We start from the raw sequence: 112946 nt of genomic DNA on the forward strand, positions 1-112946 counted from the left end.
ATCCTCCCCGTTTCCCGCGGTACATTTGGGGAAGTCGTTTAGAGGCTAGGACGCAAGATACCTGAGATCCGTTTTACGGGGAGGCCTTGAAACAGTGGTTCGAATCCACTCTTTTCCACGGAAACGCAACCCGTGCGCAGATATGCACAACGGATAGGCTTGACGATCGGGAATAGACCGATACTTTGACAGGATGGCGAAACGGTAGACGCGGTAAAATCATTGGGGTAGATGGTGGTTTTGCTAGACTTATCGGATTGTGGCTATTGTAACGGCTCCACTGCTTGGGAAAAAGACGACCCCCTTTGACAAGTAAGACAGGACGACTACCGACACAGGCGAAAATAGTTGCTGGTTCGAATCCGGCTCCTGTCTCAACCCCGGATTGGTTATGCCAGATAAGTAGTCGGGATATGCTTATCTGATTTGCGCGGATTTTACCGTAGAATCTAACTAAACGCAAACCGAGCGGTATAGGAAAGTTTAGTAGTTGACAACTCGGAAAGACGGGCATTTTTGGGGCGCTTGGCCGGGTGACTACGGGAAGTACAACCGTGTTAGAGGAGGTAGGTTCGATTCCTGCGCGCCCCTCAACGCACATAGACAGATGGATACTGAAAGTAAGTTCTAATCGATGCTATCTGACGATATACGGAAAGACGTAGATGGATCAGTAAAAAGGCGATTTCGGTAGATAGGTTATTACTGAGGATAGGTTGACAGCCGGGAACAGACCGGCACAATTTGGAGCAGTGATCACATTTGAAGTTAGTCGCTCGTAAAACTTGAAGGATGATTCCCTTTCGGTTATGTGGTTATGTTGGTTGCGAGGTGTTCGATTCCCTCCTGCTCCGCTCACTAATTAGTTCTTTAACATGAAAAGAGTAGGTTTAATGTTCGCGCTATGCGCATTGTTGATGTCTGTAACATCGTGTTATGATTTCTCCCGAGAGCAGCGATTAAAAGACGCGGAAAACAACGGAAAGGCAACGCTGGTCGAAGCTGAGAACTCCAAGAAAGCCATGGTTGAACAAGCTAAAGCGGAAAACGAGAGCGCAACGCTGCAAGCGGAGGCAAAGATCAAGATCGCCAAAGCCGAAGCCCAGGCGGAAGTCGAGCGCGCCAAAGGAGTAGCTGAGGCAAACAAGATCATTGGCGAATCACTCAAAGGGAACAGCGAGTATCTAAAGTATCTGCAGATCGATGCGATCAGGAACAGCAAGGGCGACAAGATCTATGTTCCTACAGAAGCGGGAATACCGATACTTGAAGCGAGGAAGTGAAGCCATGAGGTATACATATGCTTTCGTGATCCTGATCATCTTCGTTATCCCCATTGGGATAATCATCTATCGGGAGTTATGGCGTTATCTCCGCGGCAGAAAAAGAAATCGCTAGAAATGGCAAAAAAGGTGTGTAGCCAAGTTGGTAAGGCATCGGTTTCCAAGTCCGACACCGGCAGTTCGAGTCTGTCCACACCTGCAACAAAAAACATCACTACCCACGAGTTGGGTTGAGCAAAGTAAGTAAGCAATAAGGGGTCATAAATGCTTGACCGAGGGCGCAGGGTTTTATTCTTTTCCCAATTTCATCGTCCTTTTTTCCAGCGGTGATGTTTTTTAGCAACCGATCCCAAGTCGACAAAATTTATTTTAAAATATTTTATGGAAATAGACAACATTGTATTAACTTTGCTGTTAATAACACAAACCCCTCCAGCGCAATGCGTCGTTGGATCCAGCTTCCGGAATATTGGGAGCTTTTTTTTTACCTTATTATGGCCAATGACAATAAATTTAGAGTTAATGTCTACATAGATGGATTCAACTTCTACTATGGACTAAAGAGTATGCAGTGGCGAAAATTTTACTGGTTAGATCTTGTGAAGTTTTTCGAATGCTTTATTAAAGAAAACCAAGTATTAAATAAAATCTACTATTGTACTGCTAGACCCACGCATCAGGATAAGAAAAATAGACAAAGTGCGTTCTTAAAAGCTAATAGCAGAAGTGACAAATTTGAGGTGATTTATGGAAAATTTCTTCAAAAGGAGGTTGTTTTTGGCGGGCAATCATTCACTACCTTTGAGGAGAAGCAGACAGACGTTAACATCGCAATTTCTTTAATTAGAAATATTGTTAATAATTCGTGTGACACATCAATTATTGTTAGTGGAGATAGTGATTTAGAGCCAGCTATAATACTTGCTAAAGAAATCGACCCAAACCATAAAATATACGTGCACTTTCCTCCCAATCGACACTCTGTTACTTTAAAAGACGCATGCGATGCTAGAATTGATTTGGGGAGATTTGAAAATAGATTCAAAAAGTGTCTATTAGATGCTGAGATAGAGTATGAAGGTGTTATGCTACGATGTCCAGAAAATTGGGTTTAAAATAGCTGCATTGATATGTCGGTAGAGCTGCCTACGAAATAAACAGCTCTTCCAACATATTTTTGAGGCTTGGATAGACCTTTTTGAAGGTTTCTCTATTTTCTGCAGGAACATCGTCAACAGTAGCAGACATTATATAGATCGCCGCATTTGTTACACCTAAAGCGGCACTGATAGCTTCAAGTGTATTCTGGCTTGGGAATTTTTTATTCCCTTCTATTTGTGAAAGTGCCGTTTGCGTTATTCCAGCTTTTTCAGAAAGTTCGCTTTGATTAAGCCCCTGGGATTTTCTCAATCCTTTGATTGTATTTCCAATCTTCATTTAGTTGTTATCTCTATTCCAGAAACTTCCAGATTGTGGCGAGAATATTTGATATTCGTATAGCATAATCCATCATCTTTTCTTTCGAAATTCTGTTTCCTGACTTTGCTACCTCATCTCGAACAATTTTTAAAGCTTCTTTTCGATTCTCAGTTATGTCATCTGCATTTAGAAGTTGGTCTAATATGACCAAAACAAGTTTTTTTTCCATACGTAATTAATGTGAGTTTGTAATAATTTTTTTTCTCTTAATATTTCAAGTACCACATTAATTAATTCTTCCTCCGTATTTCTTCTTGTTACTTTTTTTGCAAATGTTCTTATTTCTATCCTAAAGTCAATGAACCTTTTTGATATCTTCTTCCTAAGACGCTCTATCCTCCGGTTGATTCTTCGAATAATGGTCAAAAGAAAAGGCTTTTGAAATTTTACACCGTGTTTCCTTACCGACTCAAGCAAATCTTCAATCTTGTCTTCAAAAGATATAAGATCAGATAGTTGGTAAGTGGATACTAATAAATCAAAATGATTTTCAGTAATTTCAAAATATTTAGCTAGGTCCATCTTCTGGAAGGCTTTCAAGCCTTCAAGCTGTTTCTCTAAAACTTCTAAAGATTTAGAGACCCCTGTAATGTTGTTTATGCCATATATGTCCATGTTTTAATTATATATTACCCAAAGTTAATAATAAAACTCGAAAGCACCAAATAGAATTATTAATGGTAATATTTTTGTAGCTGATAACCTACGCTAATAGATGATTTAGACTCCTTTCCTTTTTAATGTAAAAAAAACGTATTCCTAAACTTTTCATTACATTTGCCGATATAGATTATGATAATCAATATGAGGATAATACACATATTAACTGTCCTACTTTTTTCGATTACGGCGAGCGCTCAAGAATTCGGCCAAAACATCGGCAGCGTTAGCTTAGCATTCGATGGGAAGGCCCCCAAAGAGTTCACGCACACTGATGAAGAGTTATCGATCTTTATTCAAGATGTAGGCATGGGTTACGTTTACTTCAATGTTCGTAACAACTTAGATAAAGCCATATCATTTCAATGGCCCAGCTCCTACTACGTAATATCAGAAGAAACCATTCCTGTTAAGGATGCCAGCGGAGCGACTGCACAAATGCTGGGTATTGAAGTAAAGGAAGCTAATAGCGTATCGCCGCCTACTATAATAGCTCCGGAGTCTAAAGTGGTGTTAAAGTGTGCTATCAATAGCGCAGTCCTTTTCGATTACCGGAAGGCAAACAAATACTTTCAAGAGAATGGCAAGCTGCCGATTGATCGCGCAGTCCTGCAGTTCGAGATCAACGGTGCCAAAGTAGACAAAGTAATACCTATCCAAGTCTACACTAGCAAGATCAAAAAAGCATTAAAGAAATAATAAAGGCCTCCACTCGGAGGCTTTTTCTTTTACAATTAATAATACAAAATATTCTTAGCACCTAATAAGGCGGTCGAAATTCGTTCGCTCTCTCTCACATGCGGAAATTTGTGACTACGATTTTAAACATAATCATAACGCATGAATATTCAAGAGCGAGTTTTAGCAGTTCTGAAACCATTAGTTGCAAGTAATGGGTTCGGAACGACGACAGTTGAAGGGTTGGCGACAAACCTCAGTGCAAGCCTGTCAGATGAAAGCACGGATGAAGATATTACAGCGGCTATAGAGGGGGCTAAGCCTTATTTCACTTTGATGCAATCGGAGAATACCCGTTACATCAACGAATACAAGAAAAAGAACCCAACGTCGCCTAATCCTAATCCACAACCAAACAATCCAAATCCAGCGATTCCTGCGCCACAAGTGGACAAGATTTCGGAGTTGGAAAAGAAAATCGATCAGCTTCTGCAGCACAATAATTCCCTTTCGCTTACGCAGAAATGGGAGAAGCTAGCAGAAGCTAACGGTATCAAAAACGCCACTTTGGTAACAAAATGGCAGCCACAAACAGAAGAAGAGTTTGACAGCGCAATGGAGGATCTCAAAGCCTTCAACAAAGATCACGTAAAGCAAAACGCGAACGAAAGATCACCTGGTAAACCTAATGCTGGCGGCGCACTCCCTGAAGCGTCAAAGACATTGACTGCTACAGGAAAACAGGTCTTAGAAAACCTGAAAGCTCAAAACGAGCGCAACAAAACCAACTAAGGAGGAATTATCAATGTTCAACGTTCAAAGAGAAACTTATAACGCCGGTATTCCGGTGTTTCAGCACGACAAATCATTGCAAGTGCTGACTGGTGGTTTCACACTTAATGTTTCAGGATATCCAGACGGAGCCATCATCGGTTCTGGTACGGTTATCATGGTTGACGAATCTGCACGCACCGCAGTCGCTGTAAAAACGGCCGTAGTGACAAAAGCGATCGTCACCGCTGATACATCAATCGAAGTCGCCAAAGGTCATCCGCTTGCTGTGGGTGACAAGGTAAATGGCAAAACCATTTCCGCTATCAACAAAGCCGAAACGACACACGATGTAGTGGAGCTGGCCGCCGCCTATGGCAAAGCTGAGGCAATAGGCAATAAAATCGGTTCAGGTGATGGCAACGCTTTGTTATACAATCCTGTGCAGGTCAAAGCCGGGAATGTGCATCCAGTAACAGCGGTTGTCGGGGGTATGGTGTATGCGAGACGTATCGGTTTCGTTTCAGCAGCGACTAAAGCAGCATTGCCAAACGTCATTTTTTCACAAACAAAGTAATTAGGGGATAATGGAATATCAAAAATCAAAACTATTAGCGTTTTTGGCTGCTGAGGGATTAACCCCTGATGTAATCTTAGAAGCAAACAATACGCGCTTCGCTCCTACTTGGTACCAGCGGTACTTTAGAACGGAAGCGCCGAGTGTCTCACTCGACTTTACCACTGTCATCGGAGAAGATGGCATCGAGTCATTAGCATCCGTAATCAGCCGTGAATCTGAATTTACTTTACGTGCTCGTAAGGGGATCGAAAAGTTAAAAGGCGAAGTGCCTGCAATCGGTGTGAGACGTAAATTAAATGCGCAGGAGCTACGTAATATCGAGTTGCTATTGACTTCTCCATCTGTTTCAGGTTCACAACGCCTTACTTCGATCATCACAAGCATGATCGATGATTACCTATACACCCGTAACTCTGTCGCCCGTCGTGTTGACAGTATGGTAAAACAAGGCCTATCTACCGGCCGTGTGACAATCGACACCACGAATAATCCAGACGGTATTGTTTTCGATGTGCCTGTAATCAAGGATACGAACATTACGCCTGCGTCGGGAGATTGGGCGAATCCTGATCACGATATCATCGCTGACATCAATCGGGAGACACAAGCAGCAGAAGATGCTACGGACGCACAACCGATCAGCAAGATTTTGATCACTCGCTCTTTGTGGAGAAAGATCTCTACCAATAAGTCCGTTCAGAATTATGTAAAAGCATACATCGGAAACAGTGGTGCGAAATACGTGCCTACGCTAGTTAACGTCAATTCTGCACTGGAAGAAAACCTATTGCCAACTTTTGAAATCGTGGACGACAAAGCGGCTGTGGAGACTGATGGTGTTCAATCTAGCTTCAGCTCTTGGAATGCTGACAATGCGATCTTCATTCCAGGCGGTGAACTTGGTGTTATTCATAACGCTTTGGCTGATGAACAGCTAAATCCTGTGAACGGTATTGAGTACATCGTTTCTGACAACATCTTGTTATCACGCTGGAGAGAGCGTAAACCATTAGCTGAGATCACAGAAGCTGAGTGGAATGCTTTCCCTGGTTTCAAAGCTGCGAAGTCAATTCGTATCGTTAAAACTAAGGGAGAGTAGCATGACCATTAAAGAAGCCTTTCAGCAGTTTCTTGGCATCGAGGTAGATTCAAAAGCAGTAGAGCTCGCTTTGATAAACGCTGGCCTTGACGGCGCAAGCGATTACAGTGCTGCTTTGCTGCCTATCGTAGAAAAAAGTACTATTGACCTGTTGTTTCAGTCAATAGCTGTTACTTCGGAATCAGAAAGTCAGTACAGCACCTCAAAGGATGCTAAGCTAATGCGTGACAGGCTTCTTTATTTAGCTCGTAAATACGGGCGGGGTGATATTCTAAAAGCCTTGACGAGCTCCGTAAGTGTGAAAGACATAAGCCGGATCCGATGATCAGAAAACGAATTCATACGCTACATGCTTCGATATTAGAAAGCATACCTCCCTACGAAGATGGAAATGGAAACATGATTTTCCCGGAGTCTAACACGCGAGACATCACTGCCTCGTGTAGAGCGGAAAGCGGTACAAAAGATGGGCAGAGGCTTGTGAAAGGAGGTGTAGCCCTCGAATATTCGTATTTAGTGTTTACAGAGAAATCAATTGATGCTCTGCCGCTCAATACCTTGGTGAAGATCACAGTTAACGACACGAACGAAGTTTTTGGGGAAGGTGAGGTCGTATATTTTGAACGTGGGCAAAGAGTCACTAGGATATGGCTGTCTTAATAAAGCCCAAGTTCGATGTTTCTGAGGTCAAAAAGGAGATTGCCGATTATAAGCTAAAGATGCTTGAAAAGGTCGCTTCCATATTGGTATCTCTTGCTGACACTATTGCGGAGGACATTAGAACGAATGCAGACTACATGAACCATTCTTACAATTTGCGAAGTTCATCTGGGACAATCGTTTTTAGAGATGGTCTTATCATCCACGAAAATTTTAAGCTAATGGGCGATGGATCTGAAGGCTTAGCGAAGGGTAAAAAGGTCGCTGAGGAAAACGTACCGCCATCTGGCATAGGAATGATGCTTATCGCAGGAGAAGACTACGCCTCTTACGTTGAGGCGAAAGACAATAAATGGGTTATCACGGGCAGCTCTATGATGCTTGCTCGACTATTACAAAGAATGGTATGACAGCAGCTGATGCATTGGATCATTTGTTTAATCTCATATGGACTAGCTCGCTTAAAAATGGGATTAAAGGCACAGTCAGACGATACTTCCGGCCTACAAATAGTGCTTTGGAAGATATAACTGTGAATGTGTTGAACGGAGATTTCGAGGAACTTCAAACCGGGATATTTCCAGTTAACATATACATCCCGAATCCAAAGTACACCAACATTGTTGATGGACGACAGGTAACAATGATGGATATCCCCGACCAGACACGCATTAAAGTCCTTTCGGCGCTCAGCGAGATTGTATTGAAGCGGCATTATGATAAAAAGAAGCATGTTCTGGTCGAGCTGGTCAATCAAATCATTCTTCCCGAAGCGGAGCAAACGATAATTAACAACAGAGTAAAATTAACTATTAAAAATCTATAGCTATGGCAGTAGAAAAATCAAGTTTAGGATTAAAGCGGATCGGCATAGCTGATGTTCTTCCAAACGCTTTACCAGCGGCTTTTACAGAGTTGGAAGACGCGCAGATTGATTCTGCATCCGTAACGGAGTCTGAACCGACAACCGAAGATGTGCGTATCGAGCAGAAAAAAGGCATATATCGAAGAATAGAAACGGCGGAGGGCTCAACCGTATTTACAGTTCAGCTGTACGATGTATCCGCGGATAACATTGCCGCATTGAAAGGTGGTACCGTCACTCCCGCGACGGCGCAAGTAGGAAAACGCTGGGCAAGAAAGGAAACTGTAGAGATCACAAAGGCACTTGAACTTGTGACTTTGGATGATTACAAGATCTACATTCCCAATGGATACGTAATTGCGCTAATCACATGGGCATTGTCAAAATCAGCGTTAGCGACTATTACATTAACAATTACGGCACAAGATCATGAGTTGGGTGATATCTTAATAGAGGAACCTCTGGAAGATTAAAAATAGTTGATGTGCTAAAGAAGCCCTTATAAGATATTGTAAGGGCTTTTGTATATAACTAAGAATTATATAAATTATATCCTACAAAGTGCAATGAACGATAATAAAATCTTCGAAAGCTTCGCTGAGAAGCCGCTAGAATTTACTTTTACACTTGAACCGCGGAACTGGTTCGAAAAGCTCTTATTCAGATTCAAAGTTCGCCCTAATGTGCGAGTTGTTCACGTGAAACCAATAACATTAGGCGCCCGAGGCTTGTACAGCAAATATGCTCTAAAGCTAGACATTGACAAGATTGCGAAGGACGTTTCAAAGACAAGAGCGCAGCTTTTGGTTAGTGAACATATCGATGCCTTAGTTATGGCCATAGCGATCGTTCTGAATAATAAAGAATCTGTACCGCCTAAATGGATGCTTAGAGAGATACGCAATTTGTCCCAAGTGGAATTGAACGACCTCCTGCTATTTGTCCAAGCTAGTATCGATACAGATTCTTTTCTAAGTTCTATCATCTCGATAAACGGGATGAGCCTCAAAACGGAGGAGATAATAGCCCCCGAAGAAAGCGAAAGCCCGGTACGTACAAAATAAACTACTGGGAGATTGTCGGAAACGCAATGAAATACTGGGGGCTAACATTTAGTGAAGTGCTTTGGTCAGTCAGCTATCAAAATCTAATTATGCTGAATATGAGCGTACCGCAATACGACAAGGATGGCAACAAAATAGAGCCTCCTGCAGAATTAACAAGTAAAGATTTAGCCGCAAGATTCAAAGGCAGAAAGAAAAAGGATAAATAATGGCTATCGAGCTTGATGGTAAACCGCTAAAATTTACGGCTGAATTTGACAGCAGAGAGGCTGAGCAAAATTTAGATTCCTTCTTGAAAAAGATTCAGGATGTTAACAGCCGTGGTGTAGGAAATACGTCTGCTCAAAAAGCTGCTGCCAAAGCATCTGGCCAATACAAATCTATCCTTGACGATGCTACTACTGCGTTTGATGCTTTCGCCAATAAATCTAAAGATTTTTATTCTGAGATAGCAAAAGCTGAACTTGCCCTTCAAAAGATCCGGAATGAGCAAAACCAGCTTAACAGGGAGTTCCGTGATGGTATCACCACGGAGCAGGACCATATCAATAAGACTGCTCAATTAAATGGCCTTCGCGACCAGCTTTCAGAAAAGATTCGTAGTAACAAAGCGGAACTAAAATCATATGCTGATGAGGCTAAAAAACAGACTACGCCCAAGTTTACCGCACAAGACACGTTGAATGAGCTTGCTGGGGCACACGGCGCTGGGAGCGGTTCACCTTTGCCAACCCTATCTGTAAATGAAGCCTTCGCAAAGGCAAACAAGCAGGCAATTGCCGAACTGAATTCTGAACTCGATGAGCTTAACAAAAAGCTGAAGGCCGGGTCCATTACCAATGAGCAATACGCCAAAAGCAGTAAATCTATTAGTGATAAATTAGAAGCGCTTAATGAAAATCAGAAGCATTTTACTGATAGCGTAAGTCAATCCGGGCAAATTGTTGCACAAGAAGGCCAAAAGCAAAAATCGGTTCTTGATAGTCTTTCTTCAGAATATAAGGAGCTTCTTCAAGATGCTACATCCGCATATTCAGGTGTTGATTCGCAAACTAAATACTTAACAACTTCCCTTTTAAAGCTAGAAACGGAAAGCAAGGATATCGCCGCTGCGCAAAAGGAGGTAACTGCTGCTTTCAAAAATGGTGACATCACCCAGAAGCAATACACCGACTCCACCAAAGCACTTATGGTGCAGCAAAATGCAGTTAAAGGTAGAATAGCTGAGACCAAAAGAGAGCTGAACAGCTTAGAGACTGTCGAGCGTAAAACTATTGGCTCTATTGCAGAAAAGACGGCTAAGCTTACTCAACTCAAACTCAAATATGATAACCTTTCCCGTGCCCAAAGGGAAAATATTAACGTTGGTGGCAAGCTACGTAAAGAATATCAGGATCTAGTTAAGGAAATTGAAAGGCTAAACCGCGCGCTAAACGGAACCCGAGGTCAAGGCATTTCTTCGTTGTTGGGATCCGCAAGAGGTATTGCCGGCGCTTTAGGCATCACTTTCTCTGTGCAGCAGCTTGTTGCTTTTGGTAAAGAGCTGTATGACATTGCCAGAGAAGCTGAAGGTATAGAACTGAGGTTTGCGAAAATCGGGGATACTCGCGGTTTAGAAAAGCTTCGCACTGCGACCCGAGGCACCGTATCGGATCTAGAGTTAATGAAACTTGCTGTCAATGCGGACAATTTCCGTATCCCCATGGATGTCTTGGCAAAAGGGTTGGAATTCGCTACTCGACGGGCGTCAGAAACTGGACAGAGTGTTGATTATTTGGTAAACTCATTTGTTACGGGATTAGGTCGCAAGTCCAAACTGATTCTGGATAATTTAGGTATTTCCGCTGTCGAGCTAAATGACGAAATCAGCAAAACCGGCGATTTTGCGGCCTCCGTAGGCAACATCATCGAACGCGAGATGGCTAAATCCGGAACTGCAGTCGAGGGGTTAACTGAAAAAACAAATCGCCTTTCGGTAACGTGGGCTAACTTCAAAAAGAATCTCGCTGAAGGTATTACTGATTTCTTCGTGCCTGGTAGGCCAAATGCCGATAATGTCGAAAAACTTACGGAGGCCTATAAAAACAGTTTTGAAGCTATCAAAGGTTATAGTGATGATGCAAGAAAACGTTTCATAGACAATTCGCAAAAGCAGCTATCAGAAGTAAATAAGAATATCCAAAACCTTACTATTGACAGTCCCGCATTCAAAAAACTCTACGAGGACAGCAAAAAGGATCGAAGCCTTTTGAAACGTGAGACACCCGATGATTATCTAGCTAGACTACAAAAGCCTTTGATTGAGCAGCAGCAGGCGATACAAGCAACTTTAGCTTATGCACGTGGGGTAACTTCCGAAATGGCTATTCAAGCGCGTCAAGCAAAAGGCATTTTCTCCATGGCAGAGGTTCAAGAAAAGCTGGAAGATGCTAATCTAGTCTACAAAAATTCAGTCGGCGATGCCAAGCGTGCGGAGGCGAAGAAAGAAGTCGATAAATGGCAAAAGCTGTATGACGACATGAATATTAAATCGTCTAAAAAGCAAGAATCTGCAGCTGAAAAACTTCGGAAACAAATCCAGAGGGATGAAGATGAAAGAGTAAAGCTTCTTGATAGTTGGTCTAAGGCAGATGCCGACTATTTAAATAAACAGATGTCTCGTGATCAGCAGGAAATAGAAAGTGTCAAAAACAAGTACGCTGAGATCCGAAAGGCTATTGAGAAGTACAATAGAGATACAAAGGGGAAACGGATATCCCTTGTTGGACTAGATACTAGCATGCAAAACTCCATAACTGCAGTTCAAGATCGACAAGCTACGGATAAAAGAATTAAGCTTTATCAGCAAGATTATGAGAACTACTCCAAATACGAGAATTTAAAACTTGAGCTTGGAGAAGAGGTCGCGGACGGTCAATATGGAAAATACAAAACTGCATTAACTAAGATTGGTGCAGAGTATGCAGCATTAATTTCAAAGATGTTCTCTATTGGGTTGACGTACAATGAAACCTCACTGTTCAAAGCTTTAGATAGTGTAATGAAAGATCAGGGAGACAAGCAAAAAGGTGCCTTCAACACGTTATTATCCCAATACCAGACGTACACTCAAAAAAGGGTACAATTAACGGAAAAGTTTAACAAGGAACTTGCTGATTTAGAGGCTAAGGGAGAAACTGATAGAGCAAAAAGAGCAAAGCAACTTTTCGATGAATCGCAAAAGCAGCTTTTCATCGATGAGGTAGAAGATAGTCCGGAATACAAAAAAGCTATCGAGAATATTGAGAGATCTTCCCAAACGTTGCTCTCAAGTGCTTTCAAGATTGGGAAGGAGTCTGTCTACAAGATTATCGACGGTATGACCGATGCGAGCAACGAGCAAAAGGCAAATCTAAAAAAAATCTTTAGCGAATTTTTCGATCAAGGCGAGCAAGCTGCTAACGAGGGGATGCTAAGTAGAATTGCACAGATGACCGATGGATTCGGACAGCTGGTGCAAAGTTCGTTTCAATTTAAAGACAATCTAGATGGTGGATTAGAGACCATCTCAAATATGCTCCGTACAGCTTCGCAACTTTCACAGGTACTAGCTGAAAACCAACGAAACGAAAATGGAACGCTGAATGAAGCCGGGAAGGCTTTGTCGTCCATTGGAGCTATTGGAGCTATTGCCGGAGCGCTTTTTTCTCTTGGATCTGCTATTTCTAACGGGTTCAATAGAGCGCGGGAACAGGCTAACGCAGAAATTCAACAGCAATACGATTTTCAAAACGATCGGCAGCTCAGAGTAACTGAAGCTGTTACAAAGGCACTTGAACGTCAGCTTGAGCTTATCACAGAAATCTATGGAGCCGATCGGTTGGATAAATATGCTGAATCTTTAGAGAACATCCGCTCAAACTGGATAGATATCAACAACCAGTTGGCCGGTCGCTATATGCTAACTAACAACGATCAATTCGCCAATGATATTCTTCGCAGGTTAAATAATGGCGAGACACAGAAGCAAATTTTAAAGTCTTGGTCGGTCACCTCGAAGGAATATTGGCGCGCGAATAACGTGCTAGAAAACTTGGATATGTTCCAGCGGCTAGAAAGTCTGCCACAAGATATCACCAAGGCGCGTGAGAAGCTTGCTGCATTGCAATATCAAGCTAATTTGGGCAACGTAGACGATTATACGCAGAAACTTATCGATCAACTGCAAGCACAGATAGATCTTTACGACGAAACTCTGAACAAACTACGCGAGGAAACCACAGGTAACGCGTTTTCTTCATTATTGAGCGAAGTAAGCCAATTGTTTTTGAACGAGGGCCAAAACGCTGCTCAGGCTTGGACGGATGGTTTTGACAAGGTGATGGAAAACTACATGATGCAAAAATTTTCACGTGATTACCTACAGGAGAAAATGCAATCATGGTATGAGACTATGGCGACATTTGCCGAAGACGGAATGGACGAGAATGAGCGCAAGGAACTTCGCAAACAATGGGATGCAATCCGGGCAGAAGGTGATAAGCGCATAGAAGACATGAGAAAGGTTCTCGGGCTAGAAGACAATAAAAGCTCTTCACTCAAATCCGAATCTATCGCTCAATCCATCACAGAATCCACCGGCTCCGAAATTGTCGGCACATTCCGCGCGGGCTATGATATATGGAAGCGCCAGCTTAATGCTATGGAGCTACAGAACAAAACGCAGGTATCACTTCTGCAGGTAGCTAATGACAAGCTTCTTGTGCTTAACGCAATCAACATCAATACGGCAAATACAGTTGCTCGGCTTGATACGGCGGTGAAGCACCTTCAAAACATTGATAAAAACTTGGGAGGGGCATATGCTAGGAACTAGTTTTAACGATAAGACGCAGGAAGCGCTTGGAATCCACTTTAAACGCGGCACCTTGTACAATCAGCTGCTACGTTTTCCCAAGCCAAAGGAACGCTATTCATACGACTGGAAGAATGAGCACGGCAAAGAAGTTGATGAGTTAAGCCCGACTGTTTACGAAGCAATCCAATACAATGTCAGCTGCTATCTTGAAGCAAAAGATCTTCCAGACTTTATGGCTAAGCGTGCAGCGCTCTTAGCGATCCTATCCGATCCAAAAGGCTTCATCTTAACAAGCCACACGCTCGGGTTATCGTATAAGCTTCGCTACATAGATAGCCCTTCATTTAATACGCTCACGCCGATATGGACCGGCGGCAAGTTGTACGCAGAGTTCACATTGACGCTTGAAAACAATTACGCCCCGACGATCAACGTATTTGAGCTCGCTGATGAGGAAAGCTTGATCGTAACGGAATCGGGTGATCAGATATATGTCGAGGCATACTCGCAAAACTTTTAAAAATGGAAATACAGGTATACAGGAAACAGGTCGAGACGGTAAAGCTACCGTTAAATGTGTCAACGTTCAGCGATGCGCTGATGGGGTCGCACGAGCTTGTATTTGATTTCACGGTACCTGTTCTACTTGATATCCAAGTTGGAGATTACATCACCTATAAGGGTGAGCGGATGAACGTTAATCTGGTACCTACGTACGGCCATGATGGAATGAATATTTACGGCATCATCTTCCAAGGTGTACGGCATGACCTAGAACGCTGGCTACTCAAAGATGAGGGTACGACCTATGTGGAGTATTTCGGCGACCTAAGCGACTACATGGCTATGCTTTTGGACTCTGTCAATGGAAGTGATACTGGCTGGACGTTGGGCGAACTTGACGAGACTGAGCCTAAAGCGCTCGTATTCGATAATGTTTATATGTGGGATGCCCTTACCATGATTGCGGAGCTGTTTGAACTCGAATGGATTATCCGTGGCAAGGTGATCAGCGTAAAGAAAACGGTTGGTCAGGTTCGCGCCCTTTCCTTCTCCTATGGCAAAGGTAATGGGCTATACAGCCTGAGCCGCGAGAACATCGACGGCGGTAGAATCATCACCCGCGCTTTCGCTATCGGTGGTTCTCAGAATTTGCCTGCTGGATATGGACCGAAACGGCTCACCATGCCCGGGCATCTTGAAGATGCAGCAGCTATCGCAGCTTACGGACTTCGTGAGGGATCGTATAGCAATGAGGATATCTATCCGCATCGCACTGGCACCGTGAGCGGAATTGATCAGATTAATGAAGGTACCTGGGTAATTGCTGATAGCGGTCTGGATTTCGATCTAAATGGGCAGCGCATCGCAAATACCGATGCTCAGGTCGTTTTCTCCTCCGGGGCACTGAACGGGCAAGCTTTCAAAATACTTTCTTACAACCATGCACGCAAGGAGATCCGCTACGAAGCTAACAAGGACAGCAATGGTAAGCTAACTCCTGCCGACCTGTTCCGAGCAGAAATAGGCGATAAATATACTATTGTCGGTATTCGTATGCCGCAGTCGTACGTTGACGCGGCGCTTGCAGAGCTAAAAGAAAAGGCGCAGGAATATCTTGACAGCAATAAAGTGCCTCGTGTTCGCTATTCGCTTGAAATCGACCTGTATCGCGCAAAGGTTCAGAATTATACTTTAAATGCCGGTGATATTATCAACGTAAAGAATGACAAGATCGGACTTGATGCCGATATCAGAGTAACCACGGTTTCCTATCCGGGACATTTCCCACAGGTGCTGGAAAACGGCATGCGCTTTACCTCCGAGATAGCGAACGAGGTCACGTACAATCGAATGCAGAAGGTCGAGAAGGACATCAAGGAGACGCGTAACGTCGTAACCCAGGTGAGCCGTACATCGTGGGAAAATGATCGCCGGAACGTGGTTGCGCTGAATGAGTTCATTGGTAAGGTACTGGATCCTGATGGCAACTTGCAGGAGCCTTTGCTTAAAGCAATAGTGGGCTTCTTCGGTACCCAATCTATGTTCTATGATCTGGACGGCGTAACCTACGTGACCAATGTTGGTGGAAATCCTAATGCATTTTCTATCAGCGGTGGCAGGTTGATCCACAAGGTCTACAAGATTGAAGGGCTTGGATATATATGGAACCTTGTGCCGCTTTCGGTATCAGCTTTGGATCCATTAAAGCCATATTACCTAGCCGCTAAGTGTAGCCGCACCGCTTTAACTGGGGAATGGGTATTGTCGGAAACGCAATTCGCCACGGAAGCTGAAGCAGGTTATTGGTATTTCAATCTTGGGATCCTGTCAAGCGTGATCGAGGGGCGCAGGTCACTTGAATCAACCAAAGGCTACACACTTATATCAGGCGGTCAGATCGTCACTGATACGATTTCAGCCTATCAGATCAACGTCGAGAAATTGTTTGCGCAGCTTATTAGTGTCGGTTCTCAGGGCTTCGAAAAAGCCGGTATTTCCGGACTGGCAGATCAGGGCAACCTTTCGCAAAGATTCTGGGCAGGGGCTACAGCCGCAAATCGGTATCAAGCTCCTTTTCAGGTTTTGGAAGATGGTAGCATGAAAGCTTTTAAAGGCGAGGTCGGTGGATTTAAGATCGATTCCAATTCTCTTCGTGTCGGTACAAATGATACATGGGATGTTAATGGACGATCGGTATTCCTGACACCTGAATACTTTATGCTCCGCGAGAATGGAACCATCCGTGGCCAGCGCCGCGAATTCTCATGGAACCTGTACAAAGAGCAATTTGGGGCAAGACAATCCGCAGCCGCTTCCATATTCAATACGGTGGCTACAGCTGATCCGCAGTTTCCATACACGAACGTAGCACTGGAACTGGATGCAAAGAATGGCAACCACAATTACGCTTTATATGTGCAAAGCGGGATGTCGCGGTTTAAAGCAATAGCGAAAGCATTTCAGACCATCACGGGCACTGGGCAAGCTATAAATGAAGAGTTCTCGATGGTATTTATTAATCCGGGAGTTGTTCCCGGGAACATTCCCCTTCCCAGCTACCCTGAGCTCGGCTATCAGGTAACGATTAAAAATCTGAGCAACAACGATTTCTTTCTGGTGTCGAATAATGGATCGATCATACAGGAGAATGGATCGGCAACTAATTCCAATAGTTTCAGACGATATGCTATCAAGACTTTTTTCTTTAAAGGTGACTACTGGATAGAGATGTTTCAACAAAGTAATAACTAACAATTAATTAAGATATGGCAGAAATGGTATGGCCACGGGATGCAAAGGCCAAAAAATACGCGGAAGTAAAGCAGATCATGACCGACACTGGCGATGATAAGACCATCGGTAAGATCAGCAAGGATGAACTAAAAAACGGGCTATTCATTGATGGCGCTGAACTTGATCCCATAAAAGGTGGAGGCACATCAGCAGCCGCTACGGTTATTGCTCCTGGTCCTGCCGGGCAGATGCGAAAACGTGAAGCATCGCCGGGATGGTATTCAGTGAACGGTAGCGCAATTGAGGCGGCAAAGGGTAAACGTTGGGTCTGGGGATGGAGCGGAACCGCATGGGCGCTGTACGATATGGGCGATCTTCCCAAAACGCCTGCCGTGAATAGTCTTACATCAACTTCTACGGAAGATGCGCTGTCAGCGAATCAGGGTCGTGTGCTTGATGGCAAGATCGCTACTGCTATGGAGTCTATCCCCGATGTAGAACCATTGGAAACAGAAGTCGAAGCAATCAGTCTTAAAGTGAATGGCGTTCCCGATCAATTTGAGGAGTACAAGTCGCAGGTAGTACAAGGATCTTACTTTGGTTCACGCGGAAATCTTTTACCAACTCCTGCATCCGGCAATATCCTTTCTGATGATTCCAGAGCAGGATATGTGCTATTGCAGGGATTAGCTGCCGGTACAAGGATCCGCATTGCCAGTAAGACGGAAAACATAGGATCGACCAGTCGGCCGCTCTATGCCTTTACCAACGCTTCTAATCAGATACGAGCTGTAGATGTTTCAGAACAAATGGATAAGGATACCTATAACGCACCGATAGATGTGATATGGCCAGATAATGCGGAAGCTGTCAGGATGTATATCAATGTGCGGATGGCAGGTGGGTGGAGTAACCCAGATTCCCGTTTTTCTGTCAAGCGAATGATTCCTTCGGGCGATAAGGGCATGGCGCACGTAGTGGAGGAACACAGCGAGCGGCTAGATCTTGTAGAAACCGAAATTGATGTGTTGCAGGGCGAACTTGGGAACACAGATATTTCTGCGAAAACAATCAAGCCGTCATCTCCACTACTGAGCAGCTACAGCAGTGAGAACTTTGCAGCGGCCAAGTTTTATGCGCGCCGTTTCGGGGTGGAATTATTGCGGATGCAGATCGCTGGCGCAAAGAACATCTATCTAGCCAGTGATGGAACTGATAGCAATAATGGACTAACCGAAGCCACGGCGGTACGGACTATCACAAGAGCGGCTGCACTTATGGCTAGCGGTGATGCTTTGCTTGTAAAACGTGGATCGATTATCGAAGAATACGGCATCATTCAGAACAAAAATAACATTTTGATCAGTGTCTATGGCTCTGGTGCAAATCCTCTGTTCAACAACCTCGTCACTATTCCGTCAGGCAGTATTGAAAAGGTTGCCGGCTATAACAATATCTACCGTTTCCAGCGATCATACGACGCATGTGTGAAAGACCGCGGCATGGCAGTGGTATTCGTAGACGGTGTCCGTTGTGGCAGGGATATCCAAAATTATATGAACCTAACCGAAGCGCAAGCAATGCCATATCTGGAAGCGAATCCGGGCAATGCCGCGTGGTTCTCCCAAAGATATAGTACGGGATGGCCAGCCGGGAACTACTATATGTATTTCTCTTTGGCAGACGCTCCATCCAACCACAAGATCGAAAGCGTGAACAAATGGAGTTCCATTTTGGAAATTTCGAACTGCAAAAACGTAGACATCCGTCATATCGATCAGCGTGGAAGCGGTTTTCGGGACGGCGTTGCCTACGGTTCTACCGAAAACGTATACTGCGAGGATTGCGGGTTTTTGGACCATGCCTGGCATGGTATCGTGTACAACGATATTGCTTTCCACGATTGCCGTATAATTTCTAAAAGTGGTGCTGTGGGGTATCAATATCACTGGTTGTCCAATTCTTTACGTCATCCGGATCTGATCATTTCCAAACCGACGGTTATAAGTGGCAACAATATGGGTGCGGCCTTTAATGGTCACGAAACTAAGCTTGAGCAGGTCAATCCATTCCAAAACTTGGTTGTCGAAAACGCCTACGTTGAGGGTGTGGATGTTGTAGCCCGTAGCGGCATTGTGGAAAAGACGTCCTACAATAAGATTGCTGTGAAAGACATCAATTCCATTTGTGGTGGCGTGTCCGACAGGGATGCTGTATTGAGCAATTTTTACGGTACCTTAAAAAGATCGGTCTCGATCAACGAATCTTCCATCATTGCTCCCTACATTCAGCCAGGACGAACATTGACGATCCGCGATTCCATTCTTGTGGTAGAGGATCTTTTTGGAAGACCTTCGATCATGCATACTACAAGTAACCTCGCTACGGGTAAGCTTGTCCTGGAGAATGTGGTGATCCTGATCAAATCCACTGCCGCAAGTATTGTAGCGCCATTGTTCCGCAACACTTCGATCAATGCTGCTGGGTTCGAATTTCGCAATGTCATCTTTGTAGCTGATAAAACGGCCGCATTCAACCATTCGGCCACAACTTTTGCAGATGCTAAGTTTGAAAATTGCGTATTCATCAATACGCCGCTTTCGGGCATCAATCTTCCGGCAGGAAACGAGGTTTACACCAATTACAATGAAATCAAAAAAGTTAAGTACCAAAGCCGCCTGAGTTATGTTCAGAATGGAGCAATAAAGACGGTGGCGGTTTAAATTAATGTAAAATGAGAAAGATCTATTTAATAGCAGGGCATCACAATGCCGATCCGGGAGCCATAGGAAATGGCTTTCGGGAAAACGCCTTGAACATTGAGCTTCGGGGCCTCATTCACGCAGCCATCAAAAGGCATGATAAGTCGGTCGTCGTTATTTTGGATGATGATCGCGATACGCTCGCTCAGGTGATTGCCAAGGTTAAGCAAACTGTTACTACCAATGATATACTTTTGGATATTCATTTCAACAGCTTCATTCAGCCGAAAGCTTCGGGAGCTGAAGTATTGGTTGCCAATAACGCACGTGGCTTATCATTGGATATCGCCAAGGAACTGTCAGCCCTTACCGCTTTAACATTACAGATTCCTAACCGTGGAGTTAAAACGGAATCTCAATCTGCTCGTGGTAAGCTCGGTATTCTACACACGGCAGCATCATCGGCCCTCCTTGAAGTTGGCTTCATCAGCAATCCCACAGATATGGCCAACTACCAGCAGTGGAAAGAAAAGCTTGCAGACGGGATTGCAAAGATTTTGGTGAAACGAGCACAAAGTTAATATTACCGGTATGCGTAAAATAAAACAAACACTCATAAAATACCAGCCGGAGCTTACAGGGCTAAACCTGATCGTATGCGCGGTGCTTAGCATTTTGCTAGGTGCCGGGCTATACCGGCAAACAAAGGCATTAGACAATCAAGGCACGATCATCCAAAAGCAGGATAGCACAATCTACTTTCAGGAATCAATGATGGATCGTGACCACAAAGCGGACAGCGTAGCTAACAGCCTCTTGGCGCAATTGGACAGTATTAACAGCATTAAATAAAATGGAAAAAGCGAAAGACCTGACTAATAGGGGGCAGTTCTACAGTTGGGCGCTTACAGGTCTTTCTGCCGCTATAGCTACAATAACCACCACTTTCTATTTCGATGCCAAGAAGCAGCGTGACGATGCCGTTGAGCGTGTGAATATGATGACAGATAGGATATGGGAAAAGGAGTACACGATACAGGAGCTTGAGCAGGAAGCAAGAAGTAAGGACAATCTAATAAGGTATGCCGATAGCACGCTACGTGATAACACCGAAGCGGATGCTAAGAAGATACTTGACAAAAAAAGATGATATGTTAAAAAACATAATAATAGCTTTATTGGCGTTCATAGTGATCGCCTTTATGCTCAACTCATTTTTCGGACTTTTCACAGGTAGTAAGAATGACATGATAGCGAAGGAAACTCTTAATCCCCAAACGGATAGCATACCGCTCAGCCGTGTTAAAACGCCAACGGGTGCGAATATCGTGACCTACCAGCCGCGTGAGGGAATTTTGCCCGAAAACCATATTACTGGCGCGTACAAAACCTATGTGCAGGATACCCTAGCGCCAGCGCTTAAAATGAAAGCATCGGACATAAGCGATCCTAATGGCCGGATTAAAGAGTTGGTACAGGTGAATGCTTCAGTATCAGGGCAGCTTAATGCTGCACTTACTGAGATCGATTCATTAAAGCGGATGGTAACCTACTTTCAGGGACGTTATTTTTCGGCCAGCGTACGCAAAGATACTACGGGGCTGGCAACTTTAGTTTACAACTACAACGCAAAGTTAGATTTAGTCACAGAGCAACGTAGAGCATTTTTTAAGGATTACTTGGTAACGCACATATCTTCACCTGATACCAATATGGTGATCAATCATGTCGAGCACTTCCGTAGGGTTACGCCAATAAAGCCAAGGCGGTTTGGGGTAGGTATTCAGGCTGGATGGCATTACGCACCGTCAGTAAAGGCTTTTACGCCGACGGTAGGGGTTGGGATAAGTTATAACCTTTTTAATTTTTAGATGATTAAAAAGACAGCCCTAATATGCAAGTTATTTTTCCGAATTTCCGTTGAATATATCCTTTAGAACGATATACATAATTCCCAAAATATTTGCGGTGGTTGTCGTAAGAAGTGCTATTAACACAGAGTCAGACAAACACAATTCCCTATTGTTAATCAGTAATACCATTGCTACGAAAATTAGCCACACCGAAACGACGGTGACGGCCCATTTTGCTAATCGCGTCCTAAGTTTAGTATTGTTTCGGTATCTTTTAAATCGTTCTTTTTGTGTATCAGCTTCGTAATCGTCTCCATCCTCAAATATTTTTTCTTCTTCGTTAGACTTTCCATCTGAGGTTACAGATGGTGACGTCTCAGGCTTAATTTTTCCTAAAGATTCAATAAGCTTACTGAAGGCAGGATTGGATTTATTGGTTGACATCGCCCGCAGCCAATTGTCTATAATGACGTTCTATCTCCTGATGGTCCATTTGCAAAGACACCTTGTTGTGATTTTTCACATCATTCCAAGCTTTAAACCATGGAGTTCCAGGCATGTGAGTTTTTGCACTTAATTGGGTTCCGGTATATGATCCGTAAACCGACCAAATTCTATCTAAAAAACTATCGGTAGTTTCATCACCTGTGGTATATTCAGCGTTATTTATCCACATTATTGGCGCATTTCTAAAGGCCTTAAATTCTTTATAAATAGTCGGTATTACGGGACCGTATTTCCAAGCCTCCGGGTTTTCCTGGAACAACTTACTTCCCGTCAGACCTAAATACCAGCCGTAAGCAATATAAACAAGTTTGATCAGCTTCATAGGCGTAATAGAACCAGTGCTCCCATACCTAGCTAAGAAAAATTCAGCTATTTGCTTCGCGTTGTACATATGCTTAATAATTGCTTTTGTACAAATTAACAAATAAAGTGAAATCTTTAAAGGATTTATCGAATTTTAACATTCATATTAAACTTCTCCACATTATACCATTCTATTGGAACCATTGATTCGACATGTATCAATTTAAACACAGTTGAGAAGTGAGTTTTGATACATTGAAATTGGATAAAGGTTGCTTCCAAAACTTCATCAACCCTCAAATAAGCCTGTCAAAAGCACTCCGCAGTGAACTCCCTCTGTGACCACAACGATATATATATTTTAACGATTGACATAAATCAACAATTACTGAAAACCTTAATCCAGTAAAATCATAAAGCCTTACTTTTGCACGACCAAATCAAAAGTTATGAAACAACATCTACAGTTGACAATTTCCGGTAAAGATGGTACGCAATCTTGGTATACGGCCGAGGTGACAAAAGGCACCGAGTTCCTATCTGTCCTGTTAACTGGCTACCAAGGATTCGAAGAGAAGTTTCTAGTCAGAAAAGAGGATGATAGATATAAGGTTATCGCGCTCGATAAACAAACTATTATGGAGCCAAAAGGAGAACTTCATCAGAAGCTTGAGACTATTGGCAGAAGGTTTCTATCATAATATTAGTCATAAAATAAAGAATCCCCTCGTCAGTTGACGAAGGGATCATCAGCTTAGTGCTCCCCGGAAAAATTTCATAAACATTTTAAAAGTCAACTGGAATTTTAGATTAATATTCCATTTTCATAGCAGCGTGTAAATGCAGTGGAAAATTAATATATAATAATTATTAAAGCAAGAATTTTTGAGTAATTCGTGGATGATTTATCGAGCATCAATAATAATGTGGAGAAAATACTTGAGAAGCTTATTTTAGTAAAGTTTGTAACATAATAACTCTCCATGTTTCCATGGAGAGTCTGCTTATGAAATTATACCCATGGGGTGGGCGATTCTTACAAACCTAAACAAATTTCAGTGACATCATACGAATTACTCATGTATTTTTTTTGGATACTTACAAAGAATATCATCAATGCACTGCTTCCCAAAACTTCATCAACCTCAAATAAGCAGGGCATCTATCCAGCGGCTTTTTGTCTGACCATTGATCAACCATTATAAATTGGGTATGGAGAAATTGCACTGGATCTTCTACTATTTGGTCAGGGCTGATCTGGATAGGGGGCGTGAAGGTCTTGCCTTCGAAGAATGCTTTAAGCTCTGGGATTGTCATGCGCGAAGGTAGGGAAAACGCAAACTAATATTCGCAAAAATTACAGCGCTTTTCTAGCGTGATCATATTATTTAGAATGGCTATTTCGAAATTAGGTTATCGTCCATAAATACAACCTGCTTATCAAGGTAACACATAATCACTTCATGTTTTACGCCTGTAGTTCGTTCCAATACGGCCGCAGATAACACTGCGTGTTCTTGTTCCGTATATGCAAGCAACCTTCCGTCGTTCATGTTTTTTACAACATAGCAAACTTTGTTCATCGTCACTTTATCTTTAGCAATATAGTTCATGGCAAATTTTAGATAGGCACGAATTTACTAGCTTATAGTTCATTTCCGATGATATTTTATCTGAAAATATGAATCATAATGGTAGTTGAGAATTATTCTACATCTCAAAATTCAGGTAATACTACGATTATCTAATACTAATGGGAAATATTGGCTAGGTTACAGTTTTATGGAAATCCCCCGTCCATGGGACAGGGGATCTACAAAAAAACATCGAAATTATAATATAACCATTAGTTTGGTTAACAACGCTCGCATGAAAGAGTTTTGAAATAATATCATCTTTACCCTCCCTTAATTTTCCCCTCTCTGATCCACCGAAAATACTTTTCTATTCTTTCACAGGTGAGTGCTTCGCAGCGATTGTGCTCGCTGTACGCTAGCTCCATAGTCATGTCGCTCAACTTGATCGAACCTTTGTGATACCTATTTACCAAAACGTGCCACGAGCTTCCCCCGGCAGCGAAGCTTACATCGACGACCTGCCGTTCGCCTTTGTAGTAGAACATTTCTGTACAGTTCTTGTCAAAACGGAGTATCAGCGCATCCAAACAAGCCTCACGGACATCGTCGGCAAGGTTCCCGTAGGCGTGTTCCCACTTCCCCATAGTGTTTCGAAATATATAGATTGATACTCCATTTTTATCATATAGCGTATAGTCGGAAGAGCCTATGGATCTGTGCATTTCTTTCACTCTCGCGAATATCACCTTATCTCGTACATGTATTTCTAGCGGTTTCATAAAACAAAATTGCTAAGTATTTTAGTATTTATGAAAGCTAAATTTTGCTAAAAATTAGATCGGATCTGCAATAGTGGGTATGTTTGTTTCGATTCCTCGAGCAGAGGTCACGCGGAAAGTCTTATGTGCTTTTAGTTCGCCATCATAGGGAACGATCAGCTGCTCTATCTCTTCACGGCCATCGGCAAGTAGCCAATTGTGCCGTTTATCCTGGGGAATGATCAGCGGCATTCGGTTACCGATATTATGGATGTCGGCCATGAACTCATTAGCTTCCGTAGTGAGTATAGCGAATGTGTCGTAATCCTGCCAATGGTTCCATACAATGCCCAGTGTGAAGATTGGCGATTCAGGATCACTCACATAGTACGTCTCATCGTTCTTTTTCCCGTTAGTGGAATGCGGCTCAAAGAATCCTGTGACGTAGAGCAGCCCACGGTGCTGGCCGATAGATCGCTTATATGTTGCCTTTTCAAATATCTCTTCGCCTACTGCATTTAGCGTATTGGCATACTTATCTGCTTCCTGTTCGCTTTTAACCCAATACGGCAAAAATTTCCATCTGGCCGGAACTATACTGTCAATATCGTTGTTCAGTGTAACCGGCAGGATCGGGCGGGAAAAGCCGCTAACGTGATATATAGTATCAAACTGATAATGAACGTTAGCGTCCTTTATTACAGTCTTTAATGTTTCCGTTGACGGAGTAGATGTATGATAGCACATATTCGTAAATATCGTATATTAGTTGTACCAATCTAAACAAACTTACGTGGAATTCGTTGCTTTAACACACAGTATATTAAAAATGCTCAAAAGCAAGGGCTATACTGTTTTGCATTCTATTTCCCCGATAACGAGTGAAGATCCAACTTGGTACCCGAAGAAGATGGCCATCGAAAGATTGATGCAGATAGATAACGAATATCTAGCTAATCACTCGCAGCCGCTAAATGAAATTCATTTTCTCATAATACAAGATGCCCTAGATAACATCCCAGAGGAATATCTCATCGGCATGGTGTTTATTGGTGACTTAAAATAAAAAAACAAACATGGCACTACAGGATAAATTAGAGGATTACAACAATATCTACCAATTCAGGGAATTCCCGGATCAATTTCACTTCAGCTTTAGTCCAGAGCGAATGATTATCCGGAACGAAGCAATTAGAACGGGTAATAAAGAACTTTACGAAGCCTTTCTTCGTGAGCGATATCCTGATGATGCCGATGCCGAACTTGCGATCTTCGATAGTACCATAGCAGACACCAAGCAGGTGTCAGGTGCGGAAGCTGCTGATTTTTTCAAACGGCATGGGATTGTCGCGCTAATGGCAGACCTAACATTTTCAGATCCAGACACCATTTTCACCGCTAAGATCATGAGTGACTGCGAGGCCGGTGACGAAATAAACGAATCCGAAGAACCTATCGGCGCTTATGTGCCAATAAGTACCGTGGCCGGTCGTGATTTGCTTTGGCTTGATGTGAGTGAAATAAGGCTGGCGTATGGCGGTGGTAGAAAGTAATAGGTAGTGGCCTTTACTGGGTTTCTTCAAGCCAGCTAACGAAGCCTTTGTCGATCCATTCCTCTTTAAAAGTGGAGAGTACTTTGCGCTTACCAAACAGGAACTTTACGCCATTGACATCGTAGAATAGGACAGTATCGAGTGGGTGATTGAAGTGCTCAACGGTCGGCAGCCGTTCATTGATTGGGATAAGGGTGAGTTTCATGGGGGCAATGTGGGGAATGTATCTGGACTTTTCTTACGGAAAGCCCTAAAATAAAAAGCCCCTAATTTGTTAGAGGCTTTTGGAAAACGGAATGTTTAATGACAGTTCTATTCTTTCTGGTTTTTACTAATTTCCGATTCTGATATATAGGGTAGTTTGAACCTTTCACTGTAATTTAGATATTGGTTCCATTCCCAAAACCTCCATGGAGTTATCCAAAATGTTCTGTACAATTGCTTATCCTTAATGTCAGGATGTTTTTCTAAAAATGAATTGTAGGAAATTTTTGCACTTGAATAACTTAATCCTTTCATACCATATTCTTTAAATCTGAATGTGCCATTAAAGTTACTATATGAATAGTCTCTTTTTAGGAATAGATATATAAAAGTGTAGTTAGTTAAATATACAACCGTTGCGCAACTTGCAACTATTAGCATAATATTTTTTAGTTTACTTTTTTTTATTTGCATGGTCCTTTGCTCTTTGGTGGTGTTAAATTATAAAGCATAGAAGTTACTCTAGTATCTCCATTTGCCTTTTGTTGCCGCAACTGCTGCCCCAAAGCCGCAGGTGTATACGCAGAAAGATATATTACTCCTCCTGGATAGCCGGTTACACCTATAATCGTTACTGAACTTATTGGAATTGTCAAGCTTATATCACCTGCTCTCACAGCATCATATACATAGCGTACACAATTTGAATTAAAGGCGTTATATGTAGGCAAAGGACTTGATGCTTTATCTAAAATCTTTTGAAATCTTGCCGCGTCATTACCCAGATCGAAATCAATAGATACGTTGTATCCAATCGGCTGACCAGAATCTGCTCCGTTGTCGACGACTTTTGACGGTCCATTAAGGTCTCTATAAATTTTCCCTCCTACAGGATAATAGCCTAAAACTTGAGTAATAGAGATGCCGTTTGTGCCAATTTTCGTTAAAGAAATAGCAGCGTGACCAACTTCGTTGGCACCATAATGTGAAGATTTACCTGGTTCAGGTTCCTGAACGAGAACAGAAACCTTGAACTTTGCACCTGCATTGGGAATGTTTCCAAAACATTCCACGTAGTCAGAAGGATCGACAGCAGGGCTTTCTAAGGGCATTTCAAAATCGTCGGATATGTATCCAAACCCTGCGCCGCCGCCGCCGCCACCGCCGCCACCGCCGCCACCGCCGCCGCTGCCATCCCAATCTTCAGGCACTTGTTCTTCGGTTTCCGGCTTAAAAGGATCGTCATTTTGATTACAAACTTGATGTTCTTTGTAAACGCCATTAACGATTGTCCATATTGTTCTGCATTCATCTCCGGGCCCCATTTTTTTCCCGTATGAAGAATTTCCTATTCGTCTAGAACTGACAATTTTTCCTTGTGTAACATTGGCGTAAGTCGCGGCTGTTTCAGTTATTGATTCTGTAAAGATTGTACCATCGAAATCATTTGCTGGCATGCTAGTCACCATGGTAAGATAGCTCAAAGAATATTTTCCATTTCCCTTCGTTGCTTTAATCCATACTTGATAGTATTGCTTTACATCTGTCTTCTTTAATCCAAAATCTATGGAATCCAATATACGCACCCGTATATAAGTTGCAGAAGAGTCTCTTTTGATCGCAGTAGGATCATCCCAATCTATTTTCTTGTTTAGACTTCCCCATAGCGTATGGTTGTCTAGTAGGGCCGCACGATTGAAACTCGACTTAATGCTAGCAATTTCGATTTCCTCAAGGTTGGGAAATTCGTTCTGCCTATCACAGCCCAAAAAAAGCAATGAAATTGCTAGGATAATAATTGTTAGTTTATTCATAAAGTAAATTAGTTTGTCAAATATATCACGTGGTTTTCGCAAATCCAATAAATTTCAATTTTTTTTGCATTATATTTTGTTTAAATTTTCAAGCATCAATACTAGATCTATGGAAGTCTTAGGGGGGAGGAAAAGCCATTCTTAATAACGCTTCTTTCATGAGTGAAAGTTATGAATCAAAATTTTACAAACTTTACGGCTTACCGTAAAATGCAATTTATGTATCCAATCCATATTCAAAGAGGTTTGCTTTAATTTAGGGCGGCTATACAACCGCCCCTGTTAATACTATCCTCCTAGCGGGTTTTGCCAAGGTTTCCAATCCCATGGAGTAGGGCCGCCCGGATATGGCACCGGTAATGGATAAGCCGGGGGGGGATCTGGTATAGTACCATAGTCTCCGCTATCCCAAGTGCTAGGCTGAGCTTTCACTTCGATTGTTGTGGTTGTCGTCAACGCTGCCATTCCTAGAATGAGAGCGGACATGATTAAAAATTTACGCATTGTTTATTTATTGAAATTTATTTTCACTTTTTTGGTCACTTTCATTTTTTGCATAGTATTTATGAGTATGAAGGGCATAATAGAGCCCTTGTTGATAAAATGAAAAATGATAACTACTTTAAAACAAGACTTTTAATGAAGTCTTTCGAGTTCCCCTTGAATTGGGTTGAGCAAACTATTGTTGATTCGCATGTTAGCAGAATGAAAGAGTTGATAGACTATAAGCCCAAACAATAGGATTGATGCAGCTACTGTGAGAATATTCATCGCAGTGGCTGCTTAATTAAAGTATCTCATGAGCTCTTTACCTGCCCATATTCCCATTTCCCTGGGCACACCGTTGCCGATGTACATGAAGTTCTTTTTGATGTCGCTGCCATCACCGTGTGTTGGAAAAACAAAGTCGTCTGGCACGCCTTGAAGCCTTGCGTACTCACGCACGGTGAACGGCCGCAACCCTCCAACGAAATTCTTATCGACGACTAGTCTTGTACCTTGATCTTTGCTGTAATGTGCTACACAAGTAGGCGCAAAGGAATTGCTATTTGAGGGATCGACGATTATGGGCTTATCGCGATATGCACCGTTCACGCGAGCATATACATTTTTCGGAATGCTCAACCGAGGATTTTTTTCCAAAATATCCTTTACGGTAGTTCTACGAACATTATCCGGTTGCCGAAAATTGAAAGGCTTTTTAGTTCCAATGATAATCACTCGTTTCCTGTCTTGCGGTAACCAATTCAGTGCGTTCACTGGACAAAATACCTGAACGTAGTATTGCGGTAACTTGGTCATTGCTTCGACGACTACCGGAAACTTCATCATTCCTGGAACGTTTTCAAGAACATAAGCCTCCGGCTGCTCGATGGCCACATGCCTAAAAAAGTGTAAGTATAGCTCATCGCCCGTCCGCACACCGTGTATGTCGCCGATATCGGAATATTTGGTACATGGGTACGTGCCTATTACTACGTCCGATTTAGTTTGTGGAGTCACCAGCATATCCTTAATATCCTCTGTAATGATATTGTGCGAGAAATACTGCGGATTCATTTTCATTATAGCAGTTGCGCCTTTGTCAATGTCTAAGGACTGGACGAAATTTAATCCGGCTTCCTGTAAACCGATTTCGAAAATGCCGATTCCTGAAAAATATCCTTTTGTAGTTGGTTTGTACATTATTGTAGGTTTAAACATGTATGTTATCACTGATATTGTCGATAATCTCAATTATCAGCGAATTCGTCGATATTCCAGTTTTTGCTTTGGAGGGTGATGGAAAATCCCTCGCGCCCTCGGTAGCCTAAGTACTTGATGTACCACCTTGAAACTGTTGCAACGGAGCACCCAAAATGTTGCGCAACCATCGCAATAGTGTTGCCTGCATGCAACAGTTCCATGGCTGCTGCTATCGTTTCTATGGGGTAGGTGTGAGGGTTCATTATGTAATGTCAAAAAATAAGTCAGGCTGTGAAGTCCCATCATTGAACCTCTGTAGAAAAGGTTCATCTCCTTTCTTCTCCGTTCCATCCCAGCCCTGCGGCCACGTGTTATTGCTAATCATCCGGCGAATAGCTGATTCCTCTTGATTGTTGATCAGGGAGATAGTGGGCTTTCCTTCACGTTCGGCGATCGTATTTATATCATTTTCGATATCTCTTACTTGTTGTAAGCCCCATAGGCGAGCTTCGAATGTCAGAGGCCCCATTCTATTTTGATTTTTAGCCAAATCACCGTCTTTCTTGATCTGAAGTTCTGTTTTACGCAGCCTATTATGTGGCTTCTTCAATTCCGCGTATATTTCTCTCAATCTCAGCAAAGGCGCGAGATATGCCCAAAAGGGATTCTTTATGGTAAGCAAGAGCGATAAATCTTTACTGGCAAGATTACAGCCAACGCATCCAGTTCTTGCGTTCTTCTCTTCCGCTTCATCTCCGCCATAACTGTCTGCTACCTGCTCTGTTTTCCAAGCTCCATACTTCGCCATTGGGGCGAATATTTTTAGCCAGTCCCATACTGAGCACACGCGCCAATGGAGAATCGGAGCAAGTTTATCACAGATAGAGTCCGGTGCAGTTAATTGGTACCAACCTTGTCCGCATTCAGCGCCATCCTTTCCGCAGCTCATAGAGATCCGGCCATCCCGTGCAGCGCTTTCGCCTTGCCGAACACCAGTGATCAATAGGAACTTTTCACCTTTCGATTTGTAAAGGCGCTCAAGATGCTTCATCATCGGATCAATTTTAAGTTTAGGAGTGCACCAGCGGAATGTGTTGGAAGGTGGAGGGACACCTTTGCCAAACATGTACACAAAAAATCTGTCTTCAATAGAAGCTGTAACAATATCGACACGGATTGATCGGTTCCGCAACTGATCACAGATCAACATTGCAGACATCCATAATGGTGTTAGCTCTAATCTCGTATCAGCGAGTAACACAGTTATTTTCTTGGGAGATTTTATCTGTCCTGATTCGATTAAATAAAGAACGAAGGTAAGTGTGGCTGTGCTATCCTTTCCTCCAGACCACGCGAATACCCAGTGATCATATTTAGGACCATAAGCATTCATCGATTGTACTGTTAACTCCTGTTGTTCCTGGAATGTGCTACGCATTGCTGAGAACATGTTTAGTTGTGTCTTACTCACTTTGCACCTCCTCTCTGGGTTTGATTTTTGGTAAACATCATTAATTGCGGACGAGGTTGGTTTAGCTCCTCGATGTCGCTTACTTCCTCTCTTTCCGGCGCTATATCCCAAACGCCAGGATGCACTTCCAGAGCAGGCGCTTCTACCTGCTCTAGGGATTGGATTACTTCGGGGCTATTCACTGGGGGCCTCCTTCTAAAACAATCCATCCTCGTTTAACTAATTCATCAACTGATAAGCCATAGGCAGGAAGCGCATAGCCTTTCGAACGGAGGTAGTCGTATACTTCTAGGTGGTTGTTTGAGTTCCATTCTGAACGCCCTTTATCTATCCACACAAGAAAATCGCCACCTCTATATCTAACGGTATAATTAAAACTGCCTCCAAACTCCATTACTAATTCGTCCCAAGCGTGATCTCCGTCAATCCTGCCCCTAACTTTAACATTCCCTTCAGTAAGCTTAGACATTGAGTCAGGCCGTTGAACCAATAACATTGCTATATAACAAGCATCTTCAGCAGTTATTCCTGATATGGGCTTAAGCCTTAAATGGCTTACATGGTGTATATTCCATTGTCCTACTTTGTCTATATGTTCGCCCTCGTGAGGATAAACTGCAAGGCAAACCCTTTGGCCCCAATAAATCGCGAAAAACTTTAATCTGTTTTCTACTGTATTATCCATTGCTCGAACCTCCTTCCAAAGTATTCATGTCAACAGCTAGGCCGGCAGCGATTAGGCCGAAAACGTCGAAGTGCTCTTTTACTAATTCATTGAAAACTTCATAGGGTGCCTGCACAATTCTCGATTGTTCAGGATTGTCAAGAAATGATTCTAGCCATTCCTGATAAGCGTCGCAATATGTATCAGTTTCTAAAACCAAAAATTCAATCTTAGTTTTGATTTCTCCGTTATGCTCTATCTCTTTGGTTAGGTCGGATAGGGGGCGAAGGATGGGTTTGTTTCCTAAGAAGTCACCGTACGTATTGCTGGATTGATTGGGTTCCATTAAAATTAAAAGCCCGTTAGCAGTGCCCTCAACTTGCAAAACTGTTTTTCCGTCAGGGCGCAATACTCTCAACCCATACGCCAAGTAAGGCGATATGTGTTCTAGTGTTAGCTTATCCATTGGTTACCTCGCTTTCCAAACTAGGTGATTCGACAAATCGCCATTCCAATACGGTTACATCACTGAATGAGTAGCCGAAATGAACGCCTTCGTTAGAATCTGAAGGAAGAACAAGTCTATCATATGGTATTCCTTTCCAGTGGCAGTTTCTCGACGCATCAGGATCGGTGGATAATTCCTGCGAATTCCTTTTGGCAAAATATATAGTCTGATTTCCTCTGTAAGATCTTTTTGCCCATACGAGGGTGTTAGGTGGCGGCAATTCAACTGCCGTCCTAATCCACTTACTTTGTTCTTCCAACTCAATCCCCTTAGCCTCAATAAAAGCCGTCAAAGCTTCCTCTCTCGTTGATGATTCCGTCAGCGCAAGGCCAAACGTTTCGTTTATCGTTCCGATATCCACACTACTAGCGTCATACATGGATATTAGGCGTATAGCCTGTTCTAATTGCTTTCTATTCATGCGTGGCCTCACTTTCTAAAAGTGTTGGCTTCTTTGATAAATCAACCTCGATAATCGGATGAAAAGGTCGCAAAGAGTCTAAAGCTTCTTTAGGCCGTAGCCATATGTCATACCCTACAGCAGTTGCAAAATGTCTTTCATCCGGGGCTACATACATAGCTGGCAGAATACCTGAACTATCTACAAATAGATAGGTACTCTCATCCGTAGGCATAGCTTCAACTACGCTTACAGGTGTCATTCCTGTTATTTTCATACAATAATTATTTTGTGTGTGTTACTTTAAATCAAAGGTATAAAAGCGTTCTTATATATCCAAATTATACTATATAATTTTTATACTTTTCCGTTATATTCTAAATTCTGCAAAACTAGTTCTTTAAAGTCTTTGTAAAATTTAAAGTGGTGTCGCCCACTGATTATATAGTAGGCGATGTATCGTCTATTGATGCTTAAGCTTGCGGATATTTCATCAAGCTTATTCCTGCGAAGTTGTTCATGGATGCCGAAAGTGGCATAGAACGGGCAATTCAATACGTAGAATATGTATACAACAGCACGATGTATATCCACGACATGGCGTGGTGTACGATTCAAATGAGCCGATTTTTCAGTCGGAACCTTCACTTTTGTGACCGCTTCATATCCGTCAATTACTTGCTGAGCGGAATAATCCTTTCTCGATTCTTCGCTAATTTTCTCAAATAGCGAATCGATGTGCCCAGCTAAATCGCTTGCAATTGCAGCGAGTATTTTAAGCTTCATTTTTTCGGCAACCATATAGAATATAATTTGTATAACTTTTAGTTATATCTAAGAGCACATAAATCTATCCACAGCGGAAATGAACTGATCCAAACTACGGCAAATGATTACTTTGTGCTTCAATGATCGCAAAACGCAATGTACAGCATCTTGTTTATCGCTGGTCTCGCTATTCTTTCGCTGAGTTTTCATTTCAATAAAGAGTATATCTCCCTTCTTAATGACCTGCAGATCCGGAAAGCCCGCTTTCAATCCCATTCGCTTAAGTCGACCGCCGGTCCGAGCATTACGCCTTCCCTCGTTCGGAATAGATACGATTAGGCCTAATCCCCTATTTTGGTACTTTAGCGTGAACCAGTCTACACAGGCTTTTTGTATTTCGCTCTCCGCCCCCATCAGATCCTACTTATCGAAAACCCATTTTCTTTTGCAAAATTAGGATTCTCTTCTATGAAGTTGTGACAGTTACGGCAAAGCGCTATAAATTTGCTTTCGTCTGTCAGTAGACCTCCCATTCTCCCTTGTGGATGATGAACATCCGTAGACCAATAGGTACATCCAGACAATCTTGCTTTACATGTGTTGTTTTGCTCCATAAAGATACGCCTTTTTTTAAGATACAATACATTTTGAGCTGCTCTTTTTTTACTTAAAAAACGTATGGGCTTCGCTTGTTTCTTAACAATCGTAATACCGGAGTCTACTATTTTCGACTTTTTGACGTCCTTTCTATGCTTCCAGTAGCAGTATTGGCATCGTGCTGCTGTCAATCTAGATTCCTTCGAGCAATCAACACACTTACCGATTTTCGCTTTGATCATTAGTTTAGTGATATTGTTGGAAGATCGCCAGATGCTTCCGAATTAATTTCCTCACTCGCGTTTCCAAATTCTAAGCGAAAGAACAGTTCAAGTCTTTCAGCTAATGCTTCCTTTTGCTCCTGGTTTAGTTTTAACAAACCTGTTTTGGTCGTTAAGATGTTGGGAAGTCTATTGACGATTTTCTGCTTAATGTTTTTCATTACTTTCGGTTTTAGTGATTATATTGTTAATTTTTCTTTCGATAAACGTGTCTACTGTGTACCGCTTGTTTCCGAACACCAAAAATCGAACGGTCGATACCTGTTGCCCATGCTTCCGGTATAGATTGTCAAATTGCTTTAGGCATCTCTGGTGGAAGAGTTCGGCTTCTGTAGGCGTGCGTGGTGCTGAGACATTTTGTTGAAACGGCCTCTTCTCGCCGATCGCGTCTTTCAGCGCCTGAACCACATCGGGATGATAGCCGGAGCCGATAGGATTATTCTTAACCACCTCCTTATCTCGCGCAACTCTCAGCTTTTCGTACTCGTTCATTCTGTCCTGATTGTATTCTTCCATCTTCTCAAGTATTAGCTGCCCGTCCATTCGATCATAAAAGCTTCCGTAATGTCCTAGCTTCATTTTGTCGAAAAATAGCTTTAGATCGGCTAAATTGAAGTGTGGGAAGTATTGCTGTATCATCTGAACGGTTTGCGCTAACTGAGAGCCATTGAAAGTCTTACCGACGTTAATGAACTCTATAAAGTCGGCAAGCATATCGACAAGAAGTGCTTTAATCTTCGTGTCGCCGTAGATCGATTTTAACTTACCCACTGATGGTACGTTCGATTTTATTGCCTGAACCGAAGTTCTAATCACCATTGCTGATAATTGACTTTGCAAGGCCTCTAAGGTTGGCCACTTCGTCAACTCGCTGTTGCCTGTTTTGACTTGTGCTAACTGCCTTTTGTCCTGTTGCATATTTTTGTTTATTTAAAATCCATTGATATTCGAATCCCCTCCAGCTGTATTCTGCGCATGCCTGAACCGCCATGGCTACAGGGTAGTTATTGCGTTCACATTCACTCAACAATTTGTTTAGTGCCGTTTCGGTGAAAGAAGCTTTCGCTGCAACCCGAACTTTTAGCCAGTCTTCCACATGTTGAGGATCCGCTCCTTTCATGACTAGTGCCAATCGAAACTCTGCCTTTCCAAATGCTTTTTCTTTTTTGGCGGAATTTTTTTCTTTTTCCTTTTCCGGATTATCTACATGATCAGAATCATCGTATGATTTTTGGTGCGCGGAAGCGCCAAATAAATCTTCTTCTTGACTTCTTTCATTTTTTTCTTTCTTAATATTCTTTACATTCTTGTTTGTGGTTAACCGCTGGTTACTCGTTGGTTTTCCGTTGGTTGTTTGATGGCTGCCAGTTGGTTGTGTTGTTGGTTGGTCATCATCCTTTTCTTGATACAAATCATAGTTAACGATCGATATAACGCTGTTTTTGTTGGTTGTTTTGATGGTTATCTCGTTGGTTGATTTTAGTTTATTCAACGATGTTCTAACCTGTTGTTCTGACATGCCTAACTCAGCTGACAAAACCATCCTTCCAGTCACCAAGTCGCCTCGCTTGATAATTGAACCTTTGTAGTTTTTATCCTTATGATTTGCCTTTAAAAGAAGATGTAGGAACATAATCTTTGTATTAGGGTCATCATACCATTCCCAGTCTAAAATGCTCCTATGGAGCTTAATCCACCCCAATGAGTTTAATGCCATTTGTTGCCTTTTCTTGAGTTGCAGCTTACGCAAAGTATCTGCATGTTCGATATGTTATTAGATCCGCCTTTAGAAAGAGGTCTAATATGGTCTATTGACAGATTCTTATCCGATCCGCAGTGTTGACAATTTTTTTGATTTTTATTGAGAGCAATAAAAAGCATTTTTCTAGACGATGCAAACGATTTACGCAGCTCTTCATACTCAGTATTACGGAAACGAATATCTCTGAGCTTTAGCAACATCATTTCGATGTATGCAATAGAATAGCCTTTTGACCTTCTTAGTTTCTTTAATCGTCTGTAGTGTCGTTTGAATAATCTCGAATTGTACTTAGCCAAGTATAACGTATCTAATCTAGAGTTATACACCGTTAAGTTAGCCGCGGATAAATGCAGGAAATTCCCCCATTTTGTATTTGGCAACGGGTTGCTGAATAAATCCAGATCTAGCACGTTAGACATTGTAAATAGATTTCTGCCCATAGTATTATTAATTTATTCCTGCCCTGTTCTTCTGCCGATCAAGAAGAATGTCATCGTGCTACACCCAATCGCCCAGGTTACTGCAATAAATGCGAAGGTGTACACGCCATCCTTAAAAGCAGCTACAGCTACCATAAAGAATAAAACGAGTATGCCGCCACTTATTACGACCTGTAGCATGCGCTTACTGATTGTTTGCCCATTCATTGATTACCTCCCCTTTTAAACGGTCAATAAACTCGGTTGTTAACGGCTGGATGCTATGCTCACAGCGTAGAAACATCCTATCATTCACATAGATTACGACCTCGTTTAGTACTTCGGTTATTCTTCCTATCATAATGTGACCATCATCATCAAGAGTGACCCACATTCCAACTTTTAAATTTTCCATATGATACCTAAGCCACTTTTCCATGACGGTCGCATCGTCCCGGAAGTGGGCAAATATTATTAGAAAACGTTATCGTGCAATGCGACTGCACACCTAATATAACTGGCATAACTTACAGTTATATTTAGAGATCCAAAGAATGGTGATCACTATCTATTTTCGATTTAAATAGCTCCTTCAATACTTGATTGATTTCAGGGAGAGATGAAAGGCCAAGCTTAAAAACAAGTTCGATCAAGTGATAAAGCTCGGACTTTTCATCAAAAACATTTTCTTCCCGCCTTTCAATCATCCTGATGTTATCCACTGCTAGAGTCGTTTTAATAGCGCTAGCGCTTTGCCGGATCCTATTAACATGATTCTTAATCGTACCAGCAGATCTAACAAACTCTAGCGAATGGTGTGTCAATAGACTACATACTTCCGATAGGTAATGAATTTTAACTGCGGTCAATGCACCGTCACCCTTTTGCTTTATCATCTTCTTTTTATTTTTCTGATGTCCAACTTACTGTAATTTTCGAGGTCTAGTTTTTTGAAATAGGTTCTCGACCCGATCTTAGTGTATGGAATTAGTTTTTCCCTTTTCCATCGATACAGAGCATTTTGCTTAATCTTTAAAAATACACAAGCTTCTTTAACGGTTAACAGCTCGTCGTCCGATTTTGGAGCAGCAGGAGCACTTTCATACTTTGCTTTTAGCTCTGCCATCTCTATCTCTAATGCTGACAGCTTCTCTAAAATCAAACCTACGGCAACCGGCACCTGCTCAAGCGTTTTAATATCACTCATTGGTTTTAATACCTCCTTTCGGCTTTTTTCTTGCTGGCTTGGCTGCTTGCAAAGAGTTAGCTTCGGTAGGATCATCTTTAACGAATACGCCGTCTACCATCTTACCAGTCCGCTTTGCAATAACATTGTATGCTGATTGCGTACATGATTCAATCGTTTGATTGTTCTCTTGGGCAACACGGTGCAACATCTCTTGTGCGCGAACTACATCAATAGTTACATCTTTGTTTTGGCAGATTTTCTTGAATATTTCAACGATCCAATTGATCAAGATAAATATTTTGGAATTGGCCAAGTCGCCGCTTTCTTTCGTGCTTTCGGCTAGCTTTTTCAGGATAACTAAAGTGACGTTCACGTCCCCAATCGCATCCACGATCTCTTCTTCGTTTTTTTGGACTAAAGCGGTAACCAATTCTGTAACCTCTTCAAAAGTCTTTGTTAACTGCTTTAAAGGCGATGAGCTATCGAAGATACCCTTATCTTGTGCCCAAGTGATGATGTTTTCGTTTAATTCTTTCATATTTTATTTTAATTGATGAATACTAGAATGGCAGATCATCGTCATCCGCGCTGCTTATGCCCATCGGCGGCAGATCGGCGTAACTAGGCGCGGTCGGCTGTGCTGGACGCTGAGCCTCCAATTTGTTAACGCGCCACGCTACAAGCGAATTAAAAAATGTGGTCACTCCATCTTTGTTGGTCCAGGGGCGACCGCGAAGATTAAATGATACTTCGACTTCATCGCCAATTTTCAAGTTGTCAAAAATGGAAACTCGATCTTGTGTAGCTTGAAAACTGATGTATTCTACAAATTGCGGATTCTCGGCATATGCGACAATCAAATCACGTTTTTTAAATGATTCTGTTATTTGTTGAGTGGGGTGTACTTCATGTACTCTTCCTTTTATTTCCATGTGCTTTATATTTACGTTGTTTGATACTTAGACTTTTCAAATTCCATTTTCATATATGAGATCATCGTTCGGAAACTCTCGATGGAATAGCTTATGTTTTTTGTGAACCGTTCTATTAGATTGTAATAGAAAAGTTCTTCTTTTGCCAATTCTGCGAATATCTGCTTTCGATCAGTGGCAGTATATTTTATGTATAGGCCGCTAACAAGTAAGCTAGCTATTTTGGCATTGTACAGCTGCTCGGCCAATGCTAGAGCGTATGAAGCGGTACTTTGAAGAGCGGCAAGCTCTTGTAGTTTACCTAGGAGCTCGTCGGGATTATCCCTGTCGATCTCTTGACTAATCGCATCACCAATCTGGGTAACTAGAATGATCAACTTTTCCAAGTTCTTTTCCGGATTTTCCATCAAAACGATCTTTTAATTGTTTTACGATTCCTGTTAATTGTCGGATGGTCACCAAATGTGTGACTTTATCCACTTCGCCTTTTACAAGGTTTTGCATTGCCGTGCTTTCGGCCTTTATTGATAGACTACTTGCGTTCTTTAGCAAACTATCAAGACTGCTTTGGATTATATCTTGCATAGCCTATAGTATGATTGTCGTGTCAATTCAATATCGTACATTGCATCATGCAATTTTGAAGGATCAACTTCAATACCTAGCTTGGACGCAACGGTTTTCAGTTTGAAGTCTGGCATTGTCGCGCGCTCGTCTTTAAACTTTTCTGATGCCATAGCACTTACATCAAGGCTGTTTCCCCAAAACCATGAAAAGAAATAGTTATCGCCGCATTGTTTAAACCATGCATTCATAAAGGGATCGTCAAAACCACTATTCCGAAAGCCGCAAAGATGAAATTTATCCTTCTTATCAAACTTGCTTACATATTTGCCAAGCATCTTTATAAATTGACCATATCCCTGGATCATGCCGGTGCCGTAACTTTCCAAATCTTCTCGCGTTACGTTGGCGATTTTCAATGCAGCGTCATCTATCACCGCATTTGGATTAGGTTTCATTCTGATATTAAAAGATTCTTTAGCGATACCATCAATGTCCACTACACCTGATAGTTGATGTATTCCATTCTTCCAGAACATGGTACCGGTCGTTTCTAGGTCATAAAAAAGTATTTTAGCCATTCTAATTTAAGTAAGGTGGAACATCCATTTTGTAAACCCCCTCTTCCGTATACGCTCTGTAATCGAAAGACTCATCAAAGTTTTCCTTATCCAAGCATTGCTTAAATTCCGTTACAAGCTTTTCAAAGATTGAAATACCCTTCATTACCAAATCTTCCATTAGGTGATGCACAGATACTTCACATTCGCGGTCGACTGCGATGATGTAATACGGTAGAACCTCGCCCACGGCGGTCGTATACACGCCGGCTTGAATGTGATAATTATTGTAGATGATATCCCGCTGGAACTTCCGTGGATCTGCATCCGTGCAAATTTTCAGATCTAGGATTATCTCGCCAAGTCCATCAAGAAAAGATGTGAACTTGATACCATCGTGCTCAAATTCTATTTTGTGCTCGGTTTGATGGATTTGGCTAAGTATGTGCTTTGCTGCTCGATTGCTTAGGACTGCTTTAGCCATACGTTTAGCTTGAAGAAATACGCCATAGGAAACAAGCTCTTTTTCGGGGTATATTTCTAATTGATTTGCTTTCCACTCTTTGTAGGCTTTAGTTGATCGAGGGCTAGCCCCGCCAATTTCCTTAACCATTTCTTCGTCGGTATAAAATGAGGCATTAATAGTATCCGGCTCTAAAACTAATGCATGAACAAGTTTTCCTAAAATCATCGAATCTGTAGTTTCGAAGCTCTTCATCTTGTAATTGATAAACGCGTTCGGGCTACGTTTGAATTTGGAAAGGGCAGAGTAGCTAAGTTTAGCTACCCCACTTTTAAATTCCTTGATTAGGGTTTTTATAAAAAGCTGTCTTTTTTCAGCTTCGGTCAGTTCGGGTGACGATATCGATGTTGTTAAATCAAATAAAGACATAGTTACGCTGTTTGTTTTTGTTGACCCTCTGCGTTAATAAACCCTTTTTTCTTAGCACTGAGCGCAGTCACGAATTCGCTATCGGTGTGTAGTATTTGGTGGTCGTCGAAAATAGTCGAAAGATCTTCCTTACTGCCAGCAAAATCGATGCGCTTCATTGCTATAAGCTTTAAGAAGTCCTTATTCTCATGTAGCTTGGCATTGTTGTTCCAAATGGTATTAAGAGCATCAACGGAAGCAACCTTTCCAATAACCTTTGGCAATGTAGGCGGTATGCCTACCGGAACCGATTCTTTTTGCGCTGCAGGCTTATCCGTAGTATTCTTGTCTTGGCTGGTCTGCGCTTTATCGCCCGGCACCGGATGATCATCGGAATGCGTATTGTCGGCATCTTCCAAAGTTCCTGTAGGCACCAAGAAAGTATAAAGCAAAGTGTTCTTCAATGCGTAGGTCGTTGCCTTTCCTGCTGATTTGTCCTGCGTATCTACCCCATGCCCATACCCTACAATTTCCATTGATTCGCCGGAAGTGTGCATAAGCATGTATTTGGTTTCTACCTCAGTAAAAACGGATTGCTTCGTTTTAGTCGTTGGATTGCCATTATAAGAAGTGTTTTCTTCCCACCGCTCAATTTTTGTAGTTGGCTTTATCTCGATAGGAAACAATACCAGTCCATTTTTTTCCATGACGGCGCCGATCGCGTGCTTTACATCTTTGTCAGACACCCCTTTGTAAGAATTGGTGCCCGATCCCACTGTCATATTTTTCTCAATGTTCTTTACTTCGGCCATCACGGCAAGCACTGCTTTAACTAGATTTTTCATAGCTAACTAGTATTTAAAGTGATAGACTGAACCTAATAAAACTGCTAGAATGAATAGCATGATCGCTACTAGCTGCAGGAAGAACAAGATCATTTCGTAAATGACGGCTCTTTCAACGGATGATAGATTTTCTTCTACCAAGCTGTTTAGATAATTAAATACATTTTTCATTTTGTGTGTGTTACTTTTATAATTAATATACTTCTTAGTTATATTTCAAAAACTGGTTTTGGATCGAACTGATGTCTTGATGATCAAAAAAATCTTCATATATTACTTCTACACCATCGACAATATTTATAAAGATCACTTCGATTCCGTGAGGAACTAGCTTGTAGATCATGTGGTCATACTTTGGAATACTCATATTGTATAATTATTTCCTGTGCGGCCTCAAGGGCTGCTAATTCTGCCTTCTCACTATCAAAATACTCGCTTTTCGGTTTTATAACTGCCTCTTCAATAATTGGCGATTCCCAGCCGCCAACTATTCTTTCTACACCTTGAGAAACATACTCTACCCTAACTGGTATCAATGATTGATCTTCGTAAAATCCATCATTGTACAACTCTACCGGAACGAAGAAAGCTGTAAGTCCTAAATCGTCACATTCGTGGTCAATAAATACAAAATCGTGATTGCTGCCACTAATTACTGTCAAATTTTCCATACCTTTGATCTGTGTTAATACATACACCATTATGGTGTGTGTTACTTTTAGCCCTGCTACAACAGGGCTTTTTGTTATTCGATAGTCAAAGATACAACTAAATACAATTAGATACAACTATAATTATATTTTTTATTTTATTATTTATTACGATATTGACATTTTGGCCGTATTATCGGCCGCTAACGCTTGTTCAGAACATTCCTGCGCCAAACTTTTACATATCCCCCGTCGACTTTTGTTCTGAATTTTATATCAGGAAAATCTTTCTTCAAAAGTTGAATAGTATTGCGTATAGACTGCTTTTTCGCTTCTGAAAGCTGTAAACATTGTTTTTCCGGAACCAACGATAAAAGACTTTCCCTCATAGTCAGTTGTATATTTTTGTCTAAAATTTCCATAAATGGTAATTAGGTACTATATTTGTTTAATACTGTTGTAAAATAAGTTATATGCGATTGTATTATTTGATACAACAAAAATACAATTACATACAATTTGAAACAAATATAATTGTATATAGTTTTCCACAATGCTTCAAAATTTAAAGACCGCCATCCGAGAAAAGTTCGTCATGCAAAAGCTGGCAGCCGAAGCGCTTGAGATGAATGCCGGAAATCTTACAAAGCTAATTAAGTCGACTCCGGAGGAGGCCGGTAGGATGAGAAACGAGACTATTTCCAAATTAGAAAGAGTCTTCTCGGAATACAATATCGAATGGATATTGGGACGATCGGAGATAAAATACAAAGAGGATGCGGAATTATCCCAGAGCGCCGCAGGACAAAATTCTTATAGCAAAATGCCCAACCCACAAGGTTCGGGCTTTTTACTTACAAATGGTAAAGGTTTAGGAGCTATTGCTGATGATGAGATGGCAATGTTCGATGATGAAGGCAACACTAAATTTTATGAAATTTCACCGGGGGTATATAGAATGAAAGTTCCGTTAGTGCCGGAAACCGCCAAAGCTGGATATCTAACAGGATTTGCGGACGCGGAGTATCTGGAAGATCAGGAATACATCGTTACTACTGTTTACAAATATCACAAGGGCAAGTACAGAGCATTTCGTGTTATCGGAGATAGCATGGACGTTGATCGTCGTACTACCTTCGTCCACGGAGACGTAATCATAGGTCGGGAGCTAAAAAAGGAACTTTGGAACTCTCGTTTCCATACCCATAAATATCCGTTCTACGTTTTTGTCACAAAGAACGACGGAATACTTTTTAAGGAGCTAACATCCCACGATGTTGAGAACGGAATACTGACACTCCATTCATTAAACGAGGATAAAGATGCTTTTCCGGATTTTGAACTGAACCTAGAAGACGTGGCTTTGGTATTCAACATTGTAAAAAGAGAATCAGAGATATAATGGCACCATATTTTGAAAACGTGAAAGACAAAATCGATCTTTCGGAGCTGGTTGAGAAGCATTTACAGGAGCGGGAAATATTTAAATCGACCGGCGATGAAAAAGTATTTTTAGTGTCAGGGAAACAGCCGCGTCCAAGTAGGACCAGGTTGGTATCCGTTAATGTGTTAGCTGCTCTAAAGGATACCGAAACCGGAAGCACTGAGGGTGTTTTAAACATCAACATTCAGGATCACGATACACTGTGGATAGAATACATCGGAGAATATATTCAATTGATAATGGACGAAGCGATTGTATCGAATTACCGTCTGACGTACAACAATGAACATTTATTCAAAGTTGCGGATGGCTTGTTTTTTAAAAATCTCAAATTTAACTTCTCTAAGATATGAGCGTGGATAAAGAGCTTAGTTATAAATCCGAAGCAGCTCGATTGGTTAAATTCCGCAAGAAGCATCAAATTTCCCAAGTGGAGCTGGCGGAATTATTAGGAACAAAACAACCGTACATTAGCCGAGTTGAAAAAGGCGAAAGCCCACTGATGTTTCATCATTTACGGATCCTTAGAAACAAGTATAAATTTAACATTAACTGGTACTGTACCGGTCAGGGTACCATGATATCTGGGGAGGAAGATAAATCAACGCTGATAGCTGACGTCACGACAGTTAAAAAAGACTATGAGGACCTGGGGAGGCAATACGACGAGCTTAAAAAGATCGTTTATAAGCTGGTACGCGATGTCTACGATAAAGGCGAATAGTTAAAGATTTAATTTATCCATCCATTCTGCTAGTAATTTAGATCGGTCTTCGTTAGTAGCCTTTATGTAATTCAGGAAGTCGGATTCTTTTTTGTGCCCTGTAGCTGACATTATCAAAAGATTCGGAATCCCTAATTTAAACATATTAGTTGCGTATGAGCGTCGCCCCGTGTGGCTTGAAATCATCGAGCTCCACATAATCAAATTTCCATCATCGTCAACACCGACCGCGCGATCTATACCTACAGCGTCCAAAGCGGCTATCTCCTTTATAGTCCTATTAAAATGCGGCATACTGCAAGTTTTTGGAAAACCATTCTCATATTTCGCTAAGACATCTCTCAGCTCCTTCATAATGGGTATGGTAACACGGCTCTCGGTCTTATTCTGCTTTGCGCGAATAAATCGATCGTCTATATCTGTAATAGTAAGCTGAGAAAAGTCGCTAAAGCGAAGCGCGGAGTAACAAGCAATCAAAAACATATCTCGCACGTGGTGATATCGTTCCGGTATTGTCGCCTCCTTTATAGATTTAATCTCGTCAAGTGTTAGATAGATAGCGTCTGAATCATAACTAGGAGTAATGAACCGCTTTGCTTTATGACCTTCATTGCTATGAAGCTTATCTTCATACGCTTCGTTCATAAAGGCTTTGATATCCTTAATCCGTGTCGCGAAAGTGCTCAAGGTATTTTTTCTTTCAGAAAGTATGAAGTTTCTATAATGGAGGTAAAAACTCAGGTTTATATCCTCAAAGCCCAAGCTTCGCAAACCGTAATAGCTCACGTAAGATTTTAAAGATGTTAGAGTAGTACCTGGGTTTCGTAAACTATTTGGCTTATAGTTTTGCCCTTGCCTAGGCCCCGAAACAATAGTTCTTAATCCATTGCGACGTTCGTCCAATAGCTTTTCACAATACTCAACAAATCCGATTGCTTTATCTTCCGGCTGGAACTGTTCGGGTTTAAATTGCTTATTGAGTTTAGCCTTCAGATCCGTAACTTCAAATACTCTGTCTTCAACAACTAACGAAACTACAAAAGCGATCATTTCGTCTAATCGGGTATTATATTGATCAGAAAATAGGAAGTTTTTTCTAACAGGCTTTTTGGAACTGCTCTCCCAATATTTATCATTAAAATGTTTTTCTTCAATACGCATACCAGTGTAGTATTCCAATCGGCTTTTACCACCATACGAGTAATAAAGCCACAACTGGCCATCATGCTCTTTTAGTCGTTTTTTAAAGTAAATTTTGGGTCTCGCCATAGTCGCACACAAGATTGCACACAAAAAAGTGTGTGCATAAAGATATTAAAGAATTTTAAAAGATATAAGTGGAAATTGAAAAAGCCCTCCGTGATTACGCTGAGGGCTTTTTAAGTAAGATAAGATATCGAATGATATTAATCGATACATAAGGTTGTAGCCCCGAGCAGAATCGAACTGCTATCAAATGTTTAGGAAACATCTATTCTATCCGTTGAACTACGGGGCCATTTACGCCAGACAAACGCCTTACAAAAATAGTCTTTTTATTGACTTTATTAAATAAACATATTCTATATCCAGTCAGCAGATACTATAGATTTTAACAATAGTTTATCAATATTTTTGATGTCGCTTGGCTTAAAAAAAGAGTATCTTTGTTGCACAAAAAGAAAGAACAAAATATATGAGTTTTACAGGTAAAAATTTCCCGAACATCACTGTTGATGCCATCGATTATTTAGGCGACAATATCGCGATCAATGTTTTTGAGAAAGCGCAAGCAGAGAACAAAAAGGTGTTATTATTTTGGTATCCGAAAGATTTCACGTTCGTTTGTCCTACAGAGTTACACGCTTTCCAAGAACAAGCTGAGGAATTTGCTAAACGTAATACGATCCTTATCGGTGCATCTTGCGATTCAGCAGAAGTTCACTTCGCATGGTTAAATACAGCCAAGGACAATGGTGGTATCGAAGGTGTAGAATATCCATTGATTGCTGATACAAACCGCAACCTATCAAGCGTATTGGGTATATTGGAAATGAAGGAAGTTGAACATCCAGAATACGGTACCTTAGTAGAAGGTTCTGCAGTAAGCTACCGCGCAACGTATCTAATCGATGAGACCGGTAAAGTATTCCACGAGTCTGTTAACGATATGCCACTTGGTCGTAACGTAAAAGAATATCTTCGTTTAGTAGACGCCTATACGCATGTTCAGAAACATGGCGAGGTTTGTCCAGCAAACTGGGAAGAAGGCAAAGAAGCAATGAACGCTACGCGCGATGGTGTTGCTTCATACCTATCGGCCAACTAATAAAACATTTATCAGCGCGGGGAGCAACTCTGCTCTCCTCGCTATTAACACACATCACATGTTACAAGAATTAGAGAATGACTCTTTACACGATGTTGTAGGGAGTAATGATATTGTATTGGTTCAATATTCAGCATCGTGGTGCGGAAACTGCCGCATTATGAAGCCAAAGTTTAAAAAGCTCGCAGCAGAGCACGACGATCTATCTTTCGTTATCGTGGATGCAGAGAAATTTCCGGAATCAAGGAAGCTAGCAAACGTAGACAATTTACCGACATTTGCAGCCTTTAAAAACGGAACATTAATCAATCAGGTGCAAACAAACAAAATTGATGGCTTAATCGACCTTTTAAATGAAGTTACCCGTAATTAAACACCTGCTGGATTTCATCGAGCAAAACGATGTTGATTTCGTATTGGAAACCATAGAGACGTTAGAAGCCTTGACCGAAGTTCCTTCGCTTAAAGATGAAGAGCTTGATGTTATCGGCGAACTGATATCCAATATGTATGGAGCCGTTGAGGTTAACAAATCCATTAAAGAAGGCGTCGCAAAAAAAGAGGCCCTGAATGGATTTATGCAGCGCGTTTTAGGATCGATCGACAAATAAATTCGGGGAGAGGAAATAGGTTTGAAGACAGCATCATAAGGGCACAAGCCTGGCTGTTGTTTATAACTTCAATGGTGTGGAAAAGTTTTTCTTGTAAGCGCCTGACTATTCCTAGCTATTTATCCTATTTTTACTAATACTAAAGGTTACTATTTTAAAACTGTCGACGGCTACCGTTAGTTTTTTAAAAACTCAAATTGCTGATTTGGAAGTTTAGACAAAAGATTTTTAATTGTTGGTAAGAGGACTCTAATGGCGATTGGAGTCCTCTTATTTTTTACACAGTATTTGTTTCTAGCTCAGACACCTGCTGTGATCCCTGGACAACATCGCGCTGAAAGATCGTTCACCTCGTATTATCCAATCAAACGGCGAGCTCAATAATAGTTCAAATACACTCCACCACCTTAAATCCCGACAGCTAACTCGACCCAAATAATAAGGAATAAAAGAAATACACCTACGCTATACATGATCCGATGAGATTTGACAGGAACTTTGCGCCACAAAAGTTCCAACATAGCGCCGCCTGCGACTAATAGTATCGCAGCGGCCATAAAATCAAGTGCCGTCCAATTTACTTCGTCGGTAAATTGCATTGCGATCAGGGGTATACATAAGATCCCGCTGATGATAGATAGCATAAGCATGAGCCTATTGGATGGAGATATCATTTTCATTTTTAAATAAATTTAAAGTTCTTTGATTTTCAAAGTTCAAAAATGTTTTTGATATTTCCAATTTAAAAATAAAGGCTGCCTCAGAAACGAGACAGCCTATCGTATAGAGGTGGGATATTAGCGAAATGAATTAGAATGCGTACCGTGCACCAATCTGTAACTGCCATGGATTTCCGTTAAATCCGGCTATGCCTTGGGTATTCACTTGGTAGCGAAACTCTTGCGCAGCGGGGTCGAAGCCTGTAACGCGATACAGCGCCGTATTGCCATAAGCTCTATACACACCCCATTCTTTATTGAGCATGTTGGCGACGTTGAATACATCCACCGAAAGTTCCACGCCATGCGTTTTGTAAAATTTGATCTCTTTAGCCAACCGCAGGTCGATGGTACCATAAAACTCATTAATACCGCCATTGCGTTCTGCAATTTGTCCAGAAGCCGAGCGGATAAAATCTTTGATGCTCTGACTGGCATCCGGATTATCCAAAATCGTTTGCAGGCCTGTTCTTAGAATCTCGGGCGTGTTGGGATTTTGGTAGTCAAATACGAAGGCTAAGTCATTGGATGAGGTTACAAAATCACCATTCGTATTACCACCAGAAAGTAAGCTATAGCGGGTACCGCCTGTTCCCGTAAAACGAAGACCTATTTTCACGCCGTAAAACGTAGGTGCAGTACCATAAGCTACAACCTTATGCCGGAAATGGTTTGATGAATAAGTAATGGCGCGAAGATCCCGCGGATCATCTACTACGGGCTGCGAAAGCGTTGCCGAGTTGGCTACATTTCCGTTAAATGACGTGTTGTCTTTGGTGTCGTTCCACGTGTAACTCGCTGTAATCTCGCCATCTCCATAGTAGCGGTATGTACCATCCAACACAACCGCAAATTGATTTACTTTACCCACGCTCGTGAGCTCTAAAACGCGGCCCAGCTGGTCTGACTTCCGTCCGTCTTGCCAGTTTGCTGGTTCTGCGTTGGTTGGCATCGCGTCTACGGGAACATACACGCCTCGGTTAGCCTCATTCGCTAACCTGAAAAACGGATCATCTACCATATTGCGGTCTATATACGTGTAGTTGTTACGCGCCAAACTCATATAGGCAGACAGGCCTAACTTGAAGCGATCGGTTAGGAACTTATTGTAGGACAAATTGGCTTTATACACTGTCGGTACTTTCGCATTTTCACCCGTATAGTTGATCGTGGCCAGCTGATGCTGCGCAAGCGTCGGGATACTGCCCTGATTTGCTCTGTAGGCATTAAAATCGGGTCTCGGTACATCAGCTCCACGCACATCGACGGTCGCGAAATTTGACCCATCAAACGTGAGGTTATTGATAATCATATAGTTATTAATATCAGAAGCAAAGATCCCGGCGCCGGCACGTAGATAGTCTGTTTGATTTTCGTTGATATCCCAGTTAAACTGTATCCGTGGCTGCACGATAAACGAAGCAAGCTGATTGTCTGTGCGAATACCCAATTGATCGAAAACCAATTGGTTGAACGTTGCTTTCGGATATGCAGCATAATCCATCCGCAAGCCGGCAGTCATTTCCAAGCCGGCCGCGATATTTTTGCGCATCTGCCCGTAAAGTCCAACGTTCATAATTGTTCCGCGGACGGTCACATCATCTTTTAGCGGAACCTCTCTGTAGAAACGATATGGATTTAGGTTATCAAAATTTTGAATAGCTGTTAATTCTTGTGCCTGGTCGCTACTGAAGTGAAACCTTCCGTTCACCTCGGAACCATACACGGAGTTCGATTGCGTCGCCATAAGATCAACCCCGAACGTGTATTTGGCAAATTCGGTATCGTAGAATAGATTGTTTGTGAGTTGAAAAACATGGTTGCGGAAACTTTCCTGCCCGAAACGGTGCCCGCCCAGTTGTATGGACGTCGATAGGTTGTTTCCGTTAATATTCGACACCAAATCGTCTACGATGGCTCGAGGAATATACCCGCTCCCGATCTGGGCATTTTGTGTACTGTTTTGGTAAACATATAAATGCTGCACCTTAAGCTCATTGGTGATGCGCGGCGAGATGGATGTCCGTAGGGTGGCAAGAAAGCTATTGTCAAAGTTCTTGTCATTACCGTAGGATTCGAGTAGATTGATGTTCGAGTTATCGCCCAAGCCCAACGGGTTGTAGTCATACGTCAAGTTGTTTCGAATGGTCAGGAGGTTTTTCTCATTAATCTGCCAATCCAGGCGAAGAAATCCGGCGTCGGATGTTCTCTTTTTATCGATAGACCCTGTTTGCTGCTGTGCAGATACACCGTACTTGCCTCGTGCGATCTCCAGGTAACGATCTAGCGTCGGCTGGTTGATGCGGTAAAGGACTTCGTCTGCCGGCGATTGTACATCGGCAATTAGTAAGGATCTATTATCCTGCTGCCTGTCCCATACTAGAAAAAAGTGCAATTTATCTTTGATAATAGGTCCACCCAAAGAAAAGCCATATTGATTCGTCGTATAGTTTCCTATGCGGTTATTACCGCGGATATCATAGTTACTGGTCAACCAATCTGCGCGGCTGAAGAAAAACGCAGAACCCGTCAGCTGGTTGGTACCCGATTTGGTGGCGGCGCTTATCGTACCTCCGCCACTACGCCCAAACGTCACGTCATATTGGTTGGTCACCACCTTAAATTCCCGCACGGCCTCCATAGAAACCGAATACGGAGCACCACTACGGGAGGTCGTCGATCCCGAAGAGGTTGGGTTTTTGGCATTCATACCATCAATGGTAAAGTTTGTGGACGATCCAAGCTGGCCGGCAATACTTCCGCCATTGGTTAATGGCGATAAATCCGTAAGTACCGTGAAGTTTCGACCATTTACAGGGAGTGTATTGATATCTTTGGTTGAAAACGCCGTTGCTGCTCCCAGGTAATCGCGTGTGTTTTTCAAGCCGGAGGCGTTGATCTCTACCGCGTCCAAAGAAACATTGTTTGCAAGGAGCTGAATGTTTACCTGTGCAACATCGCCCTGATTGAGGGTGATGTTTGTGACCATACCTTCACCTTCTTGCACATGCGTTGCTGTGACGGTGTACGGCCCACCCAACGGAAGCTGCTTGATGTCGTAATTTCCGCCCTCATTTGTTACAGAAGTTGTCGTGAACCCGGTAGACTCGTTACGAACCCGGATGGTGGCTCCAGCGACATGTAGCTGACTTGCATTGGTGATGACGCCGCGTATGGAGGCTTGTGTACCTTGTGCTGAGGTGTTAAACTGCAACATAACACCTATAAAGGCGAGAAAAAAACAGCGCAGAAATTGCTTATTGGGTGATGGAACCATGACGTGCTTTATTGTTTTACGTGAACACAAAGCTATTCATGGCATGTTAACTCCATAGCAAGTCTGTTTTAAGTATTTGTTAACACAATAATTTGTGCTTGCAAAAAAATAGCCATGCTTACGCTTCATTTAAAAAGAAGCGTAAGCGTGGCGCTATAAAGCACGGTTTTTTTTCGTGCTATTTCAAGTCTTTCAGAATCTCTTCTACCGCTCGTTCCAGCTGGGGGTCTTTGTCCTGAATGCGGTCCGTTATGGAATTACGAACCGCTATATCGGGCGCAACACCCGTGAGCTCCAGATCCTCTCCGTCCAGCGTGTAGCAGCCCCATGCGGGTACGCGATACATCGAGCCATCAACCAAGCCTTTCGCCGACGTGAAAATGATCCAGCGATAGGTTTCTGTACCGATGATCTTGCCTAGTTTTAGCGCCTTAAAGCCCGCCGCCGTCATTTCTGCATCACTCAGCGATTGCTCGTTGATCAACAATACGATAGGCTTTCCGCCTGGCGTGAAATTTCCCTGCGGTGCCTTCTTTCCACCGCGGTACTGCCATTGCAGGTAAGGCCGTTGCTGTAAGAAGCGCAAGACCTCATCGTGTACATTTCCGCCAGTGTTATAGCGCAGATCCAAAATAATACCCTCTTTATTATTTTCCTGCTCGGCCATATCAAGCAAGAACGTTTGCAACTCCTCGCCGCCCATGTTTTTCATGTGCGAATAGGCAATCCTATTGTTGCTCAAGGCGCTTACCTTGCTACGGTTTCCTTTGATCCATTCTTCATAAAGCAGGTCTTTGAAATCGCTGCTGCTCTGCGGGCGAATATTTACCTGATGCTCCTTACCTGCCCGTGCTACCGTAAGTTGTAGCTCCGGGGATAGCGAGGGCGCTGTGAAGTAGGCGTCGCGGTCTCGCTTAGGATCTATTTTTTTACCATCAACGGCTAGGATGACGTCTCCCGGCTGCAGATCAACCCCTTTTCGAGAGGCCGGACCGTTCGGCAGGACACGCGTAATTTTGGTCGGAAGCTCGTTATCATAAACAATGCCCAGCTCGTTGGTCACGAAGTTAAAATTCTTCCGTTCTTCCGCCCCGGTGGAGCTAAAGCCCAAGTGAGACGAATTGAGTTCGCCGAGCATATCATTGAGTAGTATCCGGAGATCGGCACGCGTATTGATGCCGTCTAGATAGCGGGCATATTTCTGTTTTGTCGCCGTCCAATTGACCCCGTGAAATGTACTGTCATAGAAGTTCTCTTCTATGCCCGCCCATGTTTCATAAAACATCTGGTTGAATTCTTGCGAAAGATCCTTCGTAAATTTATAGCTCATCGTCACTTTATCCAGCTTATTGGCCTCCAAGTTGTATTTTTGGATAGCGCCACCACTTAGCGCAAAGTACTTGCCCCCGACCTCCGTTAAATCGCCAAGAAACCCATCGGCTACTTTTTCGGTTTTATTCTCTTCGAAAGGCTCACTTACCAAACGGTACACACCGTTTTCCCCTTCATGGTTAGAGGAGAAAAAAACATAAGTTTTATCGCCCTTTTGAAACACCAGCGGATTATATTGCGTGCCCGCTGCTGGGCTCACCAGGCTGATCCGGTCTGATAATCCCTTCAGATCAATGCTCACCGCAGGTTTTTTGCTTGTAGCAAGCTTTTTATTGGCTGGCTTTGCCTTATCATCCTTCTTACTGACGCTGTCTTTCGTATCTGTTTTTGTTTCGGTAAAGAGCTCATCGAATTTGCTGTTACGGTAGGGCGACTCTATATTTTCCAGGGCCATTTTGTAAATACTGGAAAATTGCATGCCCGTCGGGTATGAAGGTTTTGTACGATTACTGGCAAAATAAATATACTTTCCGTCAGGAGACCAATACGGGTTAGATTCCGTAACGCCGGTATTCGTCAAGTTTGTCGTCGACCCTGAAGCAATATTATGCACAAAAATATCCTGTTCGAAATTTCGAATGGCTGTAAATAAGACATAAGCCCCATCCGGAGAAAAAGAGGGTGCAGAGTTTTGAAAGGCCCAAATCTCGTCTTTGACGATAAGGCTACTTTTCAGCGATCCCAGATCCAGCAATCTTACCTCATCCCGCCCACTCAGGTATACGGCTTTGGTTGCATCAGCATTAAAGGCTATATTTCGGTTGTTGCGAAGGTCAGTAGTCAGCTGCTTGACGCTGCCAGATCCATCTGCCGTTCGCGAAAACCAGTTTTGATACCCTTGATACGTCTGACTGTAAAGTAGGGTCTTATTATCTTTTAGCCATTTCACCTCCATGGCCCGCTCGCCGCTACCCGGCATCTTCCGAACAAATTTGCCATCGATATCACTGACGAAAAGCTCACCCCGTGCTATAAATGCCATTTTCTTTCCATCCGGAGAAATATCAAAAGCGCTAATGGTGTTGCTAACATCAAACTCCTTTTCTTTACCCAATACATTGTTACGGCTTAACTGGATGGCGGGTTGCGTCGTTTTTTTACTATCCGTGTCATACAGGAAAATCTGATAATCTTTCTCAAAAACGATTTTGCCACCATCGGCAGCCACGACTGGTCTCTTAATGGATTCCTTAAACGTGGTGAGTGCAACTTTCTTTCCCGCGTTAAAGGTATATAGGTTGTACTCATCGTTCCCTTCGTCCGATGCAAAATAGATCGTTCCCTTACGGTCTACACTCGGCCAAAAGTCTTTGCCCACGTAATCCGTATATTGTTTGAACGTTTTGCTCTTTGGGTCGTACGAGCGAATATCTGGATTGAAAGCGCCTTTATATCGCTTTCTATTGGCGGAAGAATAACTCTCCCAGGAATCATTGAATAGCAGTTCGCCAAAAGGTGTCTCCGCAATACCGTGTATAAAATTGAAGTAATGCGGAAAAATCCGCTGCGCCGTTCCACCCGTTCTATTAACTTTATAGCTTGAAAACCGGTTGTAGCGAGAAGATGTAAAGTAAACGGTTTGGCTATCCCAGCTCCAGCTATCCACCTCGTCCATACCTTCGTGATACGTAAGCTGCTGTATGTCACCTCCAGCAAGCGGCATCGTGTATACATCCATGTTGCCATTTTGATTGGATGAAAATGCGAGCCATTTTCCGTCTGGTGAGATCCGGGGTGAGATCTCGTTGCCCTCCATTGCCGTCAGACGAAGTGCTACGCCCCCTCCGCTGCTGACTTTCCAGAGGTCGCCCTCAAAACTAAACACCAGCGTGTTTCCATCTGGACTCAACGCTGGATACGACAGAAATGATGGCTGCTGCGCCATAGCAAGCGTGCTAATCCCGAAGGACAAGGCGATAAAAAAGATACGTTTATTCATAATAAAGCGGTAATAGCTATTAATCTGTAATTTATGATACGTCGGCACAACAGGTTCCATAAAAAAGAACAGTCCTGTACCTATTTTATACAAAGGTATCATTGCACACGAATTCTCAATATGGGTATCGTATTTTTTACCTGAATAGTTTAGTTGCGCAAGCATCGCTGTCATCCTATCTGCTCGAAAAGCCACCGCAAGGGGCACTGCACGCAAATGCATGCCCATTGCTAATCGCCAAAACACTCTTAAATGGGGTATCACAAGCTATTGTTGCTAATAAAATGAGCCTTCATCTCGTGTTTATCCTGGTAAGAAATTATTTTGGCCTGATGCTTGCGAACGTTGTTATGCATCTAATTTCGAAGCATTGCCTTTATGAACAAGACATATATACTCCTTTTCTTTCTATGCGTTGCCATACAAGCCTGTGTTGCTCAAGAAGCAAAGAGCAATAAATGGATTTGGGGGCCATCTATTGGTTGGCAATATCAAAGTGGAAACTTTCTAAAAGCATCGGGATGGGGATTATTTGCTCCAAATGACCATCAGTATATAAAGATCGATGCAGGTGCCAATTTCACCTGGATGCGTGACCAGTCTACCGTCATTCCGGAGCTGGGACTCACCTATTACGTAAGCACCAAACTCATTTTCCCGTTTATAAAAGCGGAGGTTACACCTTATACGGTTACGCCAAAAGTCGGTATTGGTTTACTATCCATTATTGATCTGGGTATTGGCTACGGGTTTGATACGCGTACCAAAGATAATTTTAAACCGATACAGGGATTCACTGGATCCGTGAGCTTAAACATACCGTTGAATTTTCATTTGCAATAGCCCTGCTAGTCATTTTGCAGCTAAAGCGCTATCCCATTTTTCCGATAAATTGCCTGAAAATGTGTTCTGAAAGCCCCGTTTATCGATAAATCAGCGATACCATTCCAGCACCTTTGCGCGCACAGTATACGTGGCGTTTTCCGCTATTTCCCTCCATCCTAAGCCATTGAAAGCTAACCGTGTAAAGCAGGTCAACACGGAAAAGAAAGAACCATTATTGGCCTTGGTTTTGGTAAATATCTGATACTTAAAAGTTTCCAAACCGTCACGATTGTCAAAAAAACAGAAATAAATTTTTAAACGTCATAAAAAAAAGATACTTTTGCATCCCAAACTGCTACAGCGTTAAGGGTTGAGAAATAAATAATTACAGTAAAAACAGATATGACTAAAGCAGAAATTATTGCGGAGATCTCTAACAAAACGGGCTTAGAGAAAGTAGATGTTCAAGAAACAGTTGAAGCATTTTTTAAAGTTGTTAAGAATGCAATGGTTAGTGGCGAGAATGTGTATGTTAGGGGTTTTGGAAGTTTCGTAGTGAAGAAAAGAGCAGAGAAAACAGCGCGTAACATCTCAAAAAACACAGCGATCATCATTCCTGCGCACTTTGTGCCAAGCTTCAAACCTGCAAAAGTTTTTGTTGAAAAGGTTAAACAAGGAAACAAGTAAATCAGGATGAATACCAAACAAATCATAGTCATCGTTATTGTAGTTGCCCTTATGGGTGGATTGCTTGCGCGCCCTATAAAAGGTTTGGTAGAGGATAATAAAGGAGCAAGTGCCTCTACAACCACCGAAGCATCATCAGCTTTTAATTTCCAGAGCGTATCCGACATGACTAAGCAATCGATCAACGGAAGTTTAGCGCAAGAAATTACGGCCTTGGAAGCAAAAGTGGCTGCTGCAGAAGGTGAAGAGAAGCTTACTTTATTAGAAGAACTGGCAAAAAAATGGGATGATTTAGCCAAAGATGCGCCTCGCGGATTTATTTATGAGGAAATGGCAAAAATTAGCCCTAAATTTGAATATTGGTTGAAAGCCGGAGATGCTTTTCGCTCCGCGTATACCAATTTGCAAGATACAGCGATGGCGACCGAGCTCAATCGATTGGCAATTCAATCTTATGAGCAGGCTACAGCGCTGGATGCGAACAACTTGGATGCAAAAACGGGCTTGGGGGCCGCTATGGTCACTGGAACGAACAATCCTATGGCAGGTATTGCTTTGTTGAGGGAAGTAGTCGCTAAGGATCCAAAAAATATTCAAGCAAACAAAACATTGGGATTGTTTTCATTGCAATCCCGTCAATTCGACAAGGCTATTGAGCGTTTCAAAACGGTTGTCGAGTTGAAGCCTGATGCCGAATCATATTTTTATTTGGCCACAGGTTATGAAAATATCGGGTTGAAGAACGAAGCTATTGCTGCTTTTCAGAAAAGTAAGGAGCTAGCTGCTGATCCGACCCTATCTCAATTCATCGAACGCCGTGTCGAAGAACTGAGCAAGTAATTAACATATTAATTTATCATTTAAAAACATTAAAGCTATGCCAAGCGGAAAAAAAAGAAAAAGACACAAGATGGCTACTCACAAACGTAAAAAACGTTTAAGAAAAAACAGACACAAGAAAAAATAAGCTTGTTGATCTTATTGGCTGAAGCCGCATAAGACGTTGTACAATCTATGGTTTCACTCTGGTAGAACTGTAGATTGTATTTTTTCATTAACGAGTTTTTATGTTTCATCAGACGGGGTACACCATATTGTATCCAGGTCTTAAAAAAGTAGCTGTTGGTAAAGGAACTAATTATCGATTCCACTCCTGACAAAGGAGTAACTATTGCTTTACTACAGGACAAACAGCTTGTTGAGCTGAACAAGGAAAAGGCTGATAATAATTTCGCCGTAGGCGATATTTATCTCGGGCGTGTCAAGAAGATCATGCCAGGCCTAAATGCCGCTTTCGTAGATGTAGGCTACGAAAAAGATGCGTTCTTACATTATTTGGATTTAGGGCCACAGGTTCAGTCTTTACTCAAGCTAACGCGTATTGTAAAGAACGGCAGCTATCAAGAGAAGCTGCTCAATAGTTTGAAACTTGAAAAGGACATTGATAAAGCAGGGAAAATTTCGGACATTTTAAGCCGAAACGTGCTTTTACCAGTACAGATTGCAAAAGAGCCTATCTCGACAAAAGGACCCAGACTGAGTTCTGACCTTTCTATTGCAGGTAGGTTTGTTGTATTGGTTCCGTTTTCGAGTACCGTTTCCATCTCTAAAAGGATCAAAGGCAACCCCGAACGTAACCGACTTAAAAAAATTGTCGAAAGTATCAAGCCAGCAAACTTTGGCGTGATCATCCGAACAGTTTCGGAAGGTAAGGGCGTAGAGGAAATGCAGAAAGACCTCTTAGACTTAATCTCTAAATGGGAACTTTTTACCAAACGTCTTAAAACTGCCGAACCCGCTCACAAAGTATTGGGAGAAATGGATAGAGCTTCTACCATTTTGCGTGATATTTTGACGGACGAGTTTACGCATATTCATGTCAATGATCTTGCCCTCCACGACGAAGTCAAATCGTATGTACAGGAAATCTCGCCCGATTTAGAAAAGATAGTTAAGCTTTACAAGCATAAAGAGCCTATCTTTGACCATTTCGGCGTAGAAAGGCAAATTAAGGCGTCTTTCGGCAAAACGGTAAACCTACAGGGTGGTGCCTATCTTGTCATTGAGCACACCGAAGCACTCCACGTTGTGGACGTGAACAGTGGAAACCGGATTGCCAGCAAAGAGAATCAAGAAGAAAATGCATTGCTGGTCAATAAAGAGGCCGCAAAGGAGATCGCAAGGCAATTGCGATTACGGGATATGGGCGGCATTGTAGTTATCGATTTTATCGATATGCATAAGCCAACCAATCGTAAAGAGCTGTACAGCTATCTGAAGGAATGCATGGCGAATGATCGCGCTAAACATACGATTCTTCCGCCAAGCAAATTCGGCTTAGTGCAGATAACAAGACAGCGCGTCAGACCAGAAATGAGCGTCGTGACAAGTGAGAAATGTCCTGCTTGTGGAGGTACTGGCGAAATTCGCTCGAGCATCGTTTTGCTCGACGACATTGAAAATAATTTAAGTTTCATTTTGCAAGAGCAAAATGAAAAGGGTGTGACGCTTGCTGTGCATCCCTATATTGGCGCCTACATTACGTCAGGGTTGTTCTCAAGAAGAGTGAAATGGTTTTTTAAATACGGTAAATGGATTAAAATCAAAACCGCATCATCTTACCATCTCACACAGTTTCGATTCTTTAATAACAAAGAAGAAGAAATTAAGCTTTAACACAGGATTGAAAAAGGGTAGCGTGACACACGTTACCCTTTTTTTATGACCCAACGAATTTCTTCCACACAGGCGTCTCGGTCTGTTCCTTCCAACCAGTGAATGTTCAACCCGTCTTTCTCCATTTTGCGAAAAAACGTCATCTGCCGTTTCGCGTAGCGATGAATCTCGGTTTCAAGCCGGCTTAAGAATGTGGGTTTATCCAAGGCACCGAGCAGGTACAGCGAACTATACTTGTATTCCAAGCCAAAATATTGGAGATCCTCATGCGTTAGTCCATGGTTTAATAATCCCTGGACCTCTTCCAGTAGACCGCCGTTCATTCGCTCCGCAAGCCGTTCGCTAATCCGTTGCCGCCTTGTGACTAAAGGAGGGTTTAACCCAAATAGGAGTGGTCTGTACCGCGGCTTCTCATAGACTACGGTATACCCGGATTGAAGCTGTTCCAGAATCTCGATAGCACGGATCAATCGCTTATGGGAGCTGTAATCTATTTTAAAGTCGGCGGGGAGTGTATAATGTCGTAGTCGCTCCATCAAGATCGTCTTATCCAGTGGCAAAAGCTCTTCCCGCAATTTTGGATCTACCGGCACCTGCGTATAGGGCTGCGGAAGGAGTAGCGTGTGCATGTAAAGCCCCGTGCCGCCCACGGCTATAGGCAGGTTTCCGCGCGAGACGATGGTCGAAAAAGCCTGATGAAAATCAGTTTGAAACTGCGCTATATCATAGCGGTCTTGCGGCTCGCGAATATCGATCAAATGGTAAGGTACATGCTGATATGACGATAGATCTTTCCCGGTGCCGATATCCATCCCACGGTACACCTGTCGGGAGTCGACACTTATTATTTCTCCCTTCATTTGTTCGGCAAGCGCAACGCCGAGGGCCGTTTTTCCAGAGGCAGTGGGCCCTAAAATAACGCATAAAAAATCAGGTGCCGATATCCCCGACACCTGATTATCATTTGTATGATCTGTTGTCTGTCCTATCACAGAACAAATTTAGTCCATTTCTCGTTGCTTTCATTGCTGGCAACGACATTTTGCACAAAGGCCATTCCGCGAACGCCATCCTGGACTGAAGGAAAATCAAGCTCCTCCGCCGTAGGCGTTCTGCCTTCTCGCTTCGCGCTAACCGTAGCGGCAAAGTTTCTATAAATGTTTGCAAACGACTCCAATAGACCTTCTGGATGGCCTGCAGGAATACGCGTATTGTGCGTCGCAAACGAACTTAATGTATAAGGTGCGGCATAGGCATTACCGGTGCGATAAATCTGACGAGGTTGATCCAACATTTTAATGATGAGGTTATTTGGATCCTCATTGGCCCATTCCAACCCTCCGTTCTCACCATATACACGGATTCTCACGGCGTTTTCTTCTCCCGCAGATATTTGCGAGGCCATCAAGACTCCTTTTGCGCCGTCTTCAAAGCGTAACAACACCGATCCATCATCATCCAACAAGCGTCCTTCTACAAAGGTAGTGAGATCAGCACATAGCTCCTTGATACGAAGTCCGGTTACGTATTCTGCTAAATGTGCAGCATGCGTCCCGATATCGCCCATGACCAGTGATAAGCCAGATTTTTTTGGATCAGCGCGCCAAGCCGCGCCCGCATTTCCTTCCCGCTCGGAAAGACGGCTTAACCAGCCTTGAGGATATTCTACGACGATCTTTCGTATTTTGCCAAAATGTCCATCCTTAACCATTGCTTTCGCTTGCTTGACCATAGGATAGCCCGAGTAGGTGTGGGTTAAGCAAAGGGTACGACCTGTTTTATCGACAATATCTTGTAATTCTTTCGCCTCATCCAACGTCACGGTCATCGGTTTCTCTACAACCACATCAAAGCCGTTTTCAAGCGCTAGTTTGGCTGGCCCGAAATGTAAAAAGTTGGGCGTAACGATGGTTAGAAAATCCATGCGTTCGCCTTCGGGAAGTGCAGACTCTTTGCTAATCATCTCTTCGTAAGTGGCATATACACGGTCGGGTGCGATGAAAAGTTCTTCTCCAGATTGTTTCGATATTTCAGGATTTACGCTGAATGCACCACACACCAATTCTATTTTACCATCCATAAAGGCCGCGATACGGTGAACTGCGCCAATAAAGGCGTCTTTGCCCCCGCCAACCATACCCATACGTAGTTTACGTTTCATAAGATTATCTTCGTTTAAGTGTTTTTCCTTGGCTAAATATACGTATCCCAAGTGGGTTTTCATAATGAGAGAACCAACTTTGTACTGCCTGCGTTGCAGACTAAATAGGCTGTAGAGGGGTTTTCTGACTGTACCTCGCGCTGTTCCAAATCGGTGATTGCGGTACGCACACCATCGGAAATGCGGTACCATTGGGGCGGAATAACTCCGACTTCCTGAAAGCCTAGTGCAGAGAGGTTGGAATCCTGTGCCCAATCCCGATCCACATAGGTCATGATATCGTTTGGCTGGAAATCATCTATAAACGCCTTTAACAGCTTGGAGAGTCCGCCGACAACGCGGTAATTAGACTTATGGCAGAAGCGTATTAGCTCAAACGAACGATAGGCTTCGGGTTGATTTCGCATACGCCGGCCACCACTGAAGACCGCTATAGATAGCAGCTCGCCTTCATGAAACAGGCCGTACCGGTATTTGCCCGGTACGGCACCTTGCAGGTGGTGCTCCGCAAGAAAGGATAGCGTGACCCGCTTATCGACACGGGCGGCCACTGTTTTTCGGGCATAGACCACCTGTCCGTTTCCGAAGAGCGATGCCAAGCGGGCGGATAGTTTATCGGCGTTTAAGATCACCTGATCGTAGTCCACGTGAATCGTTCGGTTGGTCGCGTGGGGCAGGCGCTGGCCCGCTCCGGGTAGGTATACGATCAACGTAAGGTCAAGGGAAGCAGCGCGCAACAGCAAATAGTGTTCGGCATCTTTTCGCTCGAAATCTGTCCGTAATAACGCTGACACATGCTGTATAAAGGCGTCGATTTTATCGGTTTGTATTGCCATCATTCTTCATACAAAGTTAGCAGAATCTAAATGTGTATAAATTATTATTGATACCTTTGCATGGAAAATAAAACGTATGAAATTACCTATAGTAGCGTATGGCGACCCGGTGTTGAGGAAAAAGGCAGAAGAAATAGATGAAGACTATCCCAACCTGAAGGAGACCATTGCCGATATGTTTGAAACGATGTATGCCGCGCGTGGTGTTGGCTTAGCAGCCCCCCAAGTTGGTCTGCCTATCCGGTTGTTTGTTATTGACGCTTCTCCGTTCGCCGAGGATGATGGCGACGAGAAAGGCGATCCATCTTTAAAAGATTTCAAGAAAGTCTTGATTAATCCAATCATTATTGAGGAGACTGGCGAGAAATGGGCCTTTAGCGAGGGCTGTTTAAGTATCCCTGATATCAGCGAAGAAGTGGTTAGACCGTCTGATGTGCTTATCAACTACCTGGATGAGAATTTTGATGAACAGGAAGTTCAGTTGTCAGGACTAGCGGCGCGAATTGTACAGCACGAGTATGACCATATCGAAGGGAAACTGTTTATTGACAAATTAGGCCCGTTGAAAAAGGCCATGTTGAAAAGCAAATTGGACTCGATTTCGAAAGGTATGGTGCGCGTGGGTTACAAAATGAGATTTCCGCAAATAAAGAAAAAGAGATAGCCACAAGCGTCTCTTTTTCGCTTTTACCCACCGATGACGGGAAGCGAAAGTTTAAACTTCACCGCGACAAGCCGGATGAAGAAAATGATTGCGGCAGACAAAAACGCATTAACGGTAGAGTCTACCTCGAATAATCCCAACACAATGTACAGTATGGCCCCGGAAAGGCAGGCTGTGGCATAGATTTCCTTTCGGAATATCAATGGTGTCTCGTTCATCAAGGTATCGCGTATCACGCCACCCATCACGGCAGAGAACATTCCTAAGATAATCGCGGCAATGGCCGAGGCTTCGTTGGAGAGCGACTTCTGAACCCCAACAATACAAAAGAAACCGATGCCGATGGCATCAAAAAAACTCAGCGTCCGGGCTAGTCTATCCAAATATTTATTGGCTAAAATAGAAATGGTAACTCCGGTTAAAATCGCAATAAGGTAGTTCCCATCATCTACCCAAACCGGTCTGAGGTTCAAAAACACATCCCGCAGCGACCCGCCGCCAATAGCGGTGACAAATCCGGTAAAAGCAGCACCGAAAATATCGATATGCTTCCGGTTTGCCGCCATGGCGCCGGATATCGCAAACACCATGGTGCCCAATAGATCTATGGAATAGATAATACTCATTTGCTACGCTACAAGTATACATAAAATATAGAAATGTGTAGCACGGCTGTCGCTGCGAAAGTTGTATAGAAAGGTCCTGAGCCTTATCCTGTTACTTGTCGCGATTACATGCTGCTAAAATGTGTGGCTCTTTGGGGTGCTGCTAGCGCCCTTTACGCTATTAAATTTTTGGTAATTTGCTTCCGGTTTTAGGTGCTGCAATCGATCGGGATTCGGCCATTCAAATTTATTTACTTCGGCGCTGCGTAAGCGCGAAATATTCTTTATTTTTAACAACTATGAGCAGACATTACATAGGCATACTTATCGCTACCCTTTATATTCAATTTTCCTTTGCACAGGCACCGACACCGCGCTCTTCATCAGAAATCAGGCTAAACATGGAGCGCCTTAATGTCTTGGGCTCTGTGCTTTATTTCGCAGCACACCCCGATGATGAGAACACCAAGTTGATCTCCTATTTGGCTTCCGAACGGCAGGTTAGAACATCGTATTTGTCGTTAACGCGAGGCGATGGCGGTCAGAATCTCATCGGTACCGAGCAAGGCATCGAATTGGGGCTTATTCGTACACAGGAGCTTTTGCAAGCCAGAAAAATAGATGGGGGCGAACAATATTTTTCATCAGCCTATGATTTTGGCTTCTCAAAAACGTACGACGAAACTTTCCAGTTTTGGAAGAAGGATGAGGTTCTTCGTGAGGCGGTTTGGCTTATTCGGAAATTGCAGCCCGATATCATTATTACGCGTTTCCCCCCTGATGAGCGCGGCGGGCACGGTCATCACCAAGCTTCGGCAATCCTGGCGCACGAAGCGTTCTTGGCAGCCGCCGATCCAGCAATGTTTCCAGAACAGCTGAGCGATGTTTCGGTGTGGAAGGCAAAGCGCTTATTGTGGAATACCGCCAGTTTTATGCGCATGCAGGGAGAAAATAAAGACCAACTTAAAATTGATATTGGCGAGTTCAATCCATTACTAGGCAAATCCCACGGCGAAATTTCTGCCTTAAGTCGGTCTCAGCACAAAAGTCAAGGCTTCGGCTCCGCCTCGTCGAATGGTAAATTTTTCGAAACGTTCGAATATGTAGCCGGCGAAAGGGCTAAAAAAGATTTGTTTGATAACGTTGATCTTACCTGGAATCGTGTGGAAGGGGGCGCGGCGGTCAAGAAAGAAATCGACATCCTGTTGCAGGGTTTTGATGATAAGCAACCGCAACGATCAATACCCCAATTAGCGACGATATGGCAATCACTGCAAGGGCTGCCAGATGGCTACTGGAAGACACGAAAAATCACAGAAGTCGAAAACCTACTGTTAGCCTGCGCTGGAATTAAACTGGAAGCCGTAACAGCCATGCCGCGCGCTACGCGTGGTTCTTCCATTCCCTTCAAAGCGGAAATCATAGCCCGAAACCCAAATGTCTCTGCGCAAATCGTTTCCATAAATGGCGAAACGCTCAATAAGCAACTTCCCGCCAATGCGTACGTTACGTTAGACAGGGCTACGCCCAACTTGGAAAGTACGCAGCCTTATTGGTTGGAAAGGCCACATAGCTTGGGAAAATTTGATGTGAGGCCAGAGGATGTGGGCTACCCCATGAATGTCGACTTGCCTGCCGCTGTGATCAAACTTCGTATCAGCGACGTTCCGATTACCTGTATACAGCCCATTCAATACCGGTTCGTCGATCCCGTGCGGGGCGAAGTAAACGATTATCTGGAAGTAGTCCCTAAGCTGAGTGGCAGTGCCGAGCAGCCCGTATTGCTCATTCCAAAAGGAGAGGAGCGTACGTTGGATATGACCTTCCAACGTCATGATGCTGCTCTACAGGGATCTTCTATTGAGATAAAAGGAATCCCGGCGGGATGGGAGGTATTTCCGCAGCAGTTTGATATCCGCTTTACGGAAGCTTCGAATACGCTTACTCAAACAATTCGGGTCAAAAATTCATCGGCTGCCGGGGAAGGCACATTGGATTTCTTTGCGGATGGAAAACTGCTCGAAGGTATTCGGGAGATTGCTTATGACCATATCCCGCGGCAAGCGTGGTTTCCGACGGTAGCCGTTAAAATAAAGCCCATTACGATCGAAAAAACCGTAGCTCGTGTTGGATATTTGATGGGTGCGGGAGATTTGGTGCCGGAGGCCTTGCGTAATCTCGGCATACAGGTTGACATCTTACATGCGGAGAAAATAAACGCGGCGTCTTTAGCACAGTATGATGCCATCATCGGGGGCGTAAGGTTATTAAACGTCAATGCATCAATTGAAAAAGCGCTTCCCGCATTATATGCTTACGCGAATAATGGTGGCGTGGTGCTGATGCAATACAACGTGAATAGCCGTCTGCAAGTGGAGAATTTTGCAGCAAAGCCATTCACCTTGTCTCGCGCGCGCGTCACTGAAGAAGATGCCAAGGTCACATTCACGGATGCATCAGACCCGGCTTTGAACTATCCGAATAAAATTACGAAACAGGATTTTGAGGGTTGGGTGCAGGAGCGAGGCCTTTACTTCGCTGAAAATATCGATGCCGCTTACCGTACGCCGCTGCGCATGGCTGATAAAAATGAACCGCAACACGAAGGCTCGCTACTCATTTGTAAGGTAGGAAACGGCAAATTTGTGTATACGGGCTTATCTTTTTTCAGACAATTGCCTGCTGGGGTTGCCGGAGCTACCAGATTATTTGTAAATTTGTTAGCAAAAGAAAATTAGAATAACATACATCATGGAAAATCAAGTAGAAAAGAACGACACACTAGATGTTAAAGGAATAATTATATTAGTTGGAACTGTATTTGGTGCCTTAATTTCTATTGTGGTAAGTGGTACATTCTTAGGTTTTATATCGGGTATTGTCATTGGTTTAATTTTCGCTATCTTTTTTGTTAGCGTATTACTTCCTCATAAACCAAGTGACAGATAAGGGTTTACCTCCTTTAGTTAAGAGCTGGCGACAATTCTATATACTGGTTGGTATATGGTTGGTCGCCTGTATTCTTTTCATGTCCTGGTTCACCGTATATTTTTCATGAGTGCTATTGATTGGGTAGTACTTTTTGTCACCCTGCTCCTCATTGTCGCCTACGGCATGTACCGGAGTCGGGGAATCAAGAACATTGATGGTTTTCTGGTTGGCGACCGTCAGCTTCCTTGGTATAATGTGGGCCTGTCCGTCATGGCCACGCAAGCGAGTGCAATTACCTTCTTATCTGCGCCCGGTTTAGCATACTCTTCTGGAATGAGTTTCGTGCAATTCTATTTTGGCCTTCCGTTGGCCATGATTATCCTGTGCGTGACATTTGTACCGATCTTCCATAAGATGAAAGTATACACCGCCTATGAGTTTCTGGAAAACCGATTTGACGTGAACACCCGAATGCTGACCGCAGCGCTTTTTCTGATACAACGAGGTATCTCTACCGGTATTACTATTTTTGCTCCTTCCATTATTCTATCGACGATTCTCAATCTCGACGTGACGTATACCACCTTAATCATCGGGTCGGTAGTCATCGTCTATACCGTTTGGGGCGGCACAAAGGCGGTATCCTACACGCAGCTATTGCAAATGGGCATTATCTTTGTATCGCTGCTGGCGGCAGGCATCATGGTGGTTGGTTATTTGCCAAATGAGGTCGGATTCGCAGATGCCATCCATATTGCCGGGAAATCCGGAAAGACGAACGCCATCGATTGGAGTTTGGATCTCAACAATCAATATACGGTATGGACCGGGCTTATCGGCGGCTTTTTCTTGCAACTTTCCTACTTTGGAACCGATCAGAGTCAAGTTGGAAGGTACCTCACCGGGTCATCCGTTCGCGATTCGCGGATGGGATTGCTAATGAACGGCCTGCTAAAGATACCCATGCAGTTCTGTATTTTACTTATCGGGGTTCTTGTCTTTACGTACTATCAATTTCATACGGCGCCGCTCTTCTTTAATAAGGTCGAGGTGGAAAAGATTCAAAAGAGCGAATACAGGCAAGATTACGAAAAAATTATTTTGGCGCATGAAGCATTGAGCGCGCAAAAAAAGAGTGCTGTCGAAGAACTGACAAGGGGACTGCGTACGGAAAACAGTAGGCAAGTAGATGCTGCCGGAACGCAGCTGAAAGATTACAACGAGCACGATAAGCTGCTACGCACGCAGATGGAAGAGCTCCTCAAAAAGAACGACCCCAAGGCAGACCTCAACGACAACAATTATATTTTCCTTTCTTTCGTGACCTCGATATTCCCGAAAGGACTCATAGGTCTATTGATTGCAATTATTTTTTTAGCATCTATGGGTGCCACCGCCAGTGCAATAAACTCGCTCTCTTCCACCACGGTGATTGATATCTACAAACGTTTTATTAATAAAAACGGGTCGGATAAAGGCTACTTGAATGCTTCTCGGATATTTACGTTGTTCTGGGGTGTAATTAGCTTAATCGTGGCACTATTTGCCGGTCAATTGGGAAATCTGCTGGAAGCGGTCAATATATTGGGATCTTTGTTTTACGGATCCATTCTGGGTATATTCATTGTTGCGTTCTACGTAAAAAGCATTGGAGGAAAAGCAGTATTCTGGGCGGCTGTGCTATCTGAACTTGTCGTTTTTGCTATTTGGAAGGCTGATGTTATGGCTTACCTTTGGCTAAACTTAGTCGGTTGTGCTTGTGTTGTACTTTTCGGATTATTGCTGCAACCGATCTTCAAATCAAAAGTACCGGCGATATAAATTATATAATACCCGTCTATCGTAATCTGTCAATACCTCGCTAACGTCCGTTACAATAAACTTCCTTTTAAATGCAATAATTGCGGCGCGTAAATTAGAGACATCGTAACCAATAATGCGCAAGGCATCCACATGATTAAAAGTTGAAGGAGCCGGAATGAGGTTGGACTCGTCGTACCAAACGCCAAAACCCCGTTCCGCTAGTCGCTTCCAAGGGAAAAACATACTGGGGTCGTCTTTTCGTGTTGGCGCAATATCTGCATGGCCAATGAAATTGGTGAATGGTATCTGATATTTAGTCTTCAATGTATCCAAAAGAACCATAAGCGACTGTACCTGTGCTTCAGGAAACGGTTCTCGCCCATTGTTATCTAACTCTATACCTAATGATACGGAGTTCATATCCGTAATACTGCCCCACTTGGATCGACCCGCATGCCACGAGCGCAAATAATCATTCAGCATTTGCACCACTCGGCCATCCTTTCCCACAATATAGTGTGCGGAAACTTTGGTATGTTCGAGCTGAAATGTACGGACGGTTTGGCTTAAGCTATGCTGCGCGGTATGATGAATAATGACGAAGTTTGGCTTACGGACATCATAATGAATGGCCTCTGTCCAGTCTGCATTCTTATTGATCCCTTGGCGCATTAAAAGCTGCACCCGATCCTCGGTAGACAGTAGCGGCGCAATCGCCACAGCTTGCGCTTCGGTTACGGCTTGCTCTCCTATTTCCGGCAGGGCAAGGGCCACGGCATCCGTATTAATCTTGACCGTATCCGAACGTAAGATAGGAGTTGCTGTTGCTTGCAAGACTTTCCGCTTAGGCGTACCACAGGCAATCGTTAATAGCAATAAAAGGTATAATGAAGACGCTTTTCTCAAATTTACTTCCTGTTATCTCGGTAGACTGTATGTTAACCCTAATGCCAGCGCTTGGCTATATTGAACACGCGCCACCTCGGCAGAGTTGTAAACCATAATTCCGGTCAACGAAACGTTTACTAAGTTTGACACTTTTGCGGTAAGTACAGCGTCTAAGCGATGATCAGGATCGTCCAATTCCTTATAGTCAGCAAATAAATTATACCTGGCTTTGATGTTTAGGTTTTTCGAAAGATTTCTGTCCAAGTTTGCCGTAATCTGAAAGGCGAGGTCATTCCGAAAAGACTCTCCTGGCGCCAAGCCATAGTTATTCTGATCTCTGCTTATGGGTGGATTATCCGGATAGCGTCTTGCATATTCCTCCACGGTCAAAGATTTTACACGATCATCCAAAACCAGAGTCTGTCTTGCCGTACCCGTACCTAAACGTACGGAAAAAGTGTTATCCGGTTTATATTCCAAACCGAAAGATTCGGTGAAATAACCGGGCGCCATAAAGTTCGATATAAAATCCCTCCGTCGCTCGATACCCTCTTCTGTTATGTAACTATAACCCACATCAAACTGCGACTCGAAAGTAAGGGAAAAATACAGAGCCCAGCTTCGAGAAAGCTTGTACGCCAGTTTATTATCCCAAAAGATCCGGTCATTATTTTTTTTTGCTAATTGACCTTCATTGTGAATTTTACCATATCGCAGATCAACTTCTGTCGTAAATTGCAGGTTATTTTTATTGTATTCTGATTTGTGCCAGGCTGTTCCTAAGATCGCCATCGAGTTGACACCACCGCCGACCCAATTGCTACTGAAAGACGCTTGGTTTAAATTTAACCCAAATTTCGTCCAATGTTTCCAGTAGTCTACTTCTAGGCCCAGCTTCGGAATTGGAATAATAACTTGATTTATTCTATCTACAGGAGATTTAGATTGTTCAACAAAGTTGGTATCTGGTTTTGCACGGAGATCTTTTAAATCAACTTGAGCGAAGCTCCATTGAACACCTAAAAGCGCAAAAACAACGAGCGGTAATTTGATTCTGTTAAACATCATCTTCTCAATTATTAACTTCTAAATTAATGTCAGGCAAAGTCGGTAAAAAGCGCAAGTTAGGATTTAATTTAAATATTTCATACTTGCTTCGTATATAAGAGGAAAGTTCGTAAGGCGTAGCCACCGTGACAAAGTAGTAACTTGGCCTAAAATTGCTCATAAAGTTACTTAATTTCCGACCGGAAAGTCCAGTAAGATTGGAGACCAAATCAGGTGTAAATTTAGAATCTATCACGTTGTCTTCATATTCTTGTCGGATAATCCGGGTCAGCCTTCGCGCATTTTTTGCCTCGCGGCTGAACATGCTGTAAATTGCCCCAATACTCACTCCTGCGCCGGTAGGCCCTACGCTGAAGATGGAGCCGGGATCAGCTAGCTTATACGCTTTGCTAAAATCTTCCTGCCGCTGCTTAAGCACCTCCTCTGGCGACCTTCTAGCCACAACGCTTACCTCCGGAATATAAATGGAGGATCGCTTTAAATATACCATAAGCACTTTCTGTCCGGTATAATGGATGGTGTCTGCAAAAAATCCTTCTTTCTCGGTCACAATCTTATCGCCCGAGGATACATACAAATCGAATTCCCCCCTCACATTGTTGAAGGTATTCTCTTTTGTTCTATCGTTTTTTATAAACACCCTTCCTATACGTTGATTCGTTTCCTTGTCAAAAACAATGCCTTGGACGTGCTTTGTTTGGGCATAATTGGAAAAAGAAATAAAAGTAATTAGAAAAGTGAAAAATATGTGCTTCAGATCTTTCACGCCTATAAAACTACAGGAAAGTGTATTAGGTTTTGAAATTTTAACAACTTTTATCGTTTACCTCATAATGACCAGCAGCTGGCCTAACGCCAAACTTTCAGAATCTATGTTATTCCATTCTTTAAGCTGCTCCACACTAATGTTATAGCGTTTGCTGATGCTGTATAAGGTATCTGCCGCCTTGACCTCATGGATAATCATAGCTACTGCGGGCTTAATCTCTTCCGTCTTGGCCTCTGGTTCGACTATGGCCTTGACCTCAATAATTTCCTCTACTTTCTCTTCCCGCTGCTCTTTGGCTACGTAAGACCGCTCGGCGCGATCGTACTGGTAGAGTTCATAGCGTTCGATAAGATCAATCAACAAATCGGGATAACGTGGATTAGTGGCATAGCCTGCGGCCTTTAGCCCTTTAGCCCAACCGCGGTAATCATCTTTGTCTAACGTAAATAGTTTCTCGTAGCGCTTACGCAACAAAAATTGGCTGTGGTCTTTAAAAGACTGCTCTGGATTGTCGTAAACACGAAAACAATCGTTCCACTGGTCGTCGGGTCTATTGACGGATCTCCCCGTCCAAACGCCGCCGCATTTTATTCCAAAATGGTTGTTTGCTTCTTTAGCCAGATAACTGTTCCCGTTTCCTGATTCCAATAAGGCCTGCGCTAATTTGATACTGGCAGGAATACCGAATTGATTCATTTCTGCGATGGCAATATCTTTATAGCGCGCAATGTAGTCTGACCCTGATGAGGAGATTGCTCCAGGCTTCTTAGTGCCAACCGTTCCGGGCTTAGGTTTGGATGGACCAGATGGGTGTTGCAAAACACGTGATCTTTTCGAAGCACAAGACGTGAAACCGATCGACGCCGCCAGCAGAAGGAAGAAGAAATGCCTGATGTTCATCTTAGCGATATTGCTTGAGGTAGTATAGCCATTCGATATGGAGCCTTACGCTGTTGGGTTTATAGAAATAAACGTTGACCTATAGAAAGTTTTGAGGACTGTAAATTGTTCCGCTTTTTTAATACTTCAATAGAGGTATCATAGCGTTTCGCTACCGAAGATAGCGTTTCTCCAGTACCAACAACATGCGTCTGGGTGGATGTAAAAGAGGTGGGCAACTCATTTTTCTCCATGGAACTTAGTAATAAATCTGATGCTTTCGCTTGCTTAACCTCTGCTAAAACAGCTTTCTTTCTTTCGACTTGGTCAAATTCATCCAGGTTGTAGCGATTAATGGTTGCGAGCACTTTAGAAGACCAGGTTGAAGTCGTGGAATAACCTGATCGGCCGATACCTCTTACCCAACTTTGGTAATCTTCCTGGCCATGATCATCAAACAGATCACTGGTTGATTTTCTGCGTTTTAAAAAACCGATAAAATCGAGGTAAGACTCGCGGACGGATCGATAGCCCTTATAAGCGGAGCGAATTTTCCTGCTACTATTTTTTCCTTTTATGCCAAAATGATTGTTCAGGTGTTGTGCGATTTTGCTGTTTCCGTAAGCGCTTTCGTGGATCGCTACCGCTAAGATGACGGAAGCTGGCACCCCCGTTTCATTCATTAATTGCTGTGCAATACTCTTGTGCTCTGCAATATAGCTGCTTGGTGAAAATTTTTGTGCGTTTGTCTTGGTGACAGTAAACACAAACATCAGTAGTACGACGACGTACTTACTAATACCTGTCTTTTGCATACATATACATTTAGTTCAACAATTACTTTTTGCGTAACACAAAAAGCCCATCTCGTATTGGCAAAATCAACTTTTCTATTCGTGTATCTTTTGCTAAAAACTCATTTAATTCTAGTACCTTCTTTGTTTGGCTATCTGGCTGGTCTGCTAAAACTTTGCCTTTCCAGAGCACATTATCAATCAAAATCAATCCTCCACGTGGAACATGAGGAATTAACGTTTCAAAATAAAAAAGGTTGTTCCTTTTATCCGCATCGATGAAAACAAGATCAAATTTCTCGTCTAATCGAGCGATGACATCTGTTGCATCACCTATACAATACTTAATTTTTTCTGCAAACGGAGAGGAGTCAAAATAATTTTGGACGCGCTCCTGTTGTTCTTCATTAATATCGACCGTATAGATGAGGCCTTCACTATCAAGACCTTCTGCCAAACACAAGGTTGCGTAACCTGTAAACGTTCCGATTTCCAGTATACGTTTTGGCTTGACGAGCTTGGACAACATGGCGAGCACACGACCTTGATAATGACCCGACAGCATGTGCGGCATCGTCTCTTTCAAATAGGTCTCCCGATTTATCTGCTTTAGTAAACCATTTTCTGCATCACATGTGTTTTCTAAGTAGGCTACTAATGCCTCTTCTTGTCCAAGCATAAACACAAAAGTAATAAGTACATTGATATACCAAAATACTTTAACACATTTTATAATCCTATGCCGCTGACGTGCGCAAGAAAAAAGGCGCTCCCATTATCGTGGAAGCGCCTTTTTTCATCAATTTTTATCAATCTAAAGATGCTGTTATTAATCGTAGGAATTCCGAGCGTGTAACATCGTTCTGAAATGCACCGGTAAAAGCAGATGTTGTTGTTACCGAGTTTTGCTTTTGTACGCCACGCATGGCCATACACATATGTTTGCATTCCATCACGACCGCAACGCCTGCTGGTTTCAACGTTTCCTGGATACAATCGCGAATCTCATTCGTGAGTCGTTCCTGCACTTGTAACCGGCGCGCAAAAGCATCTACCACACGCGGTATTTTGCTTAAGCCGACGATATGCCCATTTGGGATATACGCAATATGGGCCTTGCCAAAAAAGGGTAACATATGGTGTTCGCACATGGAATATACCTCAATATCCTTTACCACAACCATCTGGCTATAATCTTCTTCGAACATGGCACTGCGCAAAACTTTTGCTGCGTCAATGTCATAACCATGAGTAAGAAACTGAAGGGCTTTAGCAACACGCTCTGGCGTTTTTACCAAGCCTTCCCGCGCCGGATTCTCGCCCAGCGACTCTAAAATAGCGGGATAATGCGCTGCTATTTTCTCCACGCGCTTTTCGTTATATCGGTCTATTTTAATATAACCATCCTGTTCTTCGTCTTCAAAAGATGTTAGATCACTCATTGTCTGTAACGTAATATAGTAAATTAGTATGGCGAAGCGAGGTCATACCGCACACTCCGCAGGAGATACATCGGAACACAATACCCTGAAGGGGTCTAGCCGAAGTATTCTACAAAATTATTTTCCGTCTCGTATAGCTTAACTGCGTGCAAAATTACACTTTCCTCTTCAAAATAGGGCTTCAGCACATCAAATATCGAAATGGCGATCATTTCGGTAGAGGCTCGCTTACCCGCCATGAAATCCACATCGAGATTAATGTTTTTATGATCCAACTTATCGATCACGTGCTGCAAAATCAGTTGTTTCATCTTTTTCAGATCAATGACGAAGCCCGTTTCCGGATCGACTTCCCCTTTAACGGTCACGAATAATTCATAGTTATGGCCATGCCAATTTGGATTGGAGCATTTGCCAAACACGGCCTCATTCTTTTCTGGAGACCAGTCTTCCCGATACAACTTATGTGCAGCGCAAAATCTTTCGCGTCGTGTGATGTGGATCATGTAAACAAATATAATGCATAAAAACTATATTTTAGTAACTTCACCTGTTTAAGCACGAATGCTCATGAAACTACTGGTCGTTGCCGCCACACAAGAAGAAATCAATCCATCCATAGCATACCTCGAGGAAAAAGAAATACCTTATCTCATCACCGGGGTAGGGATGGTATCAACGACCTACGCGCTTACAAAAGCGCTTCAGAACAGGAGGCCAGACTTGATTATTCAAGTGGGGATCGGCGGGATTCTAAACCAAAATGTTGCGTTGGGCTCTGTTTATCGCATTGCAAGCGATGAAATTTTTGAGTTCGGCGCGGAAGATCGTGAAAACTTTATTTCTATCGCCAAATTGGGTTTTGGTCAACATCACTTTACGGAATATATGCCGGAATTAGCACGGCCTCTGCCGCCGGTTCCTCAAGCCCATGGAATAACCGTTAATAAGGTGCATGGCGCGGAAGATAGTATCGCCAAGCTATTATCCAACTACCGCGGGACCATTATGGAATCTATGGAAGGAGCCGCTTTATTCTTTGTGGCGGAGCGCGAGCAGATTCCGGCACTTCAATTTCGCGCTGTCTCGAATTATTTGGAGCCGCGAAATAGGGACGGCTGGCAGATTGGGCTAGCGGTAAAAAATATAAATACGTTTCTGCACGAACTTCTCATCTGTTTGCTATAAATAAAGCATCTATCGTGCTCAAATTCATTCCTAAATAATGACATTTTAGGGGCTTTTTTGCAGCAAATCGATTACGAAATATCAATTAAATGTAGTAGTTTTGCGATATTCAAAAAAGACACAATTTTACAACTGATGAGAGAAATACAATTCAGAGAAGCACTTCGTGAGGCGATGAACGAAGAAATGCGTAAAGATGATAAAATATTCTTGATGGGCGAGGAAGTCGCTGAATACAATGGAGCTTATAAAGTAAGCCAGGGTATGTTAGACGAGTTCGGTGCAAAGCGCGTAATCGATACACCTATTGCGGAGCTTGGCTTTGCTGGTATTGGTGTTGGCGCAGCTATGAACGGTCTACGTCCAATCATCGAGTTCATGACATTCAATTTCTCTTTAGTAGCTATTGACCAAATTATCAATGCTGCTGCTAAAATCCGTCAAATGAGCGGCGGTCAATTTGCTTGTCCTATCGTTTTCCGCGGACCAACCGGTAACGCGGGTCAATTGGCTGCTCAACACTCACAAAACTTTGAAAATTGGTTTGCAAACACGCCAGGTTTAAAAGTAGTTGTTCCGTCTAACCCTTACGATGCTAAAGGTCTATTAAAATCATCGATCATCGATCCAGATCCTGTAATTTTTATGGAGTCTGAGGTGATGTATGGTGATAAAGGAGCCGTTCCAGAGGAAGAATACTACTTGCCAATCGGAAAAGCGAATGTTATCAAAGAAGGAAAAGATGTGACTATCGTTTCTTTCGGGAAAATGATTCCTCGGGTGGTGCTTCCAGCAATTGAAGAACTTACAAAAGAGGGTATCGATGTTGAATTAATCGATTTACGTTCGGTACGTCCTATCGATTTCCCTGCCATTATCGAGTCGGTGAAGAAAACAAACAGACTTGTTGTTGTGGAGGAAGCATGGCCACTAGCATCTATCTCTTCAGAAGTGGCTTTCCGCGTGCAGAAAGACGCTTTTGACTACTTGGATGCACCTGTTATCCGCGTTACATCGGCTGATGTTCCTCTGGGTTATGCGCCAACATTGGTTGAAGCCACCTTGCCAAGTGTAGCGAAAGTTGTGAAAGCGGTCAAAGAAGTGTCTTACCTGAAAAAGTAATTTTCTCCTACAGAGCATATATAAAGGGATTCCGCTGGGAGTCCCTTTTTTTATGGGTGGCCGAATTGTACTGTCTCATCAAAACCATCCTTTTGCCCTTAGCTTACGCGCAAAGACAGTAAATTCTCTCTTTTTTTAGTATATTCACTTTTGTTAAAATATTACTATGAAAAAATACTTCATTACGGGTATAGCCCTTTGCATGGGATTTATCTCTTTTGCACAAAAGGCGGTTGATCTTAAATTAAATCCAGAAATTGGAAAACCGCTAAACATAGATATGCTGGTCAAAACCGACGTAGACGGCCCACAAAGCATGATCATGGATATGAATATGAAAATGATCATGACACCAACGGAAAAGCAGGGAGATAACTTTAAGATCGAGTCTGTGACGAAAGCAATTAAGGTGGATGTGGATGCAGGAATGATGACCATGTCGTACAATTCGGAAGAGGAAAGTGAAGATGAAATGTCGCAGATGCTAGGCTCGCAGTTTGCAAAGATTATCGACAAAACCATTACCCTGGTTTTGACGCCTAAGGGAAAACCGGTAGATGTGGTTCTTCCAGAAGGTTTGGGCGAAGGCATGGACAAAACGGCCTTTTCCAATATCTCTACACCGCTGCCTGATGGGCCTGTAGCACCGGGGGCCACGTGGCAAAACAGTGCCGATATGGCGAATAACCCTTTGATTGCAAAAACAGAAACAACATCGACGTTTAAGGAAGAAAGTGCAGAGGGGTATGTTATTGACGTTGTTGGAAAACTATTAGATCAATCTGCCCAAGAAGTCGGTACGGTAAGCGGTACGTACACGTTGGATAAGAAAACCCTTTTCACCAAAAATGGACAGATCAAAACAGCGATAGAGGTGCAGGGCGCAAAGGTTATTAGCGACGTGACCTTAACGGTACAATAATAGGTTGATTCTAATAAAGAGGGGCTACAGACCTGTGCTTGCCGACTAAAGACCGATCTTTTGAGTAAGTATGACGAAGCAATCTACGATGATAAAAACGCAGATTGCTTCGTCGTTTGTTCCGCTTCTCACAATAACGCTTACATCTTGTTTTTCAGCGGCCGTATTTTTTGTTGCAGTTGAAGGTTACGCGTTAACTTCAGCTTTATATTGATCTGCAGATAGCAACGCATCAACATCAGCGATGTTAGCCAATTTCACGCGAATTATCCAGCCGTCTCCATAAGGATCTGTATTGACTAATTCCGGAGAAGCATCAATAGCTTCATTGACGGCCAAAATGGTAGAAGTAACAGGCATAAAAAGATCCGATACCGTCTTCACAGCCTCTACAGTGCCGAAAACTTCGTTTTCTGCAATTTCTTCACCTACCGTATTGATGTCAACAAAAACAATATCTCCTAGCTCGCGTTGCGCAAATTCAGTGATACCGATAACGGCTTCTTCACCTTCTACACGAATCCATTCGTGCTCTTTAGTGTATTTTAATTCTGCTGGAAAATTCATATCTTTTTTCTTTGCCCAAAAATAGAATTATCCTTTGATATAACCAAAATTTAGACATTCTGGCAGATTTAAATGTGTTCCATAACACTTTTAAACATAGATTTCTATATTTTAGGAGCATGAATCTGCAGATTGAAAAATTATACAGGCTGAGCGCTAAACCCAGCAGAAAGATTATCGGCTTGATGTCTGGCACATCCCTGGATGGTTTAGATATCGCTCTTTGTGAGATACGCGGTAGCGGCAAGCAAACAACTTTAGCACTGGAACGGTTCGTTACCATCCCGTATGATGATCTTTTCCGGTCGCAGATTCGCGAGATTTTCGCAAAGCGAACAATTGATCAGCAGGCTTTGTGCGGACTGCATGCCCATGTCGGCGCCGTGCACGCACAGCTCATCAACATGGCACTTGCCACCTGGGGAATAGCGGGCGAAACGATCGATCTGATCGCCAGCCATGGACAAACCGTTTACCACGCCCCTAAACGTATCCTGGATGGTTCAACGAGCTATCCTAACAGCACGCTACAGATTGGCGATGCTGATCATATCGCTAGGCATACAGGTATCATCACCTTAGCCGATTTTCGGCAAAAGCATATTGCTGCTGGGGGCGAGGGCGCTCCTTTAGCGGCTTACGGCGATTATTTACTCTTTGCAGACGAGGTAGAGAATCGAATCCTACTGAATATAGGCGGCATATCAAATTTCACCTACATTCCTTGCCGTAATTCCGAGAATCAGGCCTACGCCACCGATCTAGGACCAGGAAACACATTAATGAATCAGTTTATGAAAAGTGCGCTGGATCAAGAAATGGATGAGCATGGAGCAGAGGCTGCACGAGGTACAGTCGATGAGCGGCTATTACAAGCTTTACTGGACGACTCCTTTTTTTCGGCAGCATTTCCAAAAACAACCGGACCAGAAGTTTTCAATCTAGAGTACCTTGCACGCGCTCAAGAGCTTTCTGGCACGTCCGATTTGCGGACGGCAGATATCATGGCTACACTCAATCAGTTTTCGGCTGTTGTGATGGCGAATGGCATAAAATCGCAGGCAGAAGGACTTGATCATGTAGCAGTCTACGTCAGTGGCGGAGGTTTGCATAACCCTGTTTTGATGGCCGCACTAGGTGCGTTGCTTCCTACGATTTCAATCCAGGGCTTCGATGTACTAGGCGTGGATCCAGATGCCAAAGAGGCTTGTCTGTTCGCCGTGTTAGCCAATGAAACCGTGGCTGGTGCTGCTGAGCATGTCACGCAAATTAAAGATTCGCCAGCCGTGTGTATGGGAAAGGTAAGTTTTCCCTACTGATCCAAGGATTGGTGGATAAAGTTTTTGAACGGATGTATCCGTTTCGCGGTTTCCACGAGGTGCTGTATGCCTTGGGTATGCGTTAGTGCTGCATCATCAAACGCTTGATATAAGATAAAGCTTTTTAATTTGAGTATATCGATATGCGGGTCATCCTCACTGTAGCCTGCAGGCGGCCGCTTCAGTTTATCTTCTGTAGAGAGGTCGGCAGTTGTCCAGCCCCCCTGTTCTAAGGCTTGTTGAAGCGCTGGAAAATTATAGTCGATCTCTTGTCTTATTTGATCCAAATGCAGTTTCCCTGGGCGCCAATACCCCGCTGCTAAGAAGTTTTTTCCGGGTTCGAGGTGTATGTAATATTCGGGGCCTTCTAATTTCCGTCCGTCCAGCGATATTCCTGCTGCAAACCAAGTTTTATAGGGCGTTTTGTCTTTAGAAAAACGTGTATCCCGATATATCCTGAACAGGCATTTAGCCGCCTGGATATCCGTCGAGATATGCGGATCAAACCGGGCGAGCTCCTGAATCAATGAAGTAATGAAATCCTTCACATTCGAGAGCGCATCTTCATAACTTGCCCTATTAGCCTGAAACCATTCCCTATCATTATTGGCCTTTAATTGTCTTAGGAAATCGAAGGTTGCTTTATCTATCTTCATCATTCTACAGCGTTTATGGAGCGCTCCACGCTCGTTTTTATCGTTAAATCGGGTAAACAAAAAACTTCAAAAACAAATAGACCAACGGGGCAGCCATGAGCAATCCATCAAATCGGTCGAGCAGGCCGCCATGTCCGGGCAATATCCGGCCAGAATCCTTTACCCCACAGTTTCTTTTCAGCATTGACTCTACAAGATCGCCCAATGTTCCAAATATACTGATCAATAGCCCAACAACAATCCATTGGCCCAGCGTTAGTGTGGTGAAATAACGAGCTAAGCAAGCGGATGCGACCGATGCAAGAAGTAAACCTCCCCAGAAGCCTTCCCATGTCTTATTGGGCGAGATGCGTTCAAACAGTTTCCGCTTACCAAAGCTACGTCCAGCAAGATAGGCACCGGTGTCATTGGTCCATAAGATGATCAGAAAACCGAGCGGGACATACGCATTGTAAGCACTTTCTAAGAAGCCCAGATTCATAAAAATTCCGAAAGGTACCGCGGCGTAAATCATCCCGAAAAGGGTATAGGCAATGCTGGATATGGGATGGCCTTCCTTTCGAAACAACCCATTGATATAGACAACGAAAATTGCGGCAAATACGAGCAGCAAATATTGTTCTGGCAAATGGCCAGTCAGCACCATACTCAACAGCCCTAGGCTCACAAACGTGGTTACGCAACCGATAACAACCATAGGTTTGTTGTCATCTGTTTGAACCATGCTATAAAACTCGTATACAGCGCAGGCTGCCACAACAGCGAAAAATGACACGAATGCTACAGCTCCCCACAATACGGCAGCAATCAAAACGGCGATAAAGAAGAAACCGGTTATAGCCCTAGTCTTCATCTACTTCCTCTGAATTTTCTGCATGAATATAGGTGCCGGCTTCAACCACATCTTCTTCCCGAACGAAGAGCTCAATGCGACCAAATTTAAGCGATGAATCTTGCTTATTTAATAAGACAGCGGGAATACCTTGCTCTTCGAGCAATAGTTTCATCATCTCACTTGTCAATTCGTTTGTATAGGTAGCTACCTTAACCCAACCTTTTTCCATATAGCTTCTTTTTTTTCGCATATTGGTAAAACACCAGAGCGATAATAATACTGAAAACAAAGCTGCCAAGATACATAATTATTGCGTAAGAATCGGTCTTCGTCAAATCGCTGTACGCTTTCCCCTGCCGGGCATAATGGAATGCCAAGAGCACAACCGATGCATTGTTCACGAAATGTGCAAGAACTGCCGACCAGATATTGCCCGTCCACCACACGGTATAACCAAAAACAACACCCAGAAACAAGCGGGGGAAAAAACCATAAAATTGGAAATGTATCGCACTGAAAATTGTCCCAACGATCCATATCGTTGCATGATGATTCTTTAAAACACGCTGAAATATATGTTGCAACGAACCTCGGAAAAAGAATTCTTCTCCGATAGCCGGTAAGACAGCGATAACTATGATATTCAATACAAGCTTATCCCATGTGGTCACCATCACCGTATGCGCTGTCAGTTCGCCCATAGCATCTTCCTGGGTGCGCATCCATCCTTCTACACTGTCAAATGCTTCCGGAAGCTTCATCTGCATGTTCCACTCGGCAAGCAACGACATGAGCGGGGTCGAAACGGATAAGAACACGAGCGGAAACAGGTAGAGTAAAACATTTCGCACATTATTGGATGGAAAAAATGTATACTGAGGTCGCCTGAGTTGGAGGAAGTATGCCGGGAGCAAAAATGAGCCTACCGAGCCAGAGGCCAAGGTCATATAATGCAGGAAGCTGGTTTCACCATCTGGCCTGTTAGCTCCCGACAGCAATGCGGTAACATCTTGGCCAAGAGCGAACGATATAATCAGTATGAACAGTTGAAGCAGTACCGTAAATAGTATCGCCATCCCAAATAGCAGCAACAGATCGGACCATGGGCTCTTCTCGCCTGTATGGATTACATTCATACGTTAAAAATAAACATTCCTACAAGCTAATAAGCAAAAAGGAGCGAAAATTTCGCTCCTTTTTGCTTATCTAACTCGAATCGGATCTTTCGGATCTTTAAGCTCTTTATATGGATAGGTTTTCATTTCCTCCATAAGCAAATTAACCGTTTTTTCCAATTGGGGATCTCGGCCCTCCAACAAGTCTTTTGGCATTTGTTCTACAAATATATCGGGTGCCACGCCTTCATTTTCGATGATGTAGTTGCCCTGCAGATCGAATATACCAAAATTAGGCGAAGTGATACTACCACCATCCAACAGCGGCGGATAGCCGGAAATTCCAACTAAGATGCCCATTGTTGTACGTCCTACCAGCTTTCCTAGATCTTTAAAACGAAACATATAAGGCATCATATCACCACCAGAACCTGCATTTTCATTGATGATCATGGCTTTCGGCCCGAAAATTCCGTTTCCAGGTGTCGTGAAGCTCTTTCCATCGCGAATCTTCCAACCGGTCATGAGGTCTCTGGATAGCAAATCGATAACGTAATCGGCCACTGAACCACCTCCGTTGTTACGTTCGTCGAGTAAAAGTGCTTTTTTATCCATTTGGGAAAAGTAATACCGATTAAAATAGGTATAGCCGTCGGATCCCGTATTTGGCATATAGACGTAGGCTATTTTTCCTTGGCTAAGGGCATCCACTTTCTTGCGGTTTCCTTCTACCCAATCCATGCGACGCAAAGCAATCTCGTCTGTAAAAGCGATGGGTTTAACAACGACTTCCCGAGCACCTTGCAACGATGCCGTGCTATTAATTTTTAAGGTTACCTGCTTATCGACCGTGTTTTCCAACAACTGGTATATATTGATACCACGCTGTAATACTATTCCGTTTACAGCGAGGATATATTCGCCCTCTTTAATGTTCAATCCCGGCTCGGCCAGCGGTGCTTTAAAGGACGGATTCCAATCCAGGCGCGTATAGATTTTCGAAATCTTGTATCCATTTTTAACGGCTTCTAGGTCAGCACCTAGCGTGCCTGTATTGACAGACGGGCTCGACGGCTGGTCTCCTGGGTAAATATAGTTATGTCCCACGACCATTTCGCCCATCATCTCGTTCAATAAATAGCCCAAATCTGATCGGTGCCCTACATATGGCAGGAACTTAGCATATTTTGTTTTTACGCTATTCCAATCAACACCATGCATATTTTCAACGTAGAAAAACTCTTTTTGCATCGCCCACACTTCATGGAACACCTGCTTCCATTCCGCCTCGGGATCGACCAGTTGCTTGATGTCTTTAAACTCCAGCTTGCCGCTCTCCGCAGCGGGCTTTTGACCGGCTGCCACGATGAAATAATTTTTGTTGCTGCTGTAGATCATTTTCTTCCCGTCTGCACTGATCTCAAACCCGTTCGCATTGTCAACGATTGTTTTATCTTCCAGCTTGACAAGGTCATACACACCAATGGATCTTCCGCGCATGTAGGTCAGCATATTTTCGGTTGCGCCATCGAGACGATAGTAACCCGGTTGGAGGGGTAGGGCAACAATTCGATTGTTTATCCCATCCAGGTCAACCTTTGTTTTAACAACTTTGCTGTCTTTTGCTTCACCTTCTTCTTTATCCTTATTTTTACGCTCTTCTTTTTCTTTGCTCTCCTCCTTTTTCTTGTCGTCCTTTTTTTCGTCGCCTACTTTTTCTTCATCACTCTCGTTCTTAAAAATAGATGGCGTGTCTTTGGAAAGAATAAAGGCATATACGTTGAAGCTCACATTTTTTTCATAGGCAGACATGTGTAAGCCGGAGTTTGTCAACCCAACATTCGTACTGGCGGTGAAGAATAAGTACTTCCCATCGCGACTAAACGTTGGTTGGTTAACGGTACTCATACCATCTGTGATCTGCGTTTGCTGCTTGGTTTGCAGGTTATACATAAACATGGTACGGACACCGTTTCCAAGGCTTTTGATGTAGGCTATCCAATTGGAATCATAAGACCATGCGGGCTGAAAATGATTGGAGGTACGCCCTGTTGTGGAACTCAATTTGTCATTATCGACCAACGTCACCTTTTTCGTCTCTATATCCACATAATATAGGTTGAGGTGGGCGTCATTGTAAAAAAGCTTTTTAGAGTCTGGAGACCAAGTGGGCTCATAATAGAAAGACGTCTGGCCGAGCGGGATATAGATGGGCTCATCTTTGGCCATTTGATCCCGGAGCACCAACTCATATTTACCGTTTTTATCCGATAGGTACGATATCCATTTACCGTTTGGCGACCAGGCTGGAAAACGCTCATGAGAGCCCGGCGAATTGGATATGTTTCGTGCATCACCTTTTTCTTTGGGTACTGTAAAAATTTCGCCACGGTTTTCGAACAAAGCGCGCTGGCCGGTAGGGGAGATTCCATACGAACGTATGTCCTTACCCATATCGATGTAATGCGGTCTTCTGTATAATGCATCGGCGTTTACACGAATTGCCAAACTTTGAACCTTGTTATTGCCTGTATTTAATATATGGATGCGACCATCATACTCAAACGTCAATTCGTTTCCTTTACCATTCAAGGTCCGTACATCATAATCTTTGTAATTGGTGATCTTCGTAACTTGTTTTGTTTTCGTGTCGTAACTGTAGATGTTGACTATCTTGTCGCGGTCTGATAAGAAAAAAACTTTATCGCCGAGCCATACGGGCTTCACATCATTACAGCGTTCGCCAGGGATAGCTTCCACATCTTTGGTTTGTGTATCGAAAATCCATATCGAAGGCATGCCGCCACCGCGATAGCGCTTGAAGGCGACGCGATCACGTTCCGTTGGGTCCGTATTCTTTATATATGCCCAATAACGACCATCTGCCGAAGGGCTACCTTGATAGGCTTCTGGCATCAGTAAAGGTGTAGACATTTCGCCATCTACTGTCGATTTATACAACCTGGATCCTAGGGAATAAGTAAACTCGCGTGTGGTGGTAAAATAAACTTCGTTGTTGTTCAGCCAACCACGTAGCACATCTGCTGCAGGGTGATGCGTAACACGCTTTGGCGCACCGCCATTGATGGATATAACATATACATCCGTATTGCCGTCGTAATTACCGGTAAATGCAACCTGTTGCCCGTCGGGAGAGAAAATGGGGTTTTGCTCCACAGCAGGATTTACAGTAAGCTGGCGCGGATTGGAACCGTCTTTGTCGGCGATCCAGATGTCGCCCGCATAGACAAACGATACGTGTTTATCACTGATACTGGGACTACGCAGCAGCCATGTTTCCTTCGGTTGTGCCTGTGTAGAGCCCAATAAGATGTTCGTACAAAGCAATCCAAACCAAACGATAGAATTTTTGTATTTCATGAAGATAGTAACTAATGAATTCCGTCAAAAATAATGGAATTTACGATATTTTCGTATATGTATCATAGATTTTGTACAAAAAAAGGGCTGGTTTATAAAACCAGCCCTTTGTAAATACTTTTTTTCTTCAATTATCCGTTCTCTTCTTCGAAAACGATACCCTCATCAACTATAATACGTCCGCAATGCTCGCAAATAATGATTTTTTTGCGTTGACGAATTTCAGATTGCAACTGAGGGGGTATTTTGTTGTAACAACCCGAGCAGCTATCGCGTTCGATAGAAACTACGGCTAACCCATTTCGGAAAGAACTGCGCAATTTGCTGTATACTTTAAGCAAGCGATCTTCAATGTGGGTTGTAGCAGCTTCGGCCTTATCGCTTAGCGCATCTTCCTCTTTTTGTGTTTCAGAGGTGATTGTCTCCAACTCTTGTTTCTTCACATCAAGCTCGCCTTTGCTATAATCCACGTTTTTCAACGTGCTCTCGTAGCCTTCTGTTTTGTTCTTGATTTCAAACTCAGCCTCACGTATACGTTTTTCGCATACTTGGATCTCTAACCCTTGAATCTCGATTTCTTTCGAAATAGCATCATATTCACGGTTGTTTTTCACCTCGTTTAGCTGTCCTTCGTATTTCTTGATGGCTGCTTGCGCATCTTTGATCATGTTTTTACGCTTCACGATAGAATCTTCCAGATCGTCAAGATCTGTTCTAATTTTTTCGATACGCGTATCAAGACCAGCAATCTCGTCTTCAAGATCGGCTACCTCAATAGGCAACTCGCCACGTACCTGACGAATCTTGTCTATTTTTGTGTGAATGGACTGCAACGCCCATAATGCTTTTAACTTCTGTTCTACGGTTTGTTCCATTAACTGTAGTATTTTATATGATATTTTTTAACTTACTTATTTCCAGTCAATTTAATTTGACTCATGAATGCATTGGTATCAATTTTGGTTTCAATAATACCCATTTTGAGATTATAACCTGCGATTGATTAAAAACAATACAACGGGCAAAGATACTATTTTTTTCTGATTATTTTTTTCAAGTTTTTAAGCTCCATTTTATTGACTATATTACTCTCTTCATCATTGACTTTAGTTGAAGGCGTAAAAGCTTCTTTAACACCCTCAAGCACCTTACTTCGTATTCCAACTAGTATATGTTCAGGCACTTGTATGTTGTTACGCTCTAATTCTTTGTTAACTATTGACAGGATTGTTTCGACGTCGGAATCATCTTTATGGTAAAGCAAATCTCGGATATTCGCATAATTTTCGCGTAATTCAGAAATAAATAATCTTATATGCAGTTGCACAGTTATCGACTCTAAATCTAGAATATTATCTTTTGCGACTATACCTTTACGGCTCTCTATATCTTCGCTTATGTTTTCAATTAATCCATTAAGAAAAGTAAGCAATTCTTCTGGTTTTTCCGTAGCCAAGTAGTGCAGAATAGTTTGCTTATCCTCTTCTTTATAATAATTTAGAATCTGGTACAAATGAATCGAAGGCTGTAATAGCATTCTTAATGCTCTGAAATCGTAACTATCTTGCATCTACAAATGTAAAAATAATGTACGGTAGAAATTAGATATAGAAAACTATAGCATGAAATCTAGCCAGAATTTCAATACCAAAGTTGCAATCGAAAATATTTGATAAACTTAGTGTAGTTAATCCTCTTCCAACAATTGAGAAGGTTTAATGCCGAGAAAAGCAGCGATATCAAATACAATTGAAATATTTGTATTGACTAGCGCTCGCTCAATACGACTAATTTGCGAATAGTCTACATCGATTTCGTTTGCAAGCTGTTCAATCGTTATTCCCTTACTCTCTCTATATCTTCGTATATTCTTCGCTAAGATAAGAATCCCTCTTTCATTACGCTTATGTTTCTTACCCTTCGGCATTTTACCAAGAAAAGAAATAATAGGATTTTGATATAGGGCTTAAAAGCCTTATTTTTACAGCTCGATAAACCATATTATTCAACTAATTTTTATAAAATGTCGAAATATTTTATTTTAAGTTGCCTCGCGAATTTAATGCTCTTTTCGTTTGTAGGCTGTTCGAAAGATGAACCTATCAATGAAAAAGAGGTCATCGGAAGTGAGATTGCTGTGGCTGAAGTTAAATTTGAAGTTAGTTCTGGCAAAGCCATTATTGGTTCAGCGGTACAACTACAGGTGACAATCTATCCAAGTAATGCTAGCAATAAGAATGTAAAATGGGAGTCAAACAATCATAATGTAGCTACCGTTGACCACAACGGACTCGTAAAGACTTATAGAAACGGAGAGGTAGAAATTTCCGCTACTAGCGAAAATGGCAATAAAAAGGCTGTCTACAAAATGGATGTTAGTTTACTCGGTGTAACAGACATCGCGCCTCTTAAAAATACTTACTTGATTCTTTTGGGTGAAAAAGAACGTATTACTGTGACAGTTGTTCCCGAAAATGCTGAAAATAGAAAATTGGTTTGGAAAAGTTCCAATGAAAGTATCGCCACAGTTAGTACTGAAGGGGTTGTTACATCCTTACAGAAAGGCGATGTAATAATCACTGCTAACTCAGAAAGTAATCCAGACATAAAAAGAGAATTTGCTGTAACTGTGTTTGATAACGTTGAGGAATACGTTACAACCACTATTACAAATAAAGAGTTTACAGATAGTAACGGATATATAATAGGCTCATTCCGCTTTTACATATCGTCTCCAGCTGATTTAGACATCAATGAAATTGATTTGTTACTTAAAGATGGTAATTCCGCGACGACAATCCGAGAAACTCATATAGGAAAGGAATACTTTCATACCGATGCAGGAAATAACATATTCGGTGCCACTATCAGACTGACTAATCCAGCATATAAGCCTAGTCTTGATATAAAATATACCTACAAAGGAAAAGTCTATATCCGTAACCTTTCAATCTACTAACAGTAGTACAAAATTTATGAAATATAAAACCATGAATATGAAGGCCAAAAATCTAAAAATTCAGCTCATTTTGTTTCCAATTCTTTTATTAGTAGGAACTATTTTATCTTGTTCAAAAGAAAAAGTAGATGAAACTTTAGTTGGTGTATATATACTCCAAAAAACTGGCATTGTTAAGGAGGGCATATTCATCGAAAGTGATAAAAACGATGAAAACTACGAAGAGATTCAATCTGAATTAACATTACTTGCTGATAAATCCTTTAGAATCGTATCTACTGTAGACGGTAGAAGCAGTGTATCAATTGGAACATACAACGAACAAACGATGCAATTCTCTATGCAAGATGAAAATGGTATTCACTCCTCGTTTGATTTCTATTTCGATGGACAATTTTTGGTTATTGTCACCGAAGAAAATGATTTTGATAGTAACGTAGCATACTATCTAAAAAAATGATTGATATAGCCCCTTAAGCAGGGGCTATCAATCAAAAACATATAATGAAAATAGGGTTTTAACCCCTTTAGTTGTGCAGTCCAATTATACCGTATCTTTTAAGCTTATTTTGCGTTTGGGGATGAGTATAGGTTTTTAGTGAGTAATTAATATCATCCACCAAATCCGATTGAGTGACGAGCCTATTACTGCATTTGTTTATATTACATTCTGCATAAACTTCTTCAGCATTCAGCCTCTTTTTCTCCTCGTTCATGTAACCTATACATTCTTTAATGTCATACACCTTTTTTACCATCTGCTTTTTTCGAGTGGAATAGTGCCACCTATTTTGCAAATATGTATGTACATTCGCAATTGTGGTATCTATTATATTTATTGCAATATGCGCGTGGTAACTGTTGTCATAGTGGCTCTTATGCACTACGTAGTAATAATTGTCGTAGATAGGTTTGCCGTTCTTGACAAGGGATTGAATGTATTTTTCCGTGCGTTGAATGCAAGACTGTAGGCTAATTGCTCGTGCAATCTGATATTTGTCTTGATTGCGCAATTGGTGATAACCATCACTTGTCTTGGCTATATTTCTATCCCTTTTGTCTATTGTTAATCCGTCCTGCAAGGACAGAAAATAATTGAATTGATAATGCTCTGAATAGAATTTCTTTGTAGCTTCTACAAGCTTGTTTTTGCTTTTGATAGACAAAGACTTATCTATATCTTTTTTGTATTGGCTCACCTGTTGCTTGTATTTGTCTCTCCTACGTTGTTTAATTCTCTCTTGTGATTCTTCAGGTGTAAATATTGCTTGCTTACCTGCACTTGTATTTACCCTTGTAACCTTGACTATTCCACTGTTCAAATGCTTGGTCAATCTAAGCTTATAGTCATCTAATACAACCGTACTTACATACCTTGTGTTATGGATGATATTTTTAATATTTTCTTTGTTTTTGATTGTTTTATACAACATTATATATTCAATTTTCAGTAATTAATGTGACAATATTTTTCTACAATAAGACCTTATAAGTAAAGCGCTTACAAGGGGATTTTAAATTAATTAAAGGATTAATGCAATTAACATTAACCGATATCAACTAACATAGGTCAACAATGAAGCAAACCCAAATTTTTCGACTAGGATTAATGTAATATAAGGATGACTTATTGTGTAGTTTGCTTGTTGGAGCGAATGCAAAGCCTTTATTTTCAGACTCAAAAAATTACCAAAAAATTTTTAAGGCGTGATTCATTAACGAACCCACCCAGCAAATGCCGATATATCCCGTTTTTTAGCGGCATAGGGGGATACCTACAATTCAATGACTTTTGTTGTTGTTGCTTTGCTGCGGTAATGGGGGGGGAGTAGGGGGTAATAGTGGGGTTATTACAAGGTTTAGGAGGGGTTTTAAGTGGGGGCGGTATCATGGCTACGCCATCGATACAAGCCCCTTTCGTTGTTATAGCTGTTGTTATAGCTTGGGAAATTCAGGTAGTTTCGGCTTATGTTGCCTTGCATAAATCTGTGCTATTTCCGTTTTTTTGTGTCCGCTAATCTGTATTATTTGTTCCAATGTCCAATTATTCTCTCTTAAAAATACAATGCTAGTATGTTTGTAACCGTAAAGTGTATGGTTAGGGGTGAATATGCGTGATAATGATGGATTAGATTTGTACGCCTTGATAATTTGTTTATCTCTGAAATGGCTGAATTTTAGAGTGTAGTCTTGCCTGTGAGATTGGTTTGAAGCAAACAATTGATATTGTTTTTTCTGTCCTCTAACGCTTGGAACGTACTCATAACCGAATAGATAACTGTCTTCATTTACTTCATTATCTGCAATGTATTGTTCAATGATTTCCTTAAGTGATGGGTGCAATTGTATTGTAACCGCCTTACCTGTTTTAATTTTATCCGCTGGAATATGCAGGATATTATTACTTAAATTGAAATCCGATAATTGTAAACGAACAAGTGTGTCAGGTCGGTGCAGTGTGTAGAATAAGAACTTACAAATTAACATTAACTCCATACTCGCGTAATTTTGTAATTGCATAAAACTGTCATTCACAAACTCCGATTCAATAATTTGATGTTTTTCAGACTCATTTAGGGTAATTGATTTAATTACCTTCAAAGGATTTTTTATTGTTTGCTCTTTAATGTCAATTATGTAGTTGTACACCATCCGATGATAGTTCAGTATGTCATTATAATAGGCATCTGATACATTATTAGCCTTTACGTACTGAAAATAGGATATGAATAAATGCTTATCTGCATTACTTAAGCTAATGTTTCCCTGCTTGATAGAAGTCAAATATTCTGTGAAGGTATTCAACTTTGATTTGTATTGAATAAGACTGCTAGCCTTTATTTTTTCCCTTGTTTTATATTCAATAAAGTCATTGTAATAGCTAAGCAATGATAGTTCATTGCTTGGTAGCTTGAATAACTTGTTAGTTGGGTCAAATTCTCTAGTATCAATCCATTCCCTTAGTTTTTGTTCTATGCTATTAATTAGTTGCAAACGTTCCGCTACTCTTTTTTTAATTTCACGATTAGTTATGTCTTTTTTAATGGTGAAGTACTTAGTGTTTAACCCCTCTGCAAACTTATAAACACAACGTTTACCTTCGTAATAGTAATTTACATATACTTTTACCAAGTTGCCTTTTGCCTCAAATGTGTGTTTAGGCTCCGAAAACCTATATTTTTCATTATTATTTACAATCATTTTATTGGTATCAATTTTGGTATCAACTGCACTTTAAGCAGGATTAAATCCATAAAAAAAGCCCCTTAATGCTTAATTAGGAGGCTCAAATATATGATTTTTTAGGATTATTAACTGTAGTATTTTATAGGATTTGTCTCTATTTCTGTCAATAGGACAGCAAAGTTAGCAAATTTTTTCTGAATAATTTCTAATAATAATTCTTGAGTAAATTGTTCACTTTCAAAATGTCCGATATCTGCGATAACGATTTCATCTTCCGCATCAAAGAACTCATGATATTTGTAATCTGCGGAGATGAACACATCAGCTCCAGAGCGCTTAGCTTCGCTCAAGAGAAAGCCGCCAGACCCGCCGCAAAGAGCAACCCGTTCTATGGGTTTATCGGGCAGGCGTGTGTGCCGAATAACGTGTAGATTAAGCTTGCGCTTCAGGTAGGCAAGGAAATCGCCAGCACTCATCGGCTGTTCCAGGTTACCTATAGCGCCCGAACCGACCGTGAAATGCGGGTTTTCCAGTGCAATGATGTCGTGGGCAACTTCTTCATACGGGTGAGATTGATACATCGCCATTAAAATGGACCGCTCTTTTAAGGCGGGATACACGACTTCAATCTTCGTCTCTTCGACACGTTCCTGCACGCCTACTATACCGATTGCCGGGTCGGCGCCTTCCAAGGCTCGGAACGTTCCATAGCCCACGGTATTGTAGCTGCATTGATCATAATTACCTATTCCGCCGGCGCCTGCGGCAAACAGACTTTCGCGAACCAGTTCGATATGTGTCCGCGGAACGTATACAGCCAGTTTTTTCAGCAATCCTTGTTTAGGTTGCAATACCGCATGCGATACCAAACCAAGTTTTTCCGCCAGTTTACTGCTTACACCTCCCGAGATATTATCGAGGTTGGTATGTATGGCATAAAGCGCTATATTATGTTGAATAGCCTTGATAATCACCCGCTCTACATAGTTTTTTCCATTAAGCTTTTTTAAGCCTTTGAACACAATAGGATGGTGGGAAATGATGATATCGCAACCCTTCTCGATGGCTTCATCGACGATATCTTCTGTGCAGTCCAATGCGATGAGCGCCCGTTGTATCTCCTCATCGGGGTTTCCAACAATTAGCCCTGCATTGTCATAACTTTCCTGAAGGGAGAGCGGGGCAATCTCCTCCAGATATTGCGTGAGTTCTTTAATTTTCATCTTCCTTATTTTGCACCGTATAATCCTCGCCAAATTGTTGAATGTGCATTTTAAGCAATACCTTGTGTTCGTGAATTTTTACCCAGTAGGTGATAAAATATACCAGATGTAAAACAAAAACCACCGTTAGTATGAAAAGCGGGAGTGGGATATTGCTTATTAAAAATGTCCATGCAAACAGCATACCCCACTTTTGGGTGGGCCGTTCTTCAACCTCGACCTGTCGATCGAAAAACTCATTATTGAGGGAATCCGTCAATCGACGGACAACTTCAAAATTCCAGTAAATATTGAATAAAGGCAGGGCAACATACCACACCTGGCCCGGCAATATATTTCTGTTTTCTTTCTTCACCAATTTCAGCGTACTGTATATGGTGTAGGCGAAAATAATCCAAATCACAATACGCATTGCGCCAGCGGCTAGCGCGACATACAACATCTCGGTTGTGATATTTTCAGGCAGCATCTCCAACATAATTCTTTATACTAGTGTGGCACATACAATAGGAAGATTGTCGGCTTTTTGTGAAGATCGACGTCATTACCCTTCCAATCGTATATGCTATGTGTAACAACCATCTCGTCTTTCGCCGTGAGATTACTGGCCACGCAAAGCTTCGTCTGCTCCTTGCATTGTTTTAACAATTCGCCCAATAGCGTGTTATTGCGATAGGGCGTTTCTATAAAAATTTGTGTCTGTTTTTCTTTTGCCGATTGCGCTTCAAGCTCTTTAATTTTTCTGGATCGTTCGGCTTTATCAATAGGTAAATAGCCGTGAAAGGCGAATTTTTGCCCACTAAATCCAGAAGCCATCAAGGCCAGTAAAATGGAACTAGGACCGACAAGCGGAACGACCTTTATCCCTCGTTTATGCGCTTCTGCGACAACTTCTGCACCGGGATCTGCCACCCCTGGGCAGCCGGCCTCGGACATCAAGCCGATATCATTCCCCAACATCACCGAACTAAAAATGGTATCATAATTCACCGATTCACGCGCGTGTTTCCCATAGTCATGCATCGTCAATTCACCCTGCGGGCGTTTCAGACCTGCTTGCTTTAAAAACCGACGAGCCGTCTTTTCGTTTTCCACGACATATTCCTTGAGCTGTTCGATAACTTCATGGTGCAGCGCTGTATACGATGCAAATGCAGCTTCCTCGGCCAAAGGCACCGGAACAAGATACAAAATCCCTTTTGACATATTCAAAACTACTAAATATTAAACGACTGCCGTATGCCATTGATTGAAGTAAATAAAAGAAAATTTGAGTTTTCAATATATTTTAATAATTTGGCAATGACTAATAAGTTTGTTTTCAAATGACTACACAGATCACAGCAGGTGTAAAAGTATCCGTAGACGTTGTTTATCAGCCCGAATACTCTAATCCAGAAAAGCTGCATTTTATGTTCTCTTATCAAATTACGATTGAGAACTTAAGTGATTCAACCATACAACTTGTGAGTAGACATTGGGATATCTTCGATTCAAACGGCGACTATAAAAGCGTAGACGGCGAAGGCGTTGTTGGCGAACAACCTATTCTCGCTCCAGGAAGTATACATCAATATACTTCGGGATGCAACTTAAAAAGCGATATAGGTTTTATGGAAGGTTATTACGCAATGAACAAGGAACTGGATGGAAGCCACTTTCTGGTGGATATACCGAGATTTAATTTGATCGCTTCCTACAAGCTCAATTAAATTTTTAATGCTTATGTAAATTAATGCCGCGATAGCGTATACCTTTCGCGAATACCACATTTATTTGCTTACTTTTGTAATTGGAAAATAGCGTGTTGTAAGAATAGATCAAAACCAATTTTTCAAAAACTGAATGATGATCGACAAGAAATGTATCTATTATTCAATAAAAGTTGAATAATATACTATCGATCACCTATAAGACACTTGTATACAAGAAATTACACGAATAGTGAGCATTATATCCACAGAACAATTAGGCCATTCCTATCATGATAAATGGCTTTTCAAAAATCTTCACTTCGGACTTCAAAAAGGAGACCGCGTAGCGTTGGTTGGCATAAATGGTACCGGTAAATCTACCTTATTAAAAATCCTGGCTGAGATTGAATCGCCTACAGTTGGAAAAGTGGTCAAAGAGAAAGGACTTCGCGTCGGCTTCCTCAATCAGGAACCAAATTTTGATGGACTGAATACGGTCAATGATTTTATCTATAGTTCAGATAATGAGCAACAGCAATTGATCAAGGAGTATGAAGAGCTACTCGCATCAGATGATATCGACCAGGACAGGCTGGCAGATCTTACGGATAAACTTTCTGCATTAGAAGCATGGGAGTACGAATATAACATCAAGACTATCTTAAATCGTTTACAGATCTCCAATTTTGAGCAAAATATTAACGAGTTATCTGGAGGTCAGAAGAAGCGTCTTTCTTTGGCTAAGCTTTTGATAGACGAGCCTGATGTCTACATTCTGGATGAGCCAACTAACCATTTAGATATAGAAACGATTGAGTGGCTGGAAAAATTACTGACCACTGGTAATAAAACCGTGCTGTTGGTTACCCACGATAGGTATTTCCTAGACAATGTATGCAATGAAATTCGCGAGTTGGATCGGGGCGAGGTATATCTTTATAAAGGGAAATATACGTATTTTCTAGAGAAGAAAGCAGAACGCGAGACAATCGATGTGGTGATGGCCGACAAAGCTCGAAACTTGTTGAAAAAAGAGTTGGAGTGGATGCGTAGACAACCTCAGGCACGAGGCACAAAGTCAAAATCGCGCATTGAAGCGTATTACGATTTGGAAGAAAAGTCGAAAGGTCCTCGTAAAAATGATAGCGTTCAATTATCAGTCAAGGTATCTAGACAGGGTTCCAAAATTATAGAAATTGACCACCTTCACAAATCTTTCAACGGAAACAAGATTATCAACGACTTTAGTTATACCTTCAAAAAAGGAGATCGTATCGGACTAGCTGGAAAAAATGGAACAGGTAAATCAACCTTTCTTAATTTGATTACAGCAGAGCTTCCTCCAGACAGTGGGACAGTCGACATTGGCGAGACCACGGTTTTCGGCTATTATAGACAGGGCGGATTGGAATTTAAGGACAGTGATAAAGTCTTGGATGTTGTCAAGAATGTGGCGGAGTATATCAAGATGGCGAATGGAGACACGATAACGGCATCTCAGCTTTTGACACTATTTTTATTCCCGCCTGAAAAGCAATTTAATTTAATTAGCAAGCTGAGTGGGGGAGAGAAGAAGCGTTTGCAGTTGATGCGCGTTTTAATGAAAAGTCCGAATTTCTTAATATTAGATGAGCCTTCTAATGACTTGGATATTTACACCTTAAATATTCTTGAAGAGTTTTTAGATAACTACCCAGGCATATTAATCTTAGTTAGCCACGATCGTTATCTCATCGATCGGTTAAGTGAACAACTTTTCATTTTTGAAGGCGAGGGTCACATCCGGATTTACAATGGAAACTATGCCGATCATAAAGCAGAAGAAGAGGCGAAACTAAAGTCGGCTAAGGAGAAAGTGGATATCCCTACACCAGTAGCTGCTGTAGCTAAAGAAACCTCAAAAATTAAGTTATCCTATAAAGAGACCCTAGAATACGAATCGTTGGAAAAGGAAATACAGGATCTGGAGGATCTCATCGCTACGAGGGAAAGCGATATGGCTGGTCTAACGGATTATCAAGATTTGAATAAAGCGGCCGCTGAGATCGGAAATTTAAAGAAATCTTTAGATGAGAAAACAGAACGGTGGATAGAGCTGGCAGAATATATTTAAGAAAATAATAGAGTTTCACGTGAAACATACATCTGGGAAAGGTTTAATATTTAAAACACCCGATGTTCCACGTGAAATATAGGAAGAGAATCATGTTTAAGAAATATAATGTTATTGTAGTGGGTGCGGGTCATGCCGGTTGCGAAGCGGCAGCGGCGGCAGCGAATTTGGGTTCATCTGTTTTATTGATTACAATGAATATGGGTGTCATTGCGCAGATGAGCTGTAACCCGGCAATTGGTGGCGTAGCGAAAGGTCAAATTGTACGAGAGATTGATGCGATGGGTGGCTATACTGGAATCATCGCCGACAAATCTACTATACAGTTTCGTATGCTCAATCGTTCGAAAGGTCCGGCGATGTGGAGTCCGAGAGCGCAAAACGATCGAATGCGATTTGCAGAGGAGTGGCGCTTAACATTGGAATCGCTTGCCAATGTCGATATGTGGCAAGACACTGTCAAAGAAGTCATCGTAGAAAATGGGAAAGCGCAAGGGGTGATCACGTCGCTGGGTCTGCGTATCGAGGCTGATGCCGTTGTGCTCACAAACGGAACATTTTTAAATGGCGTCATTCATATCGGAGAAAAGAAAATAGGAGGGGGCCGAACCGGCGAGAAAGCAGCAACAGGTTTAACCGAACAATTGGTAAGCTTAGGTTTTGAGTCAGGCAGAATGAAAACGGGAACCCCCCCGCGTGTAGATGGTCGTTCACTAAACTACAGTTTGATGGAGGAGCAATGGGGTGACGAGAATCCTGGACGTTTCTCCTATACCGATGTGGAAATTCCTAGTGAAAAACGTTGCTGCTGGATAACCTATACAAATGACAAAGTTCATGAAGTATTGAAGACGGGGTTCGACCGTTCACCGATGTTCACTGGACGAATCAAAGGATTAGGTCCTCGTTACTGCCCATCTATAGAAGATAAGATTAACCGTTTTGCCGAACGCGATCGCCATCAAATTTTTGTCGAACCTGAAGGCTTCAAAACGGTAGAAATCTATGTGAACGGTTTCTCGACGTCTTTACCTGAAGATGTACAGCTTAAGGCTCTTCAATACATACCTGGGTTTGAAAATGCGAAAATGTATAGACCGGGGTATGCAATCGAATACGATTTTTTTCCGCCCATGCAGCTTGATTTAACGTTAGAGACGCAACGCGTAAAGCATCTATTCTTCGCTGGTCAAATCAATGGAACAACCGGATACGAAGAGGCGGCGGCGCAAGGATTCATAGCTGGGGTTAATGCGCATCAGCGAATACGTGATGAACACGAACTTATTTTAAAAAGATCGGAATCCTATATAGGGGTTTTGATCGACGATTTAGTCACTAAAGGTACGGAAGAGCCGTACCGTATGTTTACCTCTCGCGCGGAACATCGCCTGTTACTAAGACAAGACAATGCTGATATCCGCTTAACACCCATTGCGCATAAGCTTGGATTGGTTGACGATGCACGTCTCGAAAAAGTAAACAGGAAAATAAAAGAGTCGGATGATATCGTTACCTATATGCGTCAGCATAGCGCCGAGGTAGACAAGGTCAATCCTATTTTAACGGCATTAGGATCGAGTGAACTCCTGCAAAAGTCTCGACTGTTTAATATCCTCACGAGACCACAGGTGCGTATAGCCGATTTGATAGAAGCTGACGGAGGATTTGCTAATCTATTAAGCTCTTTTGATCAGGATACAATTGAACAGGCTGAAATCAAAGTTAAGTACGAGAGCTATTTCGAGAAAGAAATGGAGATCGTAAACAAGATGAAAAAAATGGAAGACAAGGAGATCAATCCGGAGTTTGATTACAAGTCGCTATCATCTCTCTCCATTGAAGCTCGGGAAAAATTATTGAAAGTGAAGCCCCGTACATTGGGACAAGCTTCACGGATATCAGGGGTATCACCATCCGATATCAGCGTATTGATGGTTCATATGAGCTAATATATTGTAAATCAACATGTTAATTATATAATTAATAAACTTTAAATTAGCGGGTTCAAGCGAGTATTTTTAAATTTATGACTCAACTATCGGAAAATAATAAAAGCGTCTCAAAAGGGCTTAAAATCGTAAATTTTCAATATCTGTCTTTAGTAGGCTTTATTATCCTACTACTATTGACATTCAATCGCTGCGCAAATGTGCAGCGACCGACAGGTGGTCCGAAAGATTCTTTACCACCAAAAATACTCAATGAGTCCCCTGCTAATTTTTCGCGAAATTTCCAAGACAAGGAAATTGTGTTAACTTTTGATGAGTATATTAAATTGAATAATCAATTTAAGGAATTCAGTATCAGTCCCGATCTTGACCAGCAGCCATTATTCAAGGTTAGAAAAAAGAACCTCGTTATCCAGCTGCCCGATTCCATGGAGGCAAACACTACCTATACCATTAATTTTGGTAAGGGCTTAGTCGATTATAATGAAAGCAATCCCATCGTAAATTATAATTATGTATTTTCAACGGGTCCAGAATTGGATTCCTTATCCATCAGTGGTTCTGTTAAAAATGGATTTACGAAATCCTTTGACATCAAGAAAGATGAGAATATCAAAGTCCTCCTTATTCCAACGCGACAAGATTCTATTTTTGGAAAGCGAAAAGCGAATATTTTCACCGGACTAGATTCGTCTGGAAATTTTAAATTTAGCAATTTACGGGAAGACACCTATCGAATATATGCACTGAAAGAGCAAAACAACGACCGGATATTCAATGGAAACGATGAATGGATCGGTTTTCTTATGGACAGTATTGTACTGAAGAAAGATACCAGTAATATACAACTTGAAATTACAAAAGCCTATCCGAAAGATTTCAGAACGTTGGAAAAAAAGATAGAGCCTACCGGGAACATCTTGCTTACGTTCAACAAACCGATCAATAATGCTCAGGTGCAAATTACGCATCCTGCCGACATCAACGAAAGCAAAATAACGCGCTATAGCTTGAACAATGATTCGGTAAGAATTTTCATTCCAAACAAAGAATTGGACTCCGTTAAGATCCTACTCAGCGCTGATCAAAATATCCGTGATACCATATTGATACGAACTAATAAAAATGCTAAGTACGACCGGGAAATAAAGCCTATTTTTAATATTACCAACAAGGTGGATAGGACGAGCCATATCAAATTAACAAGTGTCACACCGCTATCGAATGTGGACAAAGGGAAAATAGTACTCTATGAGGACTCTGTTTCCAGAAGAAATTTTCAGTTGCAACAAGACAGTGCTAACCAGAATCTATACCATATCCGCTACAATTGGAGAGCGAAGCGAAATTATGAGTTGGTTATTGAAGAGAACGCGCTACGAAGCCCTTTTGACGATGTAAACAAAGAATCCAAGAAGCAATTTACTATGGATGAATCTGATAATTATGGGAATATAACGTTTACCGTCAATGGGCTAGATAGTACCATGCAGTATATCGTGGAACTCACCAATGAGGAAAAAGAAAAGGTATTTGATAGCCGGCTCATTGATCAACGTAGCGGAAAGATAAACTACACGAAATTTCCTGGAGGAAAATATATGCTACGGGTTATTTACGATGCTAATAAGAACAATAAATGGGATCCAGCTGACGTCTACGCCCGCAAACAGGCAGAGTATATTTGGTATTTGGATAAAACATTTACCATACGCGCCAATTGGGATCAAAACGAAACGATCACCTTACCCAAATAGCGTGTATTTGGGTCAAGTTGTTTTAAACCAAGAACTGTAGCGCACATAGTTATGCGGCAATTGCTTCAGCATAGCCATTTGCTCGGCCGTTAAGGGCTTTATCTTCTTTGCGGGAACCCCCGCATACAAATAGCCGCTTTCCAGCACGGTATCTTCTAATACCACGGCACCTGCGGCGATAATGACATTAGACTCCACTAAAGCACGATCCATAACAATAGCCCCCATTCCGATGAGTACATAATCATGTACTTTACAACCGTGCACAATAGCTTGGTGGCCCACGTTCACATAGTTGCCAATGTCCGTGCCATTTCGCTCGTAAGTACAGTGGATAACGACGCCGTCTTGGATGTTCGAATAATTTCCTATGCGTATATAATTCACATCTCCGCGAACTACAGCATTAAACCAAATAGAGCAATTGTTGCCGATAACAACATCACCAACTATCGTGGCATTTTCCGCAATATAAACGTCAGCACCAATGACAGGCGCTACGCCTTTTACAGGTAAGATAACAGGCATATTATAAGATTGTATCGGTTAAAGATGTTGATTTTTGAGGATAGTCCGTGGTGTAGTGAAGACCACGGCTTTCCTTGCGAAGCATGGCTGATTTCACGATCAAATAGGCGACCTGAATAACATTGCGAAGCTCACATAATTTAACAGAGAGCTTTGTATTTTTGTAAAAATCTTCCGTTTCCTCATGTAGAAAACCGAGTCGACGCATCGCGCGATCTAGCCGGAAGTCGGATCTGACTATCCCTACGTAATCACTCATCAGTTTCTGGGTTTCGCGTAAGTTATGCGTAACGAGTATTTCCTCATTTAGCGAAGCCACTTTTGACTCGTCCCAATCCGGAATTGCCGTATCAAAGAAAAGTTCTGGTAAACGTGCAGCAGCATCTTCAAAAATACGATGGGCATAGACAACAGCCTCCAACAAGGAATTTGAGGCTAACCTATTCGCGCCATGTAGACCCGTTGATGAGCACTCGCCGCAAGCGTAGAGGTGCTGTATGGACGTCTTTCCCACTTCATCAACCAAGATCCCACCGCAAGCATAATGTGCGGCCGGGGTAACCGGAATAAGATCTTTGGTCATATCTAAGCCGATAGACAAACATTTTTCATAGATGTTAGGGAAGTGGGCTAAAATATCTGCTTTTTTACGATGGGTAATGTCCAAGTAGACAAAGTCGACACCCGACTTCTTCATTTCGTTGTCTATTGCGCGGGCTACAATATCCCGTGAGGCTAACGAGCCACGTGGATCATATTCCTCCATAAAGGATACACCATCCATTCTTCGCAAAATACCACCAAAGCCGCGGACAGCCTCTGAAATTAAAAATGCTGGCGAATCTTTTGGATTATATAGGGATGTCGGGTGGAATTGTATAAACTCCATATTTCGCACTTTACCTTTCGCACGATACACCATAGCTATACCATCACCTGTAGCTATGGTAGGATTGGTTGTACTACTATACACATGACCTGCACCACCAGAAGCCATCAGCGTAATCTTACTGAGGAATGTCTCGATCGTGTTCGTTTTTGTATTTAACGCATATATCCCAAAGCAACAAATGTCTTTCGTCGCCTTATCCACATGCACACCTTTATGGTGCTGCGTAATTAAATCCACCGCGAAGTAATGGGTTAACATTTCAATATTAGGATGGGCGTGCACCTGCTCGAGCAGGGCGCGTTCGATTTCGTAACCGGTGATATCCTTATAATGTAAGATACGATGTTTCGAGTGACCGCCTTCACGAGCCAGGTCATAGTGTTCCTCATCGACCTTATCGAAGTTTGTACCGTAGTCGATAAGCTCTTTGATACGGGCCGGAGCTTCTTTCACCACGTTTTCCACAACTTTTGGATTGCACAAACCATCCCCAGCGACCTCAGTATCAGCAATATGCTTCGCGAAGCTATCAGACTTATCCACAACTGCAGCGACACCGCCCTGTGCATACTTAGTGTTAGACTCATCTTCGTTAGACTTCGTCAAAATCAACACTTTACCCAATTGTGCTGCCTTCAACGCAAAGCTTAAACCAGCTATCCCGGAGCCAATAATTAAAAAATCCACCTTTCTATGTGCCATAACCTGTTATTAACTGTGGGCTGTATCTGAATTAGAAGAAACAAATTAACAAAATATGTGGAAAACCTGTATAAAAACGGTGCAGTAAAATTGAAAACTTTAAAACTTTCCACAGCGAGCCCCATATTCCCACAAATCTAATCGGAGAATTAAGGAAAAGTGAAGCAGATATTAACAAATTGTGAACACGAAAGAATCAACACAAAAATATGGAAAGTAAAAAACGGAAAAGATCAGTGATTTGAAAATCAGGGTTTAAGCCATCTCCTCATGTTGATAAATTGTGGATAACTGCCGAAAACTCACATTTCAAAAATAAAAATAGCGCACTTATCCCCATTTTCCACAGACTAATAAACAACAAGATTCTTTCTTTAAAAAAAGATTATAAATTATTGGAAAAAGGGAATGTGGATTTCGTTTCATTTTCTTTGTTTACTTTTGTCAAGTCGCTTAGTCAAACCAAGTGAACAACACTGAAGAGAAGAAAAGATAATGAATACAACCTTTGAAAAAGATTTAGAGGCAAAGGGTTATATTGATGAGCCTGTAGACCCTACACTTGATATTGTCGCTGAAATCCAGCGACTTAAGAAAGAAAAGAATGCGGTCATCTTGGCTCATTACTATCAAGATGCTGAAATTCAGGATCTTGCAGATTACATCGGAGACAGTCTAGGGTTATCGCAGCAAGCGGCTAAAACCGATGCTGATATGATCGTATTTGCAGGTGTCCATTTTATGGCCGAGACAGCAAAAATTCTGTCGCCATCCAAAAAAGTGTTACTCCCTGACCTTAAGGCGGGTTGCTCCCTTTCTGACAGCTGTCCGCCCCATTTATTCGCTAAGTTCAAAGAGCAGTACCCTGATCATTTGGTTATCACCTACGTGAATTGTACAGCAGAGTTGAAAGCGCTTTCCGATATCGTTTGTACATCAAGTAATGCGGTAGAGATTGTACAAAGTTTGCCGGCCGATCAAAAAATTATTTTTGGTCCAGACAAGAACTTAGGCGATTATGTTAAAAAGAAAACCGGTCGAGATCTTGTTCTTTGGAATGGTGCGTGTATGGTGCATGAGATTTTTTCGCAGGACAAGATAAACGATTTGCGGAATCAATTTCCTGATGCAAAGTTTATCGCTCATCCGGAATGTGAAGATCATATCCTCGCGCAGGCTGATTATGTGGGCTCCACCTCTGGCATGTTGAAGTATACCATTGAAAATAGTGCGCAACAGTTCATTGTGGCTACTGAATCTGGTATCTTGCATCAAATGCAGAAAGCTAGTCCGATGAAAACGTTCATTCCTGCACCTCCAAATAACGTTTGTGCATGTAACGATTGCCCGCACATGAAGTTAAATACCTTAGAAAAATTATACAATTGTCTACATTACGAACTTCCGGAAGTAGATTTACCGGCACAGGTTATCGAGCGTGCGAGAAAACCTATCGAACGTATGCTGGAAATTTCTGAACGATTTGGCTTGTAAAATGAGTTAGAATGAGCAGTTGTATTTTTCAATTTTAACTTCATAGTTTTTACTTTTAACTTTTCAATTTTGACTTTTTAATTTACAACCCCATGTTTGATAACCAGCAAAGAACAGATATTAATGAGTTGGGTGAGTTTGGGCTTATTGACTACCTTACGAAAGCCGTCGAGATAAAAGAAGCCTCTACCACAAAAGGTATTGGCGATGATGCGGCCGTGTTGGATTTCCGTGATAAGAAAACCCTTATTTCCACAGACTTATTACTGGAAGGAATACACTTTGACTTACGCTATGTGCCTTTGAAACACCTTGGATACAAGGCTGTTCAGGTTAATTTGAGTGATATTTATGCCATGAATGGCGTAGCCTCTCAAATTACGTTTTCCATAGGTTTATCTTCCAAATTTCCACTCGAAGCTGTGGAAGAAATCTATCAAGGTGTACTCATAGCTTGTGAAAAATTTAATGTCGATTTGGTGGGTGGCGACACTTCCGCATCAGCGCAAGGCTTGGTGATTTCGGTTACCAGTATTGGTTATGCCGATGCCGAAAAAGTGGTATATCGTTCGGGTGCAAAAGAGGGAGACCTGCTTTGCGTGAGCGGCGACCTTGGTGGTGCTTACGTGGGCTTGCAACTGCTCGAACGGGAGAAGAATATATTCATGGAAAACCCGAATATTCAACCTGATTTGGAAGGCAAGGATTATATTGTTGAGCGGCAGCTAAAACCCGAATCCCGTAAAGATATTGTGGAATTATTTGAGACCTACGGCATACAGCCACATGCGATGATCGATGTATCCGACGGTTTAGCGTCTGAAATTCTCCATATATGTAAAGCTTCCCAGGTGGGATGCAGACTGTATGAAGATAAGATTCCGATTGATCCGATGACTTATGACACCGCTCGGGAATTTGGTTTGGATCCGACGGTTTGCGCATTAAGCGGTGGGGAAGATTATGAGCTTTTGTTTACTGTTCCCCAAGATCAATACGATAAAGTAAAAAATCAACTGGATATTTCTATTATCGGATATATAACAGAAGAGGCAGCAGGTTGTGCTATGATCTCCAAGTCTGGTCATCTTCATCCAATACAGGCTCAGGGCTGGAATGCGTTTCAGCGAACCTCCAGCGACGAAAATACAGACTAGTTTTATAGCATTATAAAATGTACCATAAAAAAGCGAGCTACATGTATATAGGTAGCTCGCTTTTTTATGGTACAAACCCTTGCGGATAGCACCAACTGCTTTTCTATATTTTTTTGTAATTTGCTGCATTAAACCATAGTAAACGATATGAGAAATCCGCTCTGGCTACCCGATGAATCTTATACAAAGAAATCCTTATTGTTTGATTACCAACAGTATCTAGAAAATAGGCTAGACTATAGCTTCGAAACATATGAAGCGTTGTATACCTGGTCTGTGGAAAACCTAGAAGCCTTTTGGGAAAGTATACTGCATTACTTTTCGATTCAATACAGCGGAGCATATAGCAGCATTCTTTCATGGGATCCATCGGCCGATGATTTTATAGCGGCACGGTGGTTTGATGGTATTCGTTTAAGTTACGCCGAGCATATTTTTGCTGGTAGAAAAGCGGGAGACATTGCTATTTATTACAAGGATGAAAGAAATAAGTACAGTGCAGTAAGTTGGCTAAACTTGGAAAGACAAGTCTCCGCTATCCAACAATTTCTGCGCAGCAGGGGTGTGCAAGCTGGTGACCGCGTTGTTGGTGTTTTAAATAATACAGCAGAAACTATCGCTATATTTTTAGCGGTTAATTCGCTTGGTGCAATATGGTCCTGTTGTTCGCCAGATTTCGGTGATAAGAGCATTGTCGAACGATTCTCCCTTATTGAACCCAAGCTCCTTTTTATGGAGGTGACTTACCAATATAATGGAAGAGTGTTTGAAAAACAGGGTACGTTAGATACCATTCGTGAGCATGTTTCGAGTCTGACGGATTGTATTAGTCTACATAGCGAGGAATGGAAACATATTTTTGAAAATTTTTCAGCGTTGTCTTTAGTGTTCGAGCGTGTTCCCTTCGATCATCCAATTTGGATTTTGTACTCATCGGGTACCACGGGCAAACCTAAAGCTATTGTGCACAGCACGGGTGGAAATCTGCTGGAGCATCTGAAGGCGTTGGCACTTCATCAAAATGTTCAGGCTGGCGAGAACTTTTTATGGTATACGACGACCGGTTGGATGATGTGGAACTATGCTTTGTCCAGCTTGCTCTGTGGAGCAAGGCTATGTCTATATAATGGTGCGCTGCACTATAATCATCACCAAGACTTCTGGCAATACCTTCGCGAGGTAGGTGTAGACCACCTTGGCGCTGGTGCAGCTTATTATGCCGCTATCCATCCGTTAGCAGTAGAAAATTATCAGCCCAAGGTTATCGGATCCACAGGATCACCACTTCCTGTTGCAACTTTTGAAAACTTGCAGCAGAAATTTCCGGAAGCGCATATTGTATCGTTGAGTGGTGGAACGGATGTATGTAGCGCCTTTTTATCAGGTTGCTCGCTGTTGCCCGTATATGCCGGTACGATACAATGCCGTACCCTGGGATCTGCTATTGTGGCTGTCAATGAGGCTGGACAAGAGGTGTATAATGAGGTGGGCGAGCTGATTATATATAAGCCCATGCCCTCTATGCCAGTTTACTTTTGGAATGATCCGCAGCACAGCAAATATAGGGAGAGCTATTTCTGTCAGCGCCCGGGCAAATGGAGCCATGGCGACTGGATAACAATAGCCGATAATGGCACAGTCACCATGCACGGTAGATCGGATGCAACGCTTAATAGGGGCGGGGTACGGATAGGAACTGCGGAGATTTATAATGCTGTACAGACTATTGAAGGCGTAATAGATAGCTTGGTGATATCCATTGAGGACGAGCGTCAGCCGGCACAAATGATCTTGTTTTTGCAATTGCCTGACGACCAACATCTGGACCATGTTGTTCCGCTGTTGAAGGAAGCACTGCGCGAGCAATACTCCGCGCGGCATGTTCCCGATCTTTTCTTTACGGTTCCCGAAATCCCGTATACGTTAAGTGGTAAAAAGCTCGAAATTCCGGTAAAGAAGATCATTTCAGGCAAGCCTGCAGCGAAGGCAGTCTCTAAGGATATTATGCGAAATCCGGATAGCTTGGCATCGTTTGAACATATTTATCGTGAATGGATTAATGGCTTTCAATAAATATCCTTCCCTATGTTGTCGGCGTTCGACTCCATTGTAGTCGGCGATCTTCAGCATTACTTATTTTTGTTTGTGCTTTATAAAGCAATACACAAACACTTCTTCACATTATGCAACACGCAAGATTCCCGCGCCCTCGTACCTCCATCTCGCAATGGCGAAAACGATTAACCAACCAGCTTATCTCCATACTAAGTACTAAGATCTACATACTAAATAACATATCTCACTACGCATTACGCACCACACACTACCTTCTACTAGGTCTGAATCACCCCCACATTGTAGCGGTCTACTGTTGCATTATGGTTAGCTGCTTCAATACCTAAACTGATAATGTTTCTCGTTTCACGTGGATCGATTACCCCATCCACCCATAGCCGAGCAGCCGCATAGTAAGGGCTAAGCTGTTCATTATATTGCTCCTGTATATCCGAAAGTATTTTGTTTTTCTCGTTCTCATCAAGGGTTACGCCCTGACCCTTCCATGTCGCTTCCTGAATCTGCAATAATGTTTTACCGGCAGATGCTCCACTCATGACCGCCATTTGTGCTGTTGGCCAAGCATAAATTAACCGCGGATCGTAGGCCTTTCCGCACATAGCATAATTACCAGCTCCATAGCTATTGCCGACAATAAATGTAAATTTGGGAACGACAGAATTTGCCATGGCATTAACCATCTTCGCACCATCTTTGATAATTCCACCCTGTTCCGATCGCGAACCGACCATAAATCCAGTAACGTCTTGTAGGAAAACCAACGGGATACGTTGTTGATTGCAATTCATAATAAAGCGTGCGGCCTTGTCTGCAGAGTCGGAGTATATCACACCCCCCATTTGCATTTCATTCGTATTGCCCGGCTTTTTTGCTTTGACAATTTCGCGCTGATTGGCCACGATGCCAACCGCCCATCCATCAACACGGGCTAGTGTACAAATGATGGTTTTGCCGTAGTCAGTTTTGTATTCTTCCAACGAGCCAGCATCAACAATAGCTTTTATAATCTCCCGCATATCATAGGATTTTAAACGGTCTTGCGGTAGGTAGGAGCAGATAAAATCTGGCTCGTAAGCTGGCGCTCCGGCAGCTATACGCGAGAAATTTGCTTTTGGCTGCTCGCCAAACTTATCAACAATGTTTCGGATAGCAGCGAGACAATGCTCGTCGTCCGGAAATTTGTTATCCGTCACACCGGAAATTTCACAATGCGTTGTTGCACCACCCAAGGTTTCATTATCGATCACCTCACCTATGGATGATTTGACCAAGTAGGAACCTGCCAGGAATACCGATCCGGTACCTTCCACGATAAGTGCATAGTCCGACATAATAGGCAAATAAGCTCCACCCGCTACACAAGACCCCATGATAGCGGAGATCTGTGGAATCCCCATAGAAGACAGTTTTGCATTATTTCGAAAAACCCTACCAAAATGTTCTTTGTCAGGAAATATCTCATCTTGCATAGGTAGATACACACCGGCGGAATCAACGAGATAGATAATCGGTAGTCTATTTTCCATGGCTATCTCCTGCGCTCGCAAGTTCTTCTTCGCTGTAGTCGGAAACCAGGCACCGGCTTTGACGGTAGCGTCATTGGATACAATAACGCAGAGACGTCCGGAGACATAACCCATCACAGCCGCCACACCCGCATTGGGGCAGCCACCATGATCTGTATATAAATCGTCGCCAGCAAATTTCCCGATTTCGACATATGCTTTATCCGGATCAAGCAAGGTAAAAATCCGTTCCCAAGCCGTTAGCTTTCCTTTTTCTTTATGCTTCGTTATTTTATCGGCACCGCCGCCTAAATGAAGTTTTTCACTCTTACGCTTTAAAAGTTGCAATAATTCTAGCATACTCCGATTTATTTTAAAAACTTATCAATTTATAAAGGGTTAATCGTAATTAAATTACTGGAATTTTAAAATATGAAAATAATTTTATAAATTTCGTAAATCCAATATAAACATACAAAATATTATGTTACGTATCTACGAAAATGAACAATTAACGATGGTGCGGGAAAGTGCCAGACAATTTGCACGCGAATTTATCAAGCCGTATGTAATGGATTGGGATGAGCGTCAATTCTTTCCTGTAGATCTTTTCAAGAAACTGGGTGAATATGGCTTTATGGGGGTACTGGTACCCGAGCATTATCACGGCGCCGGTCTAGGCTATCAAGAATACATCACCATTTTAGACGAGATATCGCAAGTATGTGGCTCCATTGGGCTCTCGGTAGCTGCGCATAATTCATTATGTACAAACCATATTCTTTCGTTCGCCAATGAAGAGCAAAAGCAAAAGTATTTGCCCAAACTGGCCACAGCAGAATGGATTGGAGCGTGGGGGCTCACCGAAACCGGCTCTGGATCGGATGCCGGAGGACTGTCTACCACTGGAGTGAAGGATGGTGATTACTATGTTATTAACGGTTCAAAGACATTTATCACGCATGCTATCAGTGGTGACGTGGCGGTGGTTATGGTTCGCACCGGCGCTAAAGGTGATAAAAAAGGAGTGACGGCATTTATTATTGAAAAAGGTACGCCCGGTTTTTCTGCTGGCAAGAAGCTCGATAAACTCGGTATGCGGGCCTCAGAGACCGCGAGCCTTTTTTTCGACAATTGCCGCGTACACAAAGATCAAGTTATTGGTGAAGAGGGGGAAGGTTTTGTGCAGGCGCTAAAATTGTTGGATGGCGGTCGCATTTCCATTGCGGGCCTTTCACTGGGCATAGCGCGTGGTGCATATCTATCGGCATTGCGTTATGCGAATGAACGCGAGCAGTTTAATCAAAAGATATATGATTTTCAGGCGGTCGGCTTTAGCATAGCCGATCTGGCTACCAAGATAGAAGCATCGGAACTGTTGATTAGGCAGGCAGGCCAATTAAAGGACGAGGGAAAGAAAGTAACGAAAGAAAGTGCCATGGCGAAACTCTATGCTTCGGAAGTGGCTGTAGAAGTGTCGAATGAGAGCGTGCAGATTCACGGTGGTTACGGATTTACAAAAGACTATCCCGCAGAGAAGTACTTTAGGGATGCGAAGCTGTGTACTATTGGCGAAGGTACCAGCGCTATACAAAAGATGGTTATATCCAGGGAGATTAAACGCGATGTCTAAGCAAACCAATGCCATAGCGATAGTCGATTGTCCGCGCGATGCTATTCAAGGCATACCTTCGTTTATACCGACGGATAAAAAAATAAGCTATCTTAACGGTTTGCTGCAAAGCGGCTGGTTTGATTTCCTTGATTTCGGAAGCTTCGTATCGCCAACGGCGGTACCGCAATTAGCGGATACCCTAGCGGTATGGGACGGGCTTGACAAAACGACGAAGACCAAATTTATCGCCATTATCGCCAATGAAAAAGGCGCGGAAATAGGCAGTAGTCTTGAGGGCCTAGATTATCTAGGGTATCCGTTTTCGGTATCCGATACGTTTCAACAGCGCAATACAAATCGCTCTACCGCCGCTGCTTTTGAATCCGTCTTATCCAGTAAGGATATTTTGATGCAAAAGAATGGTCCGGAATTGATGATCTATATATCGATGGCTTTTGGCAATCCTTACGGGGATCTTTGGCATCCGGAAATCGTGCTCGATTGGATGGAGAAGCTTATAGGAATAGGCATTCGTAAATTTTCCATTGCCGATACAACATCGCAGGCTTCAGCAGGCGATGTGAAGCGCTTGTTACTACAGATTGGCGAGTCGTTTCCGGATATAGCGCTCAGTATACATTTGCACAGCCGCTCGGAAACTGCGCTCGCTAAGGTAAATGCTGCTTTTGATGCCGGATGTCGTACCTTTGAAGGCGCCATAATGGGCTACGGAGGATGTCCCTTTGCACAGGATGATTTGGTAGGCAATATTCCCTCGGAATTGTTATTGAAGCGCTTTTCAGCTATACATGATACTCAAGTAATCAGGATGATGGAGAATTTTCAACGATTAATCGCACGTGATGTATAATTTTATAAAGGCGGAGAAAAAAGATCATATCGGTGTGCTAACCTTAGCGCGTTCCGCCAAGCGAAATGCATTCACGCCGGGTATGATTAATGAAATTGCGCATGCGCTAAACCAATTCAATGCGGATAAGGACATTCGGGTATTACTGTTACAAGCGGAAGGGCCTGTATTTTCTGCCGGCATGGATTTGAAAACGTTTAGGGATCCTTCATTAGACACGCCTAATCCAAGCATAATACATACAGATGTATCGCTGGGTGAGGTCATGGATAGCTTTAAGAAGCCTATCGTTGCTAAGGTGGAAGGCGATGTGATAGCCGGCGCGTTCCTTTTTGTATTGGGATGTACGTATGTGTATGCTTCGCCGCAGGTTCGGTTTCGCTTGCCCGAACTTGAATTAGGCATATTTCCATTTCAGGTGATGGCCGGTCTATTGCGCGTGATGCCCGAAAAAAAAGTGTTGCAATTATGCCTGAATACGGAATATTTCAATGTGGAAGAAGCTATACGCTATGGTATCGTCGATGGGATTTTAGAAACAGACCAGTTGAGCGATTTACTAAACTCCTTTAGCGATAAACAAGAGGCGGCACTCAAAGCGGGTATTGATGCGTTGAAGCAGCTTTCTACGGTCAAACGGGAAGAGCAATTTGCGTTTTTGAAAGATCAATTGGAGCGCCTGCGGGATGGAAAAGCTTAGGGAGTAGTGGGTAACAAGTATTGCGTAGTGAGATATGTTACTGAGTACTTAGATTTTAGTATGTAGATAAGGGTAGTGGGTAATGCGTAGTGAGGTATGTTATTTAGTATGTAGACCTTAGTACTTAGTATGGAGATAAGCTGGTTGATTAATCGTTTTCGCCATTGCGAGCCGGAGGTACGACGGCGCGGCAATCTTGCGTGATGGGTAGTGAGATTATAGATGTTAGTACTTAGTATGTAGATGAGCGTAGTGCGTAATTAGTATTGCGTAGTGAGATAAAGTTTGATAAGAGTTGTCCTAAAAATTTGATGACTTTTTAATTCATACTTTTAATTGCACTTACCATTATTAAACGAAATGTCGCATCGAAAGCTTTGCAATATGTAGAACATTGCCCATGTACTATCCCTTCCTGCAAAGGTTTCAAGCGACGGAGTTTTGAGTACTTTTGCTCTCCAAAAGTACTGCCTTGCCGCGGCGAGCGGCGCATAATTTAATTCAGATCAACTCTCTTCTCTATCCAAAAATTGTTATAGCCCATACCTATTTGAATTTCCAAAAGACGTTGTTGTAGCATTTCCAATACGGCTAAAAAATTGTACACGAATTGCACCTTGTTTTCGGAATGACTACGCATTTGCTGGAAGTCGAGTTTATTGTTTATTTCTATAAGTTCGGCGATAGCTTTCTTTTGTTGTTCGATGGTGTAGGGATATTTTACAACGGTATGTGTTACCTCTTGGATACGGTGCTTATAGGTAAACATCAATTTCTCATAGACCATCATTAACTTATACAGATCGAAAGAGTCCAGTTGCTCGTCGGTATTGTCTTTTTTACGTGCTAGTTTATTGTCTGATAAGATGTTGCCTCGGCTATGCACCTTGCTTCGCTGTTCTTCCAATACCCGTAAATCAACACAAATTTCTTTAAACTGCTTATAGAGGATAAGTTTTTGGGTAAGTTCCTTTTTCAGGTCAATTTCGTTTTCAGCCTCATCAAGGTCAGGACGGGGTAAGAGCATTTTGGCTTTGATGCGCATCAACGTCGATGCCACGAAGATAAACTCACTAGCCAACTCGATATTAAGTGATTGCATTTTCTGTATGAAGTCCAAAAAATCATCTGTGATCTTCGATATTGGAATATCATGGATATTCAATTCATCTCGTTCTATAAAAAATAGAAGAAGATCAAATGGACCTTCAAACTGCTCTAGCTTTATTTCGTAACCCTCTGTTTGCATAGTTGGTTCAAAAATAAGCAATTGATAGGGAATTTTGAACGATATTTTCCCAAAACCGCCAGGGCTAATAAACTT

The 112946-nt window shown here is 42.4% G+C and carries 125 protein-coding genes and 4 tRNA genes; 57 read left to right on the top strand and 72 right to left on the bottom strand.

From position 1 onward, the window contains the following. Nucleotides 1–27: 27 nt before the first annotated feature. The 5 genes from B0I21_RS20050 (at nt 28) to B0I21_RS07030 (ending at nt 2398) form a co-directional block, all read left to right on the top strand. Nucleotides 28–118 (top strand) — tRNA-OTHER (locus B0I21_RS20050). 400 nt (nt 119–518) lie between these two features. Next, nucleotides 519–591: transfer RNA gene (locus B0I21_RS20055), tRNA-OTHER, on the top strand. A 284-nt stretch (nt 592–875) separates the two neighbouring features. Continuing rightward, nucleotides 876–1283 carry a hypothetical protein gene (locus tag B0I21_RS07020; RefSeq protein WP_133639760.1) on the top strand — a complete coding sequence of 136 codons (408 nt, stop codon included), beginning with the start codon at nt 876–878 and terminating at the stop codon, nt 1281–1283. Between the two features lie 127 nt (nt 1284–1410). After that, nucleotides 1411–1482, top strand: a tRNA-Trp gene (locus tag B0I21_RS07025). Nucleotides 1483–1723: 241 nt separating this feature from the next. Beyond that, nucleotides 1724–2398 (top strand): NYN domain-containing protein, encoded by a 675-nt coding sequence (locus B0I21_RS07030; RefSeq protein ID WP_166637793.1) that lies wholly within the window; start codon nt 1724–1726, stop codon nt 2396–2398. A 31-nt stretch (nt 2399–2429) separates the two neighbouring features. Here B0I21_RS07030 and B0I21_RS07035 read toward each other — a convergent pair whose 3' ends face one another. Together B0I21_RS07035 and B0I21_RS07040 are read right to left on the bottom strand one after the other, a co-directional pair. Next, nucleotides 2430–2720, bottom strand: coding sequence for a helix-turn-helix domain-containing protein (locus B0I21_RS07035; protein ID WP_133639762.1), 291 nt, complete (start codon nt 2718–2720; stop codon nt 2430–2432). Between the two features lie 180 nt (nt 2721–2900). Further along, entirely contained in the window at nt 2901–3377 is a 477-nt protein-coding gene (locus tag B0I21_RS07040) for a hypothetical protein (protein WP_133639763.1), read from the bottom strand. 189 nt (nt 3378–3566) lie between these two features. Between B0I21_RS07040 and B0I21_RS07045 the strand changes: the two genes are divergently transcribed. The 19 genes from B0I21_RS07045 (at nt 3567) to B0I21_RS07135 (ending at nt 21786) form a co-directional block, all read left to right on the top strand. After that, complete coding sequence (locus B0I21_RS07045; RefSeq protein WP_133639764.1) at nt 3567–4121, top strand: hypothetical protein; 555 nt, start codon at nt 3567–3569, stop codon at nt 4119–4121. Nucleotides 4122–4262: 141 nt separating this feature from the next. After that, on the top strand, nt 4263–4892 hold the full coding sequence (locus B0I21_RS07050) for a hypothetical protein (protein WP_133639765.1): 630 nt from the start codon (nt 4263–4265) through the stop codon (nt 4890–4892). Nucleotides 4893–4905: 13 nt separating this feature from the next. Next, on the top strand, nt 4906–5448 hold the full coding sequence (locus tag B0I21_RS07055; protein WP_133639766.1) for a hypothetical protein: 543 nt from the start codon (nt 4906–4908) through the stop codon (nt 5446–5448). 10 nt (nt 5449–5458) lie between these two features. Beyond that, nucleotides 5459–6550: a major capsid protein gene (locus B0I21_RS07060; protein WP_133639767.1), complete on the top strand. Its 1092-nt coding sequence runs from the start codon at nt 5459–5461 to the stop codon at nt 6548–6550. A gap of 1 nt (nt 6551) precedes the next feature. Beyond that, the gene (locus B0I21_RS07065; RefSeq protein ID WP_133639768.1) at nt 6552–6875 is read left to right on the top strand and encodes a DUF6706 family protein; all 324 of its coding nucleotides are present in this window, start codon (nt 6552–6554) and stop codon (nt 6873–6875) included. After that, entirely contained in the window at nt 6872–7210 is a 339-nt protein-coding gene (locus B0I21_RS07070; protein ID WP_133639769.1) for a hypothetical protein, read from the top strand. Before B0I21_RS07065 ends, B0I21_RS07070 begins: the two co-directional genes overlap by 4 nt. Beyond that, complete coding sequence (locus B0I21_RS07075; RefSeq protein WP_133639770.1) at nt 7198–7620, top strand: hypothetical protein; 423 nt, start codon at nt 7198–7200, stop codon at nt 7618–7620. The genes B0I21_RS07070 and B0I21_RS07075 overlap by 13 nt, the downstream gene beginning before the upstream one ends. Further along, the gene (locus tag B0I21_RS07080) at nt 7617–8036 is read left to right on the top strand and encodes a hypothetical protein (RefSeq protein WP_133639771.1); all 420 of its coding nucleotides are present in this window, start codon (nt 7617–7619) and stop codon (nt 8034–8036) included. Before B0I21_RS07075 ends, B0I21_RS07080 begins: the two co-directional genes overlap by 4 nt. 2 nt (nt 8037–8038) lie before the next feature. Further along, entirely contained in the window at nt 8039–8548 is a 510-nt protein-coding gene (locus B0I21_RS07085) for a hypothetical protein (protein WP_133639772.1), read from the top strand. Between the two features lie 93 nt (nt 8549–8641). After that, complete coding sequence (locus tag B0I21_RS07090; protein ID WP_133639773.1) at nt 8642–9139, top strand: hypothetical protein; 498 nt, start codon at nt 8642–8644, stop codon at nt 9137–9139. A 26-nt stretch (nt 9140–9165) separates the two neighbouring features. Further along, complete coding sequence (locus tag B0I21_RS07095) at nt 9166–9348, top strand: hypothetical protein (RefSeq protein ID WP_133639774.1); 183 nt, start codon at nt 9166–9168, stop codon at nt 9346–9348. Further along, nucleotides 9348–13994 carry a hypothetical protein gene (locus B0I21_RS07100; RefSeq protein ID WP_133639775.1) on the top strand — a complete coding sequence of 1549 codons (4647 nt, stop codon included), beginning with the start codon at nt 9348–9350 and terminating at the stop codon, nt 13992–13994. Before B0I21_RS07095 ends, B0I21_RS07100 begins: the two co-directional genes overlap by 1 nt. Continuing rightward, nucleotides 13981–14496, top strand: coding sequence for a hypothetical protein (locus B0I21_RS07105; protein ID WP_133639776.1), 516 nt, complete (start codon nt 13981–13983; stop codon nt 14494–14496). The genes B0I21_RS07100 and B0I21_RS07105 overlap by 14 nt, the downstream gene beginning before the upstream one ends. A gap of 2 nt (nt 14497–14498) precedes the next feature. Next, nucleotides 14499–17231: a phage tail protein gene (locus B0I21_RS07110; protein WP_133639777.1), complete on the top strand. Its 2733-nt coding sequence runs from the start codon at nt 14499–14501 to the stop codon at nt 17229–17231. A 14-nt stretch (nt 17232–17245) separates the two neighbouring features. Next, entirely contained in the window at nt 17246–19936 is a 2691-nt protein-coding gene (locus B0I21_RS07115) for a hypothetical protein (protein WP_133639778.1), read from the top strand. 11 nt (nt 19937–19947) lie between these two features. Beyond that, nucleotides 19948–20496, top strand: a complete 549-nt coding sequence (locus B0I21_RS07120) for an N-acetylmuramoyl-L-alanine amidase (RefSeq protein ID WP_133639779.1) — start codon at nt 19948–19950, stop codon at nt 20494–20496. A gap of 10 nt (nt 20497–20506) precedes the next feature. Continuing rightward, nucleotides 20507–20767: a hypothetical protein gene (locus B0I21_RS07125; protein ID WP_133639780.1), complete on the top strand. Its 261-nt coding sequence runs from the start codon at nt 20507–20509 to the stop codon at nt 20765–20767. 1 nt (nt 20768) lies between these two features. Further along, nucleotides 20769–21065: a hypothetical protein gene (locus B0I21_RS07130; RefSeq protein WP_133639781.1), complete on the top strand. Its 297-nt coding sequence runs from the start codon at nt 20769–20771 to the stop codon at nt 21063–21065. 1 nt (nt 21066) lies between these two features. After that, nucleotides 21067–21786, top strand: a complete 720-nt coding sequence (locus tag B0I21_RS07135; RefSeq protein ID WP_133639782.1) for a DUF6808 domain-containing protein — start codon at nt 21067–21069, stop codon at nt 21784–21786. A 30-nt stretch (nt 21787–21816) separates the two neighbouring features. Here B0I21_RS07135 and B0I21_RS07140 read toward each other — a convergent pair whose 3' ends face one another. Continuing rightward, nucleotides 21817–22212 carry a hypothetical protein gene (locus tag B0I21_RS07140; RefSeq protein WP_133639783.1) on the bottom strand — a complete coding sequence of 132 codons (396 nt, stop codon included), beginning with the start codon at nt 22210–22212 and terminating at the stop codon, nt 21817–21819. After that, nucleotides 22199–22666, bottom strand: a complete 468-nt coding sequence (locus B0I21_RS07145) for a Panacea domain-containing protein (RefSeq protein WP_133639784.1) — start codon at nt 22664–22666, stop codon at nt 22199–22201. Before B0I21_RS07145 ends, B0I21_RS07140 begins: the two co-directional genes overlap by 14 nt. 361 nt (nt 22667–23027) lie before the next feature. Here B0I21_RS07145 and B0I21_RS07150 point away from each other — a divergent pair, with 361 nt between their 5' ends. Continuing rightward, nucleotides 23028–23279 (top strand): hypothetical protein, encoded by a 252-nt coding sequence (locus B0I21_RS07150; protein ID WP_133639785.1) that lies wholly within the window; start codon nt 23028–23030, stop codon nt 23277–23279. Between the two features lie 412 nt (nt 23280–23691). On the opposite strand, the gene B0I21_RS20535 is transcribed toward B0I21_RS07150, so the two are convergent. The 4 genes from B0I21_RS20535 to B0I21_RS07165 form a co-directional block, all read right to left on the bottom strand. Next, nucleotides 23692–23895 carry a DUF6965 family protein gene (locus B0I21_RS20535; protein ID WP_394346345.1) on the bottom strand — a complete coding sequence of 68 codons (204 nt, stop codon included), beginning with the start codon at nt 23893–23895 and terminating at the stop codon, nt 23692–23694. A gap of 80 nt (nt 23896–23975) precedes the next feature. Further along, a complete protein-coding gene (locus B0I21_RS07155; protein WP_133639786.1) occupies nt 23976–24191 on the bottom strand; it encodes a hypothetical protein in 216 nt (71 codons plus the stop codon). 284 nt (nt 24192–24475) lie between these two features. Then, nucleotides 24476–24934 carry a hypothetical protein gene (locus tag B0I21_RS07160; RefSeq protein WP_133639787.1) on the bottom strand — a complete coding sequence of 153 codons (459 nt, stop codon included), beginning with the start codon at nt 24932–24934 and terminating at the stop codon, nt 24476–24478. Nucleotides 24935–24988: 54 nt separating this feature from the next. Next, nucleotides 24989–25660, bottom strand: coding sequence for an SOS response-associated peptidase (locus tag B0I21_RS07165; protein ID WP_133639788.1), 672 nt, complete (start codon nt 25658–25660; stop codon nt 24989–24991). Nucleotides 25661–25742: 82 nt separating this feature from the next. On the opposite strand from B0I21_RS07165, the gene B0I21_RS07170 reads away from it, so the two are divergent. Both B0I21_RS07170 and B0I21_RS07175 read left to right on the top strand, forming a co-directional pair. Then, nucleotides 25743–25979, top strand: coding sequence for a hypothetical protein (locus B0I21_RS07170; protein WP_133639789.1), 237 nt, complete (start codon nt 25743–25745; stop codon nt 25977–25979). A gap of 10 nt (nt 25980–25989) precedes the next feature. Then, nucleotides 25990–26466, top strand: coding sequence for a hypothetical protein (locus B0I21_RS07175; RefSeq protein ID WP_133639790.1), 477 nt, complete (start codon nt 25990–25992; stop codon nt 26464–26466). Nucleotides 26467–27134: 668 nt separating this feature from the next. On the opposite strand, the gene B0I21_RS20060 is transcribed toward B0I21_RS07175, so the two are convergent. From B0I21_RS20060 to B0I21_RS07305, 29 genes are all read right to left on the bottom strand, one after another. Then, nucleotides 27135–28484: a hypothetical protein gene (locus B0I21_RS20060; RefSeq protein WP_166637794.1), complete on the bottom strand. Its 1350-nt coding sequence runs from the start codon at nt 28482–28484 to the stop codon at nt 27135–27137. 288 nt (nt 28485–28772) lie between these two features. Further along, complete coding sequence (locus B0I21_RS07185) at nt 28773–28970, bottom strand: hypothetical protein (protein ID WP_133639792.1); 198 nt, start codon at nt 28968–28970, stop codon at nt 28773–28775. A 297-nt stretch (nt 28971–29267) separates the two neighbouring features. Then, nucleotides 29268–30170, bottom strand: a complete 903-nt coding sequence (locus B0I21_RS07190) for a DNA cytosine methyltransferase (protein ID WP_133639793.1) — start codon at nt 30168–30170, stop codon at nt 29268–29270. A gap of 47 nt (nt 30171–30217) precedes the next feature. Then, nucleotides 30218–30433 carry a helix-turn-helix domain-containing protein gene (locus tag B0I21_RS07195; protein ID WP_133639794.1) on the bottom strand — a complete coding sequence of 72 codons (216 nt, stop codon included), beginning with the start codon at nt 30431–30433 and terminating at the stop codon, nt 30218–30220. Next, entirely contained in the window at nt 30433–31608 is a 1176-nt protein-coding gene (locus B0I21_RS07200; protein ID WP_208292283.1) for a phosphoadenosine phosphosulfate reductase domain-containing protein, read from the bottom strand. Before B0I21_RS07200 ends, B0I21_RS07195 begins: the two co-directional genes overlap by 1 nt. A gap of 29 nt (nt 31609–31637) precedes the next feature. Next, nucleotides 31638–31823 (bottom strand): hypothetical protein, encoded by a 186-nt coding sequence (locus B0I21_RS07205; protein WP_133639795.1) that lies wholly within the window; start codon nt 31821–31823, stop codon nt 31638–31640. Further along, complete coding sequence (locus B0I21_RS20270; protein ID WP_133639796.1) at nt 31820–32326, bottom strand: hypothetical protein; 507 nt, start codon at nt 32324–32326, stop codon at nt 31820–31822. The genes B0I21_RS07205 and B0I21_RS20270 overlap by 4 nt, the downstream gene beginning before the upstream one ends. Next, nucleotides 32319–32771 carry a hypothetical protein gene (locus tag B0I21_RS07215; RefSeq protein WP_133639797.1) on the bottom strand — a complete coding sequence of 151 codons (453 nt, stop codon included), beginning with the start codon at nt 32769–32771 and terminating at the stop codon, nt 32319–32321. The genes B0I21_RS20270 and B0I21_RS07215 overlap by 8 nt, the downstream gene beginning before the upstream one ends. Beyond that, nucleotides 32764–33234 (bottom strand): hypothetical protein, encoded by a 471-nt coding sequence (locus tag B0I21_RS07220; RefSeq protein ID WP_133639798.1) that lies wholly within the window; start codon nt 33232–33234, stop codon nt 32764–32766. The genes B0I21_RS07215 and B0I21_RS07220 overlap by 8 nt, the downstream gene beginning before the upstream one ends. After that, the gene (locus B0I21_RS07225) at nt 33227–33490 is read right to left on the bottom strand and encodes a hypothetical protein (protein WP_133639799.1); all 264 of its coding nucleotides are present in this window, start codon (nt 33488–33490) and stop codon (nt 33227–33229) included. Before B0I21_RS07225 ends, B0I21_RS07220 begins: the two co-directional genes overlap by 8 nt. An 80-nt stretch (nt 33491–33570) precedes the next feature. Next, on the bottom strand, nt 33571–33999 hold the full coding sequence (locus B0I21_RS07230) for a hypothetical protein (protein WP_133639800.1): 429 nt from the start codon (nt 33997–33999) through the stop codon (nt 33571–33573). A 48-nt stretch (nt 34000–34047) separates the two neighbouring features. Then, nucleotides 34048–34395 carry a VRR-NUC domain-containing protein gene (locus B0I21_RS07235; RefSeq protein ID WP_052072196.1) on the bottom strand — a complete coding sequence of 116 codons (348 nt, stop codon included), beginning with the start codon at nt 34393–34395 and terminating at the stop codon, nt 34048–34050. A gap of 424 nt (nt 34396–34819) precedes the next feature. Then, nucleotides 34820–35020, bottom strand: a complete 201-nt coding sequence (locus B0I21_RS07240) for a hypothetical protein (RefSeq protein ID WP_037497434.1) — start codon at nt 35018–35020, stop codon at nt 34820–34822. After that, entirely contained in the window at nt 35007–35678 is a 672-nt protein-coding gene (locus B0I21_RS07245; RefSeq protein ID WP_166637797.1) for a hypothetical protein, read from the bottom strand. The genes B0I21_RS07240 and B0I21_RS07245 overlap by 14 nt, the downstream gene beginning before the upstream one ends. Beyond that, nucleotides 35668–36576, bottom strand: a complete 909-nt coding sequence (locus B0I21_RS07250; RefSeq protein WP_133639802.1) for a hypothetical protein — start codon at nt 36574–36576, stop codon at nt 35668–35670. Before B0I21_RS07250 ends, B0I21_RS07245 begins: the two co-directional genes overlap by 11 nt. Continuing rightward, the gene (locus B0I21_RS20540) at nt 36567–37061 is read right to left on the bottom strand and encodes an HNH endonuclease (protein WP_394346346.1); all 495 of its coding nucleotides are present in this window, start codon (nt 37059–37061) and stop codon (nt 36567–36569) included. The genes B0I21_RS07250 and B0I21_RS20540 overlap by 10 nt, the downstream gene beginning before the upstream one ends. A gap of 12 nt (nt 37062–37073) precedes the next feature. Then, nucleotides 37074–37268 carry a hypothetical protein gene (locus tag B0I21_RS07260; RefSeq protein WP_133639803.1) on the bottom strand — a complete coding sequence of 65 codons (195 nt, stop codon included), beginning with the start codon at nt 37266–37268 and terminating at the stop codon, nt 37074–37076. Next, nucleotides 37246–37401, bottom strand: coding sequence for a hypothetical protein (locus B0I21_RS20070; protein WP_166637798.1), 156 nt, complete (start codon nt 37399–37401; stop codon nt 37246–37248). Before B0I21_RS20070 ends, B0I21_RS07260 begins: the two co-directional genes overlap by 23 nt. A gap of 178 nt (nt 37402–37579) precedes the next feature. Further along, complete coding sequence (locus B0I21_RS07265) at nt 37580–37936, bottom strand: hypothetical protein (RefSeq protein WP_133639804.1); 357 nt, start codon at nt 37934–37936, stop codon at nt 37580–37582. After that, nucleotides 37933–38247 (bottom strand): helix-turn-helix domain-containing protein, encoded by a 315-nt coding sequence (locus tag B0I21_RS07270; protein ID WP_166637799.1) that lies wholly within the window; start codon nt 38245–38247, stop codon nt 37933–37935. The genes B0I21_RS07265 and B0I21_RS07270 overlap by 4 nt, the downstream gene beginning before the upstream one ends. Continuing rightward, entirely contained in the window at nt 38240–38767 is a 528-nt protein-coding gene (locus B0I21_RS07275) for a nucleoside triphosphate pyrophosphohydrolase family protein (RefSeq protein WP_133639806.1), read from the bottom strand. The genes B0I21_RS07270 and B0I21_RS07275 overlap by 8 nt, the downstream gene beginning before the upstream one ends. A gap of 22 nt (nt 38768–38789) precedes the next feature. Further along, nucleotides 38790–39161 carry a DUF3127 domain-containing protein gene (locus B0I21_RS07280; protein WP_133639807.1) on the bottom strand — a complete coding sequence of 124 codons (372 nt, stop codon included), beginning with the start codon at nt 39159–39161 and terminating at the stop codon, nt 38790–38792. A gap of 11 nt (nt 39162–39172) precedes the next feature. Beyond that, nucleotides 39173–39568, bottom strand: coding sequence for a hypothetical protein (locus B0I21_RS07285; protein ID WP_133639808.1), 396 nt, complete (start codon nt 39566–39568; stop codon nt 39173–39175). A 165-nt stretch (nt 39569–39733) separates the two neighbouring features. Then, entirely contained in the window at nt 39734–40306 is a 573-nt protein-coding gene (locus B0I21_RS07290) for a 3'-5' exonuclease (RefSeq protein ID WP_133639809.1), read from the bottom strand. Nucleotide 40307: 1 nt separating this feature from the next. Next, a complete protein-coding gene (locus tag B0I21_RS07295; RefSeq protein ID WP_133639810.1) occupies nt 40308–41177 on the bottom strand; it encodes a PD-(D/E)XK nuclease-like domain-containing protein in 870 nt (289 codons plus the stop codon). A gap of 2 nt (nt 41178–41179) precedes the next feature. Next, nucleotides 41180–42001, bottom strand: a complete 822-nt coding sequence (locus B0I21_RS07300) for an ERF family protein (protein ID WP_133639811.1) — start codon at nt 41999–42001, stop codon at nt 41180–41182. A gap of 6 nt (nt 42002–42007) precedes the next feature. Then, nucleotides 42008–42172, bottom strand: a complete 165-nt coding sequence (locus tag B0I21_RS20075; RefSeq protein ID WP_166637800.1) for a hypothetical protein — start codon at nt 42170–42172, stop codon at nt 42008–42010. Nucleotides 42173–42206: 34 nt separating this feature from the next. After that, entirely contained in the window at nt 42207–42368 is a 162-nt protein-coding gene (locus tag B0I21_RS20080; protein WP_166637801.1) for a hypothetical protein, read from the bottom strand. Then, nucleotides 42349–42702: a hypothetical protein gene (locus B0I21_RS07305; RefSeq protein ID WP_208292285.1), complete on the bottom strand. Its 354-nt coding sequence runs from the start codon at nt 42700–42702 to the stop codon at nt 42349–42351. Before B0I21_RS07305 ends, B0I21_RS20080 begins: the two co-directional genes overlap by 20 nt. 544 nt (nt 42703–43246) lie before the next feature. Between B0I21_RS07305 and B0I21_RS07310 the strand changes: the two genes are divergently transcribed. The 3 genes from B0I21_RS07310 to B0I21_RS07320 are packed head-to-tail and all read left to right on the top strand — an operon-like array spanning nt 43247 to nt 44819. After that, nucleotides 43247–44053 (top strand): S24 family peptidase, encoded by an 807-nt coding sequence (locus B0I21_RS07310; RefSeq protein WP_133639813.1) that lies wholly within the window; start codon nt 43247–43249, stop codon nt 44051–44053. Beyond that, a complete protein-coding gene (locus tag B0I21_RS07315) occupies nt 44053–44448 on the top strand; it encodes a hypothetical protein (RefSeq protein WP_133639814.1) in 396 nt (131 codons plus the stop codon). Before B0I21_RS07310 ends, B0I21_RS07315 begins: the two co-directional genes overlap by 1 nt. Beyond that, nucleotides 44445–44819, top strand: coding sequence for a helix-turn-helix domain-containing protein (locus B0I21_RS07320; RefSeq protein ID WP_133639815.1), 375 nt, complete (start codon nt 44445–44447; stop codon nt 44817–44819). The genes B0I21_RS07315 and B0I21_RS07320 overlap by 4 nt, the downstream gene beginning before the upstream one ends. Here B0I21_RS07320 and B0I21_RS07325 read toward each other — a convergent pair whose 3' ends face one another. Next, entirely contained in the window at nt 44820–45980 is a 1161-nt protein-coding gene (locus B0I21_RS07325; RefSeq protein WP_166637802.1) for a site-specific integrase, read from the bottom strand. 265 nt (nt 45981–46245) lie between these two features. Then, nucleotides 46246–46317 (bottom strand) — tRNA-Arg (locus B0I21_RS07330). A gap of 177 nt (nt 46318–46494) precedes the next feature. On the opposite strand from B0I21_RS07330, the gene B0I21_RS07335 reads away from it, so the two are divergent. The 3 genes from B0I21_RS07335 to B0I21_RS07345 are packed head-to-tail and all read left to right on the top strand — an operon-like array spanning nt 46495 to nt 47738. Further along, nucleotides 46495–47127, top strand: a complete 633-nt coding sequence (locus B0I21_RS07335) for a peroxiredoxin (RefSeq protein WP_133639817.1) — start codon at nt 46495–46497, stop codon at nt 47125–47127. 58 nt (nt 47128–47185) lie between these two features. After that, on the top strand, nt 47186–47500 hold the full coding sequence (locus tag B0I21_RS07340; protein WP_133639818.1) for a thioredoxin family protein: 315 nt from the start codon (nt 47186–47188) through the stop codon (nt 47498–47500). Continuing rightward, nucleotides 47481–47738, top strand: coding sequence for a DUF6952 family protein (locus tag B0I21_RS07345; protein WP_133639819.1), 258 nt, complete (start codon nt 47481–47483; stop codon nt 47736–47738). The genes B0I21_RS07340 and B0I21_RS07345 overlap by 20 nt, the downstream gene beginning before the upstream one ends. 407 nt (nt 47739–48145) lie before the next feature. On the opposite strand, the gene B0I21_RS07350 is transcribed toward B0I21_RS07345, so the two are convergent. From B0I21_RS07350 to B0I21_RS07360, 3 genes are all read right to left on the bottom strand, one after another. Then, the gene (locus B0I21_RS07350; RefSeq protein WP_133639820.1) at nt 48146–48418 is read right to left on the bottom strand and encodes a hypothetical protein; all 273 of its coding nucleotides are present in this window, start codon (nt 48416–48418) and stop codon (nt 48146–48148) included. A gap of 130 nt (nt 48419–48548) precedes the next feature. Then, nucleotides 48549–51734, bottom strand: coding sequence for a TonB-dependent receptor (locus B0I21_RS07355; RefSeq protein WP_133639821.1), 3186 nt, complete (start codon nt 51732–51734; stop codon nt 48549–48551). Between the two features lie 178 nt (nt 51735–51912). After that, nucleotides 51913–55065 (bottom strand): S41 family peptidase, encoded by a 3153-nt coding sequence (locus tag B0I21_RS07360; protein WP_133639822.1) that lies wholly within the window; start codon nt 55063–55065, stop codon nt 51913–51915. A 378-nt stretch (nt 55066–55443) separates the two neighbouring features. Here B0I21_RS07360 and B0I21_RS07365 point away from each other — a divergent pair, with 378 nt between their 5' ends. From B0I21_RS07365 to B0I21_RS07380, 4 genes are all read left to right on the top strand, one after another. Beyond that, nucleotides 55444–55908 carry a hypothetical protein gene (locus tag B0I21_RS07365; RefSeq protein WP_243835973.1) on the top strand — a complete coding sequence of 155 codons (465 nt, stop codon included), beginning with the start codon at nt 55444–55446 and terminating at the stop codon, nt 55906–55908. Nucleotides 55909–56292: 384 nt separating this feature from the next. Then, the gene (locus B0I21_RS07370; RefSeq protein ID WP_133639823.1) at nt 56293–56577 is read left to right on the top strand and encodes an HU family DNA-binding protein; all 285 of its coding nucleotides are present in this window, start codon (nt 56293–56295) and stop codon (nt 56575–56577) included. A gap of 6 nt (nt 56578–56583) precedes the next feature. Continuing rightward, nucleotides 56584–57417 carry a tetratricopeptide repeat protein gene (locus B0I21_RS07375; protein WP_133639824.1) on the top strand — a complete coding sequence of 278 codons (834 nt, stop codon included), beginning with the start codon at nt 56584–56586 and terminating at the stop codon, nt 57415–57417. Nucleotides 57418–57699: 282 nt separating this feature from the next. Further along, nucleotides 57700–59253 carry an Rne/Rng family ribonuclease gene (locus B0I21_RS07380; RefSeq protein ID WP_133639825.1) on the top strand — a complete coding sequence of 518 codons (1554 nt, stop codon included), beginning with the start codon at nt 57700–57702 and terminating at the stop codon, nt 59251–59253. A 32-nt stretch (nt 59254–59285) separates the two neighbouring features. Here the strand turns inward: B0I21_RS07380 and miaA are convergent, their stop codons facing one another. From miaA to B0I21_RS07395, 3 genes are read right to left on the bottom strand one after another with little or no spacing between them, the layout of a single operon-like run. Next, entirely contained in the window at nt 59286–60245 is a 960-nt protein-coding gene (gene miaA, locus B0I21_RS07385; RefSeq protein WP_133639826.1) for a tRNA (adenosine(37)-N6)-dimethylallyltransferase MiaA, read from the bottom strand. Then, nucleotides 60242–61414, bottom strand: coding sequence for a Gfo/Idh/MocA family protein (locus B0I21_RS07390; protein ID WP_133639827.1), 1173 nt, complete (start codon nt 61412–61414; stop codon nt 60242–60244). Before B0I21_RS07390 ends, miaA begins: the two co-directional genes overlap by 4 nt. Nucleotides 61415–61473: 59 nt before the next feature. Further along, nucleotides 61474–62253 carry a hypothetical protein gene (locus B0I21_RS07395; RefSeq protein WP_133639828.1) on the bottom strand — a complete coding sequence of 260 codons (780 nt, stop codon included), beginning with the start codon at nt 62251–62253 and terminating at the stop codon, nt 61474–61476. Nucleotides 62254–62326: 73 nt separating this feature from the next. Between B0I21_RS07395 and def the strand changes: the two genes are divergently transcribed. Continuing rightward, nucleotides 62327–62914, top strand: a complete 588-nt coding sequence (gene def, locus B0I21_RS07400) for a peptide deformylase (RefSeq protein WP_133639829.1) — start codon at nt 62327–62329, stop codon at nt 62912–62914. Nucleotides 62915–62937: 23 nt separating this feature from the next. Here the strand turns inward: def and B0I21_RS07405 are convergent, their stop codons facing one another. Beyond that, nucleotides 62938–63540, bottom strand: a complete 603-nt coding sequence (locus B0I21_RS07405; RefSeq protein ID WP_133639830.1) for a trimeric intracellular cation channel family protein — start codon at nt 63538–63540, stop codon at nt 62938–62940. Between the two features lie 278 nt (nt 63541–63818). Between B0I21_RS07405 and B0I21_RS07410 the strand changes: the two genes are divergently transcribed. The 3 genes from B0I21_RS07410 (at nt 63819) to B0I21_RS07420 (ending at nt 68271) form a co-directional block, all read left to right on the top strand. After that, the gene (locus B0I21_RS07410; RefSeq protein WP_133639831.1) at nt 63819–66257 is read left to right on the top strand and encodes a PIG-L family deacetylase; all 2439 of its coding nucleotides are present in this window, start codon (nt 63819–63821) and stop codon (nt 66255–66257) included. A gap of 13 nt (nt 66258–66270) precedes the next feature. After that, entirely contained in the window at nt 66271–66468 is a 198-nt protein-coding gene (locus B0I21_RS07415; RefSeq protein WP_133639832.1) for a hypothetical protein, read from the top strand. A gap of 105 nt (nt 66469–66573) precedes the next feature. Then, the gene (locus tag B0I21_RS07420) at nt 66574–68271 is read left to right on the top strand and encodes a sodium:solute symporter (RefSeq protein ID WP_133639833.1); all 1698 of its coding nucleotides are present in this window, start codon (nt 66574–66576) and stop codon (nt 68269–68271) included. On the opposite strand, the gene B0I21_RS07425 is transcribed toward B0I21_RS07420, so the two are convergent. The 8 genes from B0I21_RS07425 to B0I21_RS07460 form a co-directional block, all read right to left on the bottom strand. Next, nucleotides 68251–69159: an N-acetylmuramoyl-L-alanine amidase gene (locus B0I21_RS07425; protein WP_243835974.1), complete on the bottom strand. Its 909-nt coding sequence runs from the start codon at nt 69157–69159 to the stop codon at nt 68251–68253. The genes B0I21_RS07420 and B0I21_RS07425 overlap by 21 nt on opposite strands. Before the next feature lie 12 nt (nt 69160–69171). Next, nucleotides 69172–70209: a DUF3078 domain-containing protein gene (locus B0I21_RS07430; RefSeq protein ID WP_243835975.1), complete on the bottom strand. Its 1038-nt coding sequence runs from the start codon at nt 70207–70209 to the stop codon at nt 69172–69174. Between the two features lie 4 nt (nt 70210–70213). After that, the gene (locus B0I21_RS07435; RefSeq protein ID WP_243835976.1) at nt 70214–70849 is read right to left on the bottom strand and encodes a hypothetical protein; all 636 of its coding nucleotides are present in this window, start codon (nt 70847–70849) and stop codon (nt 70214–70216) included. Between the two features lie 183 nt (nt 70850–71032). Beyond that, a complete protein-coding gene (locus B0I21_RS07440; RefSeq protein WP_133639835.1) occupies nt 71033–71878 on the bottom strand; it encodes a glucosaminidase domain-containing protein in 846 nt (281 codons plus the stop codon). A 59-nt stretch (nt 71879–71937) separates the two neighbouring features. Next, the gene (locus tag B0I21_RS07445) at nt 71938–72672 is read right to left on the bottom strand and encodes a glucosaminidase domain and LysM peptidoglycan-binding domain-containing protein (protein ID WP_133639836.1); all 735 of its coding nucleotides are present in this window, start codon (nt 72670–72672) and stop codon (nt 71938–71940) included. A 22-nt stretch (nt 72673–72694) separates the two neighbouring features. Next, complete coding sequence (locus tag B0I21_RS07450; protein ID WP_133639837.1) at nt 72695–73330, bottom strand: O-methyltransferase; 636 nt, start codon at nt 73328–73330, stop codon at nt 72695–72697. A 130-nt stretch (nt 73331–73460) separates the two neighbouring features. Beyond that, nucleotides 73461–74093: a GTP cyclohydrolase I FolE gene (folE, locus tag B0I21_RS07455; RefSeq protein ID WP_133639838.1), complete on the bottom strand. Its 633-nt coding sequence runs from the start codon at nt 74091–74093 to the stop codon at nt 73461–73463. A gap of 95 nt (nt 74094–74188) precedes the next feature. Next, the gene (locus B0I21_RS07460) at nt 74189–74599 is read right to left on the bottom strand and encodes a 6-pyruvoyl trahydropterin synthase family protein (RefSeq protein ID WP_133639839.1); all 411 of its coding nucleotides are present in this window, start codon (nt 74597–74599) and stop codon (nt 74189–74191) included. A 64-nt stretch (nt 74600–74663) separates the two neighbouring features. Between B0I21_RS07460 and mqnB the strand changes: the two genes are divergently transcribed. The 3 genes from mqnB to B0I21_RS07475 all read left to right on the top strand — a co-directional run bounded on the left by mqnB (nt 74664) and on the right by B0I21_RS07475 (nt 77325). Next, nucleotides 74664–75281: a futalosine hydrolase gene (mqnB, locus tag B0I21_RS07465; protein ID WP_166637803.1), complete on the top strand. Its 618-nt coding sequence runs from the start codon at nt 74664–74666 to the stop codon at nt 75279–75281. A gap of 135 nt (nt 75282–75416) precedes the next feature. Continuing rightward, the gene (locus B0I21_RS07470; protein ID WP_133639841.1) at nt 75417–76403 is read left to right on the top strand and encodes a pyruvate dehydrogenase complex E1 component subunit beta; all 987 of its coding nucleotides are present in this window, start codon (nt 75417–75419) and stop codon (nt 76401–76403) included. Between the two features lie 166 nt (nt 76404–76569). Beyond that, the gene (locus B0I21_RS07475; RefSeq protein ID WP_133639842.1) at nt 76570–77325 is read left to right on the top strand and encodes a DUF6263 family protein; all 756 of its coding nucleotides are present in this window, start codon (nt 76570–76572) and stop codon (nt 77323–77325) included. A gap of 186 nt (nt 77326–77511) precedes the next feature. On the opposite strand, the gene gcvH is transcribed toward B0I21_RS07475, so the two are convergent. Further along, on the bottom strand, nt 77512–77892 hold the full coding sequence (gene gcvH / locus B0I21_RS07480) for a glycine cleavage system protein GcvH (RefSeq protein WP_133639843.1): 381 nt from the start codon (nt 77890–77892) through the stop codon (nt 77512–77514). Between the two features lie 119 nt (nt 77893–78011). Here gcvH and B0I21_RS07485 point away from each other — a divergent pair, with 119 nt between their 5' ends. Further along, a complete protein-coding gene (locus B0I21_RS07485) occupies nt 78012–79211 on the top strand; it encodes an anhydro-N-acetylmuramic acid kinase (protein WP_133639844.1) in 1200 nt (399 codons plus the stop codon). Here the strand turns inward: B0I21_RS07485 and B0I21_RS07490 are convergent. The 8 genes from B0I21_RS07490 to B0I21_RS07525 all read right to left on the bottom strand — a co-directional run bounded on the left by B0I21_RS07490 (nt 79205) and on the right by B0I21_RS07525 (nt 87125). Next, the gene (locus B0I21_RS07490) at nt 79205–79870 is read right to left on the bottom strand and encodes a DUF2461 domain-containing protein (RefSeq protein ID WP_133639845.1); all 666 of its coding nucleotides are present in this window, start codon (nt 79868–79870) and stop codon (nt 79205–79207) included. The genes B0I21_RS07485 and B0I21_RS07490 overlap by 7 nt on opposite strands. A gap of 40 nt (nt 79871–79910) precedes the next feature. Beyond that, the gene (locus B0I21_RS07495) at nt 79911–80720 is read right to left on the bottom strand and encodes a phosphatidate cytidylyltransferase (protein WP_133639846.1); all 810 of its coding nucleotides are present in this window, start codon (nt 80718–80720) and stop codon (nt 79911–79913) included. Further along, a complete protein-coding gene (locus B0I21_RS07500; RefSeq protein WP_133639847.1) occupies nt 80710–80931 on the bottom strand; it encodes a putative signal transducing protein in 222 nt (73 codons plus the stop codon). Before B0I21_RS07500 ends, B0I21_RS07495 begins: the two co-directional genes overlap by 11 nt. Further along, the gene (locus B0I21_RS07505; RefSeq protein WP_133639848.1) at nt 80912–81838 is read right to left on the bottom strand and encodes a CPBP family intramembrane glutamic endopeptidase; all 927 of its coding nucleotides are present in this window, start codon (nt 81836–81838) and stop codon (nt 80912–80914) included. Before B0I21_RS07505 ends, B0I21_RS07500 begins: the two co-directional genes overlap by 20 nt. A 66-nt stretch (nt 81839–81904) precedes the next feature. Further along, nucleotides 81905–85198 (bottom strand): S41 family peptidase, encoded by a 3294-nt coding sequence (locus B0I21_RS07510; RefSeq protein WP_133639849.1) that lies wholly within the window; start codon nt 85196–85198, stop codon nt 81905–81907. 131 nt (nt 85199–85329) lie between these two features. After that, nucleotides 85330–86073, bottom strand: coding sequence for a zinc ribbon domain-containing protein (locus B0I21_RS07515; RefSeq protein ID WP_133639850.1), 744 nt, complete (start codon nt 86071–86073; stop codon nt 85330–85332). 155 nt (nt 86074–86228) lie between these two features. Further along, a complete protein-coding gene (locus tag B0I21_RS07520) occupies nt 86229–86768 on the bottom strand; it encodes a hypothetical protein (RefSeq protein WP_133639851.1) in 540 nt (179 codons plus the stop codon). Between the two features lie 117 nt (nt 86769–86885). After that, entirely contained in the window at nt 86886–87125 is a 240-nt protein-coding gene (locus B0I21_RS07525) for a helix-turn-helix domain-containing protein (protein WP_133639852.1), read from the bottom strand. 96 nt (nt 87126–87221) lie between these two features. Here B0I21_RS07525 and B0I21_RS07530 point away from each other — a divergent pair, with 96 nt between their 5' ends. Further along, nucleotides 87222–88157, top strand: a complete 936-nt coding sequence (locus B0I21_RS07530) for an Ig-like domain-containing protein (RefSeq protein WP_133639853.1) — start codon at nt 87222–87224, stop codon at nt 88155–88157. Between the two features lie 16 nt (nt 88158–88173). Beyond that, nucleotides 88174–88617 carry a hypothetical protein gene (locus B0I21_RS07535; protein WP_133639854.1) on the top strand — a complete coding sequence of 148 codons (444 nt, stop codon included), beginning with the start codon at nt 88174–88176 and terminating at the stop codon, nt 88615–88617. Between the two features lie 67 nt (nt 88618–88684). Here the strand turns inward: B0I21_RS07535 and B0I21_RS07540 are convergent, their stop codons facing one another. The 5 genes from B0I21_RS07540 to B0I21_RS07560 all read right to left on the bottom strand — a co-directional run bounded on the left by B0I21_RS07540 (nt 88685) and on the right by B0I21_RS07560 (nt 93772). After that, nucleotides 88685–89590 carry a hypothetical protein gene (locus B0I21_RS07540; protein WP_133639855.1) on the bottom strand — a complete coding sequence of 302 codons (906 nt, stop codon included), beginning with the start codon at nt 89588–89590 and terminating at the stop codon, nt 88685–88687. A gap of 502 nt (nt 89591–90092) precedes the next feature. Continuing rightward, nucleotides 90093–91358: a tyrosine-type recombinase/integrase gene (locus B0I21_RS07545; RefSeq protein ID WP_133639856.1), complete on the bottom strand. Its 1266-nt coding sequence runs from the start codon at nt 91356–91358 to the stop codon at nt 90093–90095. Between the two features lie 110 nt (nt 91359–91468). Continuing rightward, the gene (locus tag B0I21_RS07550) at nt 91469–92566 is read right to left on the bottom strand and encodes a Nif3-like dinuclear metal center hexameric protein (RefSeq protein ID WP_133639857.1); all 1098 of its coding nucleotides are present in this window, start codon (nt 92564–92566) and stop codon (nt 91469–91471) included. After that, nucleotides 92556–93044: a hypothetical protein gene (locus B0I21_RS07555; protein WP_133639858.1), complete on the bottom strand. Its 489-nt coding sequence runs from the start codon at nt 93042–93044 to the stop codon at nt 92556–92558. The genes B0I21_RS07550 and B0I21_RS07555 overlap by 11 nt, the downstream gene beginning before the upstream one ends. A gap of 11 nt (nt 93045–93055) precedes the next feature. Further along, nucleotides 93056–93772, bottom strand: a complete 717-nt coding sequence (locus B0I21_RS07560; protein WP_133639859.1) for an SAM-dependent methyltransferase — start codon at nt 93770–93772, stop codon at nt 93056–93058. Between the two features lie 119 nt (nt 93773–93891). Between B0I21_RS07560 and apaG the strand changes: the two genes are divergently transcribed. The 4 genes from apaG to B0I21_RS07580 all read left to right on the top strand — a co-directional run bounded on the left by apaG (nt 93892) and on the right by B0I21_RS07580 (nt 100082). Beyond that, on the top strand, nt 93892–94278 hold the full coding sequence (gene apaG, locus B0I21_RS07565; RefSeq protein WP_133639860.1) for a Co2+/Mg2+ efflux protein ApaG: 387 nt from the start codon (nt 93892–93894) through the stop codon (nt 94276–94278). Between the two features lie 232 nt (nt 94279–94510). Continuing rightward, nucleotides 94511–96373, top strand: a complete 1863-nt coding sequence (locus tag B0I21_RS07570; protein ID WP_133639861.1) for an ABC-F family ATP-binding cassette domain-containing protein — start codon at nt 94511–94513, stop codon at nt 96371–96373. Between the two features lie 92 nt (nt 96374–96465). Continuing rightward, nucleotides 96466–98325: a tRNA uridine-5-carboxymethylaminomethyl(34) synthesis enzyme MnmG gene (mnmG, locus tag B0I21_RS07575; RefSeq protein ID WP_133639862.1), complete on the top strand. Its 1860-nt coding sequence runs from the start codon at nt 96466–96468 to the stop codon at nt 98323–98325. A gap of 77 nt (nt 98326–98402) precedes the next feature. Beyond that, nucleotides 98403–100082, top strand: coding sequence for an Ig-like domain-containing protein (locus tag B0I21_RS07580; RefSeq protein ID WP_133639863.1), 1680 nt, complete (start codon nt 98403–98405; stop codon nt 100080–100082). Nucleotides 100083–100094: 12 nt separating this feature from the next. On the opposite strand, the gene B0I21_RS07585 is transcribed toward B0I21_RS07580, so the two are convergent. Together B0I21_RS07585 and nadB are read right to left on the bottom strand one after the other, a co-directional pair. Further along, nucleotides 100095–100610 (bottom strand): gamma carbonic anhydrase family protein, encoded by a 516-nt coding sequence (locus B0I21_RS07585; RefSeq protein WP_133639864.1) that lies wholly within the window; start codon nt 100608–100610, stop codon nt 100095–100097. A gap of 1 nt (nt 100611) precedes the next feature. After that, nucleotides 100612–102204, bottom strand: coding sequence for an L-aspartate oxidase (gene nadB / locus B0I21_RS07590; protein ID WP_133639865.1), 1593 nt, complete (start codon nt 102202–102204; stop codon nt 100612–100614). Nucleotides 102205–102699: 495 nt separating this feature from the next. Here nadB and nadA point away from each other — a divergent pair, with 495 nt between their 5' ends. The 3 genes from nadA (at nt 102700) to B0I21_RS07605 (ending at nt 106928) form a co-directional block, all read left to right on the top strand. Beyond that, the gene (gene nadA / locus B0I21_RS07595) at nt 102700–103698 is read left to right on the top strand and encodes a quinolinate synthase NadA (protein ID WP_133639866.1); all 999 of its coding nucleotides are present in this window, start codon (nt 102700–102702) and stop codon (nt 103696–103698) included. 92 nt (nt 103699–103790) lie between these two features. Further along, on the top strand, nt 103791–104855 hold the full coding sequence (thiL, locus tag B0I21_RS07600; protein WP_133639867.1) for a thiamine-phosphate kinase: 1065 nt from the start codon (nt 103791–103793) through the stop codon (nt 104853–104855). 147 nt (nt 104856–105002) lie between these two features. Then, entirely contained in the window at nt 105003–106928 is a 1926-nt protein-coding gene (locus B0I21_RS07605) for an acetoacetate--CoA ligase (RefSeq protein WP_133639868.1), read from the top strand. Nucleotides 106929–107188: 260 nt separating this feature from the next. On the opposite strand, the gene B0I21_RS07610 is transcribed toward B0I21_RS07605, so the two are convergent. Then, complete coding sequence (locus B0I21_RS07610) at nt 107189–108796, bottom strand: acyl-CoA carboxylase subunit beta (RefSeq protein WP_133639869.1); 1608 nt, start codon at nt 108794–108796, stop codon at nt 107189–107191. A gap of 124 nt (nt 108797–108920) precedes the next feature. On the opposite strand from B0I21_RS07610, the gene B0I21_RS07615 reads away from it, so the two are divergent. Genes B0I21_RS07615 through B0I21_RS07625 form a run of 3 tightly spaced genes read left to right on the top strand, consistent with a single transcriptional unit; the run spans nt 108921 to nt 111622 of the window. Next, entirely contained in the window at nt 108921–110069 is a 1149-nt protein-coding gene (locus B0I21_RS07615) for an acyl-CoA dehydrogenase family protein (RefSeq protein ID WP_208292286.1), read from the top strand. Next, complete coding sequence (locus B0I21_RS07620; RefSeq protein ID WP_166637804.1) at nt 110062–110922, top strand: beta/alpha barrel domain-containing protein; 861 nt, start codon at nt 110062–110064, stop codon at nt 110920–110922. Before B0I21_RS07615 ends, B0I21_RS07620 begins: the two co-directional genes overlap by 8 nt. Further along, nucleotides 110915–111622 (top strand): enoyl-CoA hydratase/isomerase family protein, encoded by a 708-nt coding sequence (locus B0I21_RS07625; RefSeq protein ID WP_133639871.1) that lies wholly within the window; start codon nt 110915–110917, stop codon nt 111620–111622. The genes B0I21_RS07620 and B0I21_RS07625 overlap by 8 nt, the downstream gene beginning before the upstream one ends. 496 nt (nt 111623–112118) lie before the next feature. Here the strand turns inward: B0I21_RS07625 and B0I21_RS07630 are convergent, their stop codons facing one another. After that, nucleotides 112119–112871, bottom strand: coding sequence for a segregation and condensation protein A (locus B0I21_RS07630; protein ID WP_133639872.1), 753 nt, complete (start codon nt 112869–112871; stop codon nt 112119–112121). Nucleotides 112872–112946: the final 75 nt, after the last annotated feature.

It is taken from the genome of Sphingobacterium paludis (assembly GCF_004364125.1).
Lineage (GTDB): Bacteria > Bacteroidota > Bacteroidia > Sphingobacteriales > Sphingobacteriaceae > Sphingobacterium > Sphingobacterium paludis.

What these genes read in the sequence shown, in the direction of transcription:
- B0I21_RS07495 (WP_133639846.1), bottom strand. Translation starts at nt 80,720, where the DNA reads ATGAAGACTAGGGCTATAACCGGTTTCTTCTTTATCGCCGTTTTGATT.
- B0I21_RS07075 (WP_133639770.1), top strand. Translation starts at nt 7,198, where the DNA reads ATGGCTGTCTTAATAAAGCCCAAGTTCGATGTTTCTGAGGTCAAAAAG.
- B0I21_RS07140 (WP_133639783.1), bottom strand. Translation starts at nt 22,212, where the DNA reads ATGTCAACCAATAAATCCAATCCTGCCTTCAGTAAGCTTATTGAATCT.
- B0I21_RS07240 (WP_037497434.1), bottom strand. Translation starts at nt 35,020, where the DNA reads ATGAAAAACATTAAGCAGAAAATCGTCAATAGACTTCCCAACATCTTA.
- B0I21_RS07105 (WP_133639776.1), top strand. Translation starts at nt 13,981, where the DNA reads ATGCTAGGAACTAGTTTTAACGATAAGACGCAGGAAGCGCTTGGAATC.
- B0I21_RS07445 (WP_133639836.1), bottom strand. Translation starts at nt 72,672, where the DNA reads ATGCAAAAGACAGGTATTAGTAAGTACGTCGTCGTACTACTGATGTTT.
- B0I21_RS07215 (WP_133639797.1), bottom strand. Translation starts at nt 32,771, where the DNA reads ATGGATAAGCTAACACTAGAACACATATCGCCTTACTTGGCGTATGGG.
- B0I21_RS07190 (WP_133639793.1), bottom strand. Translation starts at nt 30,170, where the DNA reads ATGTACAAACCAACTACAAAAGGATATTTTTCAGGAATCGGCATTTTC.
- B0I21_RS07605 (WP_133639868.1), top strand. Translation starts at nt 105,003, where the DNA reads ATGAGAAATCCGCTCTGGCTACCCGATGAATCTTATACAAAGAAATCC.
- B0I21_RS07305 (WP_208292285.1), bottom strand. Translation starts at nt 42,702, where the DNA reads ATGGTGTATGTATTAACACAGATCAAAGGTATGGAAAATTTGACAGTA.
- gcvH (WP_133639843.1), bottom strand. Translation starts at nt 77,892, where the DNA reads ATGAATTTTCCAGCAGAATTAAAATACACTAAAGAGCACGAATGGATT.
- B0I21_RS07145 (WP_133639784.1), bottom strand. Translation starts at nt 22,666, where the DNA reads ATGTACAACGCGAAGCAAATAGCTGAATTTTTCTTAGCTAGGTATGGG.
- B0I21_RS07620 (WP_166637804.1), top strand. Translation starts at nt 110,062, where the DNA reads ATGTCTAAGCAAACCAATGCCATAGCGATAGTCGATTGTCCGCGCGAT.
- B0I21_RS07030 (WP_166637793.1), top strand. Translation starts at nt 1,724, where the DNA reads ATGCGTCGTTGGATCCAGCTTCCGGAATATTGGGAGCTTTTTTTTTAC.
- B0I21_RS07065 (WP_133639768.1), top strand. Translation starts at nt 6,552, where the DNA reads ATGACCATTAAAGAAGCCTTTCAGCAGTTTCTTGGCATCGAGGTAGAT.
- B0I21_RS07120 (WP_133639779.1), top strand. Translation starts at nt 19,948, where the DNA reads ATGAGAAAGATCTATTTAATAGCAGGGCATCACAATGCCGATCCGGGA.
- B0I21_RS07055 (WP_133639766.1), top strand. Translation starts at nt 4,906, where the DNA reads ATGTTCAACGTTCAAAGAGAAACTTATAACGCCGGTATTCCGGTGTTT.
- B0I21_RS07150 (WP_133639785.1), top strand. Translation starts at nt 23,028, where the DNA reads ATGAAACAACATCTACAGTTGACAATTTCCGGTAAAGATGGTACGCAA.
- B0I21_RS07580 (WP_133639863.1), top strand. Translation starts at nt 98,403, where the DNA reads ATGACTCAACTATCGGAAAATAATAAAAGCGTCTCAAAAGGGCTTAAA.
- B0I21_RS07350 (WP_133639820.1), bottom strand. Translation starts at nt 48,418, where the DNA reads ATGAAAATGATATCTCCATCCAATAGGCTCATGCTTATGCTATCTATC.
- B0I21_RS07370 (WP_133639823.1), top strand. Translation starts at nt 56,293, where the DNA reads ATGACTAAAGCAGAAATTATTGCGGAGATCTCTAACAAAACGGGCTTA.
- B0I21_RS07415 (WP_133639832.1), top strand. Translation starts at nt 66,271, where the DNA reads ATGGAAAATCAAGTAGAAAAGAACGACACACTAGATGTTAAAGGAATA.
- B0I21_RS07610 (WP_133639869.1), bottom strand. Translation starts at nt 108,796, where the DNA reads ATGCTAGAATTATTGCAACTTTTAAAGCGTAAGAGTGAAAAACTTCAT.
- B0I21_RS07625 (WP_133639871.1), top strand. Translation starts at nt 110,915, where the DNA reads ATGTATAATTTTATAAAGGCGGAGAAAAAAGATCATATCGGTGTGCTA.
- B0I21_RS07290 (WP_133639809.1), bottom strand. Translation starts at nt 40,306, where the DNA reads ATGGCTAAAATACTTTTTTATGACCTAGAAACGACCGGTACCATGTTC.
- B0I21_RS07020 (WP_133639760.1), top strand. Translation starts at nt 876, where the DNA reads ATGAAAAGAGTAGGTTTAATGTTCGCGCTATGCGCATTGTTGATGTCT.
- B0I21_RS07335 (WP_133639817.1), top strand. Translation starts at nt 46,495, where the DNA reads ATGAGTTTTACAGGTAAAAATTTCCCGAACATCACTGTTGATGCCATC.
- B0I21_RS07320 (WP_133639815.1), top strand. Translation starts at nt 44,445, where the DNA reads ATGAGCGTGGATAAAGAGCTTAGTTATAAATCCGAAGCAGCTCGATTG.
- B0I21_RS07560 (WP_133639859.1), bottom strand. Translation starts at nt 93,772, where the DNA reads ATGTCAAAAGGGATTTTGTATCTTGTTCCGGTGCCTTTGGCCGAGGAA.
- B0I21_RS07315 (WP_133639814.1), top strand. Translation starts at nt 44,053, where the DNA reads ATGGCACCATATTTTGAAAACGTGAAAGACAAAATCGATCTTTCGGAG.
- B0I21_RS07630 (WP_133639872.1), bottom strand. Translation starts at nt 112,871, where the DNA reads ATGCAAACAGAGGGTTACGAAATAAAGCTAGAGCAGTTTGAAGGTCCA.
- B0I21_RS20070 (WP_166637798.1), bottom strand. Translation starts at nt 37,401, where the DNA reads ATGATAGGAAGAATAACCGAAGTACTAAACGAGGTCGTAATCTATGTG.
- B0I21_RS07280 (WP_133639807.1), bottom strand. Translation starts at nt 39,161, where the DNA reads ATGGAAATAAAAGGAAGAGTACATGAAGTACACCCCACTCAACAAATA.
- B0I21_RS20060 (WP_166637794.1), bottom strand. Translation starts at nt 28,484, where the DNA reads ATGAATAAACTAACAATTATTATCCTAGCAATTTCATTGCTTTTTTTG.
- B0I21_RS07230 (WP_133639800.1), bottom strand. Translation starts at nt 33,999, where the DNA reads ATGAAGCTTAAAATACTCGCTGCAATTGCAAGCGATTTAGCTGGGCAC.
- B0I21_RS07420 (WP_133639833.1), top strand. Translation starts at nt 66,574, where the DNA reads ATGAGTGCTATTGATTGGGTAGTACTTTTTGTCACCCTGCTCCTCATT.
- B0I21_RS07395 (WP_133639828.1), bottom strand. Translation starts at nt 62,253, where the DNA reads ATGATGGCAATACAAACCGATAAAATCGACGCCTTTATACAGCATGTG.
- B0I21_RS07200 (WP_208292283.1), bottom strand. Translation starts at nt 31,608, where the DNA reads ATGCGTAGCACATTCCAGGAACAACAGGAGTTAACAGTACAATCGATG.
- B0I21_RS07535 (WP_133639854.1), top strand. Translation starts at nt 88,174, where the DNA reads ATGAAATATAAAACCATGAATATGAAGGCCAAAAATCTAAAAATTCAG.
- B0I21_RS07325 (WP_166637802.1), bottom strand. Translation starts at nt 45,980, where the DNA reads ATGCGTATTGAAGAAAAACATTTTAATGATAAATATTGGGAGAGCAGT.
- B0I21_RS07115 (WP_133639778.1), top strand. Translation starts at nt 17,246, where the DNA reads ATGGCAGAAATGGTATGGCCACGGGATGCAAAGGCCAAAAAATACGCG.
- B0I21_RS07270 (WP_166637799.1), bottom strand. Translation starts at nt 38,247, where the DNA reads ATGAGTGATATTAAAACGCTTGAGCAGGTGCCGGTTGCCGTAGGTTTG.
- nadB (WP_133639865.1), bottom strand. Translation starts at nt 102,204, where the DNA reads ATGGCACATAGAAAGGTGGATTTTTTAATTATTGGCTCCGGGATAGCT.
- B0I21_RS07170 (WP_133639789.1), top strand. Translation starts at nt 25,743, where the DNA reads ATGCTCAAAAGCAAGGGCTATACTGTTTTGCATTCTATTTCCCCGATA.
- B0I21_RS07375 (WP_133639824.1), top strand. Translation starts at nt 56,584, where the DNA reads ATGAATACCAAACAAATCATAGTCATCGTTATTGTAGTTGCCCTTATG.
- B0I21_RS07110 (WP_133639777.1), top strand. Translation starts at nt 14,499, where the DNA reads ATGGAAATACAGGTATACAGGAAACAGGTCGAGACGGTAAAGCTACCG.
- B0I21_RS07045 (WP_133639764.1), top strand. Translation starts at nt 3,567, where the DNA reads ATGAGGATAATACACATATTAACTGTCCTACTTTTTTCGATTACGGCG.
- B0I21_RS07310 (WP_133639813.1), top strand. Translation starts at nt 43,247, where the DNA reads ATGCAAAAGCTGGCAGCCGAAGCGCTTGAGATGAATGCCGGAAATCTT.
- B0I21_RS07040 (WP_133639763.1), bottom strand. Translation starts at nt 3,377, where the DNA reads ATGGACATATATGGCATAAACAACATTACAGGGGTCTCTAAATCTTTA.
- B0I21_RS07355 (WP_133639821.1), bottom strand. Translation starts at nt 51,734, where the DNA reads ATGGTTCCATCACCCAATAAGCAATTTCTGCGCTGTTTTTTTCTCGCC.
- B0I21_RS20080 (WP_166637801.1), bottom strand. Translation starts at nt 42,368, where the DNA reads ATGAGTATTCCAAAGTATGACCACATGATCTACAAGCTAGTTCCTCAC.
- B0I21_RS07155 (WP_133639786.1), bottom strand. Translation starts at nt 24,191, where the DNA reads ATGAACTATATTGCTAAAGATAAAGTGACGATGAACAAAGTTTGCTAT.
- B0I21_RS07450 (WP_133639837.1), bottom strand. Translation starts at nt 73,330, where the DNA reads ATGCTTGGACAAGAAGAGGCATTAGTAGCCTACTTAGAAAACACATGT.
- folE (WP_133639838.1), bottom strand. Translation starts at nt 74,093, where the DNA reads ATGAGTGATCTAACATCTTTTGAAGACGAAGAACAGGATGGTTATATT.
- B0I21_RS07295 (WP_133639810.1), bottom strand. Translation starts at nt 41,177, where the DNA reads ATGTCTTTATTTGATTTAACAACATCGATATCGTCACCCGAACTGACC.
- B0I21_RS07225 (WP_133639799.1), bottom strand. Translation starts at nt 33,490, where the DNA reads ATGAAAATAACAGGAATGACACCTGTAAGCGTAGTTGAAGCTATGCCT.
- B0I21_RS07275 (WP_133639806.1), bottom strand. Translation starts at nt 38,767, where the DNA reads ATGAAAGAATTAAACGAAAACATCATCACTTGGGCACAAGATAAGGGT.
- B0I21_RS07555 (WP_133639858.1), bottom strand. Translation starts at nt 93,044, where the DNA reads ATGTTGGAGATGCTGCCTGAAAATATCACAACCGAGATGTTGTATGTC.
- B0I21_RS07185 (WP_133639792.1), bottom strand. Translation starts at nt 28,970, where the DNA reads ATGTCCGCTCTCATTCTAGGAATGGCAGCGTTGACGACAACCACAACA.
- B0I21_RS07195 (WP_133639794.1), bottom strand. Translation starts at nt 30,433, where the DNA reads ATGAACCCTCACACCTACCCCATAGAAACGATAGCAGCAGCCATGGAA.
- B0I21_RS07545 (WP_133639856.1), bottom strand. Translation starts at nt 91,358, where the DNA reads ATGATTGTAAATAATAATGAAAAATATAGGTTTTCGGAGCCTAAACAC.
- B0I21_RS07615 (WP_208292286.1), top strand. Translation starts at nt 108,921, where the DNA reads ATGTTACGTATCTACGAAAATGAACAATTAACGATGGTGCGGGAAAGT.
- B0I21_RS07130 (WP_133639781.1), top strand. Translation starts at nt 20,769, where the DNA reads ATGGAAAAAGCGAAAGACCTGACTAATAGGGGGCAGTTCTACAGTTGG.
- B0I21_RS07410 (WP_133639831.1), top strand. Translation starts at nt 63,819, where the DNA reads ATGAGCAGACATTACATAGGCATACTTATCGCTACCCTTTATATTCAA.
- B0I21_RS07485 (WP_133639844.1), top strand. Translation starts at nt 78,012, where the DNA reads ATGAATCTGCAGATTGAAAAATTATACAGGCTGAGCGCTAAACCCAGC.
- nadA (WP_133639866.1), top strand. Translation starts at nt 102,700, where the DNA reads ATGAATACAACCTTTGAAAAAGATTTAGAGGCAAAGGGTTATATTGAT.
- B0I21_RS07245 (WP_166637797.1), bottom strand. Translation starts at nt 35,678, where the DNA reads ATGGTGATTAGAACTTCGGTTCAGGCAATAAAATCGAACGTACCATCA.
- B0I21_RS07090 (WP_133639773.1), top strand. Translation starts at nt 8,642, where the DNA reads ATGAACGATAATAAAATCTTCGAAAGCTTCGCTGAGAAGCCGCTAGAA.
- B0I21_RS07505 (WP_133639848.1), bottom strand. Translation starts at nt 81,838, where the DNA reads ATGAATGTAATCCATACAGGCGAGAAGAGCCCATGGTCCGATCTGTTG.
- B0I21_RS07085 (WP_133639772.1), top strand. Translation starts at nt 8,039, where the DNA reads ATGGCAGTAGAAAAATCAAGTTTAGGATTAAAGCGGATCGGCATAGCT.
- B0I21_RS07540 (WP_133639855.1), bottom strand. Translation starts at nt 89,590, where the DNA reads ATGTTGTATAAAACAATCAAAAACAAAGAAAATATTAAAAATATCATC.
- B0I21_RS07365 (WP_243835973.1), top strand. Translation starts at nt 55,444, where the DNA reads ATGAACAAGACATATATACTCCTTTTCTTTCTATGCGTTGCCATACAA.
- B0I21_RS07405 (WP_133639830.1), bottom strand. Translation starts at nt 63,540, where the DNA reads ATGAGTATTATCTATTCCATAGATCTATTGGGCACCATGGTGTTTGCG.
- thiL (WP_133639867.1), top strand. Translation starts at nt 103,791, where the DNA reads ATGTTTGATAACCAGCAAAGAACAGATATTAATGAGTTGGGTGAGTTT.
- B0I21_RS07095 (WP_133639774.1), top strand. Translation starts at nt 9,166, where the DNA reads ATGAAATACTGGGGGCTAACATTTAGTGAAGTGCTTTGGTCAGTCAGC.
- B0I21_RS07175 (WP_133639790.1), top strand. Translation starts at nt 25,990, where the DNA reads ATGGCACTACAGGATAAATTAGAGGATTACAACAATATCTACCAATTC.
- B0I21_RS07530 (WP_133639853.1), top strand. Translation starts at nt 87,222, where the DNA reads ATGTCGAAATATTTTATTTTAAGTTGCCTCGCGAATTTAATGCTCTTT.
- B0I21_RS20535 (WP_394346345.1), bottom strand. Translation starts at nt 23,895, where the DNA reads ATGACAATCCCAGAGCTTAAAGCATTCTTCGAAGGCAAGACCTTCACG.
- B0I21_RS07525 (WP_133639852.1), bottom strand. Translation starts at nt 87,125, where the DNA reads ATGCCGAAGGGTAAGAAACATAAGCGTAATGAAAGAGGGATTCTTATC.
- B0I21_RS07235 (WP_052072196.1), bottom strand. Translation starts at nt 34,395, where the DNA reads ATGGGGGCGGAGAGCGAAATACAAAAAGCCTGTGTAGACTGGTTCACG.
- B0I21_RS07585 (WP_133639864.1), bottom strand. Translation starts at nt 100,610, where the DNA reads ATGCCTGTTATCTTACCTGTAAAAGGCGTAGCGCCTGTCATTGGTGCT.
- def (WP_133639829.1), top strand. Translation starts at nt 62,327, where the DNA reads ATGAAATTACCTATAGTAGCGTATGGCGACCCGGTGTTGAGGAAAAAG.
- B0I21_RS07070 (WP_133639769.1), top strand. Translation starts at nt 6,872, where the DNA reads ATGATCAGAAAACGAATTCATACGCTACATGCTTCGATATTAGAAAGC.
- B0I21_RS07475 (WP_133639842.1), top strand. Translation starts at nt 76,570, where the DNA reads ATGAAAAAATACTTCATTACGGGTATAGCCCTTTGCATGGGATTTATC.
- B0I21_RS07165 (WP_133639788.1), bottom strand. Translation starts at nt 25,660, where the DNA reads ATGTGCTATCATACATCTACTCCGTCAACGGAAACATTAAAGACTGTA.
- B0I21_RS20540 (WP_394346346.1), bottom strand. Translation starts at nt 37,061, where the DNA reads ATGGGCAGAAATCTATTTACAATGTCTAACGTGCTAGATCTGGATTTA.
- B0I21_RS07520 (WP_133639851.1), bottom strand. Translation starts at nt 86,768, where the DNA reads ATGCAAGATAGTTACGATTTCAGAGCATTAAGAATGCTATTACAGCCT.
- B0I21_RS07300 (WP_133639811.1), bottom strand. Translation starts at nt 42,001, where the DNA reads ATGAAAAATCTAGTTAAAGCAGTGCTTGCCGTGATGGCCGAAGTAAAG.
- B0I21_RS07500 (WP_133639847.1), bottom strand. Translation starts at nt 80,931, where the DNA reads ATGGAAAAAGGTTGGGTTAAGGTAGCTACCTATACAAACGAATTGACA.
- B0I21_RS07050 (WP_133639765.1), top strand. Translation starts at nt 4,263, where the DNA reads ATGAATATTCAAGAGCGAGTTTTAGCAGTTCTGAAACCATTAGTTGCA.
- B0I21_RS07035 (WP_133639762.1), bottom strand. Translation starts at nt 2,720, where the DNA reads ATGAAGATTGGAAATACAATCAAAGGATTGAGAAAATCCCAGGGGCTT.
- B0I21_RS07160 (WP_133639787.1), bottom strand. Translation starts at nt 24,934, where the DNA reads ATGAAACCGCTAGAAATACATGTACGAGATAAGGTGATATTCGCGAGA.
- B0I21_RS07285 (WP_133639808.1), bottom strand. Translation starts at nt 39,568, where the DNA reads ATGGAAAATCCGGAAAAGAACTTGGAAAAGTTGATCATTCTAGTTACC.
- apaG (WP_133639860.1), top strand. Translation starts at nt 93,892, where the DNA reads ATGACTACACAGATCACAGCAGGTGTAAAAGTATCCGTAGACGTTGTT.
- B0I21_RS20075 (WP_166637800.1), bottom strand. Translation starts at nt 42,172, where the DNA reads ATGAAAAATGTATTTAATTATCTAAACAGCTTGGTAGAAGAAAATCTA.
- B0I21_RS20270 (WP_133639796.1), bottom strand. Translation starts at nt 32,326, where the DNA reads ATGGATAATACAGTAGAAAACAGATTAAAGTTTTTCGCGATTTATTGG.
- B0I21_RS07430 (WP_243835975.1), bottom strand. Translation starts at nt 70,209, where the DNA reads ATGATGTTTAACAGAATCAAATTACCGCTCGTTGTTTTTGCGCTTTTA.
- B0I21_RS07340 (WP_133639818.1), top strand. Translation starts at nt 47,186, where the DNA reads ATGTTACAAGAATTAGAGAATGACTCTTTACACGATGTTGTAGGGAGT.
- B0I21_RS07250 (WP_133639802.1), bottom strand. Translation starts at nt 36,576, where the DNA reads ATGGCATTAAACTCATTGGGGTGGATTAAGCTCCATAGGAGCATTTTA.
- B0I21_RS07490 (WP_133639845.1), bottom strand. Translation starts at nt 79,870, where the DNA reads ATGATGAAGATAGATAAAGCAACCTTCGATTTCCTAAGACAATTAAAG.
- B0I21_RS07265 (WP_133639804.1), bottom strand. Translation starts at nt 37,936, where the DNA reads ATGATAAAGCAAAAGGGTGACGGTGCATTGACCGCAGTTAAAATTCAT.
- B0I21_RS07125 (WP_133639780.1), top strand. Translation starts at nt 20,507, where the DNA reads ATGCGTAAAATAAAACAAACACTCATAAAATACCAGCCGGAGCTTACA.
- B0I21_RS07440 (WP_133639835.1), bottom strand. Translation starts at nt 71,878, where the DNA reads ATGAACATCAGGCATTTCTTCTTCCTTCTGCTGGCGGCGTCGATCGGT.
- B0I21_RS07135 (WP_133639782.1), top strand. Translation starts at nt 21,067, where the DNA reads ATGTTAAAAAACATAATAATAGCTTTATTGGCGTTCATAGTGATCGCC.
- B0I21_RS07360 (WP_133639822.1), bottom strand. Translation starts at nt 55,065, where the DNA reads ATGAATAAACGTATCTTTTTTATCGCCTTGTCCTTCGGGATTAGCACG.
- B0I21_RS07510 (WP_133639849.1), bottom strand. Translation starts at nt 85,198, where the DNA reads ATGAAATACAAAAATTCTATCGTTTGGTTTGGATTGCTTTGTACGAAC.
- B0I21_RS07470 (WP_133639841.1), top strand. Translation starts at nt 75,417, where the DNA reads ATGAGAGAAATACAATTCAGAGAAGCACTTCGTGAGGCGATGAACGAA.
- B0I21_RS07345 (WP_133639819.1), top strand. Translation starts at nt 47,481, where the DNA reads ATGAAGTTACCCGTAATTAAACACCTGCTGGATTTCATCGAGCAAAAC.
- B0I21_RS07060 (WP_133639767.1), top strand. Translation starts at nt 5,459, where the DNA reads ATGGAATATCAAAAATCAAAACTATTAGCGTTTTTGGCTGCTGAGGGA.
- B0I21_RS07080 (WP_133639771.1), top strand. Translation starts at nt 7,617, where the DNA reads ATGACAGCAGCTGATGCATTGGATCATTTGTTTAATCTCATATGGACT.
- B0I21_RS07390 (WP_133639827.1), bottom strand. Translation starts at nt 61,414, where the DNA reads ATGAAACGTAAACTACGTATGGGTATGGTTGGCGGGGGCAAAGACGCC.
- B0I21_RS07220 (WP_133639798.1), bottom strand. Translation starts at nt 33,234, where the DNA reads ATGAATAGAAAGCAATTAGAACAGGCTATACGCCTAATATCCATGTAT.
- B0I21_RS07550 (WP_133639857.1), bottom strand. Translation starts at nt 92,566, where the DNA reads ATGAAAATTAAAGAACTCACGCAATATCTGGAGGAGATTGCCCCGCTC.
- B0I21_RS07460 (WP_133639839.1), bottom strand. Translation starts at nt 74,599, where the DNA reads ATGATCCACATCACACGACGCGAAAGATTTTGCGCTGCACATAAGTTG.
- B0I21_RS07100 (WP_133639775.1), top strand. Translation starts at nt 9,348, where the DNA reads ATGGCTATCGAGCTTGATGGTAAACCGCTAAAATTTACGGCTGAATTT.
- mnmG (WP_133639862.1), top strand. Translation starts at nt 96,466, where the DNA reads ATGTTTAAGAAATATAATGTTATTGTAGTGGGTGCGGGTCATGCCGGT.
- mqnB (WP_166637803.1), top strand. Translation starts at nt 74,664, where the DNA reads ATGAAACTACTGGTCGTTGCCGCCACACAAGAAGAAATCAATCCATCC.
- B0I21_RS07260 (WP_133639803.1), bottom strand. Translation starts at nt 37,268, where the DNA reads ATGAATGGGCAAACAATCAGTAAGCGCATGCTACAGGTCGTAATAAGT.
- B0I21_RS07515 (WP_133639850.1), bottom strand. Translation starts at nt 86,073, where the DNA reads ATGGAACAAACCGTAGAACAGAAGTTAAAAGCATTATGGGCGTTGCAG.